Origin of the sequence: Paenibacillus allorhizosphaerae, from assembly GCF_042659105.1 — a bacterium.
GTDB classification, from domain to species: domain Bacteria; phylum Bacillota; class Bacilli; order Paenibacillales; family NBRC-103111; genus Paenibacillus_G; species Paenibacillus_G allorhizosphaerae.
On the sequence record NZ_JBHSRV010000003.1, the window covers coordinates 288,357 to 403,699 of the forward strand.

Genomic DNA, 115,343 nt, shown 5'->3' on the forward strand with positions numbered 1-115,343 from the left:
CGCGCAACGACGACGGAAGCGGCGACGGCCAAAGCCAATGCTCCGGCAGCCCACAGCATCATGCCGGAGTTGTCGGTTGCTTCTGCGCCGCCCATTCCCGTCTTCGGCATCGCTTGCGGGACCGTACCTTTGGCGGTTGATGACGCCGCTGCCGGAGCCGTAGCCGGGGCTGCAGCGCCCGCAGTCGCAATTTGTCCGGAACGCAGCTTGCCGAGCGCAATCTCTTGCTTGGTACCCAAGAGCTTCGTCGAACCGTCGGCGTTATAGCCGTAGACGAAGCTTTTATTCACTTCCACCGACACTTCCTTATCGTTGTAAGGGGCGCGGCTCACTTCTTTTTTGTCCGGCGTCGCGACGAACAGCACGCGGCGGGAGCCGTTAGCCATACCATCGGATTTAACGGACACGACTTGATCTTCTTTTATTTTCCAATATTTAGCGAAATCGGCTAACGAAACGCCGTTTTTTTCCTGTTTAACCCATACATACAAAAAGCCGCCTGCTGGAATCGTTTTATCCCCGAGGGACCAAATCTGGTTTTTGGCGTCGCTGATGTCATCGTTGTAAGCGTAAATGATGTGGTAGCCTTTCGTCTTGAATTCCTTACCGCTGGCGTTGTACATTTCGACAAGCTCATAACCGTCTCCTGCCGTTCCTCCCAAATCTACGTTGTCCGTATCCGGTACGATTTGGGTGATGACCAGTGGCGGCACTCCGGCGGCAAACGCCGAAGAAAAAGCAAAGGCAAAGCTCAGCACCACAATTGTTAGCGCTTTCAAATACACGTTTTTGTTACGAAGCATGCTTGACATGGAAACAACTCCTCCTCAACACAATGGATTCCAACTCATGAACTGCGACTTATGTACTGTGTATAAGGTCACGGCCCCCCTCTCAACCGCTCGTTAAGCGCTTTCCCTTACGCAAGTCATTCTTCGTACCATATCGTTATTCCGGAAATATGCTCCTCAGGAAAAACATACGAACGGCACCAGCGTACAAACACTGGAAAGCGCTTACTGCAGTCCTAGTCTTAATTAACTACGTACCTATTATAAAGCGTTTTCATTAAATTTGTAATATTTTCTTGATTATTTTCTAATATTTTTCATTTTATGAAAACGTATAAAGAGACGCCCTTTCCCACACGGTGGTCTTGGAAACGTCTCTTCCTTCTCGGTTACCTTCCGGGCAACGATGCAATCCGGAAATTTACGCTATTTTTTGGCCGCTTCGATCGCCTTGACCAGTTCTTCGTCGGCTTGCCGGAGCAATGTGTTCGCATCCGTCTTTTCATTAATGTAGTCCTTGATGATTTTCGTTACGGCGGTCAACCCTTCACGGTCGTAAGGTCCGAGCGGCGTAGCCGCGGGCTGGATGTTGAAAATATTTTTCAGATTTTTCCCTTTGGCCGCCGGGTTATTCTCGAATGCGTGCTTGCGGATTTCCATATCGTTCACTGCGGTAATCCGGCCGTTCTTCGTAGCGTCGAGCTGCACCTCCGGATTGGTCGACAAGTAGCTGATGATTTGGAACGCCAGATCCGGGTGCTTTGAAGTTTTCGTTATGAAAAATCCGTCCGCACTGACGCCGGTGCCGATATTCGGTTTATCCTTGAATGTCGGGTAGGTGACGACGTCCCAGTTCAAACCGTTCTTCTCTGCAGTTACCATATCGTAGTTCTGCAGCATCAGGAGATCCGGCCAAATGGCAAGCGTTTTGTTTTTGGCAAAATCGTCCCAGCCCTTGGCAAAATCGGTGAACTTGGGCTGACCGGGGACGTTATGCGCCGATTTCCACGATTCCAGCATCTTCTTCCAGCGCTCATCGCTGGTGAAAGTCGGTTTGCCAGCAGAATCCAGGTATTGCACCCCCATCTGCAGTTGAGTCCGGTTCGCTTCCCGCTGCTGAATGCCTCTGTACTGAATACCGCCGTCGTTTCGCGTAATTTTGCGGCCGATGTCGATCATTTCTTCCCACGTCATGTTATCCTTCAAATAGGGAATACCTAGCTTATCGAATATATCTTTGTTGTACTGCGTGGCGAATACGAATGAATTATACGGCATGAAGAACATTTCGCCTTTGGCGGACAACGATTTGATCATAACCGTCATAGTCGGATCGTATTTATTGAAGTCGAACTGATGCTTTTTGGCGAGCGGCGCCAAATCGAGCGGAAGATCCAATTTCGTAGCGGTGGTGGTCAAATACCATAAGCCCTCCCACACGATATCGGGTACTTGCCCTGCTGCGATCAGATCGGACAACTCCTGGCCTTTGCCTCGCTTCACGATCTTCAGCGTTACGTTCGGGAACTTCTTCTGAACATGCTGAACAATGTATTTGTCTACATCGTCAATCGTCGTTTGCAAATAAAACGTCAGCTCCACCGGTCCTTGAGTAGCAGTATTGACCGGCTCGCCTGGCTTGCCTTCCTTCACAACGCCGCCCGCTTCATTTCCGCCAGCACCGCATCCGGTCAAAGCTGCCGCAATCAACGCCCCGGAGATGGCAATCGCAATGTTCCTTACCATGACATCACCCCATTGTATATTTGTAAAATAAAGCTTCGTGGATCCTAATCGCTACGAATACAAAAAAGTAAACGGTTTCAAATTGGAATCGACGACACCGGTTATATAAACAAATCCCGGTGAATTTTCACGACAAGCTTGACAACCCGGCGCTCGCCATCCTCGCTGCAGTTCGGACGATGGACTTCTCCCGGCCAATAGATGGTGAACGAGCCCGGCTTGAGCCGTATGAATTGTTCATCCTCCACTTGCGCGAACAATGCATAATCTTTTAGTTCCAGCTGATCCTGTTCCGGCACGCTGCCGCCGGAAGAAGGAGCGCAGCCTTGCAGCTCCTCCCCTTCCACGACAAGGTGAATATCCGCATATTGCAAATGCACTTCGGCAAGCCGTTCCGATGGTTTGACCGTATTCACGGTTTGCTTCATCACATACATCCGCTTGCCGTCGATTTCCACGGTATCCGGCATCTGCTCCACATTAAGTGAAGATATAAACTGTAGTGCGCTTTGCACGGCATGTCCGTACTGGCTCTTGTTACGATTTAGACTGCTGACGGTGTCGAAAATCATGATGGGTTTGCCTCCTGTCGGGTCCTTTTCTGTGGTTGAACATGAGCTTTCGACCATAATGCGCCATCCGCCTCTATAGCTGTCTGCTGACGGTTCAGAATGCCGAACGCAGCGAAGAAGCCGACAAGCGATGCCATGGAAAATACGGCGGCGATCCGATAGACGGCATGCGGTCCGAAATGGTCGAATGCATACCCGCCGATCAAGCCCGCGGCAATGCCGGCGAATCCGGCCCAGACGATGGAAAATAGCGCCTGGCCGGTAGACCGGAGCTCATCCGGAACGATGAGCTTCATGTAAGATACTGCGGCGTAGATGAAAATGCCGAACGAGAGGCTGTGCAGCGCCTGCAGCGCGATGACGGCCGCCGGCTCCTTTACAAATCCGAGCGCGGCAAAGCGTATCGTGTAAACCGCCGAGGCGAATGTCAGCAGCGCCGTTTGCCGGAACCGGTGGCCGTACCGGGCCAAAAGGAAAAAGACCGGAATTTCGAAGCCCGATGCGACCAGCATCGTCACCCCGACGAGCTGCTGGCCGCCTCCGGCCGATTGAATGAACAGCGATAGGAAGGCATCGTTCATACGATGGGCCACGGACATCAGCAGCACCATCGTCATGAACAGCAGGAAAGGTGCGGATACAAGCGAGCCGCTGGATTGCCCGAACCGGAGTCCGGCCGCCGAGCGCCGTCTCTCCTGCAGCAGCGATACGCAAACGAGCGAGATGCCTATGGTTGCTATGCCGAGCCATGGGACGATAGGCAAGCCGTACTTTTCAATCAGCATCCCGAACACCAGTACGCCGGATGCGAACCCGATGGAGGCCCACACCCGATAGCTGGCGTAATTGCCCCCCCGCTCCTTCAGATGGTGGAGGAGCATACTGTCGTTGAGCGGTATGATCGGGCTTTGGCAAAAATAAAACGCCAGCATGACCGTCACAAGCACGGAAAACGAATCGATTCGGTTCAGCGCCAGCAGACACAACAGCTGCCCGAGCAAAATCACGACAATCATTTTTTTGATCAGCTGAAGCCGATAGCTCAGTATTCCCATAAGCAGCGTCGCCGCAATCCCCATCAAAGGTCCGGTGCTATACAGCAATCCAAGCTGCAGGCTCGAGTACCCTTTCGATTGGAAATAGAGCGGAAAGTAGGGCCCGATCACGGCCATCGTGGTGTAAAACGAGAACGTGCCGGCCTTTAACCGTTGTTCCATATAAAGTCGTCTTCCCGCATGCTGTATCCGCGAATTTGCGCGTTTGGCGCATCGTCGACAATATAGTTAACGACATAAATTTCACCATCAGCGAATTGCACCCAACCGGAATAGCCCAAATCCGAAACGGGGCTGCGGTCGAAATCGATCGGCATGATGCGTGTCGATTGTTCCTTCCGCTCGGTGGCAAGCGCCGAGCCTACATCCGTGAGCGCACCGAAAAAGTTCTGCGTCCAGGCGCCGAGCCAGCCTTTACCGCCCTGATGAAACCGGTACGTGATCAGAATGCGGCCGCTTTGCAGTAGGCCCGACACCGGTCTGTGGCAGCCCGGAATCGGCATCCGGTAAGGACCTTCCCAGCTCTCGCCGCGGTCATATGAGATCGATTTGTAACAGTCCCACCCTTGGCCCGAATTTTCCCGCATAAAGGCCACGAGCGCACCGTTCGGCAGCGGCAGGATACTTACTTCGCATAAATTCAGTTCAGCCTTGCTCGCCACCGTCACCGGCCCGTTCCAGCTTTCGCCCCGGTTGTCGGAATACCACAACAGCTGCTCCAGCTTGCCGTGTTCGGGACTTTTCTGGTGTGCGGAAAGCAGCCAGCGGCCGTCTTGCAGCTCGCACAATTTGTCAGGGACGATGCCGTAGGCAGGCGTCTCGATCGGCCCTTCCCAGCGGGTGCCTTCCGCATCTCCGATCCACATGTAGTTGATCGAATTCGATTCGCGGTCGCCGGATATTTTGTCGGCTACAATGACGAGCCGGTTGTCGGACAGGCGGGAAATTCTCGCGCAGTTCCAGTAAGGCCGTCCGTTCGTTCCTTCCGTCAGGGCGATTTTCTCCCCCCAGGTGCGGCCGCGGTCGGCGCTTTCCTTGTATACAATCCGCGTGTACGAACGGTCTTTATGATGCGTGCATTCCGAAAATACGCAAATCAGCTTGCCCTGTTCGGTCAGCACGACATCGGGCCATGCTTCGTAGATGGAATCGTCTCGGCTTACGGTAAACTTTTGAATAGGCATCGTTCTCACTCCTGTCTCATCTTACTTGTCACTTTTTTCATCTTTCGTATGTTTAACCCTTGACGTTTACCGGCCTTGTGTCTTCGCTGCCTGCGCGTTTGCGTCATACCGGTGACGACGCAACGTTTCGCTATCCTGATAGAACGCTTCGATCTGCTTCCGCTCCTCGGCCGTGAACTGCTTGAGCGGCTGGCGAACCGCAGGCGTTTCGAAGACGCCCTGCAAATGCAATATATACTTCTCGTAAGGAATGACGTCGTACCCGATCATATGGGCGATCACGTCGTTGGCATCCGCCTGCGGAAGCTGCACGGTCGACCAGTTTCCTGCGGTCAGCCGGCCGAACATTTCCACGAACAGTCCCGGCATCATGTTGAACGTGCTGCCGATCGCGCCGTCCGCTCCCATGAGCGCGCCGCCGGCGTATACTTCGTCATGGCCGTTGAAGATGAGGAAGTCCGGGCCGCACTTGGCGCGAATTTGCTGCATCTCGAACAGGTTGAGCGAGGTGAACTTGACGCCGATGCACTGCGGATGGCGGGACATCTCCTCGTAGAAATCCATCGTCAAGCTGATGCCGGTCGCTCCCGGAAAATGATAGATGATCATCGGCAGCGGGACGGCGTCCATGATGGCCGCGTAATGCTCGCGAATTTCTTTCATCGACACTTTATAATAGAAAGGAACGACCGCGGAAATCGCGTCCACTCCTTGCGATTCGGCATGGCGCGCAAGCCCGATGGACTCCATGGTGCTGATGCATCCGACATGAGCGATGATCGTCACCCGGCCTTTGGCGGCACGAACGACGTTTTCCAGCACCTGCATCCGTTCCTGCGCTGTCAGAATAAAGCCTTCCCCCGTACTGCCGCCGACATAAAAGCCTTTGATGCCCTGCCCGATCTGGTGCTCAACCAGTCGAGAGAGAGAGTCGAAGTCAATCGACTTGTCCTCGTACATGGGGGTCAATAGCGCTGTAAAAATGCCTTTGAACTTCTCCTGCTTGTTCGCCTGTGTCATCATTCGCCTTTTCCTTTCGTATTGTCGTATAGTTGTTTGATCTCGACATCGCTTAATGCATAATTGTACAACCGCACTTCGTCGATAGCCCCGACCCAGGAACGGGTGTCCCCGGTCTTCGGCTTCCCGATCCGAAGCGAATTCGCTTTTCCGTTAACGTCGAAATTCAACGTCGTTACCTTTGTCTGCAACTCCTGCCCGTCGATAAATAGCTTCATCACGTTGCCTTTTTTCTCGGCGACGATGTGCGTCCATTTCCCTGGAGAAAATACGGCTTTGCTTGTTCCCATCAACGTTTCGCCGGTGCCGCCGCCGGTGCGGAAAAACAGTTTGTCATGCTCCTGCGTACGAACATACCAGCCGCTCGCGGTTGCACCGACGTCCCCGTACCAGAGCAGGGTCATGAATTCATCCAGCCGGTCCGGCTTGGCCCACAGCGTGGCGGTAAAGTCGCCGGTACCGAACGCGAATCCTTTCCCGTCCGCGATGTCCACATAACCGCCGCCGAATTGAAGCGCATTGCCCGCTTTGCCCAGTGTCGATACGACCCCTTTCGCCAAGCCGTCATTGTGCATTTCGCCCTGATCGGACACTTTGCCGCCTTCGCCCACTTGATCGAAATTCCAATAGCCGACCATCGTGCCTCTCGGCAAGCTTTTGCGAACGGTTACGTTATACTCGGAAAGCACTTCGCCTTTGGTCGATTCCAACGTCATCCGAAGCTTGGTTTCCGCCCCGGATTGCAGCGTAACTTTGTGTTGGGGGCCGGCCGACAGCGCTTGGCCGTTTATTTTCACCACGGCATCGGAATGCGCAGGCAGCTTCGGGCTTACACTAACCGTCGTCAGCTCTTCCCTCACGTCGAGCGTAAATTCATGAACCCCGCTGCGGAACGCCGGACTTAGTTCCCCTGTGTCGAAAGTGAGGTTATCCAGCGCTTCGCCGCTCATAAGCCATGCAGCATTCAGCCGGACTGCTTTAATGCCGATCCCCTGCTCGTAAAGCAGATGGATCGTCTTGTCAGGCGCGACGTTGACATCGGAGTAAGCGCCTTGTCCCGGTTGAATGACCCGGCTGTATTTCCATGTCTTCCCGTCGTCTTCGCTCATGCGCAGCGTAATGTTTCGGCGATGGGCCGAATCGTTCGCATTCGTAAACAAAATCCGGTTATGCCCGCTGCCGGCTTGAAAAGAATATCTCGCGATCCCGGCAAAATTGCTCGGATCGACCAACGCCTCATCCGGCTTCATCGGGGTCCAGCGGCTAATGCCGTCCGGACTAACGGAGACCGAGCGCATCTTCAAGCCGCTGCGGATATTCATCATGACCGAGCCGTCCTCCAGCTCTACCGCCGTCGGTTCTCCCGGGCTTTTCACCTGGGCGGAGTCATACAAAATTTCTCCAGTCTTCCACGTAACGCCCTTGTCGTCGCTGTAAATCGTCGTTACGACAGATGGACCGTGATTCCGGTCGGTCGGACCGTTGGCGAGCCATACCGGCGCCAAGAGCCTGCCGTTTCGAAGCTCGATGCCGTGTCCCGGGCCGGTGGCTACGACCTTCCACTGATATGGCCTCGGCTGCTGGCCTTCGGCGCGGAACTTGGCGATCGTCGAATCGGTAAGGTTGACAGGGTCCGACCAGTCATTCCCGCCGTTCTCGCTTTTCATGTAAAACACTTCATGATAGTTTTTGCAGTACAAAAAATGAACGACGTTGCGGCTTTTCTCCGCAATCATATAAGGGTTGTTGTAGGTCGTGCTTTCAGACGGCGTGTTGCGGACTAGCACCTGCAGCGGTCTCCATGTCTTTCCCCCGTCCGTGCTTCTCTTCATGACCAGGTCCATCTTCGACCAGTCATTGGTCGTACTGCGTGCTTCCGCATAGGCAACCAGCGTGCTATTGCTTGAAGCGACGATGCCCGGAATGCGAAAGACGGGATATCCGCCTTCGCCGGGTTCAAATAATTGGCGCTCCTCGAATAGCGGCTTTTCGTTCATCTGATCGGCTCCCTTGCCCCAGTCCAAAGTCGTAAACATCACAATCAATAATAATACAAGCACCGCTGCGGCGATCACGCCCCATGTTGCTCTAGCCCGATAACGGGACAACAGCATACGGTTCCTCCTTTCCAGTATTGCAAGCAACGCCGGCAGCATGCAGGTTTCAACGTGGAATCCGTGCTGCGCGTATACGGCTGGTAATGATGCTACTTCGCCTTCATCTGGTCGATGGCTTTATTGAGCGTTTCTTCGGCGTCGCGAAGCGCCGTGTTGATATCTTTCTCGCCCTTGACCACCGGCCCGATGGCCGGACCGCCCATTACCTTTTGCGCTTCCTCCCCGTATTTCGTTACGGGACTCGGTTTGGCCGGCTGGGACAGAAAGGCTGCCTTCAAGTTTTTACCTTGCAAGTAAGCAACCTCTTTCCCGAACTGCTCCTCGACCGTCTTGCCGGTAAGTACCGGGAAGCGGGCGTTGCGTGCCATATCGAGCTGCACCTCTTCGGACACCACTGTGGCGATGACCTGGAACGCCTGATCCTTATATTTGCTTTGCTTGGTCACGTGGAGGATCCACTCGTCCACGCCCATCGACGTATTCGGCGCTTCCTTGAACTGAGGATACTGCACCATATCCCAGTTGAGCCCCTCCGCGTCTTTGAACAACGGCAGCCGGTTCAGCCCGGGCAGCATGGCCAAATTGCGCTGTTTGAAAAATTGCGTTTCCGCCGCAGCACCCAGCTTGTATTCTCCGTTGCCGGGAATGGCGTAAATCGTCTTCAGCAGCTCGAACACTTTTTTCCAGCCGTCGTTATTGATCGTCGCGCGTTCCAATCTGGGATCGACCATACCGAGCCCGAGCTCCGACGCTACCCGGAACGAATAATCCGGTTCCAGCCCGCGGTATTTCACGCCGCCGTCTTCACGCGTCAGTTTCCTTGCCAGCGCCACCGCATCGTCCCACATCATCCCATCCTTCGGATAGGCAACGCCGAACCGGTCAAATAGGTCTTTGTTAAAGTATAACGCATCAAAATGCATCGTCCACGGAATGCCGATCAAGTAATCGAGGCCGCTTGCGATTTTGACCGAGTCGACGGCGACCTTATTGAGCTTGGAAAGATCAAAGCCCTGTTTTTTGATGAGCGGCTCCATATTGTCGTGAAAGTCGACGGTCGTGATCCGGTGAATGAGCGGATTGGCCGTCATGACCAGATCCGGCGTTTGCCCTGCAATCGCCAATTTCTCGAGCGTCGTCTCCTTCGCTCCGGTGTCGATAATCTCAAGCGTGATATGCGGATATTTCTTTTTCACCGGATCGATGATATATTTCTCCAGCTCGCCCTTGCCAAGCCAGCCTTTGCTGATGGCGAATTTAAGCGTGACCGGTGCCGTGTTTTGCTGCGACGCCGATTTTGCCGGATCATCGGCCGTGATGCCGGCCGGCTTCCCTTGTCCTCCCGCACACCCGGATAACGAAGCTGCCGCGAGCGAAAGAGCGCCGAGCAAGCATATTTTGCCGGAAGCATTCATCCTGATTCCTTTCAAAGCGTTTGACCCCCCGTCTTGTTTCCGAAATTCACATGAATCCGCTGCTTACGCTTTCATAATCTCCGGCATCAACTCGTAAGCGATCGGACGCAGCCGATCCGCTTCGGACGCCGGAATGCTGCGATACGGCCAGCGCATGCGGCAGCCGACATCCGCGGCGCCGCCGATCACGGACATCAGCTTGTCGCAGGTGGCATTGCAATAACCGTGCCGGGTAATGAACGGCGCAATATAATCTGCCATAAACCGCTGAATTCTCGTTTCAAGTTCAAGCGCTTTCGGCAAATCCGTTAGCATAAGATCGTACCATTGCTGCGCACCGAGCGGATTCAGACAAGCGACATTCGAGTAAGCGCCATGTGCGCCACGGGCGTACCCCGAAGCGAGGTGATGGCCCGGAACGAACACCGAGATCCCTTGCGCATGCTCCTTCATCGCTTCATACCATGCAGCGTCTCCCCCGGCGCATTTGATCCCGACGAGACCGGGCACTTCCTTCTTCAGCCTGCCGTATGCTTCAGGAGTTAACACGCGTTTCGCATGCGGCGGATTGTACAGCACAAGCCCAATGCCGTCCGCCGCTTCGGCCATTCGTTTCAAGCAATCTATGGCTTCGCTGTCCTGCAGCGGAAACCAGTCCGAGAGGATCACCTGAATCGCGCTCGGCCGATACGATGCCGCCCGCTTGATTCGTTCCAGCGATAACTGGGGGCTCATGTGGCTCGCCCCGATTTGAAACGCAACGCCGTGACGATGGCAGCGGTCGGCCGTCAATTCGCTGACGCGAATAAATTCTTCCTCGCTCTGCGTATAAAATTCGCCCGCCGTGCCGTTCGTATAAATCCCGTTCAAACCGAGCGCCGCCATCCGGTCGACGATCTTCTCCAGCCGAACGAAATCGATCGAATCATCCTCCCGGATCGGAAGCATCACCGTTCCCCAATTCCCGGCAATCTCGTGCGCTGCCATCGGTTTCAAAAGCATTTCACCTCCCCACGCCTTACGGCTGTTATTACGACTGATCGTGCTTTCCTTTGCCTGCAAACCGATTGTATCCCCTTTCAGCTTCATCTATATTTCATTTTTTAACGCAAATATTTCAAAATTTACTTATTTCCATTCCCATTTCAATGTATAATTTGATCATATACAGAGTAAAGGGGAGATTGGCGATGTATCCGCAATATCTTTTTGAATATCCGAATATGGATACCGATTTTCCTTTCTATATGAAGCAAAAGCGTTACACTTCCGTGCCGCCGCATCGCCACGATTTTATCGAACTGTCGTTTGTGCTGGAGGGAAAAGGAAGCGAATTCATTAACGGCGCCGAGCATGTGATGCTGCCGGGGACACTCGTACTCTTGCTTCCGTATCAAATCCATCAATTCCGCGCCCAAACGGACGACTCGCTGCTGATGTACATTTGCAATTTCAATATGGAGCTGCTTACCGAAGGCGCCGAATCAGGATGGGGGTTGCGTGATCTCATCCTTGGACGCGACAATCAACAAGCGGCCTACGTACAGCTCGAAGACGACGATTACGCAGAAGGAAAGCGAATATGGGATAATTTGTACAAGGAGTACGGGGGCTCTTTGCCGTGGAAACCGATACTGTTGAAAGCGCTCCTTTTGGAAGCGCTAACGTTGTTTGCGCGCGCCAGCGGGATTGCCTCCAAACAAGGCCGCTCGCAAGGCGACAAGTCCCCGAAAAAAACGAAAAGCTTATGGCCTCTCGTTCAATATGTGCACAATCATTATCTGGAGCCTTTGACGCTGACGATGCTGTCCGAACAGTTCCAAATTCATCCGGCTCATCTGAGCAAGCTGTTCGGAGATCAATACGGCATTCATTTCGTCGACTTTCTGCATGAACTGCGGATTCGCCACGCGTGCAGCCTTCTGATTACTTCGGATATGCCGATTACGCAGGTCGCTTTCGAGTCGGGCTTTTCCTCCTACCCAACGTTTTCCCGCGTGTTTCTGCGTATTAAAGGCATCACGCCTCGCGAATACAGGGATAAACGCAAATGATTCGATCGTTGAAATAAAGACAAAAGCAGCCCGACTCCTTATCAGGCTGCCTTCGTATGTTGTACCGCTGCGCGCCTTTATTTTTTGTCCTGCTGCGCAACGTACTGGCTGATTTTTTCCTCCGCGGTTCGAAGCGCCGTATTGACGTCGTTTTTGCCGGCCAAAAAGTTTTTATATTCCGCGTCGACCAGCTTCCGGGCTTCCAAGTAATGTTTGGAATACGTCGTTCCTTTGGCGCTGCTGCTTTTGAAGATGCTCTGGATATGTTTCCCTTTCAACAACGGCATATCCGCTCCGTAAGCTTCTTTAAACTTCGGATCCTTGAGCGGAGACAATCGGCCGGTCGAACGGACGGAAGCGGTCTGCACTTCATCCGACAGGAGCACCTCCATCACTTTGAGCGCCGCATCCTTATACTTGCTCGTTTTGCTGATTCCGATGAGATGCAGATCGTACATGCCGTATTTGTTCGGCAAGTCGCTGTAGCTCGGATATTGGGCGACATCCCAGTTCAAACCCTCCGCTTTAATAAAATCCGGCGTGGAAAAAATATTGTACATCGCCAGCATCGCCGTCGTGCGGTTTTTGAAGAAGCCTTCCCATACGGAGCCTTTCTGCTGATTGCCGGGGATGTCGTTGATCGTTTTGCCGAGCTCGAATACTCTTTTGTAAGGCTCGCTGTTGACATGGATTTTGTTTGAACCCGGTTCGAGTATGTTTAGCGACAGCGGAAACGACAGCCTCGTGTAGCCTTCCGGGTCCAAGCCCCGGTATTGCGTGCCGTTGTCCAGGCGGGTCACCTTCTTGGCCAGCTCGATCGTCTCTTCCCACGTCATGCCGTCCTTCGGATAGGCTACGCCGAATTTATCGAATATATCTTTGTTGTAAAACAGTGCATTGAACTGCACATTGTACGGAAGACCGAATAGCCCGCCGGCCGATACCGCCTTCACCGCTTGAAGCGAGTCCTGATCGAAACGGTTCAAATCGAACTTGTTTTTGGTAAATAGCGGCGTCATATCTTCGAAAAATGCAAGCTGCTCCTGAGAAGGAATCTCCCCCTGCCAGATCGTAAACAGGTCGAACTGTTGATTCGTCGCAATGACGTTGTTCAATGTATTCCCTTTGGACTTGTCGATTTTTTCAACGGTTATATAGGGATACTTTTTCTTAAGCGGTTCGCTGATCAACTTGGCAAAGTCGGCTTCGTTGAATTGCTGCGTGTCGTACAGCTTGAGCGTAACCGGTTCGGGCGGTTTTTCTTGCCCCTGTCCTTGACCGCTGGTGCTAGTCGCATTGTCCGCATTTTTCGGCATGCAGCCGGAAAGCATCATCAAGAGGCAAGCCGCACTTGCCGTAACTAACCTTTTATTCATCGGAATCATCCTCTTCTTTCTTGTTCGTATTCGGTACAGGGTAACCGGTTTTTCAGGGCTTCCGCTTTCGTAAATTGGGTGTTGAAGCACGCGTGTTGGACAAACCGCTGAGGATGGACGAGAAGACCGGACTGCTCCTTGTGATCTGCAGGTCATAATCTCGCTGCTCTCCCTCACTTGAAAAGACTTGAATGCGAATGTCGTTGCGTCCCGCTTGCAGCGTAATCGGAATGAAATCGGCTCCGGCTTCGATGCGCGTGCCGTTCAGGATGAGTTCGGCTTTGGCCGACGCGCCGGTTACCGGTTTAATAAAAACCGTCTTCAATTCAGGAGGGACGACGGCGGTATAGTCTCTTTGGTCCGGGGAAAACTTCGGCGTCAGGTCAATGGATTTGGCCCCTCCGGCCTCCAGATAGCCTCTGTCGAACGTCACCGATTTGACGCTGACAAGCTGGTTCGTCCAATTGTATTGGTTCGTATGGTAGTAGGAGACGATAATACGGTCCTTCATAAATAGCAGCTGCGGATAGCCGTAGTTCCCTTCTTTCTCCTCCAGATTCGTAACCGTCTTCCATGTCTTGGCACTGTCCGCACTCACAGCCATACTTAAAGGCCATCGTGGAAGGACGCGACTCGCGCCGGAAGGCGGGCTGTTGTCCCAAACCATGTACACGTTGTTCGTGTACGGGTCGCGCTTTACGCTGAAGGGGGCCAAAGGCGATTGGAACGCCGTCGGTTTCAGATCATGCCAAGTTCGTCCTTCATCGTCGGAAGTGACTTCGTATATATATCCGGCTGACGTACGCGCGTAAATTTTCACTTGGCCGTCTGCCAGCTGCACCGCTTGCGGTTCCTGCAAATTGTTTCGGACCGCTGCTTCGGCTGCGTCCGTACCGGTAATCCATTCCGTCCGGTTCCAAGTGCGGCCCTCATCGTCGCTGTAGTATACGCCGATCCACGATTTATCCTCTAGCCCTTCTTCGTAAAATTGTTCGTCCAAATAACCGACCGGCAGCAGTAATCGTCCGTTCGACAACTGGATGAGCCGATCGTTCATCACAAACGAACTACCCTCCGCCATGACGCTGTTCGGCTGCGACCACGTAGCTCCGTAGTCCGCCGATGCGATGACGCTGTACGTTGAGCCGCCGAACTTGCCCCTCGGTTCATTCCTCAGAAGCGCCAGAAGGTTCCCCGATGCCAGCTGAAGCACGCTCGATACGGTCCACTCGTGAAACAGCTGCGGCTGCGTAAACGTCTCGCCCTGATCGAACGACTTGGCAAAATATGTAGCAATGCCTTTGCCTGTGTTAACCCAGGTCATGAGCAAGCTGCCGTCGTTCAATTGCAGCAGATTGGATTGCATATTGCCCGGCCCTGTAACAAAACGCTCGGACACGGCCTGAATTTGCAAATCGCGCAATCGGTTGGACGATCCGCTGCCCGCTAGGGTACCCTGCGACAGGCGAATATAGTCCAGGTAGCTTTCCGCCGGGACGTCGCTTTGTCCTTTCACCCAAAGCACGAGACGACCTTCCGTATCGCTTGTCTCCATCTCAAAATCGGCTTGGAATATTCCGTCCATAAAAATACCGGCCTTGCCGTTGTCGACGGAAATTTGCCAATCATGCCACTCCGTGTCAATTGAATCGATCACTTTGGCAAACACTTTGCTCGCGCCCGTCTGCGTATTCGCGTAAAGCTTGCCGTCCCGGTAGCTCAAAAACAGCCGGAATCGCCCGTCCGTCACCTGAATTCCGAGCGTGTCGAATCCGTAAGGAGAAAAACGGCCGATGCGCGCCCTATACTCCAGCGTGTACGTCCCGGGTACCGTGATCTGCTTCTTCGTCAGCGATGTGGATGAATTGTCCCGATCATACAGCCTCAGCCATCCTTCGGCCGTTGTTTCTATCGTCGCCTTGCCGCTGCTTTTGCTCCATCCGTCCATACGATCCCACGCTTCGTATAACAAATCGTTTGTCGTCTCGACCCCCTCCTTTTGTACCGCTGCCGCCGGCATCACCGAACCAATGATAAACGTCAACACCGATAAGATGATTACGCATGATAGCGTCCGACCCTTCATACTTTCACCCCCCTGTTGCTAGGAAAAGTAATCGATTCTCCCCTCCAGCAAACGCTTTCATTTTGTTTCGAATTGATTGTATCCGCTGCAACAAAGGCGTTTATTTCATTTTTTAATCAAATCATTTCATATTTTTTATAATTGATCCAATAAAAAATCCCCCTGCGTAAGCAGGAGGAAAACTTGTTTGGAGCAGCCGCCCCAGAAATGCGTTTTCGCGCGGTCATTTCTTTTTCTCGGTTTCGACATACTGCGTAATTTTCTCGTCCAACGACCGCAGTGCCGTATTTACATCCATTTTGTCATTGACATAGTCGATGAATACGTCGCGAGCCATATCCATTGATTTCGAGTAATAAGGCGAAAATGCCGGACTTGCAGGAGATTTGCTCTTAAATATGCTCTGGATGCGCTTGCCTTGCAAATAAGGAATATCCTGTCCGAACACTTTGCGGTATTCCGGATCCTGCAGCATGGACAACCGGGCTGTTTTCTTGCTCATCTCCAGCTGCACTTCACGGGAGAACAAAACCTCAAGCACACGCATCGCATCATCCTTGTGCTGACTCGACTTCGATATCATGATCGTGTGCAAATCGTACATACCGAACGTGTTCGGCTTATCCTTGTAGCTTGGAAACTGGGCGACATCCCAATTCAATTCGGGATATTGTTTCAGGTTGTTGAAAATGTTGATCGATGCCAGCATTCCGACATTTTTTTCCTTCATGAATGCGGTGATGGCGCTTTGCTTCAAGTTGGCCGGTTTATTGCCCGGTATCGAATAAATCGCTTTGCCGTTCTCGAAGCCTTTCCGGTAATCGTCGCCTGTAACCAGCGAGCGGCTTGTTTTGAGGTCTACAAGATTCAGCCCGAGCGGAAATAATATGCGAGTGAGGTGATCGGGGTCCAAACCGCGATACTGCACCCCATTATCCAAACGGGTCACTTTCTTGCCGAGCTCAATCGCATCGTCCCATGTCATGCCGTCCTGCGGGTACGGTACCCCGAACTTCTCGAACACGTCTTTATTATAGTAGAGCGCATTGAATTGCTGCGCGAACGGCACACCGTACAATTCGCCTTGATCGGAAATGGATCTCATCGTGTCGAGCGACAACTGGTCAAAACGTTTCAGGTCGAATTGCCGCTTGACCGCCAGCGGAGTCATATCTTCGTACAGCCCAAGATCTTTAAAGGAAGGGATATTCCCGTTCCACATGGCGATGAGATCGATTTGCTGGCCGGCTGCTACCACTTTCTCGATGTTCGTTTCTTTCCCTAAAGTAATGGTGATGTGCGGATATTTTTTCTTCAGCGGTTCAACGAACAAGAGTTCAAAATCCTCTTGGGTAAAAAATATTTGATGCTGGAATAAATTGAGCGTTACCGGCGTCAGTGTCTCCGCCTTCACCTCCTGCTCCTTCTTGCCCGGCGTTTGTGCTTCCCCTGCTCCCCCGGCGCATCCGCTGAGTACACCCGCTATCATAATTCCCGCCATACTAGCCTTCCATTTCTTGTTCATCTATAATCCCCCATTTGCATACAGCTATTCAGCCGCATGAATTCCAGAATAAAATCGGCACGATTGAAAGTGCTTACATTCATGTGCAAGTTGATTGTATCTCTTTTTACGCTGTCGATTATTTCATTTTTTAACCGGAATATTTCATTTTTTATGCGTAACGATACATGGCGTCATATCCTCATATAAGCCGAAATGCTGAAACGTATGAGGGTATTTTTTGTTCACGGGTTCGGCGATCAGGAGATCGTTCGACTCCCTTTTCAGAGCACCCGCCGATGAGCTCTGCCAATAAAAGAACCGCCAATCGTACCGAGCGCTTTTTGTCCATTGAATGTCCCCTCTCCGCTTCACACAGCTTGACATCCGCATGAATATCACTATATAAATTTTGAATAATTCCCACTTATTATGATAAAGTATATAAATAACGTGTTCAATTCAATCATTTTCGCAATAATATCAATATTTTCGCATTCGATGTCATCAACCGCAGTTTGGAGGAAGTCGCCATGATCCGCAACGGAAACGTACATCTGACCATTAATGGAAACGTTTACTTAACGATTACCGAGCTCGAACGCAGACTGCCAATCTATTTGACCTGCGTAGGCAAATGGAAAAATCAATATCCGATCACTCGCCAAAATGACTATCCCGATTATCAGTGGATTCAGTGCACAAGCGGACAAGGCGTACTAAAGTCCGCCGGCATGCAATATTCGATCAAGGCAGGTCAAGGCATGCTGCTGTACCCTTACGAAGCACACGAGTATTACGCAACCGAGGAGCCGTGGGGCGTATGGTGGCTCTCGTTCAACGGGACGCAGGCGCCGAGCATGCTGCGAACGCTGCAGTTCGAAGGGACGCAGGTGATGCATGTTACGCATCCCGAGCCGCTGATCGACAAGTTCGCATTGCTGCAGAGCAGAGCTGCCCTGAGCGAGCAAATCAACAGTGTCGAGTGCTCGGGCATTGTATATAACATGATCCTCGATTTGTACCGATACGGCGCGCTCACCGACATTCAATCCAGACAGCGCTATTATACGCAGCTGACGCCCGCCCTCAAACTGATTGAGGAAAAGCATCATCTGCCGCTGACGCTCGGCGACATCGCTTCTTCTTTAGGCGTATCCGAGCAGCATACGTGCCTTCTGTTCCAAAAGACGTTCGGCATGCGGCCGTTTGCTTATGTCACGCAAGTGCGTCTGCGCAAAGCGAAGGAGCTGCTGCTGCGCGCGCCCGAGCTTCCCGTATCGGAAGTGGCGCGAAGCGTCGGCTACGAACATACCAGCTACTTTATTCATTTATTCAAGCAGAAGGAAAATCGAACGCCGCAGCAATTTCGAAACTATTCCTGAATGGAGTGCGTCCGCCGCGAACTACAAACGCAAACGGGCACTCCCTTCCGTCGAGCCTGCTCGAGGATGAAATGCCCGTCGCGTATGTTGCCGGCTGGCGGCTATATGCCGTTACAGCAGCTTTTTCACTTCGGTAATGGCGGACGGGTTGTCCGCTTGTTCGTTGTCCTCCACGATGCCGCGGGTGGAATTGCGAAACTCTCGAAGCGTATCCCCGAACGCGCGACCGAGCTGTGGCAGCTTGGACGGTCCGAAGACGATCAATGCGATCGCTAGAATCAAGAGTAAACCGGAAACGCCGATATTGTTGAACATTGTGAAATCCTCCTCTTTCTCTTCATTGCAAGTCAGCCGTTCGACATGCTCTCCTGCATGGACCGCCATTGTTTGCCCGATACGGCGACGCTGATTTCAAACAGCAAAATGAGCGGAATCGTGACCGACAGGTGGGAAACCATGTCCGGCGGTGAAATGCAGGAGCCCGTAATCGCCAAGCCGACGTAAGCATATTTTCGCGTCTTTCGGATAAGTTCCGGCGTAAGCAGACCGATTCTCGTCAAAAACAGCATCACCACCGGAAGCTCGAAGGCAATCGCCATCGGAAAGACGATATCGAACAGAAACGAAAAGTAGCGGTCGATGCCGTACGTCTCGACAGCGCCGATGGATTGATTCATTTTCTTCATGAACCGCAGCATCATGGGAAACACGACCAAGTAGCTGAACGCCACGCCGGACAGGAAGAGCGCGAAGGCGGCAGGAATATACGGCAGCGTGCCTTTTGCTTCCGTCTCGGTCAAACCCGGCTTCACGAACGCCCACAGCTGATACAGCAGCACCGGCAAAGTGAACAAAACCGCGAACAGCAGCGCGCATTTCATATAGATCATAAGCCCGTCCGTAAACGAAAAGACGTTCCATTCAATATCCGCCGCCATCGGCTGCGTTTTGATGTAGCGCAAGACGCTCGGTGAAAAATACAATCCGGCGCACAGCGTCGCTACAAACCATCCGGCCGCCACCGCCAGCCTCTTGCGGACTTCCGTCAAATGAAAAATCCAGTCTTCCTGCTCCATTCAGCCCTCCCTGCTCGCTTTGCGGCAGCGCCGTTATACGACCATTCCGCTTCCCTGCTTTATATATTTGGCAATACCTTCCGCAGCCCGGTAAGAAAGCGCACCGACGACAGCCGTAGGGTTGTAGCCGCTGTTATGCGGAAACGCCGACGCACCGACGACGAATACGTTTTCCGCATCCCACATTTGCAGGTACGAATTGACCGCCGAAGTGGAAGGATCCGCCCCCATAATGACCCCGCCGGTATTGTGCGTCGATTGATAAGGCACAATATTGTACGGTCCCAACTGATCGTTTGACCCCATCGTGGTCGGTTTCATTTCTTTCATAATCTCCGCCGACTTTGCCGATACGAATTTGATCATTTCCCGGTCCTGATCTTCGAAATCGAACGTAATCCGGATCAGCGGCAAGCCGTACGCGTCTTTATAGGTCGGGTCCAGATCGAGATAATGATGTCTCCACGGCATGCTGCTGCCCTGCGGAGATACCGACAGAACGCTGTAGGCGTATTTCAGCGAGTTTTTCTTGAACTCCTTGCCCCACGACGGTGTCCCTGCCGGCACCGAGTTCGTGGCAATCGGCCGCTGGCCTGTTTGCGAAATCCGGATGCCCGCACCGTGAATGAAATTGAGGTTCGAATGGTCGAAATTGTCACCGTTGAAATCTGGGATTTCCATCCCGAGCGAACCGGCGCCGGCGTACAGATTGAACTGCTTGTCGTCAAAAAAGCCGGTAGCCGCACCGCCGTTCGTCTGATATGCATAATTTTTGCCGATGACGCCTGTGCCGGCAGCGGGATCATAAGGCTTCCCCAGCTTGGACGTCAGCAGCAGCCTGACGTTGTTGAACACGTAGCTGGCCATAATGACAACGTCGGCCGGCTGCTCGAACTCTTCGCCGGTCACCGTATTCACATACACGACGCCGGAAGCTTTTTTCCCGTCGTGGATGATTCTCGTCACGTTGGAATAAGAACGCAGCTCCAGATTGCCCGACTTCTCCGCTATCGGCAGCACCGTCACGACCGGGTCGGCTTTCGCGCCGTATTCGCAGCCGAACCGCTCGCAATAGCCGCAATACTGACAGGCGGCGCGGGTAATGCCGTCCGGGTTCGTATACTGCTCCGACAGGTTGGCCGACGGCATCATGTAAGGATGGTACCCAAGCTTCTTGGACGCATCTTCGAACAGCTTGAGCGCCGGCGTTTTCACCATAGGCTTCGTCGGGAAAGGGGCGGAACGCTTCCCTACCAGCGGGTTTTGCTCCTGGTCGCCGGAAATGCCGGCCATCTTTTCGAACTTGTCGAAGTAAGGCTCGATCTGATCGTATGTAATGCCCCAATCTTGAATCAGCATCCCGTCCGGTATTTTCTTTTTCCCGTACCGTTCGACGGTTTTGCTGTAGATTTCAAAGTCGTATGGCAAAAACCGAAGCGTTTGGCCGTTCCAGTGAATACCGGCGCCGCCGAGGCCTTCGCCGAGCAAAAAGGACCCGTACTGCCGCATCGGAACGGCGGTTAACTTTTCCGTGTTGCGGAACGTGATCGTTTCCTTCGAAAGGTCCTGCATCAAATCGTACCGCTGGGCATAGCGCAGCTCGTCATGCACCATGTAGTAGTCCTTCGTGCCCCGCGGTTTTCCTCGTTCCAATCCGAGAACCTTGATTCCTTGCTTCGTCAGTTCAGCGGCAATAATGCCCCCGATCCATCCCATGCCAACGATGACAACGGGAACTTTCGGCATTTTCGTAGCCATGCGCATTTCCCTTCTTTATCTATGGTTTTTCGTATCAAGCAAAGCGATCAATGCGTAGCAAAATGGTCATGCAAGCTTCGCGGTTCCATCGCTACAAACTTGTCTTCCGCCATAATGTTCGTGAAGCTCATCTGGTTGCCCGGATATTTGCGCATTTTCCAGCCTTCCATATTTTTGTTGCCACCGTACACCGGGTCGGAGTACACGCCTTCTATAGTCATCACGCGAAGCAGATTGAAAAAGGTTTTGCCCGTAATCCCGTTCACGACCATAATCTCGCCCTTTTCCATGGAACCGAGAATGGCGTCTTTCTCTTCGTCGGACAAATCGACGAACGACTTCGAATATTTTTTATTGCTTGCGTCATCAAGCGCTTGCAGCCCCATCGTAAACACTTCATGGCGCAGGATACTTTGATAGTCGCCCTGCGTTGCTTCCCCCCGGACGAAAGGCCCCATCCGATACTCGCGCGCGTTCACGCCGTAAGGACTGGCCATTTGATGATCGATGTAAAATGCGACGCCAAGATCCGTTGCGCCCGGACCGTTCTCGTCTTTCGGAAATATGCGTTCTGCAGCGGCTTCCGTAATTTGCAGCTGCGTTTGGGTAAAAAACATCGGCGCCTTGTTGAAATCCGCCACAGGCTTTGCTGGTTCGGGAGCCGCAGGAGCTGCCGGTTTTTTACCGAACCCTCCCGTGAAGGCGCCTACGATGCCTCCGCCAACCACCGCTCCGCCGATTGCCGCTCCGGAATATTTCAGAAACCGGCGTCTCGATCGGTCCGGCGGTTGATCTGTGTTTCGTTCTGCCATTTCCTCTTTCCTCCTTCGTCGCTAAAAGAATAAATCCCGACACTACCGGGTACATGTATTTTGTTACTGTATGAGATTTCCTATGCATGAAAATTCATGTGCAGGGACAGTATAATTTTCAAAGGCGTTCTATGGAGGAGACCACATGATGAAAAAATCAATTGTATATGCTGTTTTGCTGCTATCCATCAGCCTTTCCGTATCTGCCTGCGGAAACAAAGGCGCTGCACCGCCTCCTGCGAATCAAGGCGGAGGCACGACGACCGGCGGTGGGGCGACGACAGGTGGCGGGGCGGCAACGGCGGATGCCCAAGCGATCTTCAAACAAAACTGCGTCAGCTGCCACGGCAACAATCTGGAAGGCGGCGTAGGTCCAAACTTGCAAAAGGCCGGATCCAAATATTCGAAAGATCAGATCGCTACACTGGTCAACAACGGCAAAGGCGCGATGCCCAGCTTCAAAGGAAAGCTTTCCGACACGGAGATCGGCGCAATCGCCGACTGGCTTGCCGCGAAAAAATAAGCCGAACATTGGATTTATGAAACAAAACAAGCAGCGCTCCTCTCGAGACATCCTCTCGGAAGAGCGCTGCTTGTTTTCTTGGGTTGGAGCACATTGCGTTGCATTCGTTTATTTGGCGTCATGAAAGATGACGCCAAGGCTGTACCGGGTGCCCGACGTGACCGTGCTCACACCATGTCGAAGCGTAGTTTGATAGTATCCGCGAGTCCCTTCGACAGGGCGCCGCTGCGTAGGAAAGATGAGCGCTCCTCCCTGCTCAATCGTAACGGCATGTCCTCTGGATTGCGCCCTCGGCCTTTGCTCTACGAGCAAAAATTCGCCTCCGGTATAATCTGTCTCTCGCCGATTCAATGCGATGACGACTTGAAACGGGAAATGGATGTCGCCGTACAAATCCTGATGCAGGCAATTGTATCCGCCCGCTTCATATTTCAACAGGAGCGGCGTCGGGCGCGTTTGCTCCTGCCGATGACATTGATCGAGAAAGGGCTGCAGGTCGGCCGGATACATCGCCTCCTGCCCCAAGCACTGCAGCCATCGATTGGCCGCGACGGCAAGCTCCGGGTACAACGCAGCGCGCAGCGTCTGAACAAGCGGCGGCAGAGGCGCTTGAAAATATTTGTACTCTCCGCTCCCGAACCGGTATCTGGCCATATCGATCCGCGTGCGGAAATGGGACTCTTCCTCGTACATCGCCCTTAGCTCCCCGCACTCCTCTTCCCGCAGCAAGGCCGGAATCGCAGCATAGCCCTGTTCGTCCAGCGCCTGATGGAGCAAAACCCAATCCAGCGATGCGACCCGCTGTTCGATTCGGTTAGTCATAAGCAATGCTGAATTGCGATAAAGAGCAATCTTTCTCCAGTTGAAGCAGCCCGGCCTTCATCTCCAGTCCTCCCCGGTATCCCGTCAGTTTGCCGTTTTTGCCGATGACCCGGTGGCAAGGAACGACGATCAACACCGGATTCGCCCCGATCGCGGCGCCGACGGCGCGAACCGACTCCGGCTTGCGAATGCGCTGCGCTATATCCGTGTAAGTGTACGTGCGCCCGTAACCGATGTCGTAGACCGCATTCCAGACCGAGCGGTGAAACGGCGTGCCGACCAGGTCGAGAGGCAGCGTAAAATCAGTCCGCCTCCCCTCAAAATATTCCGCAAACTGTGCCGCATACGTTTGCATCTTCTCGTCGTCTTGAACTAAACGGTAACCGGGGAGCCGGTTGTTAGCCCATTTTTCCAACTCTTCAAACGGCTGATTGGCCGAACCTACGAAGCAAAGTCCGTTTGTCGTCGCAGCCATAAACATTTGCCATGGTTCATGAACAAAGGAAGTCCAATACATGATCGGATCGCTAGTTTGCTCCACGTTCCATCCCTCCATTAGGTTTCTGGTTCATTGCGCTTGCGGCTTCCCGGTATTGCGTAGGCGTAAGCCCCGTCTTCTTCTGAAAAACGGTGGCAAAATGCGCCGCATTCGGGATGCCGACCGCAACGGCAATATCCATGACCGAGCGGTTTGTAGCCGTCAGCTCCATCATGGCTCTGGCGATTCTCGTCTGCTGAATGTGCTCGGCAAGCGTAATTCCCTTGATTCGCTTGAATGTACGGTGCAGATGATACGGGCTGCCGTGGAACAGATCGGCAACCTTGCCGAGCGTTAACGTTTCGCTATAGTGCTCCTCAACCCACTGCTCGATCTGCATTACCCATTCTTCATCCGGCAGCCGCAGCCCATCGGGTCTGCAACGTTTGCACGGGCGGAATTGCGCTTCGAGCGCCTGCAGGGCATATTGGAATACACGCACATTGGCTTTATTGGGGACTCTCGATTTGCAGGACGGGCGGCAAAAGATCCCGGTTGTCTTGACAGCGTAATAAAAAATTCCGTCGAACGACGCATCGTTTCCGACAATCGCCCGCCATGCTTCATCGGTCATGCCGTCGGTTTCCGCGAACACGGCATCTTGCTTCACCGGTTCATCCGACTTCCCAGCTTCTCCTTGCCCGCTCTTACTCGTCATGATGAGATCACCTCTAGTCAAAGTATAACCCGGATTATCGCAGGACGTAAGCCGCCGCGAATACAAGAGCAAGATTACGAAAGCGCATGGACGCATTGTGTGATACAACGGAGATAGATTATGATGAATCTGCTTAGGAAAGGAAGATGACTAATGAAACATCAAACCGAGCTGAAGCTCACCCTACCGCAACGGTTTAGTTTCAACGAAAACTTGCGCTATTTGTCCCGCTCGACCAACGAATGTATGTTCCATATCGAAACCGGCAGCATTTATAAACGGATACCGGCTCAACCGTTCAGCCCTCTTGTCGAAATTAGCGGCGAACAAGAAGGCGCGATCGTCATTCGATATTTGGATAAAATACTCCCGCAGCCTGAAGAGATAAACGACGCAGTAACCCGGTATGTGCGGGATTGGTTCGATCTGGACACCGATTTGGAACCATTTTATGAATTGGCCGGCAGCGATCCTCTGCTTCAAAAAGTGGTGAACGAATTTTACGGACTACGGATCATGGGCATTCCGGATTTATTCGAGGCGCTATGCTGGGGAATTATCGGACAGCAAATCAACCTTGCTTTTGCCTACACGTTAAAGCGGCGTTTCGTCGAAGCGTTCGGAGAACAGACGGAGTACAACGGGATGAAGTATTGGATATTCCCTGAACCGCACCGCATCGCAGAGCGATCGGTGGAAGACTTGACTAGCCTGCAGATGACGACCAAAAAATCCGAGTACATCATCGGCGTAGCCCAGTTAATGGCCGAAGGCCTCTTGTCCAAGGAAGGTTTGCTTCAAGCAGGCGGCCTTGCAGCTGTGGAGAAACAGTTGGTGAAGATTCGGGGGATTGGACCGTGGACGGCCAATTATGTGATCATGCGCTGCCTAAGAATGCCTGCCGCCTTTCCTATTGACGATGTCGGACTGCATAATGCGATCAAGCACCTTCTCGGACTGGATCAAAAACCGTCGATCGCGCATATTCGACAGCTATCGTCATCTTGGGGAGACTGGAAAGCATACGCGACCTTTTATTTATGGAGATGTCTGTACTAGAACGAACAAGAGAGCTCCCTCATCAAGAGGGGCTCTCCGTTTTCAGCTCCAGGACCGTGATCCGGCGCTTGCCAAGCTTCCAATGACCAGCTCGATTGTAGCCGTCATGTGCAATTTTTTGCTCCTTGCTCGATACGATTGCAACAAGCGAAACGGGGGCGAGCATCGGGACCGCATGATCCAGCAGTTCTTTTACCGGATCTCCCGCTGCCGTATTCCAGTCGACGATGTTTCCGTACGGCACGTCGGTAATGATCATATCCAGCTTACCCTTGCCGTTGCGGTGATCCAAAGGCTTGGTTGCATCCGCCTCAAAGCAGTCGATGATCGGGGTACGATGCAGCGAATCGACGATAGCCGCGAGCCGCACTGCGCTTTCGAGCGCGTCTTTGTGCGATGGTTTGCCGAATTGCTCATACAGATCCCGGATTTGTCCGATCCGCTGTTCCATCCCTTGCTGCGTCAACAGCGACAAATTTCTTTCGGCTAATTCCACGGCGGCGGGGTTCACGTCGGAGGCGGTGATTGCATGAAGATCATCGCCGTGCAAAAAACCGAGCGAAGTCAGCAAGTATCCGCCGCCGCAGCATGGATCGTAAAGATGATACGGCCCCGCGTTCCCCCTCCGGGTTAATTCCTGCTTTATCCATTGAAATATTTCGCTGGCCAAGCGTACAGGAAAGGCCGTCGCACCGTGTTGATTGTACAAGACGCGTCCGCTGGCCAAATCTTCTTGGTTATTGCGCTCTAACGAGAATCGGTAACTCACTTGTTTACGGTCACTCCAATATGAATCGTTATGATGGCGTCAATCGTATTTGTCTTCCTCGTCTCGGACTACATGTTCAAGGATCAATTCCGCCTCGGTCTCAAAGTTCAAAACCAGCGGTGCCGGAAGACGGTCAACGATCTCCGCCACCTCCGGCAAAGCAAGCAGCTGCTCCAACGTTTGGGGGCGCGGCTTCAACCGGTCAACCCACTCGCGGACAGCGTCGATGAAAGCGTAAAAAGATGCTTCGAAGCCATCGGCTGCCGCTTCGGCCTCTTCATGCGACGACTTCGCCATCGCCGCCCAGTTCGCTAACGCCGTGTCCAACGCTTTTTCCACCTTTGCGTCCATCTTCTCACCTCGCGCTCACCTGACGGTATTTGATAAAGCTTCCTATGCGCCAGACGCTAATATACAAGTAAGCCATCACCATCGTCAGCACGGTGAATTCCGTATATTCCAGCCCCTTCAAGTACTGCGACAATGCGATCCGAATCACAACGACCGCAATGATCACATACTTGAAATTTTTATTTCGCTTGGAATAGACCAGCCCATCATCCCGCTTCTCATAACCGGTATGGTACAGCATGATGCTGCCAAGCCCGATCCCGAGCAAGCCCGCGCACAGCAGCTCCCAGAGCGCCGGCAGGTGAAACGGATGATCCGGCAAACGGGTTAACGATTGTATCGTGAAGCCGAAAACGAAGAGAAGCAGGACGACAGGCGCGAGCATGCCGAATCCTTTATTGCGGATCGGCCGTTCTTTCCCCCGGGTTCTAAGCCAAATGACTAGAACGATAACGACGGCGGCGATGCCGTACCCAACGAGCGTTTCCGTATTCATGCGCTCCCACGTCCTTTCCCTATTTTTTGAGGTACTGCGACGGTTGAAATGTTTAGTACTCAACTATCTATTATATACGAATTGCTTCGGAAACAAAATGGATGAAGCGAACTGGAACAAACTGTACGACCGGGATGGATGAATGTATAATAAGATTATCAATACTATCATAAATTAAGGAGATTACATAGAATGACAACCCTCGTCACGGTAATCGGCACGATTTTTGTCGATTGCAAAGGATTCGCCCATCAAAGCTACAACCCGCTCGGCCGCAATCTGGGCAGCATTCAGTTCGTTCACGGCGGCGTAGGCCGCAACGTCGTTGAAAATTTGGCTAATCTGAGCATCCCTTCCGCTTTCGTATCTACGCTGGACGAATCCGCGCTCGGCGAAGAAATCAAGAAGCGGCTGGAGGATGCTAACGTCTCCATAGACCATGTGCTGCACACCCCAAGCGAAGGCATGGGCATGTGGCTCGCCGTACTTAACGAAAACGGAGATCTCGTCGGCTCCATCTCACAAATGCCGAACCTGCTGACATTGCAAGACCATGTGCTGAAGCGCGGCGAAGAAATCGTCAAAAAGTCTTCCCACCTTGCGCTCGAACTGGACTTGACGGAGCCGATCTCCCGTCACTTCCTTGAGCTCGCGAAACAATGGAACAAACCTGTCTACGGCATACCCGGTAATCTCGACATCATTCTGAAGCACAGCGATCTGCTCGACATGCTGGACTGCTTCATCTGTAATAACATTGAAGCCGAAAAGCTCGTCGGCGACAACTTCAACACCTTGGACATCCAAGGTAAAATCGCTGCGTTAACCGGCTATGTCGATTCGATCGGGCTCAAATCGATGGTCGTCACACTCGGTGAAGAAGGTTCGATTTATTACGACAGCAAGACGAAACAATCCGGCTATCAACCTGCGTTTCCCGTTCAGCTCGTCGACACGAGCGGTGCCGGCGATGCGTTCTTCTCCGGTACGGTGACGGGTCTGGTGCGCGGGCTGCCGCTCGGCGAAGCTGTCGTATGCGGCACGAAAGTAGCCGCCTGGACGATTGAGTCCAAGGAGAACAACTGCCGCGAACTCGGTGAAAAGACGCGGAGCGACGAAGTATTTCAAACGTTGCTCGTGAAATAAAACGAGAAGGGCTCCCGCCCTTCTCGTTTTTTTGTTCTATTTGCATGCTTGCCGCTAGATTACACCGTGCGCGATCATGGCGTCCGCCACTTTCTTAAAGCCTGCGATGTTGGCGCCGACGACAAGGTTGCCCGGATGTCCATACTCCGCTGCCGCTTGAACGGCTTCTCTGTAAATATTTTTCATAATCTGGTGGAGCTTGTCGTCCACCTCGTGGAAGTTCCAGGAATATCTCATGCTGTTTTGTGACATTTCCAGCGCAGACACCGCAACGCCGCCGGCATTGGCCGCCTTGGCCGGTCCGAACAGCACGTTCGCCTTCAGGAATACGTCGATCGCCTCCAGCGTAGAAGGCATATTCGCGCCTTCGCCTACCGCTTGAACCCCGCCCGCAACAAGCTTTTTGGCCGATTCTTGGTCAATCTCGTTTTGCGTTGCGCAAGGCAGCGCGATATCGCACGGGATCGACCAAATGTTATGGCAGCCTTCGGTGTAAACGGCGTCCGGATGCTCCTTCACATACTCGCTAATCCGCTTTCTCTCTACTTCTTTCAGACGTTGCACCGTATCGAGGCGAATCCCGTCCGGGTCGTAAATGTAACCGTTCGAGTCGCTGCAAGCTACGACTTTGGCGCCCAGCTGGTTCGCTTTTTGAATGGCGTAAATCGCCACGTTCCCGGAGCCGGATACGACCACGGTGCTTCCGTCGAAGCTGAGGCCTCTGGAGTTCAGCATTTCATTGACGAAATAGACGCAGCCGTAACCGGTCGCTTCCGTACGGCCCAAACTGCCGCCGTAGCCAATGCCTTTTCCCGTCAATACGCCGGCTTCATAACCGCCGCGGATTCGTTTGTATTGCCCGAACATAAATCCGATTTCTCTGGCTCCGACGCCGATATCCCCTGCCGGAACGTCCGTATCGGGTCCGATATATTTGTATAATTCGGTCATGAAGCTTTGTGTGAAGCGCATCGTTTCTCCATCGGATTTGCCTTTCGGGTCAAAGTCGGAGCCGCCTTTCCCCCCGCCGATCGCTTGACCGGTCAGTGAGTTTTTGAACGTTTGCTCAAAGCCGAGAAACTTGATAATGCTCGCATTCACGGAAGGATGGAATCGAAGTCCCCCTTTGTACGGACCGATCGAGCTGTTGTACTGTACGCGAAAACCGCGGTTCACGCGGACGATACCTTGATCGTCCACCCATGGCACCCGAAACGTAATCAACCGCTCCGGTTCGACGAGACGCTCCAAAATGCCCAGCTCTCTGTATTTCGGATGTCTTGCAACGACAGGCACCAACGAATCCAAAATTTCTTTTACAGCCTGGTGAAACTCGGTTTCGTTCGGATTGCGTTTGACGACCGTATCGTAAACTTCCTGAACATACTCTCTTGCTGTCGCTTCTTCCTGATTCAACGTTTGAAGATTGCTCATTGTTAGCTTCCAACCACCTTCGTAATATAATTCTTAGCCCTACAGTATGAAGTAAAAAATAAAACCAATCGACTTGTTTTATTTTTACACAATACGCGAAAAGCTTCAAGAATTATTTACAATACGTGTAAGATTCATAGTTTCGAATGCGCGATCTTCCTGCATTTGAACACCCAAGCCGGCGGAATATTTAGCGGCGTATAGCCCGTATCAACAAACGAAAAAAGGTTTGAAACTTCTTTTTTCGCAGCAGCGAGTATTGAAACGCAACAAACGTGCCGTGGTGGTGCTCTGAACTGTATTGGGATTGAAACGGCAAGAAGTAACAGTCATGGAATAACGGATCCAAAAACTGGTGAAGATTGTTGTATCGCGAATATTGCGGAGGGTCTAAGGCGATTGTTGTTTTCTGGAGCTTATCCATTCTGCTCATCGTTGCTTTCAGTTTTACAAGAAGAAGGCTTCATTTATTCGAAGGAATTGTGCAATGGTGCTTCTTATTATGCTTGCAAAACAACTTTATTTGGCTTATGTGCTTGAATCTAAAGCTAGTCGAACTCTCGCAAAACCTTTTGAATTATTGGGCTTTTGACAGCATTCGGTCCGTCATTGCTCCCCTGGCCATGATATACTTTCTCGAACTGAACGATGGTTTGAATTCGGTGTGGACAAAAGCGATCTGTTGGGCCGGTATGCTCGCCGCCATGATCATGTTCATCGCCGTCAAATACCGGACGAATACGAATGCAAATACGACGCAGAGCATGGCGGCAAGAAAATAACATACAGCCTTGCTGCACTTTCCTTGTGCGCGCCGTTCTCCCGGCGCGCGTTTTTGTGCTGCCACGACCGGATCACCGTTTCAGGCCCCAGCTAGGGTACAACGGCGTTAATCCACCGTCAACACGACCTTGCCGCGGACATGGCCGGTTTCCACTTCGCGATGGGCTGCGGCCGCCTGCTCGAGCGGAAACGATTTCCAGATGCAGACGCGAAGCTTGCCCTGCACGTACAGATCCAACAGCGCGTTCAGCCGCTGGACCGACCGCCGGCTGCGGATGGCGCGCACGCCAAGCTGCTCCGCGCCGGCGAAGTCGACGATCGTGCCGATGCGCGATTTGTCCGCGACGAGCTCGGTCGATACGCGCAGCGCCTCGCCGCCGACGGCGTCGAACGCCGCGTCCACACCTCCGGGCGCGAGGGCTCGCACCCGATCTGCAAGCCCAGCGCCATAGGCGACCGGGATCGCCCCGAGCGACCGCAAATAGTCGTGATTGCGCTCGCTCGCGGTTCCGATGACGGTCGCTCCCGCAGCAAGGGCCAACTGCACCGCCATCGTACCCACACCGCCCGCGGCGGCATGCACCAGCACCGTATCCCCGGCGCTTACGCCAAGGTCCTCCAGCGCCGTATGCGCCGTTTGCCCGGACGCGCTCAAGGCACCCGCCTCCTCCCATGGCATGGATTGCGGCTTCAAAGCAATCTGATCGCTGCCGACCGCCACATATTCGGCGTAGCAAGCGAGCACCGACCAGCCAAGAACATCGCTGCCGACGGCGAACCCTTCCACGCCCTCCCCTGCTTGGTCGACGATGCCCGCGAACTCGTTGCCGACGATTTGCGGGAAGCGGACCGGAAAGCCGTTGCCGCTCCACCCGCCGCGCACGGCCGTATCGACCGGCTGGACGCCTGCTGCTTTGACGCGGACCCGGACTTGGCCGGGTCCAGGGTGAGGGTCGTTAAATGGCATTACTTGCAAAACGTCGGCGGAACCATACGAAGAAAAGGCTACAGCTCTCATCTAAACCACGCTCCCGTTAATGTATTGATTGTGGATTTGCTTGCAAAAAATAGTTTACAATGAATCATTAATAATTAAAAATAGATGTTATGATATATAATACATAGCTTTAAGTATATGAATGAAAGGATGAGGACGATGGAATTGCTGCAGCTTCAATATTTCCGCACCGTAGCGAGGCTTGAACATCTGACGAAAGCGGCGCACGAGCTTCGTATCGCCCAGCCTGCGCTCAGTAAAACCATTTCCCGTCTGGAGGAAGATTTGGGCGTGCAATTATTTGACCGGCGAGCCCGTCAAATCAGACTCAATGCGTTCGGAAAAGCGTTTCTCAAGAAGACGGAAGCGGCGCTGGCGCTGCTCGAAGAAGGCCGCAAAGAAGTCGCCGAGCTGGCGGGAATGGAACAGGGCAGTATTGTGCTCGCTACGACGACGCTGGATCGCTTTTCCGCGCCGCTGGGGGAATTTGTTTCGATGCATCCCGAAATTCATTTTCGCATTACGCAGGCTTCTTTGGATGAGATGGGGGCTTTGCTCGATAACGGAGACATCGATTTCATGATTTCCGCCATGCCTCCGCAGCGGCCGGGCATCCGCATGGTTCCTCTGCTGAGCGAAGAAGTGTTCCTTGCCGTCCCCCCTCGCCACCGGTTCGCGCAGCGGGACAGCATTTCCTTAAAGGAAGCAGCGGACGACCCGTTCATAGACTATAAGGAAGGGCATCCGTTCCGGCAAATGAACGACCGGTTCCGGCGCGATGCGGGAATGACGCCGAGAATCGTCTGCGAAGTCGACGAACCGGCAGCGATCGGCAGTCTTGTGCGTGCGGGGCTCGGCGTCGCATTCGTCGGGGCGTGCAAATCCGATCAGGCGACGCCGCTTATCAAGCTGCCGATCGAGGACCCCGGCTACCGGCGCACGTTCCAGCTCGCGTGGGACGAAGGCCGCTATATGTCCAAAGCGGCGCACAAGTTCCGCGAGTTTCTCATGAACTATTTTGCCGGACTGCACAGTTCCCGTTGATCCGGGCCGCACGGCTTTAGACGTTTTTGTGTTCGTACAAACGGACGGCGACAAACCACGAAGCGATCAGCATAACACAACCGCCGCCTGCCATCCACGACGTCAAAGCCGCGGTGTCCGCCTCCATCAGGATACGAACAAGGCTATTTACCTTTACATGCGTAAGCTCCAATACACGGAGCAGGATGAGACCGGCGACGCCGATTGCAAAAATCACAATCAAGTCCAGGATTTGAGCCATTCGCGAGCCGAGAGCGAAAAACATCGGAAAATAAACGGAATAAAACACCAGCATGACCGTTATGGTGATCCACAGCGACCGAGAATCAAACTGCGGCAATGGTTCGGCAGGCAGTAGAACAGCTGCCAAGATACGCCACAGGGATGTCAGCATGAAGGCAAGCAGCATAAACATGATAATGCTCACGTATTTAGATGTGACGATATCCCTTCTGCGCACCGGGAACGATGCAAGCAGCTTTCCGTTGTTGATTTTTTTCATCTATCTTGCTGGCCGCCACAAAAAGAAAGTGGCTGAATATTGCGGCGGGCACGGAGAGCGGCATACCTTCCAACGCGCCGAGCGCGAAAAACAATAATCCGATGAACACGATTCCAAAGATGATACACGGCTTCTGGATCCGCACATCCTTTATTAGCAGCTGCCCCATGCTAGTGTTCCTCCTGCGTATATACCAAAATATCATCGAGGGTCGGATGGTCCACGATAACCCCCTTGTTTTTTTCCGAGACAAACGTTCCCTTACTGGCTACCGATGCAATAAGCCCCTATTGCTCCAACTCGTCATAAGCTCTTTTGGTTTTAATGACGCCGATCTTTAACGTTTGCGCCAGATTGCGTATTAGCCATCGATCATACGACCGACAACTACCCGCGTTCTTAAATATATTCGATGTACTGTCAAACTTCGTCCATTATGATTGTACCGGGTCGAGCGAACCCGCTGCCAGCTTCTCGTCCTTAGGCAGCAAAGCGGCGAGCAGCCCGATCAATGGCAAATAAGCGCAAAGACGAATGACAAAAGAAATGCTCGTCACGTCCGCCAGCGTACCCAACACGACCGAGCCGATGCCGCCGAGACCGAACGCAAGACCGAAGAACAGTCCCGACACCGTTCCAATTTTTCCTGGCAGCAGCTCTTGCGCATAGACGACGATGACCGAGAAGCCCGAGAGCAGAATAAACCCGATAAAGACACACAATACGACAGCCCAGAATACGCTCACGTATGGAAGAAGCAGCGAAAACGGCGCCGTTCCCAAAATCGAAAACCAAATCATGTTGCGTCTACCGAAACGGTCGGCCAGCGGGCCTCCGAAGAACGTGCCCACCGCCCCGGCAACCAGCAGCGCAAACAAGATCCACTGCGCCTGCTCGACCGTAATCCGGTAATGATCGATCAAATAGAAGGCGTAAAAGCCCGTCATGCTGGCCACATACACAAATTTGGAAAACAGGAGCATGATCAGAATGAACAAGGAGTAAGCGATCGTTTTCCCCGGCAGCTCATGTCCCGCTTTCGCCGTCTTCTTCCGTGCAGGCCTGCTCGCAAGATCTCTCAGGTACCATTTGGCGACAAACCATTGCACCACGATGGCCGCCGCAGCCGCCAATGTGAACCAAATGATACCGAACTGGCCGAGCGGCACAAAAATCAAAGCGGTAAATATCGGAGCCAACGCCTGCCCTACATTCCCGCCGGTTTGAAAAATCGACTGCGCCAGCCCTCTTCGCGGCCCGGCCGCCAAATACGCGACGCGCGACGATTCCGGATGGAATACGGACGATGAGATTCCGATCAGAATGACAGACAGGATGACTTGCATGAACGAGTCGGCAAACGCCAAAACGACCATCCCGATCAAAGAAAACCCTACGCCGACCGGGAGCAGGTACGGCTTGGGACGCGTATCCGTATAATAACCGATCAGCGGCTGCAGCAGCGACGCCGTGACGTTCAAGGTGAAAGCAATCCAGCCGATTTGTGCAAAAGTCAAACTCAGCGATTCGCGAAGAATCGGAAAAATCGCGGGCACGACGGATTGGATCGAGTCGTTCAGCAAATGTACAAGGCTGATGGAAAAAATGATGGAGTACGCCGTCATTTGCGGCGATACGCTTGGCCCTTCGTTAAGCGCTGCATCGAACGTTCGGCTCGTCGATGGGCTCGATGCTTCGCTTGCCGCTTTGCTTGCGGGACTCGTCGCTTGACTTAACGTATCCTGTGAAGCGGAAGGGACGGTTGATTTACTCAAAATAGGTCACCTCTTCTTGTTTCATCTTATCATCTGACGTTTGAAATCATACTGCAATTAATCGGGCTCTGCCGATTGTTTAAGCAGCGCTACGGTACCGTCCAAATTTTGCAGCGTCCAATGGACGGCGGCGGCGGCATCCTGCGCCTTAATGGCTTGGTATAAATGTTCATGGTACGCGTTATGCGGGTCATGCGCCTCTCGATCCATAACCAGTTTATTCAGCGCCTCCAGCAGCTCGGACGAGAAGGTGCGGTACAAGTCGACCACGACCCCGTTTTTGCTTGCCATGGCAACCGACAGATGGAACGCGATATCGGCTTTCAAATAGCCGCTCATGTCGTCCCTCTCCAACGCTTGAAGCCGCGTATCGAGGTGCTCGCGCATCGTCCGCAGATCTTCGTCGTCGCGACGCTCCGCGGCCAGCTTGGCAATTTCCAGCTCCAGCATTCTTCTGACCTCGTAGACCTCCAATATTTCCGCTCGGCGCAGCCTGTGCGACAGCGGCTCCTGAATAATCGGATTGGAGATAAGGTATGTACCGAAGCCTTGCCTTTTCTCCAGTAACCCGGCATGGACCAGCACTCTTACAGCCTCACGAATGGTCGAGCGTCCTACACCGAATTGCTCCATTAATTCCGGCTCGGTCGGAATTTTCTCGCCATATTGAATATCACCGCTCGATATTTTCTTTTGCAGCTGAATGACGACATCGTCGACCAGCTTGTGGCGGTTCAAAGCTTGAAACGTCACTTTTGATTTCATCTGATCATCTCCTGTCAGCACATCATATCACAGCAAGCTTCGATACATCAATCATCGCTTATTAAAACAGCGAATGAACCGAACCCCGCATGCGGGGTTCGACCGACCGCTTCGCAGCAGCAAAACGGTCGCTCGGGATCATTAGCGCGCGTTGGAAAAGCGTCAACGGCGGAGTCCTATAACCTGAAAGCTAGACGCGAATTTCCACCGCTTTCACGTGGGAAGGCAGCTGTTCGTAGGAGCCCATTTGTCGAATGACCGGAAGCAATTCCTTTAAGGCGTTTTGGTCGATTTTCCCGATGGTCGAATATTTCACCATATCCTTTGAAGTAACGCCGGAGAACGCTTTGGCGAACCCGTTTGTCGGCAGCACGGCCGTAATGCCGATCGCGTAATTGGCCGCCGAGAACGGCGTATATTCGCCCAAAAGAATTTCCCCGGCGTGCCTGAGACGTTCCCGCACGACAGCCTCTCGTTCGCTGTTGCAAACAACCATTACATGCTCCGGCGCGAAGTCGTTGACAAACTCGCAGGCCGACTCGATATCCGTCGCGACGACAATCGTTCCTCTCCCGTCGTCTCCGAACACTTGCCGCAAGTTCCGCCTCCGCTTGTCATCTTCCACCTCCTCGATATATTGCCGCAGCAGCCTCTCCACCTCTACCGCCAAAGCGCGGTCCGTAGTGACGAGAAGCGATACGGAGTCCGGTCCGTGCTCCGCTTCGTTTATGAGATCGTAAGCGGTTCGTGAAGCATCGGCTGACGCGTCGGCGATGATCGCCGATTCGGTCGGCCCGAGGCCGACGACCGTCTTCTTCCCGTATGCAACAGCCGCGCTCATTGCAGCCGCGATACCTCCCGGCCCGGGGCCGAACACGCCGTCCACTTCCGGGATCGACGCCGTTCCTTGACAAAATGCGGCGATGACGGCGACGCCGTTGCCTACGACAAATTCGTCCGCTCCGGCCAGCTTCGCCGCAGCTACCGTGCCCGGATCGCCCAATCCGTCCCGCATCGGAGGCATCCCGACCACGATGCGCGGCACTCCCGCCGCTTTGGCCGCCGCAACCAGCATGATCGAGGTGGAGAGCAGCGGCCCTTTTCTCGCCGGAATCCATATGCCGACCGAGTCTAGCGGGCTCACGGATTCGCCGATGAGTGTTCCTGGTCGGATCTCGAGCTCCCACGATGTGGGCAGCAGCGCCAAGTTCACCTGCATTACATTGCGGATCGTCTGATCGATCGCTTCCCTTAGCGGTGCAGCCAGCGATGCAATACATTGTGCAGCGTAGTCGCCGGGCAGGACGATGTCGTCCAATGCGACGTCGTCGAAACGGCGCGTCGCCTCCTTTACCCCGGCATCGCCTTTTTCGGCAATGTCTTCGAAAATGGCGTAAATGCCGGTCATCATGCTTCGGTCAAACAGCTTCTTGTGCGCCGCAAATCGCTCTTTCAGCTTGGCGCGGTCTTTCGGATAGTCGCAAATCATCGTTTTCATGGCAGTTCCCTCCGTTAATGTTTTTTCAAAATAAAAAAGAGCCGTGCAGGATAAAAAAATACCTACATGACTCTTATGTCCGTAGGTACAACGCAAAATGGCGTTTGCACCTACGGAAAATTTTTTTCCGTGTACAAACGCTCAGCTATGATGATGTAATTGGATTGCCGTATACTCGCCAAGCTTGAAAATCATTTTGAAAACCCCTTTACGGATGTTGAGAATTATTATAATCAGATCCGTTTCGATTGTAAAGGTTTGCCATATATTTTTTTCCACACTGCCGAAGCGAGAACGGAATCGAACCGGCCCTCATCTAATGAACTTTCAACATCTGGTCGCTCGTAAACCACAGCTTGTAGCTGATCAATCCGAGCACCATCGCGGTCAATGCGGCCGAAGCCGCCAATATGAACATGATCAATATTTGGTAGCGCACCGCTTCGATCGGGTCCGCTCCGGCGACGATCATGCCCGTCATCATGCCGGGCAGCTGCACAAGCCCTACCGTCTTCATCCCGTCGACCGTCGGGATCATGCTGGCGCGAACCGATCGTTTCAGTGAGCTCTGAATCGCTTGCCGCACGGTCGCGCCGAGCGCCAGCAGCGTCTCGATTTCACCGCGCGACGTTTCCATCTCGCGGTTCATCTGATTCAGGAACAGCCCGGCGACGATCATGGCGCTGCCGATCGTGATGCCGCTGATCGGGATGATGAATTGGGCCGTCGGTTCAATGATGCGCAAGCCAAGCAGTATCGCTAGCGTTACCGCTTCCGTTGAGCCGATCGCCGCTGCGATGCGCAGCCGAATCCCCTTCAACCCGCGCGCCCGGCTTCCGGCATTCCAGGAAGCGACACCGATCATCATGACGATGATCGCCGCAATCAGCCATAACTGCTCCGCATGAAATATGTAGTGCAGCACATATCCGATCAGGAGCAGCTGCACGGCCGAACGCAGCGTGCCGACGGCGATTTCTTTTTCGAGGCCGAGCTTTTGGCGGATAGACAGGAACATCGTTACAGCCACGAACACCAATGTGCAGGCTAAGGCCAGGTTAGACATTCGGCACCTCTTCCTTCCCATTCTCTGGACTTTCGGTCTCCTGCCAGGCAATAAACCGCCGGGCTTCGTCGGTTCGCGGACAAGCGAAGAACGCTTGCGTGTCTTCCTGCTCCAGCAGCCGGCCCTCGGCCATAAACCAGACCCGGTCGCTCGCTTGTTTCACTTGCTCCAAGTCGTGTGTAATCCACAGATTGGCCGTCCCTTCGCGCTGCGACCAATCGTTCAGCAGCTGCTCCACCGCTTTTTTGCTTCCCGGATCGAGCGACGCGGTCACCTCGTCCAGCAGCAGTACCGCCGGACGCAGCAGCAGCGACCGGACAAGCGCGACGCGCTGCTTCTCGCCGCCGGACAGCTCGGAAGCTGGCTTCGCCCAATAAGTCGAAGCCAGCCCGAGCGCCTCCATGCAGCGTCCGGCCAGTTCCCGGTCGAACGGCGTGCCGTTCAAACGGCTGACCGTTTGCAGATTGTCTTCGACGCTGCCCGGAAGCATAACCGGCTGCTGCGCGACGTAGCACACCTGCTTGCGCCAATCATTTGGCTTCCAGCGGCTAAAGGACGTACCGCGGTAGAGAATGTCGCCCCCGTCCGCTGTGTCCAGACGCGCCATTATGCGCAGCAGCGTGCTTTTGCCTTGTCCGGAAATCCCGATGAGCGCCGTTCGTTGGCCTTGCGCGAGGTCGGCGCTCACTCCCTGGAATAAATACCGGTCAGGAGCGTCATACCGGCGTTTGGACAATTCGTGTAAGGTCAACAACGCGGTCAAGCTGACAACCTCCTCCTCTTCAACGAGTTGACCATGCGATTGGTTAAGGGCATAAAATTCATTATAGCGGCCTTTGCCTCATCGGCTTGCGTGCATCGGTTCATACCCCTGATTCCTTGCTTAATAGCATGTCTGCAATGACCGGGCGGTGATCGGAGCCGAGCGTTTGCAGCACTTGCGAAGAAACGGTACGCAGGTGAGAACTTCTTAAGATGTAGTCGATTTTCCGATCCGGGCTATCCGCGGGAAAGGTGAGGCCGTCATCGGACTGGTGAACATCCGTCCAGCTGTCGTTCATCGCCTGAAATAACGGAACGAATTCCGCCGCATTCGGACGCGCATTAAAATCGCCCAGCAGCAGACGCGGTGCTTCGTTGTGCGCCAACATATTCAGCATTTCGCGAATTTGCACAATTCGTACAGCCGGATCCGGGCGAAAATCGAGGTGCACAACGTATACGGTAAGCCCGGTGCCGTCCACGTCCAGAACCGCTTCCGCAAACCCGGGCATAGGTGCGGGGCCTCTGTCCCGGTCTTGAGCCAGCGTCGACAACCGGGTCATTGCATGGTTGCGAGCGCGTACGATTGGATACCGGCTCAGGACGGCAACGCCAAACTTCCGTTCCGGCTGACCCTCGCTGAGCGGTGGAAGCTCGTAGATCGGAGCAAAAAAAGCGTGCATATCGAGCTGCTCGGCGAGTAAGGCGATGCCGTCTTCAAACCGACTCCTTTTACCCCAATGCACGTCCGCTTCCTGCAGACCGACGATATGTGCGCCTGATTCACGGATTTCCCCGGCGATCCGGTTCAAATCGTATTCGTTGTCCATCCCGATCCCGCTATGGATGTTGTAGCTCATAACCCGTAGTTTCGTTTCCCGCTCACGTTCAAGCTTCCTGTCTTCCTTCATCGCGCTCCCTCGCTTCGTATGGTTTATGTTATAAACTTGACCCTGCTATGTATCCATTATATAACAATTGGAACGGTGCACCCGCTCTTTCTTCACCTTAATGAATGGCGGATCTTCTGAACTTGCTGCCTGGCCTCGCGCAAAAACCGGCCCCGTTCGAGGCCGGCTGTGATTTGGCTGTATCGATAGTAGCGGACTGCGTCCGCGAATACCGTCTACAAAGAGAATGACCACGGATCCGATGCGTCGATCCGCTCTGCTTCCACCGTTATCCGGAACGCCAATGAGGACATCCACATCACAGCGGAGAGCTTGCATGCTTTGGGAATCTTGTAGTGCGGTTATGCAGTCCATTATGCCGTCCATGCGTCCGCCTCCGCTTTCGCCAATTCCAACGTGTGGCGAAAGCATACTGCGACGGAAACGGCACATGCGAGTAGAGGTTGTCTCGTTACAGAATGTTACAGAGCTATTGCCCGCTCTTCTTTTTCGGGATCGAAGTCATAACGTATCGCTCGTCCAGGCACAGCTTTCCAATGTAAAACATTTGCCCCATATGCTCCGAAAAATGCGTTGCGCATTGAATCAACACTTCCAGATTCGTTCTCTCCTGATTTCGCACCGTTTGCGTCTGTTCCAGCACATCGTTCCCGATGGTCTGCAGCGTTTCAATGACCTCGCCGAACGAATGACGCACGATTCGCTTCAGTTCCCCTGTCGTTACATGCACCGGTTCAAACTCTTGATCCCGGTCCCTCGTATTGGCAGCTTTGTGGATGCCGCTCGTTATTCGCTCGTGAATGTTCCCGCGAATATGAACGATCAGATTGGCAATGCTGTTGCTAGATTCGTTCGGACGCCAATTCACCTGCTCGTCATCCAATTGATCAAGAACGAGCTGAATTCGTTTCTCAATCTCTTCAAATTTTTTGATCAAAATCCGTTTCACAGCTTCCAACTTCTTCATCTCCCTCAACTCTCATGAACTGCCGATAATGCGCTAACATTTGCAACGTTTTGGCATCCCACTTGTCCTGCTCCGTGTCCGCAACCCATCCGATATCGAGCAATCCGTCCTCCAATTTCATGTCGCCCGATACGATTCCCACCAAAAACAAATGCTTCTTGTTTACGAGTCCGATCGATTGGATTACGGCCACGCGCAAACCGATTTCTTCGAGGAACTCCCGGATGCAAGCTTGCTCCGGAGTCTCACCCACTTCGACGTGCCCGCCGGGAAAATTCCAAAAGATTTTGCCGTGTTTGTTTTGCTTGACCATCAAAAACTTGCCGTTTCGTACGACGATCCCTTGCGCGATCACGGCTTCACCCGAATCCTTCCGGACGATTGCTCATCCTATTTTTTTCACGTAGCAAAGACTTGCCTCGCAGTCGACAAGACGACTTCCTATATTTTTGGATCCGTAAAATCGAGTCCGAATACCGTTTCCTCTGGGTACCTTTCCAGCAGCTCGCGGTCGAGTTCAGCGATTAAAATACTGTAAATGTTCATTCTCAGGTTTAACCACTTGAATTTCAATGCTCTCCATTTGTACACGCTCCAATATCGTCCGTCTATTCACACCTGCTGCGCTTGAGATCGCAGAGCGCCTGGTTAACGATACGATCATCCCAAATTTGAGCTTCGATGTATCGTTCCGGCCCCTTCCTTCCATCCGGGTTCCACTGCTGAGGCCAGCCGTATTGTTCGACCATTTTCAAAATTTCATCTCTCACATACACTTGCTGCCGGTACGGCTTGCCGTCCCTAAATCTCATCGTAGGGAATAAATCACCGTAGGTGAAGCTGATCGATTGCGGATCAAATTCATCCAGCCGAATTTTGATTTGTTTTCCATCCATGTACCACTGCCTGATCCAATCGCATGGGCCCAATGTCATATAATGCGGAAACGGCTTCGCCGGCCGGCCGCCTTTACGAATAAACAGCTCCCGAGCCCTCTGCTCGAGCTGTCTGCGGATGTCCATGTAATCGTCAGACCGCCGGCTTGCAAAGACAGTGCCTTCCAGCTTCAATTCATGCATCACGCGAGCAGCTTCTTCCTCCGATAGTCCGGACAAGCTTTTAAACGGGCCGCGCTCCGCTTCGTAATAATGGTACAAACATAGATCGTTCATCATCTTAATTCCCTTTGCATCGAGTTTCCCAAGCTGCCGGACCGTTGCCGCAAGCCGTCTTAAAATCCATTTTATTATATCAAAAACAGCAATATATGGAAGTGAAATAAGAACCCGCGAGCCTGTTCTCAGTCCGCTGTGCACAACAAAACAAAAACGCCCCGGACTTGATGTCCAAGGACGTTTCTATATGGTTGCGGAACTGTTTTATTGAATGTAAATCGTCGATACCGTTTGACCGGTTCCTTGCAGCACGACTTGCTGATTTTGAATGAGCTTGGAAGAATCGCCATAGATCGTTACAGGCGAGGAAACGCTGTATGTGATCGTTTGGGTCGTTCCGTTCGTATACGTCTGGTTAATCGAAATGGTGGAAATTTGCCCTTGACTGTTCAACGTCTTGCTGTAAAACGTGCCTACGGCCGTAAAGCTTTGATTGGAATTGTTGCCGTTCTGCGTCACTTCAACGAAAATGACCGCGTTATTGTAAGAACGGATGTTGAGATTGTCCCCCGTCTGTAAGTCGGAAGCATTGACCTTCACGCCGTTCCGCATAATAAATGCGTTCGAGTTCAGCGTAAGGGACGACGCTTGCCCGCCGTTAAGGACGGTCAGCGTATTGTTATTAACGGTAGACAACAAGGTTCCCGTCGTTTGGGTGACAACCGGCTGCGTCGTAGAGCCTCCGGCCATTTGGGTCACTTCGGCGTAAACGACATTGTTGTTGTAGTAGCGAATGGTAATGGCATCTCCCGCCTGCAGCGCACCCGGACCGCTTTGACCGCCTCCCCGGAAAATGAACGAGTTGCTTGCCTCCAGGTTCAACGTAATATTTTGGCTGCCGCTTGTAACGACAAGCACATTGCCGTAAACCGGCACCGCAACGGTACCCGTCAGCGTGCCGCTCGTCGTGCTTGGCTGCACGACCGTCTGCGTCACTTCCGCGATGGCTACCGTGCTATTGTAGGCATACACGCTTACAACGTCCCCAACTTGCAGCGAAGTGATGCTTACTTTGGATCCGCTGCGGTACAGGAAGGCGTTATTGTTCAGCGACAAGCTCTCCACTTGCCCGCCGTTCACCAGCGTCAGCACATTGCTGCCTGTGGATACGACCGTACCGGAAAGTTGCCTGCTGTATGTCGGCTGCGAGCCGGTGCTGCCGGCAGGCTGCGTCACTTCAACATACACGATGGCATTATTATAAGAGCGTGTGCTTACGATATCTCCGATTTGCAGTGCCGATGCGTTCACTTGTGCCCCGTTGCGGAAGAAGAGCGCATCGGAGTTGAGCGGCAAGCTTACAGTTTGGCTCCCGTTGGTCAAAGTCAGCAAGTTGTTATTGACGACGGAAGTGAGTGTGCCTGTATTGGTAGCGGACGGCTGAGTCGGTTGCGTCGGCTGCGTCGGCCATGTGCCTACATTGCTCGATACTTCAACAAAAATAACGACATTGTTGTAAGAGCGTGTTCTCACAACGTCACCGACCTGCAGCGCCGATGCGCTCACTTTCGCGCCTCCGCGGTAGATGAAAGCGTCGGGATCAAGCGTTAAGGTTACCGTTTGGCCGTTTCTGTTCAACGTCAGCACGTTGCCCACGACCGGCGTCGTAACCGTACCTGTCACGAGTCCGACGCCGCTGTCAGGCAGCTGGTCTCCCGCCCGGTCGAGCAATGCCGCGATTTCCGCGCGCGTAACCGGCTGCGTCGGACGGAACGTGTTGTCCTCGAAGCCGTTCACTAGCCCACGTTCGACGGCTACGGCAACATAGCCTACCGAGCCGGCCGGAATTTTGTTCGCATCGGAGAACGACAGCTTCACGTTCATTTTCGTCTTGGCTTCGCTTTCCAGCTTCAACGCCTTGACGAGCAGCGTCGTTGCCCACAGACGGTCTGCCGGTTGATTCGGCTGCACCATCGTATCCGATTCGGAGAAAAGGTCGTTTTTCAAGGCGACCGACACGTAGCCAACAGCCCATGCAGGCACTTGGTTCGCATCTTTGAAATTCAGCTTCGTCGACATTTCCGTAGCCGATTCCGCCTGGTCGCGCAGCCCCATCAACCGGACGGCGGCCGTAATCGCTTCGATGCGGCTTACCTTTTCGTTAGGGCGGAACGTCCCGTCCGAGTATCCGTCAAATATATTTCTTGAAGCAAGGCTTGCAATGTAGCGCAAAGCCCATTCCATATCTTTACCTTGAACGTCTTTGAAGTCCAGCTTGCCCTTCTGCCCATTCCAGCCTCTGTTGTCATTTTTATTATTGCTTTGCTTTGAATCTTTCCAGTTGTCCCAATCTTTCCAGTCTTTCGAATCTTTGGCGAAAGCGCTTGTGCCGGCGCCGAGCACCATCGCTGCGGTCAGGCTGGTCACAACAAGCTTTTTCATGGGCAAGTGCTTCATTCCGAAATCTCCCCTTTGATAAGATAAGAGCAATATTAAGTATTACTTCGTGCGATACTACAATCATTCGAGCACTAACCAATAATTGGGGGGTACCCGTGAAATCTTTTTTATCGAAAAGAAAAAAGCGTCTCCCGCCCGCGAAAATGCAGGGAGAGACGCTCTGCTGCTGCTCAATCATATGCGACACACGTTAGCGGGAACGGTACACTTCTCCGTTCTCCAGCACGATCCACGGCTTGCTGCCGCCGTCCGTTAACGACATGTCGACGATACGTTGCGAAAAACGAATGGCAGACTGAACGGCCCCTTGGTCGCCGAGCGTATACAACAGGCCGTTATCCGCAGCTGCGAGATAACGGGTCTGATCGCCGAGATTCCATCCGTCCACCTGAAGTACGCGATCATTCAGCGTCGTGCGGAAACGGACCGTACCGTCGGGAGCCAGCGCATAAAACTGGAATCCGTCCGTTCCGGCTAAAATCTCCACTTCACCGTCACCGTTGAAATCTCCTGCGCGAACATCGTTCACTTCGCCGCCGACATTGCGCACCCATCGTTCCTGCAGCTTGCCTTTGTACTGAATGAGCCGGACTTCATTCTGTTTTGTGCCGAAAGCGACAGCCGGCGGTTCGTCCCCGTTCCACGATTTCAGCGCTTCGACCACTTTCCAGCCCGGCCCTCCGGTGGCGCTGCTGCGCGTGATCGCCTTTTCATTCCAATAGGCATAGTATGCATATTCCAATCCGAACATGCCTTCTTCTTTGCCGTCGCCGTCAAAATCGGCAAATTCCATATCTTCGATCCCGTAATAATAGAGCAGATCCTCGTATTTCAGGTTGCCGCTCGGATCAAGTCCGTATATATACCGGAACTGCGTGCCCACCATAACCCATGGTTCCTGATCGGCTCCGTTCACATAAGCAACCCGAACGTTTGTTATGCCGACGAGATTTCCTTTTTGCTCCCGGTGCGCCGTGTCGCTCGGGAATTTGTATTTCCATTTCTCGTTCCCCTGCGCATCAAGCGCATGCACATACCAATTTTCCGTCGCGACAAATACCGTCGTCTGGCCGGCAAGCTGCTGCACCGTCACTTCGTTAACCCTTCCCTGTGCTGTAAATGACCACAACGCCGCGCCATCTTGCGTGACGGCTGTCACCGTGCCGTTGCTGCCTGCCAATACAAGTTCTTCCTTGCCGTCGCCGTTCAAATCGCCTTTCGCCGAATCGGTAACAGTGCCCTGGAATTCGAACACTTTCTGCCAATCTGTGTCCGGGTCCGATTGATCCGGATGCGGCTTTTTCCATTGCGTCGGGTTTTCCCTGTCGAACACCGCATGTTCCAGACGCTGCTGCATCTGCTTGCTCCAAGTCACCGTACCGGAGTCGAGCGCCGCATCCCGGACCGGCTGTCCTTGCGCATCATAGTGCACTTTATCTTTGCGCAAGCCGTAGGCCGCCCATTTCCCTGTTGCCGTATCAAGCTTGAACATGACAGGCTGCGCGAAATGCAGCGCCGTGCTGCCGATTCGCACGTCCGTCGCTTCGGCCGCCAGCAGCTGCCCTTCCCCAATCAGATGGAACGCGCCGTTAGAGCTGAAATGGTCCGTGTTCAGCGCAGATTGGACGGCCAGCCATTTCGCCGACTTATCCTTAATCTCCAGCGTCGTCTCGTTCAATCTTCTCGTTATCACCGCCGATTCGTCCGACTTGCGACTGGACAGCACGTTAATAAACTGCTGCCGCTCGCCAGCTCCATACTGCTTCTCTTCGACTACTTCAGAGAGCACCGTTTCTTTATTGGCATACGGATATGGATAGACCGTTTTCCAATACTTGACGAAATGCCCGTATCGGTCCTGCAGCCTAAGATCGGACGCATCCAGACTTTTCAAGTCCATCGTTACGCCCTGCTGTTCCACTTCGAAGCCGTCGTTGGCGATGCTCGCTTCTCCCATCGACTGCCACAAGTTTTTCAGCAAATACCGGCCGCCCTCGCGGAATGAAATATCGTCGTAGATTACGTAAAAGTTGCCGTTCGGACTTACAATCGAGCGCTGCCAATCGGTTCCGTTATAATTCGGTACCGTGCTGCGGCTCAAGCCGGTCCCTTCGATATCCGCCGCCCACTCCAGCTTCGCGAGAGGCGGTTTCTTCTTCTGCTCGCCGTCCTTGACCACAACTAACCCGCTATGATGCTCCGACGTGTTCTCAATGTAGTCCCGGTCCGTCAAGAACAGCCGACCGTTCGCGCTGTAGTTGAGAATCGCGTTGCCGTCCTGATGCCCATGTTTGCCTGCGGAGAAGCCGTCCAAGATCAAATAACTGTCATCCTGGCCGTAGCCTTCGCGGAACGTCATTTTGTGGAATGCATCTTCCACATCGACTTCAAGCGGCGTTTGCTCCGTGTCCCGCACATCGTCGTACACGCCCTGCTCCACAGGGTATGCCTGCAGCTTGGCGTAGTTCCCCGGAGGCAGCTCTCCTACCGCGCTGTCCCCTACGGCCGTGTAGCGATGGATCGGAAAATCGAGGTCGCTCATCCGCTGGCCGGGGAACGGCCCCGTTTTCGCCCGTTCAAGCAAATATAAATACAGCGGATCACCGTAAAACCAAGAAGCTGCATTCATCACCTGGGCGTGGCCCCATGAATACGCGGAGCTGGCTCCAAACGGATACGTATCGCCGCCGCCCGACATCGTGCCCAAATTATCGATCATCATCGAATGCAGGTCGGCGCTAGGTCTGAGACTGCGCGCGATGAAGTCGAGATTGCCGACAGCCATCGCGTAGTCGATATTCGTCATCGGCACGTGCATCAAGTAGTCGGACCCTTCGTCCAGGCTGATGTAGGACGTATTGCCCGTAAATATCCGGTCCCCAAGCTGTTTCCACGGAACCGTTTCAGGCAAGTGATAGTATTTTCCAAAGAAATCGCTCCCTGCAATAAGAGACAACGCCGGGAAAATCTCATGGTTCCATCGCGGAGCCGACGGCTTCGCTACCGCCAAATATCGGTCTTTCGCGTTCGCCTCGTACGTCAAATACAGTGCGGATGTGATCTGCTTCCGGTCGAGCGCTGTAAAAATCGGCGACGCCTCCATCACCGCCCAGTTCTGAATCAGCGTATCGCCGTCCGTCCACATGTTGCCCGGCTCGTTCAACTGCCACATCGCTTGCACCGGATAACGGTTAGCAAAGTCGGAATACCCTTTAAGCAGCTTCCGGTATATTTCACCAAAGGCGGGATGGCCGGTGAGCTGGTAGTTTTCGCCGAAAATTTTGATGCGTGAAAACAAATATTGCAGCGCTGTCGCGTCCGTCTCATTATTCGTTGTCGGTTTCAATGCTGCAATCCACTTATCGGCATTCGCAAGAGCCGTTCGAAGCTGAGCCTCCGTCGGATGGCCGTCATACTGCATGTACGTCTCGGTCTGCGGAGCCAGTTTCACTTCGGCAACCCACGGGAGCTCCACTGCCGTCTGCTGATCGATGAGCTGCAGCAGCCGGTTCGTTCCTTCGTTCGCTCCGGTCAAATCGCTGGCCCCGAGAACGATCGTATTGCCGCCGAGCCCGAATGGGTCAATGGCGGTCTGCAACTGGTAGCCGCCTTGTCCCGGATAAACCGCATCCGCATACGACATACGCAGCCCATACAAGCGGGCCATTTGCCGGTTGTTGCCGAGGTTGCCGAGAATGAGCGTGTTTCCGCTCCAGCCTTCGCTGAACTTGCCGGCATCCGGGGCGACGACTTGAGCCTCGATGTTCCACTTTTGCCGCAGCTTGGTCGCAATAGACTGTCCCAATGCGCTCCATCCGTTTTCAGTAGGCGCGACAATGCGCACATCGTTCATGCTTGTCGTCTTTTGCAGCGTTCGGGGGTGAAGGTTTTTGTAGGGCGGCACTTCGTTCGCCCCGAATACATTAACTTCCAAAGAGGCTTGCATTGCGCCGTACGTTGCGTTTACGACGGTCGTTCCGGAAGCCAGCCCCGTCACGATTCCTTTGACGACGGAAGCGACAGACGGATCTTGGGCGACGTAGGCCGCCTGTTCTTCCAACAGCCGAATATCGCCGTCCGCATAGCTGCCAAGCAGATGCACCTGCCCTGTCTTGCCTTCCTGCACATTGATGGAATCCGGTACCATTTGCAAACTTTGCAGCGGACTCGTCGGCAGACCAAGACCGCTGCGAATACGCACATTGTCCATATAAAACGTCCCGGTACTCGTACTGATTGTCGCTATGCGGAACAGATTCACGTTCGTTGCGGTCTCATCACGGAACGCGGTATCTTTTTTCCACAGGAGCAGATTGCTTCCGTCAAATACATAAATCGTTTTTTTGTGTGTGGCGGCATTGAAATCGACGCGAAAACGATACCATTTCCCGGTTTCGTACGTTTCGCTGGAAATAAGCCGCGTCGCACCGTCATAATATTCGAACGTGCCGTTCGCGAGGAGACCAATCCATTCCACCGGCTTCGTTCCGGCTGTCCCCGTACTTTCCAGCAGCATGACGAACCTGTCGGCTGTGTCAGCCTTCGCCCACCATTCGACGCTGCCGGTTTCCATGGGTTGAAACGGCAGCCGTGCGCCCATCGCCTTCGTCTTGTCATTGTCTACCACTTTGACGGCTTTGCTTCCGCTCACCGCATACACTTGATCCGTCACGGTAACTTCCGGGCTCGCATTCGTCCATCCGAACTGTCCGTTTAACGGACCGAGGGCGAACGATTCGAAATCGAAAAACAAATCGCCCGGAGCCGCTTCGGCACGTTGGATAGAAGGCGTAATGACCGTCGATAACGCAACCATTAACGCAATCAGGAGATGGACCATCGATACGGATAAGGAGCTTTTTCTATTCCTTTGGGTTGACCGGCTCACAAACATTCCCTCTCTCTTGGTTTTTATTATGCAAGCAGCGCATGCCCGGCAGCTTGATCTGCTTCCCTCACCTCCGTTTATCATGTGCGACGATTAGCGCATCATAGGATAAATTGTCGAAATAGTCAGACATCTATGAGCGTGCCGAACCCTCCCGTACTTCAATTCGAAATACAGGATCGCAACATGTCTCCAGTTGTTGGATGTATAACCCAATTCTAGAAAAGAGGTTGACGGGTTGTCAATCGGTGCGCCACTTCCCGTCAATTAATAGACACGCACCCAGCCGGGAATTGTGAAAAAAAAATAAAGTCCGCTTGCGCTACTTGCGCAATGCGGACTTTATTCCCTTTGTTTCATTCCTGAAGCGTATGCGTCGCTTATAGCTCGAAGACAGCTTCGTTTCCGGCACACACTGAGCGCCATGTCAGTCGCACAGTTTACAATATCACCTTACCGATTGCCCGGCTGCGCTGCATTTCCAGCTTAGCCCGCTTTTCCGCCCGCTGCGAAAGGAGGATCGGTCAATGCCCGATTAACCGCCTCCGCAACGCCTTCACCAAATCGTCCGTTTGCGATGTAACCGCCGATGGCTTGAACCGCCGCTTTCACCTCTGACTCGGCATTGCCCGGCACGGCTGCGGCAAAGCCCAAGCGTCCGTCGAGCATCGACAAGTCGTTGCAGCTGTCCCCGATGGCCAGCAGCTCGGGCGGAGCGATGCCGAGCTTTCGGCACACTTCCAGCAGCACCGGGCCTTTGCCGGCGGAAGCGTGGCGGATCGCAATGCCGGCCACGTTGCGCACCGCCGTATACGGCAGTTTATGGCTGCGAAGCCATGCCGACAGCACCGCTTCACTGCTCCTTGCCGCATCGGCGCTGCCGAAACGGATTTCCACGAAGCCTCTGCGCTGCTCTACTTCACCCATAACCCGGGACGCACTCGGATCGATTGCAGCCAATTCGCCGGCAAGCAGCTCGTTCACTCCTTGAAGGATAGCGTCAAAGCGCGAGCGCTCAGCCTGGAGTATCTTATCGTTCCACTCTGCATCCGGCACATAAACCATGCCATCGTTCAAATAATGAATGCAGCGCTCCTCGGAGACGATGACTTGAGGCCAGCTCTCCACCACAGGGTTAACCTTTTCGCGTTCAAGCAGCTCCAGGATGAACGGCAAATCCCGCCCCGTAGCAATGGCAACGATCGCTTGTTGACGGGCAGCGAGGCGCAGCGCCTCTACGCCGGCCGGCAAAAAGCCGTACCTCCCCGAGGTGCCTCCAAGCAGCGTGCCGTCCAGATCGACGGCAACCAAGCTGAGCTTCACGTTTGCTCCCCTCCTTGACCGCTGGCGAGATAGTTCCCGAGCTCCGCCGCATAGCGCAGTCCCGCGTCGCGCAGCCCGTCGGGCAGCACCCGTATCGAGCTGTGCGCTTCATACGTGAAATCGCCCGCATATCGTATGTCTCTCAGCGCTTCCGTCACTGCAGCCCAATCGATGGTGCCGCTAAACGGGAGCAAGTGCTGATCCCTGATGCCGTCGTTATCGTTAATGTGGGTGGCCTTTAGCCGGCTGCCCAGCTCCCGGATTCGCGCCTGACTGAGGCTCTGTTCATGAGCGTGACCGGTATCCCAACACGCGCCTACCAGCGGGTGATTCAGCGTATCGATCAGCTCGATCAGTTCATCCGGCATCGCGCAATAAGCGCGCCTGCGCGCGAGAGGCTGGGCCTGCGTCCGGTCGTACATGTTTTCCAGGGCGATGCCGACGCCGGTGCGTTCCGCCGCAGGAAGAAGACGCTCATAAAAGCGGACGTTGTACTCCAGCAGCTCCTTGTACGGCTCCCCGTTCCCGGTTATCGAGCTCGGGTGAAACACAACCCACGGGATGCTCAGGATCGCCGCCGTTTGCAGCGACCTTTCCGCCATCGACAGGAACGATTCTACATTTAAATGAAGCACCATGTCGGAGAAGCTGCGTCCGTGAACCGGACCGTGCATTTGCGTAAACTGCAAGCCGAGTGCATCGGCCAATGAGCGGATGCGCTGCGCCCAAGCCTCTTCTTCTTCCCACGTCAAGCCGTGCACGTACTTCTGGTAATCCCAATAGTTGAAATCAAGCGTTGTAAAGCCCGCATCCCGGCACCGCTGCATCGCCCGGTCGATCGGATAGTCCGGCAAAAACACATTCAACGAAGTCGAAACTTTCATGATCATCATCCCTTCTATGGCTACTTTTTGGCTTGTGAGCTTATATATTTGTTGATCTCTTCTTCGGAGCTTCTCAGCGCCGTGTTGACATCCATTTTATCGGCGACATAATCCGTGAACATTTTTTTCAGAACTTCATTGCCCTTCGAATGATAGATCGAGAACGGAGGCGCATAAGCCGGCGTACTCTTGAACAAGCTCGCGACGTTTTTCCCCTTCAAAATATCCATTTTCGTTCCAAAGGCTTTGTTAACCGCCGGATTGGTTAGTGCCGAGATGCGTCCCGTCGCGCTTGTGCTAAGCGTCTGAATCTCGTCCGAGAAAAACACCTCCATTACTTTCATCGCTTCTTCTTTATGCTTGCTCGTTTTGCTCACCATGAGCAGATGCAGGTCGTACATGCCGTACGTATTCGGCGTTTCCTTATAACTAGGATATTGAGCCATATCCCAGTTTAGTTCTTTCGCCTGATTGAGCTGGTCCAAAATATTGACGGTGGCGATCATCGCCAGCGTCTTGTCTTTCTTAAACCGGCTGATGCTTAATTTCATTGGATTGTTCGGAATGGAATACAGCTGCTTGCCCAGTTCGAAAGCTTGTTTATACTTGGCGTTATCGACCGTTGCTTTGTTCGTTTTCGCGTCGACCGGAATCAATGAAAGCGGATACGTTAATCTCGACAACGTATCGATGTCCAGTCCGCTGTATTCCACCCCGTTCTCCAATCGGGATAACCGGCGCGTAAGCTCCACCGTATCGTCCCAGGTCATGCCGTCTTTCGGATAAGGCACTCCGAATCGCTCGAAAATGTCCTTGTTGTAGTAGAGTGCGGAAAACTGGATATTATACGGCAGTCCGAATATTTCGCCTTTGTCGGACAGTTCTTTTATCGTATTCATCGTCTTCATGTCAAAACGGCCCAGATCAAGGGGGTATTGCTTGGCTAGCGCAGCGACATCCTCGAAGATATTCAAATCTTTATACCCGCCGACGTTGCCGTTCCACATAAGTATGAAATCGAGTTCTTGGCCGGACGCTACGAGGTTCTCGAAGGTGATGGAGCTCTTGTCCATCATTTGCACCGTGATATGTGGGTATTTCTTTTTCACCGGTTCCGCGATCAACAAATTGAAATCGGCCTCGGACATCGGATTGTTCGGATACAGCTTCAGCGTCACGGGATTCGCCTGTTTGTCCGTCGTCTTTCCGTCTCTCCCCGATTTTTCCATATTTGACGTACAGCCCGTCAAGGATGCAGCCGACAAAGCGAGCATACCGAGAACCGCGAAGCGAAGCAGCCTTTTGCCCATGGAATAACCTCCCTTTATGTTGTCATTTCTACTCCATTATTGATGGTTAAACCGGGAATAGGAATAACAATAGGTAGTTCATTTTTATCCATTTGTAGGGCGAACGGTGATCCATACTCGGATCGATGGAAGATGATGTATAATAAGCGTACTATCGAGCACGGACAAACCAGCCTTACAGCTCCCTGGGAAAGAGGTCGAATCTAGATGCAGGAATTCCATCACGAATACGCCGAAAGATGGGTGCATGCGCCGGATGCTTTCGATCAAAAAGGCGGTCTGTTCGTCATCCATCTCGGGCATAACATCGCAAAATCGAACTACTGTTCGGGCCCGAGACAAACGGGACATTATACGTTTCATTTCGTCCGGGAGGGCCAGGTGGAATTTTTCTACGGCGAGCACCGGGTCGTCTTGTCCAAAGGCGATATGTTCTGTAAATTTCCGCATGTGTCGTACACATACAAGCTATACCCAAGTGCCGATCCGCTCAAAATGGTATGGCTTGCCTTTAACGGCAGTCAAGCCGCGGAGTTGATGGCGATGGCCGGTTTTTCGCATGATCGAATGTATCGGAACCACGTACTGGATCAGGACATGGAGCTGCTGCTGCGGCAAATCGTGCAGACGCCGAAGCAGATGAGCAAGAAGCATCTCGCTCACCTGAACGGATTGCTGTACCGGATTTACGGACTGCTTATCCCGGAAAATCATGACGGCACGAACGCGCAAGCGAAAGACTACTGGGTGCAAAAAAGCCTTGATTTTATTCATTCGTTCTACGCGGAAAAAATTAACGTCAACGATATCGCCACGTATGTCGGTATTCACCGCACCCATTTTTCCAAAACGTTCACGGAAGAAGTCGGGCTTCCCCCAGCCGCTTATTTGCAAAACGTGCGCATGGAAAAAGCCGGACGGCTGCTCCGGCAGACGAAGCTGTCTGTGACGGAGATTGCGTTGTCTGTCGGGTTCATGGATTTGTATCCGTTTACAAGGGCGTTTACGCGGCAGTTCGGCTGTTCTCCGAGCCGGTTCCGTCAAGCGGCGGCGGCGCAGCAATAAAAAAGGACGAGAATCGCATTCACCCTTAAGGTGAATACGATTCTCGTCCTTTGAAGCTGGATGAAGTACTAAAGCCAGGCGTGAAGCCCTTCATGACGCACCGTCCATGAGCCGTCGCTCGGAAAGCCGGGTGCGTGACTGCCGGGGCCGTTCTGCCAGCCCGCGGCCATCATCGCCACCGCGATCAGCAGCCCGCCGTTGCCCGGCAAGTATGCGCTCAGACGTTGATTCAAATAATTGTGCCCGTTCGGCAAATACGTATTTTTTTGCGTCTCGTAGAGGAGCAGATCAATTGCCAGAGCGCCGTCCCCGAGTCTGGCCGCCGTCATGGCCGCCATCGGAAAATCCCAACCCCATGTCGTATCCCATCTCCAGCTCTCCAGCACTTTTTGCAGCGTATTTCTCATCACTTCCGGGTCGACCATGACTCCGGGAAGCATACCGAACGCCCCCAGCATGGACGGATGGTCGTGATTTTTGTCCGTATACGTATCCGGCGCGTTCTCGTGAGCGAGGTAGACTCCATCCTGCTGCGGAAGCGCAGACAAATGGTCGATCACTTCCCGCCACTTCGGATTGGCGGGCTGCCCCTGCCTTTGCGCCCACAGACAGGCCAATTCGAGGGCATGACGCCAATATTCGAGCTCGTAGGTAGGGTTCCAGGTCGTCGCGGCTCTATGATTTTCTTGCGCCGGTATGACGGGGGGGCCAAGTACATATCTTTGCCGCTCCCCGTCCCACTGCGCGAACGAAGCCATGAAATCCGCCGACTCCCTCACGACGTCGCCGTATAGCTCCAGCGTCTCCTGCGTCGGCTCGGACAAGTACAGCAGCTCCGCCATCGCAATCGGATGCGGCTGCTGCCAAACGAGCAGCGTCGCGACCGTAGACGGACTTTGCTTTCCTTCCGGCCCGACCATTTTCGGCCATCGCGCGCCAACGTAGCCTTGAAAGCGCGCCAGCTCTCTGGCTATCGGCAATATTTCGCGATACCAGCCCATGCTTCGCTTCAGCAAAGGGGCGCGCCCCCACAGCGGAAAATGAACCGCATGCCACCAGTGCATCTCCAGATGCGGCTTGCCGAACCAGCTGTTATACAGCAGGCCGGTTTCCTGAGGCGGAATCGAGCCTGCGCTGTGGATAGCAAGTACAAATTGAGAGAGCACGATGCGCCGCTCCAGTTCTAGCGCCCGCGGATCCCGGCTGTCTGCCAGTTCAATGACGCCGCCGTTCATCCAGAACCGCTCCCAATAGTTCCGGCTCGCTTGAAGCGTGTCTTGAACTGACACGATGGACGGCGAATGTCCTGCCGGGACAAAATGAGCGACGAATGACAGCGTTGCAGCCTCCCCAAGACATTCGAGCTGCAGCGAATGCGGTCCGGTTTGTCTGAGAATCCCTTGGCTCCACTGCAGCGCAACCCGGTAACCGTCCTCGTCCATCGACCGGTCGATAACAGCGTCGCGATCCCTGTTTTGCTTGAGCACGGTGGCGTGCGTATCGGACTCTCCCCAATTCAAGCCGATGGACTTATCCCAGGAACGGTCGGTCATGCCGGGAGCCGGGAAACGGATGGAAATGTCCATTCGCCCTTCCGCAAGCAGCTGACTCTCTACCTGAACCGCAAGCTGGTCCGTATCCGGGTGAATGGCCGTGCGCACGGTCACTTCGCGTCCCATCACGTTGTAGCGGCTGTGGAGTATGCCGCTCCACAGATCGAGCGTCTGCTCGGCATCCGCAATGCTTTCGGACGAAATGGCCGCGCCAGATTCATCCTTGAAGACGAATCCGATTTGCCCAAGCTGCAGCCGGTGCGGATTTTGCCTGAGCCAATGGTATGGTTCCTCCCTGTCTTCGGCGTGAACCGGATAGCCGCCATTGCCCGTTAGCGCATCGGCGTACTGCATGCGCACGTCGTTCAAACTCCAGACGTTCCGCCCGCCGCTGCTGTGCCAGCCCCATTGGGACTGTGTCCCAAGTGGAACTTCATACGCTTCCGGGAACGTTTGCAGCCCGGTCATGTCGGCGGTAAATGCGAACTCTCCGTTGCCTACGGCCAGCGGCGACAAGGGCAGAACGCCCCTCGCCACCGGATTATGTCTGGAAACAAGCGCCTTGCGATCGATTGCCACGGTCGTACCTCCTGTCAGCGATTCCTCGTTATTTTTTCGCATCTGCCAGCTTCTTGGCCGTATCCTCCTCCGTGCTGCGGAACGTGGTGTTGTAGTCCCCGTTCAAAATTACCGGCGGCACGGCTTTAGCGTACGGCGTAAGCAGTAGATTATCGTACTGCGATTTGTAAGGAATCGGCGCGAATTTGTTGTAAAAGGCGCTTTTCAAATTTTTATCCTTGAAGGCGCTTTCTTGTCCGTACACTTTTTTGATCGCGTCGCTATTCGATACCGGCATGACGCCTTTTTTGCTGAGCTTCTCCTGCATTTCGTCGGAAATCAAGTACTGGATCACCTTCATTGCCTGATCCCGCTGCTTGGACATCGAAGTGACCGAGAAATAAGTCGGGTACGCTTGCGAGCCTACGCCCGGAAGACTGTCGAAGGTGGGCAGCGAGACGACGTCCCAGTTCATCGCCGAGAAATCTTCCGGGAACACGAAGATAATGGATGAAAGCCATGCGAACATCGCAAGATCTTTGTCTTTCAGGAACTCGTTCCGGTAAGGAATGGCGTCCTTATGCGCTTTCATGTACTCTTTATAGCCCGGAGCCTTCGCCGGACCGACGAATACGGTATTAAAGTAATCTCTCCACTTTTCGTTGCTGAATATGTTTGGCGTGCCTTTCGCCTGATCGATGAACGGAATCGACAACTGATTCATCAGCAGCATGTGCGTCTGTGAAGACGACAGGCCGACGTACTGCTTGCCGTCGGAACGGGTCAGCTTCTCACCCAATTGAATCGCTTCGTTCCAGGTCATGCCGTCTTTCGGATAAGGAACGCCGAATTTATCGAACAGATCTTTATTGTAATACAGCACCATGTTGTTGTTAAACACCGGGATGCCGTATATTTTGTCCGGGCTGATTTGCTTGACGGAATCGGCTACGGTCTTTTCCATCCGGGAAAAATCGACGTTGTACTTCTTCATCAGCTCCGTCATGTCGAATTCCAAGCCGTTATCCAGTACGGCCGAAGCGAAACCGCCGATAGAGTCCCAGTAAATATCGATCGTTTCCCCGGACGTGAGCAGTTCCTTAATACCGAGATTAGATTGCTTTTGAATGTATTTGATGTTGTACTGGGGGAATTTCTCCTTGAGCGGATTACCGAAACGTTCATTCCAGCTTTCGGGCGAATCGCCGCTGCCCGAATAAACAACGAGATTGGCAGGTTCCAAATCTTTGCCTCCGTCAGCAGCGTTTGTGCCGCCTTTCGCCGCAGGCGCCGTGGTCGAACAAGCGGCAGATAATACCGCTAAGCTTAAAATGATGCCCAAAGATGGAATACGTCCGTTAATGCGCATTGAAATTCCCCCTTATTTTTTATTCGCGATTGGAATTGATAATAACGTGAACCGGCCCGACGAGACCGGATGGCAAGCTATTACCGTCGAAACGGCAGGCCAAACTGTTGGTTACGTGTACCGTTATATTATTTTGTCCGTTATTCACATAGGGTGTAATGTTCATGGTGTAAGGATGCCACATGCATACGCCGGCGTTATGCCCGTTGACCCATACTTCGGCGACTTCATGGACTTCGCCGAGATCAAACTTCACCTCGGCGCCACTGGCCAGGCCATTCAACTGGAATGAGGATCGGTACGCCGCCGTTCCCGATACATGCGCGAGCTGCGGATCGTCCGTCCAAGAGCCGATTCCCTTCGGCAAGACCGGGAAATCGGAGGCGTCTACTTGCCAATCTCCCAGCGGAATCGTCGCTGTGCGTGAAACTCGTACGCGCGATTCCGTCAGTCGGGCCGGCTCTGCCGCAGGATCGATACGGAATACGACGCTTTGCCTTCGCTCCAGTTGACCGGGGATACGCAGCTTCCCGTCCTGCAGCTCCGTTCTTACCGGTTCCGCTTCTCCCGTCCAAGCGTCCCACCGCTCCGTATGCCCCGTTACCGCAACGGTAAACGTCCCTTCATAACGGGCTTCGCCTTCGTTCACGGCTACATAGAAATGTTCGCCGCCCTTTACCACATGGCTTACCCGAATGTCCGCGCACGGCGGCTCCAGCACGATGTCCCGCGGGACAGCACGGTCCAGAGCGGCCGGCAGCGCTTCATAATCCGGTAATACGGCTGTCACGTAATTCTCCTCCGTCAAGCTGAGAATCGTACCGCCGTTCTCCCGAAACCGCAGCAGGGCAAGTTTGGTTTCTGCGTCCACTTCGTCCGTATTTTCCACTAGCAGCACCGTATAGCTTTGCATGGCAATCCGTATTTGGCCGTCATCCAGGGTGCAAGAATTTACGAGCAAGCTTTCCTCCAAATAATTGAACTCGATCTGATGCTCGTACAGCGGCACGGCGATCCGCCATGGAAGCCGGTCATCCTTACACAGCACGGCAATCCGCGTCACGTTGCGGCTGTCCGTCATGAGCCAGCTCATTCGCTTCATATACCGGGCAAACAGGCCGTAATGCGGCCACCAAATATTGTTCGGCCCGACATCCGGCGGCCGTTCCCCCCAACGGCGAGGCCCGTCGATCGAGTAATAAAACGCGTGCGGGCACAGCATATTGACACCACGCACAAGCAGCCAGTCGGTGTACCACTTCATGTCGCCCGCCGTAAGCGCCCATCCTCCGCCTTTGCCGCATACGCCGAGAAACTCATTGATGTTCCGCCTTCTTCCCCGGTGCCTGGCCGCATCGGCCGAACATTTACCCGCCGTGCTGTGATGCCCTTCCAGACCTTTGCGGTCTTCCGGCGCGACCCACCGCCACACGACGTCCTGACCCGGGATGTGAAACAAGTCGAGCAGGCCGATGTCGTCGCTGGCCGCGGGGTGTCCCGTCAAAGCGATGCCGTGTGCCGCACACCAATCGCTCAGCGGTTTGTAGTACGATTCCGTCAGCTGCCGCTGTACCGTTTTGCGGTACGCGCGGCGAACGGCTTCCGATGAATCCGCTTCCAACCACAATAGCGGCAAATCTTGCTCACGGTTTCCCTCCCGGACAAAACGCTCCAGAAATCCGGATGTCCACGGCCGCAATCCTTTGCGGTGCCTCCGCCCCAGCATATCCGGCTCGTCGGTGAAAAACGCAATGATCGTACTGCCGAAGTATCGCGCGAGACGCTCGTAATACCGCTCGTGCGTCAACCGAATAAATTTGCGGGTCGCCTCGATATGGAGCAAGTCGGCGGACGCCGGCGCATTCGGTTCTCCGTCGTCTTCGCCGAAATGAATGCCCCGTATCGTGCCTTTGGAATACGTCTCGATAAACAACAAGATCGACCACGTATCGGCGGAATCGGGCTGATGCAGCGATACGATCCCATCCGTTGCCTTCAATGCAACCGTAGCTGCCGGGTCCGTTAATTGGTTCCCTTCTTTCTTGACGGCCAGCGCGCTGACAAGCGCTTCTCCCGGTTCGAGCACATCGGTCAGCCGGACCGGCACCGCACCGGCGAATTCCGCCATTCTCAGGCCGCGGCTGGCAAACTCGGGGTTGCCCTGAACGACGAAACCTTTGGCCGCCCCCGACGGATACATCGCTTCATCGTACAAAATGACCGTCATTCCGCGCCTTGCGGCTTCCTCGACTGCCGCTTCGACCAAATCCATGTACGTATCCGATAAGTAAGGAATCGATTCGGGAATCCCGATCCGCGGATGGATAACAAACCCCATTACGCCTTTTTCGGCAAAACCGCCGATCTGCCGCACGATTTCTTCCTTCGTCAGCGCATCGTTCCAGAACCAGAACGGGATCGGGGTAAACTCGTCGGACGGATTCAAAAATTGCTGCTTCAACGCAGATTCGCTCATGTATGTCACGCTCCTACTATTTGCAACCGTTTGCATGGAATGCCGCTGCCGGCGATGCAGCGGCATGATGTGAATTTTATCCCCGTCCGGAGACGGGGATCGATCGTCTGTTACTTATGTTAGATCGACGTGCCGATCAACGCCTCGCTGCGGATGTGCAGCGTTCCGCCCGGCTTCAGCCGAACCGCATAGCCATTGTGCCCGGTCTGCGCCTTGCTCCACTCCGCGTCGCTTCCCGATAATTGATAGCGTTCCAGCCATTCCGGCAGCCGAACGACGATATCCGTCTCTCGCTCCGCTTGAATAACCGCTTCAAACATCCCCGTTTCGCTGTCCCATGACAGAGACAACCGCCCGTTCGTATAGCGAAGTCCTTCCGCCTTGCCGCGCTTCCATTTGGCCGGAACGGCCGGGAGCAGCTTCACGATACGGGGGGAAACGAACAGCAGCATCTCCTGCACGGCGTTGATGACGCCCATGCTCGCGTCGAGCTGGATCGGCGCATCTTTCCGGTTCATGCATATCCCCATATTGCGCCAGTCATTATGCAGCGTGAACAAATTGTTCAGCAAACACGAGCGCGCAAGGATATCCAGGCAATCGAGCGCCGATCCCCCGTCGCCGAGCCGCGAATAAATGGCCGACATATGGGCCAGCGACCAGCCGCTTTGCGCCCCGATCAGCCTTTTGCGAACGGCGGTGTCGAACGCCTGGAACAGCCCCGGCTTCTCTTCCCTCGTCACTTCCTGTCCGGGGAAGATCGGGTATATATGCGACAGATGGCGGTGATCGTAACGATCGTCGAAATCCGGGTGCATCCATTCCCTAACCGCACCGTCCTCATTGATCTGATACGGCGGAATACGGCGCAGCATGCGTTCCCATTTCTCCACATCGCCGGATTCGTCTCCGGCAATGAGAGTGCCTTCGATCAAGTGCGTGAGCAGCTCTTTCAAAATCGCAATGTCCATCGTCGCATTGATCGTCGTAGGCATCGGATGCGCGAGCGGTTCGCCGCTCGGCGGCATAAAATTGACCGGTGTGTTTTCCGGCGAAACGGAAGGATAATATTTGTAAAAACCGTCTTCCCCGAGCTCAAGGAAATCCTCGTAGAACAGCGCCACCTCGCGCATGAACGGCAGCACCTTCAAGATCAGAAACTCGCGATCCCCGGTGAACAAATAATATTCATAATAATGCCGGGCGAGCCAGCCGGCAGCTCCGGTCCAGTTCATGATAACCGGGACGATCTGATTCGGTACGCCGATGCCCGGCGTGGAGCCGGCCGGTATATATATTCCCCTGCATCCGTAAAGCTTGCGGGCGCACTCCCGGAAGTCGTCCATCATGCTGTCGTAGTATCGGACAAGCGCGGGCATCAGCTCGGCCAGCCCTCCGACCGGCGCATGCCAGTACATCATTTGCACGTTCTCGTTGGCCATGTTATGGCACCAGACGAGCCGGTAATCGCCGGCCCACAAGCCGTACATGCCGAACGGATTGCTCTTGGGCGCCGTGCCGGAAATGAATAAATACCGGCCGAAAGACCACAGCTTCTCGATGAGCGCGGTCGGCGCTTCGCCGTCGTATGCATCCAGCAGCAGCTCTTCGTTCGAACGCTCGCGGTCGCAGTTGTCGGCTCCAAGTTCGAGCGATGCGGAATGAAACAACCGTCCGTGCAGACGGACGTGCGCTTCCAGCAGCTGCTCGTACGGTTGATCGATGGCGGCAAGCTCGTTGCGCAGGCGGTTCCAATCGCGCTCCCGCTCGCCTTTCACGAACACTTTCACCAGCGCCGTCACCTTGCTGCTACCGGAGAATTGCAACCCTCCGTCCAGCGGGCGGATGGCCCCCCCAAGAGGACGAAGCCTCAACACGGCGCCATAATCGGTGCCGTCGTCGTTCCTGGCAGCGAAGAACAAGTACTGATCCTCCGCCACGCTGCTTGCCGTGTCCTCCAGCTCCTTGCACTTGACTGCCATGTTCGGATTTTCGCTCTTGCGAAACCCGAGTCGGAGCAGCCCTTCTACGGAATCCCCGCTGCCGTGGATTTCATATACGATACAATCGTTCGTCCGGGAGACGAACAAGTTTCTTTCATAGACGGTCCCGTCGTCGTTCCATGTTACGCTTACTTCCCCCGTCTCCATGTTGAGCGACCGTTTGTACTGCTTAAAGGCGCTGCCGCACGGCATGTTCAGCATCAGCTCGGCTAGCGGCAGCCTGGAAGCCAATCGCGTATTGTAGCCTTTATCCTTAAGTGCATTGGTCAGGTGCCAGCTGGCCTCCGCATATTTCCGTTCGTTCATCAGCTTTCTCGTTTCTTGAAGCGAGTCGCTTACGTCGGGCAGACTGTCCTTTTGTCCCCCATGCCATAAATCCGCATGATTGATGATGACGGATTCATCCTTGACCGCTCCGAAGACGGAAGCGCCGACAGTCCCGTTGCCGGAAGGCAGCGCCTCCCGCCACATATTTCCCCACCACGATGCGGGGTATTTCAAATAGAGCCTATTTTTGCCGGATGCCATGCCATGCTGTCCTCCTCGACTGAACTGCTTGCACCCTCTATTTTAGCCCCCGCTGCACATATTGTCTTTGCAGAAAGTTCGATGCATTTGTCTTTTTGTCCAATCCGCTGCTCACTTCACATAGCGCGAAATCGGCAGGTTCAATTCGCGGATGCCTTGGCTTACGAGGTTTGCGATGCACTTGGCGCCTTCTTCCGTAATGTGGGTGCAATCGGTTCCATTGGAAGAAATCATAAACAGTCTGGTTGCTCTCTCGTATCCGAGCTGCGTATATTGCTCCAGACTTCTCGCCATCAGATCGACGATCGGTACTTCCAGTTCCCCGGCTACCTGTTTCATCGCATGGCAATAGTCCGGGAAATCGTTGATGAATGCACCATCCTCATAATGCAGTCTTCCTACCGGGGTGAACAGGATCGGGTTCGATTTTCTTAGACGCGCCCCTTCGATGTACATCTTCAAGTACTGCTTGTACGCCCCATACGGCTCGGTATACCGTTCCGGTTTGCTGACCGTCGAGTCGTTATGCCCCATCTGTACGAGCAAATAATCGTTTTCTTTGATTTCGTTCAAAATCGCCTCGAGGCGTCCTTCCTCGATGAACGTCCTTGAACTTCTCCCCCCGATCGCACGGTTTACAAATCGCAGGTCATCCGTGAAATATTCCGCGATGAACTGCCCCCACCCCGCTTGCGGCGCCCGGTCGGCGCCATATGTTTGGACCGTGGAATCGCCGGCGATATATAAGGTCGTAGGGTTACGATCCGCCATAGTCTCAGTGCCCCCTCTGTCCCCGGATTTTATATCCGAACCCGTTACGTGCCCGGAGAAATGATCCGATTGGTGCTTTTTGCACCGGCTAATTTCTTTTATGTTCCCCTTTAACAGTAAGCTTTTGCGACATACCTGATCAATCGTAACATTTTGAACGCATATTAATATTTGAAACTAAATAAGACGACCGCCGCCCGGATACGAACCGGAAAGAATATCCTGATGGTACTTTCTCGGAAGAAACATATCCGCGTCCGGTGCTGAGCCGTACCGTCCCTCCGCAGATACGTTTCTCAAGGGCGCTAAATTGACGGAAGCATGCCACATTCTGCAGGATACGCTCCGGCTACCATTTGATGCAGATCATCGGGAAAGAACACTGCGAACAAGCCAGCTTTCAAAATCAGCTCGTTCTCGCCTTATAGTTGATCGTACAAAGCATAATCCTCGTCATCCAGACGATTTACCACGGTGATATTATCTACGGACTGCCTGGCCACCATAATTAAATCGTGTCGTCGACCCATATGAAAATCGCATCCATCGTTTGATTCTCGTTTCGGTTGTACGGTTAACTTATTAGTTATATACTTATATTAAACCGCAATTGGAGGGTACAATGAATATTGAAGTTTCCAGCAAAAACATTCGATTTTTCGAGGCGTTATCTTCGGAGACTCGTATTAAAATGATCGAGCTGTTGAATGAACAGCCGATGAACATCAAAGAGCTTGCCGAGAAGCTGGGCATTTCTTCGGCGATCGTCACCAAGCACGCTCAGTTGCTGGAACAGGCTGGAATCATTTCCAGCAAGAGCCTGAACGCCAGAAGAGGCACGCAAAAAGTGTGCTCCTTATTGCTGGATCAAGTGCATCTGCATTTCAGAGACAAGGGTCGGGGTCCCAACGAAATCGCTGCGTCGATCCCAGTCGGTCAGTATATATCTTATGAGGTGAAACCGACTTGCGGGTTAGCCTCTAGTACGAAACAGATCGGGAATGTCAACGATCCGCGTTATTTTGCCGATCCTGAGCATGTTCACGCTAGCATCATCTGGTTCGGTTCCGGCTACGTCACATACCGCATACCTAATTTTCTGCAAAATGATCAAACGCTGAGCAGTTTGGAAGTTTCTCTGGAAATATGTTCCGAGGCCCATCGTCATAACGAACAATGGCCGTCCGACATTACCTTCTATATTAACGATATTTGTCTCGGCACATGGACATGCCCGGGAGATTTCGGAGGTCCCCCGGGCATATATAATCCGCCGTGGTGGACTTACTACAACACCCAGCACGGCCAATTGAAGACGATCACTGTCAATAAGCAGATGACGGTAATCGACGGCGACGTCATGTCGCAAGTAACAGTTAACGATTTGAATGTCGCTCCCGGCAAGGAATTGTTTTTAAAAATCGCCGTGCATGAGGACGCGGTTAACTGTGGAGGGATCAACATTTTTGGCAAAGATTTTGGAAACTACAACCAGGACATCCGTGTGACGATGACCTATGCCTAGTATGTTAGGCGTTTTCTCTGCGCTGAAGTTGGCGGGTCGATTTTTATTTCCGAATAATAAACGGCCTTCCTTGTTGCCAACCAATTTCTACTTTTGATATATACCATGTTTTTCCATTATCGTTATTTCCTTGATAAAATAAGTAAGTTCGGTCATCTTCGTCTTTGAAGAGAAACGGATGGCCGGATTCGCTGGAATTCCAATCCCCAGGCTCACCATTCGTTAAAAAAGGAAAATCGCTAATCCTTCGAAAATGGATACCGTCCCTACTAACCGCACAACCGATCTGCTGCGGCATGTTATTGTAATTGCCTGCATAGAACATGAAGACCTTCTGATCCTTTACACAGACGGCTGCCGCTTCTATGCACTTTCCTTCCCACGGGAGTTCCGGTCTTAATATGGGTTCGGAACACGCCTGCACCCAGCTGTCCCTGCCAAAATCCGAGTCTGCTTCCGTAAAGGCAGCGCCCAGCATTTGAATTTCCCCTTTCGGATCCCGTGTTGCAAAGTATAGATAATATTTATCATGATATCGGATCACATCGGCATCGATCGCTCTTCCGTTATTCCATTCCCCGGTTGGGGAAAAGATCGGGTTCGAAGCGTTTCTGCAAAAATGCAGCCCATCTTCTGAAACCGCGTGGCATATCGCATCTTTAGCGCCGTTGCCATAGGTTTGATAAAAGAGATGAATTTGCCCGTCTTTGACGATCGCGCCGGGTGCGCAGAAGCCGTTGGCTTCGTATTCGAGTTCCCGGTATATTTCCCCGGCTACCCTCCAGTGGGTCAAGTCATCGCTTATGGCGATGCCGATCCCCCAAATGCCGCCGGCTTTCCCTTCTTTCGGCGAATTTATGGAATAGTACATGTAATAAGAACCTTTAAACTTGACGACAGCCGGATCTTTTGAAAAAGGCCGTCCCTTGGTCGTATCAGCAAAATACATCATCATCGTTTCTCTCCAACTTCCCTTCTATTTTTTGGATTTTATGGCAGTCTCAATGTCAGCGTTGGCTTGTTCAACTGCAGTTCTTAATGCGGTATTCACATCTTTCTCCCCTTTAGCGACTGCGTCGTGAGCGCTGATCAGCCTTTTCTCGACAAGACCGTTATACTCTGTCCATGTGGAAGGCGCATACTTTTGGGGGAATAGCGCCGAGACGTTTTTATTTTTATAATGCGCCAGGTCTTGCCCGTACATTTTGCGAATGTCGGGGTTCTTCAATACCGTTTCGAACCCTTTCTTCGATAGGTGCGACTGAATCTCGTCTGAAGTCAAAAAAGCAATCACCTCAAAGGAATCCTGTTTGTGCTCGTTCACTTTTGTTATATAGAAATAGTTCGGGTAGCTTTGCGGCCCCGTGTCTTTAGCGTCGCTGAAATAAGGGAACGACACAATGTCCCAGTTCAAATCCGTAGGTAAGAGCAAACCATGCCCTGTCAGCATCGCATACATCGCCAAGGTCCGGTCGCTTCGGAACAAATTCGTTGCGTTGCCGCTCGAGTCATTGCCCGGTATGCTGTAATTGCGGGAAAGCGTCGTGATCATCGACTTGAACTTATCGCCGTCAAACAACGGTTTCATCGTTTTCGGATCTATGTAAGGTTGACCATACGGATTTAGCCGGGCTAAATGGCCAAAAGAGTACATCAACCCTTTATATTTGACACCGCCTTCCGTCCGGGTCAGCTTTTTGGCTACCTCGTATATTTCATCCCAAGACATGCCGTCTTTCAAATAGCCGATACCAAATCTGTCGAAAATATCTTTATTGTAATATAGCGTAAGCGACTGATTCACGACCGGCAATCCGTAGAGTTGACCATTGCCGATTTGCTTTAAAATGTCGATGGTCGAAGGCTCGATCCGGCTCAAGTCGAAGTTATTTTGTTTGATCAATGGGGTTATATCGTACTGATACTGGTTGTCAATCAGGCTGGAATACGTTGCGCCAATGGAGGTATAAATGATATCGATCCTTTGTCCCGACGCAATCAGATTGGGCAGCTCTGTTCCTTTATCTTTGGTGAGCATGAGAAATTTGGGCGTAATGTGGGGAAATCTCGCCTTGATTTTATTACCGTAAATCTCCATCAGCTGTTCTTCCGTAAAGTCGCTGTTTGTTTGATAAATGACGAGCTCGATCGGTTTTTTAGCCGTCGGTTGCGCCGTGCTTCCTTTGTCGGTCCCTGACTCCGTCCGGGAGCAAGAACTGAGCAGCAAACCCAATGCTACGGTTATCGCGAGAATCGAAATGCCAGGTTTGAGCCGGAGCTTGCCATACACTCCAACCGCCACGGAATTATTGGCTGTGTATCCGTCCATGCGCTGTTTCATCACGGTTCCATCTCCTCTCGTTTGCGAACAAGATCGTCATATTTATGGGCTTTATGAGGTGTTTTTGCCGTGCTTTTGAATATGCCTTGCACATTTTTCGTTTTCAATACCGGGTATTCTTCTCCAAAGCGCTCGAGGACTTTATGCGGAATGTCCGTGGCCCACATGCATTATTTCTCCCAATGCTTTAAATGCTTTCCGGAACGGTATCATTTCCATGAAATGGCAACTGATACCATCCTTGTCGATTACTCAGACAAAGTCCATTGATCTAACGGAGTCACTATTGGCTCGTTTGGATCCGCGTTCTCGTCTAAGAGCGGTACGAACCGAACGGACAGAACTGCCGTTTCAACTCCGCTCAAATGAATGGTTAACTTCTTATAGCGGTTATTCACGCCTTGTTTCGGTCCCGGCGATGTAGGAAGCGGCTCTGCATTCATGACAGAAAACGATGCACCGGTCTCCCCCAAAAGTTGAACCATTACCCGTTTGCCCGCCTGGCTGAGAATCGCACTTTTGCCGTCTGGAAGAACATCGATTTGAGCCTGCGTATGCATAAACCACCAAACCTCCGACGGCTTCCTTAAACGGAGCTCGTCTTGAATCAGCAGTTGCCGCCGGGAATCAAACATCATCATTCCGCGTTTGGCGGATATGGCATCTTGTTTATAAGCTGACGTCAAATCTCCGATGGCCATTGCCCCATAGGCGTTCGAATCGAACTTGACGATCGCAGCCTTCGCCTCCAGGCTCTGATCGGCCTCCTTACCGGGATTGATAACAAGGGTGTTGTGCCCCTCTGCGCGGGTGCGGTAGTACTGCCACCGATTCTTTTGAAAATAATCGGGCAGATTGTAATTGTCGGCTCCGAGATCATGCGCCCACCTGATCCCCAGCACATCATAAACGAACGTACCGATGTCGAGATGGCCATGGTTTATGCTGTTATCTCCCGCCTTGAACGCTGCAAAAGCGGCATCGTCCTGATTCCAGGCGCTGCGCATGACTACATTCTCGACGTGACGGAAATAAGCGTCCCTGGATGGTACGTCGCCGTCGGCTGAACTGGCATACGCATCCGGACGGTACCAGAGCAAGTCGAACAATCCGCCCCGGTCAGCGTTATACAAATTTTGATGGTACCAGATCGCATCCTGTTGGCCGAATCGGAGTGCGAACCAAAGCGCTAGCGGAGAATTGATTTTGCCCGCTCCTCCGTCTGCAAAATTGAAGGTTCCTTTAGGACCGTTTATATGAATTAAGAAACGAAACGCATTGGGGAAACCCTTCATATCGGTAATACCGTAATCCATTCCCAACGTCTTGTGCAGCGATTCCAGAAAATAAACGGCGTATTGGGTTCCGTATTCCCAGTATCCCGGTCCTTCGCCCCAAGCGCCGTCCGGAGCGTATTCGGCTATCATCGTCGGCAGCAACTTTATTGCACCTTCGAGAATTTCACCGGCAAGCGCTTCTAACTCCGGATTCTCATCAGCGATGGCAAGTGCTCCGATCCCGATGCCTCCGTTGCATACCGAGTTCCAGTTATGGTTCGCCTTTGACCAGTCGGACTGCTTGCGGTATTCACCCAGAGCCTGCTTCAAGCCTTTTTCCACAATCGCCGTGCGGAGTACCTCTTTCCGCTCCGGAGTCCAATAGTGATACAGCCAGTCATAGCCGATCGCAAAGGCATGGGTCATTTCCGCCGTGTCAAGAAAGTGACTTGGATTCCAATCCTTGAAACCCGCTGCAGCATCCAATTCCATCCAAGCCCGTTCTGCGTACTTTTCATCCCCACTGATTTGGTATGTCATCGCGAGCGTCCGCACGCGCGATAATACCCGACGGGAGGTATCGAGCAGGCGGCGTCCGTCCGGAAGCTCATATTTGGACACCGGTTGCGGCAGGATAGCATCTGCTTCGACAATTAGGTTATTGTACCATTTCTTCATATTCGCATCGGTTTCAACCCCTTCTCTTATTCGGGAGAAATCGTCCGCTGTGGCCATGAGTCGCGGATGCTGTTGCCCGGCAGAATTCTTTTTCAGCTTCACAATAACGTCTGTGCGTGGCGGTGTAACAAGCAGGCTGACCTCCGTCTCTGTATTTCCCCCATTGCCATCTTGTACAGAGAGTGTAAACATATCCGCCCCGAGATAATCGGTTGCCGGAACGTATGTCCAGTCATCATTCGCACCCAATGTGACGGTGCCATGAGAGGGCGGCAGCGCAACGGAATAAGTCAACGAGTCCCCGTCAACGTCGTAACCTGATATTTTCGCTTTCAATGATGTGTTCTTTAGCGTCTGCTTCTGCTCATTTTCCGCCTTCGGAGGATCGTTTTCCGGAATGATATTGATCGTCACCTCCGAGGATGCAATGCCCCCTTTCCCGTTCGTGACGACTGCGATAAACTTGTCGGTTCCGGCAAAATCTGCATTCGGAGTATAAGACCAAGTGCCGGTGAGATCGAGCCGAATGGCTCCATTCCGGGGAAAATCAAGCATGGCATAAGAAAGTGAGTTCCCCTCTGCGTCCTTGACCGCCATCGCTCCGTTGACCTGCTGGTCTTCTTTCACCCTGTGCGAATAGTTGTCGTCTTTCAAAGATCCACCGTCGGCACTTACTTCGACAGCTATCTCGGTTTTGACACCGCTATCGACGGATTGAGTCGTTATGCGCGCCGATCCTGAGCCTATGCCGATCACAATCCCGTCCTGGACTTGCGCAACGTCGGGATTCGATGAGATCCAAGTCAGCCTCTTATTGCCGGCCTGCTCCGGAAGGACTGTCGCGCCTATCGCCAGTTTCTCCCCAATCCGCAAAGCTGCGGTTCTACGGTCCAGTACAATATCCGCAACCGGAGTAACCTCCCGAAGAGCCACTTCGTCGAACCAGGCTGTGCCCGTACTGTTCCAGATGAAAATTTCGAGGAGCATCTTGGTTGCACCGGCCGGCGCCTGGAACCTGTGGGTCACGAGCATCCAATCTTCCGTCCCTTTCACGGATCCGAATGTAATATGCTTATTCATGTTGGCGTTTGCCGTGTTATAAAACTGCAATCTGAATGTGGCTCCGGCGTCATTCGAAACAAGCTGATCCGTCTTGACCCAGGCCGATGCTTCGTAATATTGATTCTCGTGAACGCTTACATTTTGAGATACGGCGGACCGTGTCGGTTTCGAGTCCCCTTGCAGTTGCAATGCCGCCGTCCCATCATGTTTCGCGTCAAGGTCCACCGTCGCTTTTGCGGCACCGGTCAAGTTCACGATTTTCCAGCCGTCCGGCCGCCGTTCTGTCCAGCCGTCCGACGACGAGGACTTATAGGATTCGAATCCGCCGTTTACTACAATGTTGGGAATGATGGGCTCCGCATTTGACTCCTTCACAATGGAAATCATTCCGAAGCCGCCTGCTCCTAAGACGAATAGGATTGAAATGCACAGCAAAAAGAAAGACTTGTTTAACATTGGATACCTCCTTTTCCTTGAATCGGTAAAAGTCTAAAATAACATGGCGACCTCCTTTCAATTAATTAAATGGTTAATGAAATAACTAAATAGTAAATATAACTCTCCATAATTATTGCTTTAAAACCCTCAATATGTCAATTCAATTTTTCCAATTTGCACACCAATTCGAAGTAAATATTTATAAATTTTTTTTAATGCATACACGGCATTCGGTGCTCTTCATTCAACACTGGTTTATATCGGTTGAAAAAAACTTGATGCCTTAAACAAATAAAACAAGCTAACGCCGATCGAGTACCGACGCTAGCTTGCTGCCTAAATTTATACGCTTGGGTACGCCTGCAATAAAGGAGCCGCTGCCTATCGTTGTACTGTCTTTTTCGCTCCCTCGCCAAGATGTACTCTACTCCGTTAATCGGATCGTGAGCCATGTATCCTGATCGGTAAGTGAAGCACCCGTAAAGGTGTCTGCCGTTTTCTTCGCGTTGGCGTCCTTGTTATACAAAATCGCATTGAATCGTAAGTGCTTCGCTTCGCTGCCGATCCGCGATAACGGTACAGCTGCTTCGACCAAATACCCTGTGTTATCATCGCCCTCTTGGCCAACGCTTCCGTTTACCGCTGCAAACGACTTCACTTCACTGATCGGAAGCGTTTGGTAGGCGCCGTTGATATATTGCGAGAACTGTGTCACGCCGCCCGAATTCAGATCAAATTTGTAAAATGATTTTTTGTCGTCCCCGCTGCCGATAAAGAGTGCTGCCGTATCTTCGTTCGTGAGATACCGGTCGAGACGCTCAACCAGCAAAACTAAATGTTTGCCGTCGTGTGCCGACCGGATCGTCGCCTGTGCCTGGCTGTCGCTTCCAAGGAAGAGCGCTTCCGTATGATGGTTCCATTCATCCATCCGCCCGTCCATCTTCAAGGATCCTTTCTTCGCATCGATGCGGTGATTCAAGTATAGTCTTCCGATCATAATGGAGTTCCGGTAATCCGAATTGCCGACAGAAACGACCTTTGGCATCGTAGCGATCAGAGCATGCGATCCAATCCTCTCCGTGGCACCCCAATAGCCTTTTCCGGAAAAAGGAATATACTCGCTTCCAAAGTCTCGCGCGCTTGTGTCTCCGATACGCAATCTGTAGTTCGATCCCTCGTTGTATGCTAATACCGTCTCGCCTGACGGAAACTGCGCCAAATACGGTGCTGCTCCCGGATAAATATTGTTTCTGCGGTCCGCCGGGCCGGGTTCGTCCGTCTCGAGCCCTTTTGCCCAGTTGTCGGAGGAGTAGGCAAGCGTAATCGAATATTTGTCATTGGCTAAATGCGATTCCATCGCGAGGGCGATCCCTTTTCCGCGATTAAGCCATATGGCGCTTGGCATTTGATCGGTAAACGACTTTACCCCTTGCTCCGTCGTCTTGACATACTGCTGCGCGATCCGATGTGCCGCATACGGGGATTCGGTTACATTCGGCGTCCATGTTGCCCCATTGTCATAGGAACGGATGATCGCGGTTCCGCTGGAGTGCAGCGTGTTCTCCACTGCCATCTTCGGAGCGATATGCGTAAAATACACTTGAATCTCGCCAGACGGAAGCTGCAGCATGGACGGCTCCCAGTTAGGCCCGACATAGATGATCTTCTCGTCCCCCCAGGTTGCGCCCCCGTCGCTGCTCCGCCTCATCATCAGACCGTTGTGCTCCGGCAATGTCGTATATCCTTTGTTTGCGCGGTACGAGCTGATCGCGAGCAGATCTCCATTTTGCAGAACAACCGCGTCGACTGTCGAGAAGCACCGGAAATCGGTTCCATTCAATATTTTATAGGACGTAAAGAGCGGTCTCGGCTTTGTCCATTCGACCAGATCTTTACTTTTGACATAATAAATGTTCCAGCCGATCTTTCCGTCCTGATAGAACAAAATATAGCTGCCGTCCGCAAGCTTTTTGAGACGCGGATACATGGCTTTATTCGTGCCGAGCTGAGCGGGATTCAGCTCCAAATATTGACGGTAGTTCAATTCGAGCCTACTGTCTTCTGTCTCGCCTTCATGAGAATTCAATTCCACGGCGCCGGTGTTTAAATGTTCAATCATGCTAATTTTGAACGTTCTATCTTTTGGGTTAGCCGTCTGCTTCATTTCGCTCACGATGTGATCCCCTTTATCCTTCTGCTCTGTTCCCGACTGTCGAGCCGCTTCGCAGGAGACAAGCATACTGCCAGCCAGCATGAACGCAAGAAATGTAGGAAAATGCTTTATGGTAAACACGCGAACACATTCCCCGCCTTTCCAAAATAGAGGAGCATATCAGATGGCAACAACCCCGCTGCTCTATCCAAAGCTTCTCGGCGAACATTTACCTGCAATGATCTCCTTCATTTGCTTGATTGGTACCTTCGGCTCCCGGTCGTATGTGAGCAAGCCGTTAATTTCCTGTTCCACGTCCGTTAATTGCGTATAGCAAAAGCCCTGGATGACCGGCGAGGAGAGCATCGGCTCGATTACGGCCTTCAGCTTCAGGATGAAATCCTCATCGCTGTCCGCGTCGGAGTACCCCCAGCCTTCCCAATCGCTCTTCTTGAAGGAGATGCCTCCAAACTCGCTGACCAGAATCGGTTGGCCCTCATATTGCATTCCGCCGACAAATGTCGGCTTGCTGTGCGACCGCAGCCCATTCACCGACGACTCTGCGGAGCGGTAACGCTCCTCAAGCACGCTTCGGGATGCCTCATAATCGTGGATCGTGCACAAATCCGTCTTCATATGCTCCCATCCGTCGTTCGATACGACAAGCCGCGTCCGATCGAGCGATCGGGTCAAGTGATACATCGCGAGCGCATGCTGCTGCTGAAATGCATCATCCTTTATGTTAACGACGCCCCAGCTTTCGTTCAAAGGCACCCACGCCACGATACAAGGATGGTTGTAATCCCTCTCGATGACTTCCTGCCATTCCTTAGTAAACCGGTTCACATATTCCGCGGAATATTGATAGGCATTGGCAGCTTCCCCCCAAACGAGCAAGCCAAGCCGATCGCACCAATAATGGTAGCGCGGGTCCTCCATCTTCTGGTGCTTACGCGCCCCGTTAAATCCCATTTCCTTCGTCAGCTCGACATCTCGGCGAATCGCTTCGTCCGAAGGCGGCGTCAGATTACCGTCCGGATAATAACCTTGATCGAGCACAAGCCTCATATAGTAAAAGCGATTGTTCAGCATGAGCTTACCGTCTTCCACCGAAATCTTCCGCATGCCGAAGTAGCTTGTCACTTCGTCAACCGGCTGTCCGTTCTTCAGCAGCGTAAACTTGATATCGTACAGGTTCGGTTGTTCCGGAGTCCACAGGTGGCACCGGCGAAAGCCTTGATAATGCGACAGCACGACCGTCCGCGATTCCCCGGATTCCCTGACCGAGTAAACATCTTCCGTGACCGAGTTTCCTTTAAAGCTTACTTCCACTTTAAGCTTAAGGTCATCCTGGGGGCTGTACCCGGTAACGCTCGACTGAATTTCTATCGAACCGTTATCGATGTCCGGCGTCATGCGCACCTTTTCCAAATGGACGGCGTGTACCGTTTCCATCCAAACCGTCTGCCAAATGCCTGTCGTCCGCGTATAAAAGATGCCCTTGGACTTCGGCTGCCAGTACTGCTTGCCGCGCGGCAGCGACAAATCGAGGCTGTAATCCTCCGCCAGCACGACAACCACATTCGTGCCCCCGGGAAGGAGCGCTTCTGTAATATCCGCGAAAAACGGCGTATGTCCGCCTTCATGGGAAACGACATGATCGCCGTTGACCCATACATTCGCTTTGTAATCGACAGCGCCGAAATGCAGGATCACTCTTCGGTCCGCCCATCCTTCCGGAACCGCAAAGCTGCGACGGTACCATACCGTATCGTGAAAATCCGGTTCGCCGATGCCGCTCAGCTTGCTTTCGAAGGAAAACGGCACCTGAATCGTTCTGGAGAATGTCTTCTCGCCCTTATGCCATTTCTGTTGGCGACCGATCCGATCGTCGTCATATTCGAATTCCCATGCGCCGTTTAAATGGGCCCAGTCGCTCCGAGCAAACTGCGGCCTTGGATATTCGGTTCTCATCGGTTGCATCATAGGTTCATCATTCCTCCAAAACAAGTCTTAGTTCAGTGTAGGCTAGTTTGTTCTACGGCTACATGGAAAATAACATGCTATTTTTGTAAAATCATATGGCTTGCTTATTCCGTTTTGACAAAACGGCGGGATAATATTATTTGGCCTTTTCCTCGGCGATCATTTTGCTCGTTTCCTCATCAATTTGCCTGAAAGCGGTGTTCATATCGATTTTATCACTGCCGAGATCTACAGTAGGCTTGGCGAAAATGGTGCGCGCTTTCGTTTCATATTTCGTTTTGGGTGCAATCGGGGAAAACTTCCATTTAAGAATGGCCTGATAGTTTTTATTCGGGTATTTGGCCTTCGTACCGAACGCTTTAAGCACCTTTTCGTTTTGCAGTACGGGAATGATCGCTCTTTCGGACAAGCTGAGCTGCGCTTCCTCGGACAGCATAAACTTCAGCACTTCCATCGCCTCGTCCTTATGCTTGCTGACCGACGTAATGCCGAAGAGGGTAGGAAGCGTCTGCGGTCCTTTGCCCGGCAGCTCTTTAAATGTCGGGTAAGCGACCAGGTCCCAATTCATCATGCTCATATCTTTATTCAGAAACGTATTGGCCAAATAATCGAGCATCGCCACGTTTTTATCTTTCACAAAGTTATCTTCGACCAAACTTTTGTTATCCGAGGTTTTTCTCAAGGCGGTTAATTGAGTGTAGATCGTCTTCCATCGTTCATCGGTCAAGATGGTCGGCTTCTCTGTTTTCGGATCAATGAAAGGAATGGAAAACGCGCTCATATTCAGCTGAGGCTGACTACCTGTTGCAATGCCGTAGTACTCCTGGCCGCCATCCGTTCTCCGTAATTTTCTGGCCAGATCACTCACCTGATCCCACGTCATGCCATCCTGCGGATAAGCGATACCGAATCGGTCGAAAATATCTTTGTTGTAATACAATGCCGCCGTATTAATAACAATTGGAAGCGCATACATTTTGCCTTCGGACATTTGTTTGATTATATCGATGGTCGAAGGTTCTAACGTTTTCAAGTCAAGCCCATGCTTCTTGATCAGATCAGTCATATCGAACTGCAGCCCATACTCAATCAGCTGAGGAATCGTGGAGTTCACATCCTGCCAGACGATGTCGATCTGGGTTCCCGAGCTGATGATCTCCGGAAGCGTAGTTCCTTTGCCGATTGCGATATATTCGATATTATAATTCGGGAACTTCTTTCTCATCGCATCGCCGAACCGTTCGTAAAACGCTTCCTGGCTCCAGGTTGAAGTGGAATAAAACGTCAGGCTTACCGGATCTTTGCTTTTCTCCGCCGTACCGCTCTGAATGTCATTTGCTTCGCTGCCGTTGCTGCTGCAAGCGGCCAGCGGCACGACCAGCGTACCGATCGACATCCATTGCAACCATTTTTTTGCCGTGTTCGGCTTCTTTTCACCGTGATTTTGACCCATAGTTCCGCCCCTTTATGATATCCCCCAATTTATTGCTTCCCTTAGTCAACCCTTCCTTGCGGGATGCAATTATCGCTTTGCGATGATACATTTGACTTTGCAGCCCAGCAGAAAGCCGGCTGCATGCAGCCGGCTTCGATTACGGGGCCGGTTCCCAGCTACATATGCACGATTACGTGACCCTCTTCAACGGATACGTCGAATTTTTCTACCGTTACCTCGTACGATTTCGTTCGCATCGCCGGATCGACGATCATGCAGCCGGTCTTGATATCGAATTCCCACTGATGCCACGGGCAGCGTACGATTTCGCCTTCCCGCTCGTACTCGAAGCTTCCCGGGCTATGCGAGACGACGAGCGGCTTTACCAGCCCCTTGCACAGCTCCGCTCCCTGGTGCGGACAGACGTTGCGCAGCGCATGAAATTGTCCGTTGATGTTATACACTCCAATGCTGCGTCCGCCGGCTTCCACGATCTTCTTGGCTCCGGGCGGAATTTCTGATACGGTGGCTACGATATGCCGCTGCAGTGGAGCTGTGGATTTGGATGATGTCAATCCTTGTGACGGCGACGGCTTGCTCATGCCTGTTCCTCCTCTCGCACCGAATCGATCGAGGGAAGACCGTACAGTTCAGCCGCATTTTGATAAAAGACGCGGTCCGCCAACTCATGTTCCATCCTCGGCAGCGCATGCTGAGGGGAATCGAAGTCCCAGTGCGGATAGTCGCTGCAGAACATCATCGTCTCTTTCGCATAAATGGCTTCCATCATTTGATCGAACATTTCTCGGTTCGGTGTCGTTTCGATCGGCTGCGTCGTCACGCGTACGCGATCGCGGAAATATTCGCTCGGCTTTTTGCGGACCCACGGCGTTTGTACCCGCAGCGCCTTCCAATCCTGGTCAAGCCGCCATAGGTACGGCACGATCCAGAACACACCCGCCTCCTGCAGCACGACCTTCAGTGTCGGGAACCGTTCGAACACGCCCTCAAAGATGAAGCTAGCCAGGTGCGCCATCATCACCTGCGGACGGGCCGCACGCGATTCGATGTAGTGGGTGACGTGACCGGCGCCGGTCGCCGGAACGTTCATGCCGGCTCCTTCTCCGCTGACGTGGATCGTAAGCGGCAAATTATGCCGAACGCACGCTTCGTATATCGGATAATAATATCGGTTACCGTATGGAAATATCGCTCCGTTCTGGACAAGAACCTGAACGATTTCGGGACGCGATCCGATGCGGTCAATTTCTTTGGCAGCCGCTGCAGGATCCTGCTTCGGGATCAGGATGGAGCCTCTAAGCCGCTTATCGCCTGCAAGCCAATGCTCCAGCGTATAATCGTTCACTGCGCTGCAGTAAGCAGCCGCATAATCAAAATTGATGGTAGACTGTACGCCCAAGCTTTCGCCGGTCAGAATGCCGTACTTAATGTTGTACGGATCGAGCAGATGCTTCTGCATATACTCCAGACTGCTGCCGGCCGGACCGCCTTCCGGAGGAAACGAATCGACCATTCTTCCGCCGACTCCGCCGTTAAAGTGCATCGAGCCCGGCATCGCCGAACCATACGTTTCGACAAGCTCCCGATATTCCCGCGGCAAGTACGGTTTGATCACGTTCAGCCCCGTAAATTGGTGAATATCGCAATCGATAATCGGACGCTTCACCTTCATGCGTTGAACCGTCGCCTGCTTCGTACTGTCCTCTGTCGTTTGCATTTCTTTCCCCTCCAACATATGTCGCTTATATGATGTTTACAAGCTTATTGTAGCTCGGCGGGGATCAAATGAATCGCTGATAATTGACGGATTTATACTTGATTATTGACCATTTTGCGGTTCAAATATTTTCTGGCGGTAAGCGGACGGCGTTTCTCCGGTCAATGTCTTGAAATGCTTGCTAAGATGGGAAGAGGAAGGAAACCCGATCATGTAAGCGATATCGGTAATGGACACATCCGGAGCTTCGCGCAGCAGCCGTTTGCCTTCCGCTACGCGCTGCAAAAGTACATATTGATAGAAGCTGATGCCCATCTCCTTGGTAAAGCTTCGCGTCAAGTATTCTTCGCTGACAGCGAATCGTTTGGAAACCGCCTTGAGCGATAAATCCTCTCCAAGACCTTGGCACACATAATCCGAGCATATCTGCACAAGATCGGTTACTTTGCCATTCGATTGCGGGGATAACGTAGCCGTCTGGGTTTCACCCAAACTTCTTTCCAGGAAAACGGTGATCTCCAGCGTATGAGACAATGCCATGCGTTCCCAGCCGACTTCCCGAACCGTGAGCTCGTGCCGCAGCATCCTGCACATTTCCTCAAGCTGTTGAAACTGTTTCGGGGTGAGCGAGAAATTCAGGCACGAGTCTTCCGGAATCCATCCAAAATCGATTAGACGATGCAAGCTCGGAAGCGTATGGCTATCGTCTCCGCCGAAATTGACACTGATGACAGTCCGCTTATAGGACGATTTGGAAATCATCTGATGCGGTACCATGCCTCGAAAAACGAGTACAGAACGAGGATTCTGCAGCAATATTTGTTTTCCGACAACCATTGTGCCGGCTCCATCGTGCGTGATGTGAATTTCCAATCCGGGATGATAGTGAAAGTCGGTCCCCTTGATCCACTGGTTACTGTGCATGACTATCGGAAAGCGATTCAACTTTTTCTCCATATCCGTGTTCCATTGAAGCTTCTCATTGATGATTGAATCTTTCATATCCATAGCCCGTGTCTCCTATTCAAAGATACGTATATATTCTTGGTCACAAATGTCATAGGCGGTCGCTTCATCCAACGATGCCGCTACGTATCAATCATCTTCTGACGGTAGACGGACGGCGTTTCCTCGGTCAACAGCTTGAAGTGGCGGCTAAAGTGGGAGGATGACGGGAACCCGATCATGTATGCAATATCGGAGATGGACACATCGGGTACCTCCCGAAGCAAGCGTTTACCCTCGGCCACCCGCTGCAGCAGCACATATTGGTAAAAGCTGATGCCCATCTCCTTGGTGAAGCTGCGCGTCAAATATGCTTCGCTGACGGCGAATCGACGTGCGACCGTTTTTAACGACAAGTCTTCCCCCAAATTTCCGCACACAAAGTCCGAGCACTGCTGCACAAGATCCGATTTTCTGCCTGACGGTTGAGAAGACAATGCCGTTACCTGCTCCGGCTCGACCAGCATCCTTTGCAGAAAGACGGACATTTGCAGCACTTGAGCTAGTACAACCTGCTCCCAGCCGGTACCTCGGGCCATCAGCTCGTGCCTCAACTCCTTGACCATCTCTTCCATCCTTAGAAACTGCTTCGGGGTAAGCGAGAAATTCAGGCACGAGTCGTTTGGAATCCAAGCAAATTCGATCAATTGGTGCAGGCTCGGCAGCATGCCGGTATCTTCATCGCCGAAATTAATACTGACGACGGAACGTTTATAGGAAGAACGGGAAATCATCTGGTGTGGGACCATGCCACGAAAAACAAGCACAGAACGAGGTGATTGCAGAACGATTTGCTTGCCGACAACCATCGTTCCTGTACCCTCGTGCGTCATGTGGAATTCCAGGCCGGGGTGGTAATGGAGACCAGTTCCTTTCTTCCACTGGTTGCTGTGCAATACGATTGGGAAGTGCTTCAACTTTTTAACCATATCCTTATTCCAATCAATATTGTTGTTTTTAATCATGTCCTTCATGTCCATAGCCCGTGTCCCCCATCTGAAGATACGCATAGTTATACTGTTAACTATGTCACAGACAACCGCTTCATTCAACGTAAAAAATCCTCCTCGCAACATGCGAAGGAGGATTTCAAGCCGATGCTGGATGCTGATTCAAGCGTTACCATTTTTTGTACTTCCGATGCTTCAAGTAAATGAAGCCCATGATCATAGAAGCGCCGGCAAGTATGCTGAGCAGCACTGTCGGATATGCAGTACGTTCATCGTTCTGCTCGGATTCACCTGCTGCCGATACGTTTTCCTTTGTTAGTTTTGTTACATTATTATTTGCTTTATGCATGCTGAACGCCGCGATGACTTTTTTTGCTTCCGGATTCGTCATATTTTTAACGTTGCCGTTTCTTGTTACATAATCTTCAATGCCCGATGGTCTTTGATTTGTGTTCGCTACTTGTATCGGCTTCGGATTGCCGAAGCCTTTGGTCAAGTCGGTGAAGGTCGTGTAGTACATGCCGCCGTCGGTTATCAGATTCGCTGAATTATACACATAGTTATCCGTATACAAGTAAAAGGTATCGCCAATCTGCACCGGATAATTGCCTTCAAATAGCCTTTTAAATTTGCGGCTTCCTGCATCTATAAACTCATTAGGAGCTTCTGTCCCCGTGCCCGAATAGACAAGGGCAGTTAAAATTCGTTTCCATGGTATTTCCATCATGAGATCATCCGCTCCCCAGACCTCAATCTCGCCCCACGGATCTACTTTGGTAAACAGAATATACGAATAACCGTATTTTTGCTTATTGTCCTTATGTATAAAGACATAGGAACCGATCCTGCTGATTTGTTCTTTTTCGCCCTTATAGAGCTTATAAGACAATCCTTCTCCTTCTCCCCAATTGACCTTTCTCGGTTTCCCGAAGGCGATGTTTTTGCGGTTCAGGTCTTCTTTGCTTTGATCGTCTGTCCCCCAGCTTTCGACCGGAATGATATAGGTGTCCATAATGGGGTATGATGGAAAGGGCAGCAATCCATGGGTAATTCGCGGTTGCGAGCTTTCAAAGCTGACAATAACATAGGTCTTATCGCCGTCCTCGACCCATTTCGGCCCCCAGTTATACACTTTTCCCGGCCGCTTTCCCTCTATATTCGTTATTTCGTATCTGGCGTTATTGAGATTCGTCCAATTCATCAAATCACTGCTCTTTTGAATATGAACCGCAAACAGTTCCTTCTCCGAAGCCGTCGATAACATGTAGAAAGTTCCGTCTTTATACATGAGACTTGAATCTCTTCCGGACAGGCCGGATTCTCCCAAATATGTAAAGTCCGTTCCGTTATTGGAGGCATACAATCCTATTCTTCGATCAATCGGACGCTTTGGCTCTTTTTCGGACATCGCCTTCGTACTGGCCGTGAAGAATGTACCGATGATCAAGTCTCCGTTTTCAAAATCTACGCGGTGATTCATAACCTTCCCATTCCTATCGGAACCGCTCGCGGCATACGAATTTTGAGCGGCAGAGGGGATGCTGCTGATCAACACAAACAAGAAAACAAGAACATAGCTTACGATTTTTCTTTTCATAAGTCAGTCCTTTCTTTTTAGATCGGACAAACGGTTGCTCATCTTCCCCCGCACAATCGATACAACATCAGACACGCGTTCCCCTGAGTTATGGCTTCTTCGGGTTCCGTTTCCAAAGGCCACCGCAGCCCCTCTATACCGTGCTTGCTTAGTTCATATTTTACGATTTGGAAAAACTCGTTCCCGCTCACAGGCTCCGGCTCCGCCGCCCGCCGGGACCGCTCCTTTGCCATCTTATCTGCCGTCTCGAGAGGGCTCAAGTCTCCTGCTGCCAAATGTCCCAATGCTTTCGCCCATATGCGGGCGGTATACCAGTCAAGCAGCGCTTCCGGCTTGGCCTCGTAGGCATCGAAGAAGCCTTTGGTCCCGAAATACTGTACGGCTGGCTCCCATCCCTGTCCGGCCGATAGATCGAAATCTTGAAACAAGCTGACCATCACCCGGTTGTCAGCCAGCTTACGAACGAGCCGGTTCGCGTCCAGTTTTCCCGGCGTCGTCCCCAGCTCCGCAGCAAGTGAAACGGCAAATGCAGCCGATTCCCCCAATTGGATAAATACAGGCTCCAGCCGGAGCGTACCCCACCCCATATGCGAGCAGGACAGGCATACAGTCACCAGCAGATTATCCGTATCTTTCGGCAGCAAAACACGGTAAGGAATCTGCGAAGCCCGCGTTATATCGGTCAAATTCAGTACGCCGTCGTTCAGGCTGCCGGATCGCCGGTCCGCTGTACAATCGTGAGAGCTGACCGGCCAATCGGCAATGCCGACCGAGTCGGCATGGATGAGGGCCCGCTGTATGCCGGGCGCCTGTAAGGCGTCATGCTCCGTGAATACGTAACGCCCAACCAGACGCCTGCCCTCTCGGACCAATATTTCATAAGGGAAGTGACCATTATCGGCAAACTCGTCCTTGGGCAGCCCCCAACGCAGCGCTTCCAGCCGGACCTCCGGACGAACCGCCACGTCATGCTGAAGGAAATACAGCATGCCTAGCGCAAAATCTTTATGCTTGCGAACGATTTCCTCCCGGCGGGCCCAATTCGCCGTCGGATATTCCAAATTTGCGCCCAGCAGCAGCGGGTCGTTCCATGTCAATTTCTCGTTAGGCAGATGGCTCCTGAGCGACCAACTGCCGTCGCTTAGCAGGAGATGGCTCCGCAGTGGGAACGTTGAGTCATCGTGTTCCTCCGGCTTCTTCACAATGCCCAAGTACAGATTTCTATCATAAGTTTCCGGCCTATCCGGGTATACCCGGTTGTCCGGGTTGCAGGTCAAGATGACCCGGAAATTATAAGCTTGGAACGCATCGTCGCCTTCACCGGAAGGGTCGGCAAAAATCCGCTGTCCGGAGTCCGAAATCGTACGCAAGTCGAGCAATCCGTCCACGGCATCCGGTGAAATCGGCCCGCCGCCCGGAAAGACGAACAATTTTCCCGCATGCGGTTCGCCATACGCGTTGCGCCCTTCACGGCCGGTTCGCATTTCCGCCCCCGACTCGGCAGCAAGATCTCCTTCGTAGCTTGCATCGACGAACGCATCCGCTTCGAGCCGGATCAAAGAACCGTCATCAAAGCTTTGCAGCGTTACGGCCGACAACCTTCGACCCGACCTCTCCACGGATACCGGATAATACCGGTACAAGGTTGAAATCCGGGGCTCCGCATGGACCAGGTCCGTGAACACCCGCTCGGCAACATGCGGCTCGACGTGCAGCTTTCCTTTGGCGTAGCACGCCTGATATTGTTTGGATTCCTCGCCGTATACCGATCTGTAATACTCCCGCACATGGCGAACGAACGCTTCATAGATTGGAGCGCGAAACCCGGCATACACGTTATCCGTCACACCGAGCCCGGAGCTCATGATGCCACCCAGCCTGCTCGTAAAACTGACTAACACGACATGCAGGCCTTCTCTGGAGCACCGTACGGCACAAGCGACTCCGCTTGGCGTTCCTCCGACAACAACGACGTCCGCTTTGCGATTCATGAGCTGCCTCCTTTTGTTTGCTCCCTCACAAGCCTTTCGTTTTGGCAAATCCTAACTTACGGATGCCATCGCGCTTTACCACCCATCCGGAATCACGTCGGATACGGCCGAATACGGCATCATCGAGCTGAAGTCCAAATCCCGGTGAATCCGGAATGGCTACAAAGCCGTCTTCTATACGGTAGGATGAGCCGTCAAGCCCATTTACTTCGGCATGATCCCATTCTACAAACTCAAATCCTTTAATGGCTGCGGCCAAATGACCGTTCACATAGTTGCCAATGATGTTGCCGTAACTATGCGGCGCGGAGCCTGCTCCCCAGGCATCAAGTTTTGAGCCAAGCAGAAGCCATTCGGAAAATCCCGGGTTAATGATGTCATATTGAACGATGTCTATGACTTTATCTCTAGCCCATTCCATCAGACGGGGATCCGCTTGGCCTTCGCCGTCCGCAATTTTCACTGTAATCTGATACTTCGTCATCCATTCTCTTAAATCTTCATACAGTACCCGGTCTTCATGAAACGCTTCCTCGATCCAATATAAAGCGCAATCCTTCGTTTCCATCAGTACTTCTTTCGTCATATTCGAGGTGTAGCCGTTATTGGCATCGATCATAATCTTCCCTTCCGGACCGGCGACCTCTCTTATCGCCCGAATGATATCGATGTCCCGTTGCAGCCCTTTCCGCGTTTCCATCCAGCGGGCTCCCCGGCCTACTTTAATTTTGAAATTCCGGTGACCGCGATCTCTGCCATCTTGCGCCTCACGACTCATCCATTCGATGGCCGCTACGTTATCCGTCAAATGCAATTCGTCAAAATATAATGTCGTATCGTAGCACGGCACTTTGATGCTGCTTTTTACGGAAGAAGGACCGCCGTGTTGATTGAACATATCGTACACAGACCGGTCGGCAAGCTTGCCCAGCCAATCCAATAGCGGAAAATCGAGCGCTCGGAAGGCTTCCTTGACGGCACCGTTTTCATAAAACATGTCCTTTACAGGGGTGCCTACAAGCCTCTGAGCTTGTTCCTTGCTTATTCTCGAGATGCCGAAGCCTGTTAAATCCCCGATCCTGATTTTGGCAATGCGGGCGACGGGGCTTTTGCCGTGTGCAGCAAGTCTCGCGTTGCAGCCCGCTTCTCTTGGCCGTTCCCCTGGAAGCATCGCCCATTCGATTTCATCCAGCCGATAGGACTCTCGCAAACATGTCAAATCCATAGTGTGACCTCCATCATTCCAATGTTTTTTCAACCCGCCGAATATAAGTAATAATCGCACAATGTTGATTTTAACCTGAAATAGAAACAAAAGATTTACAATGATTGACGTATTTATAATCAATTATTGACCTGTTTGTACCAGGTTTTCTGTACACATTCCATATTTCCCTCGCTTCAGATCAAGGGTTACTACCCATTGTAGGATACTGCGTCCCTTGGAAGTATCGATAATATTACGCATTTTTTGTAAAATAATCCGATTCGGACGGGGCAACAAATTCCATCAACCGCTTAGAAAAAGGACGCCGCGTAAAATAGTTAACGCGACGCCCGTTTATGTATAATTCCTCTTCACTGCTCCTTCTTCACTTCCACAGCGATTTTCTTGTTCGCTTCTTCCTCCGCATCGCGCAGTGCCGTATTCACATCTTTTTCCTTCAGCGCTACGGAACCCGAGGCTTTGCTGAGCTCTGAGCTGATAATGGAATAGTACTTATGCGTAACCGCGGGAGACGGCGTCATCTTGAAAATGGCGGCTGTATTTTTCCCTTGCAGCACCGGAATCTCCTTGCCGTAGTCGCGCTTCACCTCATCCGTTTTGGGCAGCACCGTCAACACGCCTTGCCGATTCATCATACCCTGCACCTCGCCCTCCATGAGTAGCTTGATGACCTCAAACGCCTCTTCCTTGTATTTGCTCTTGTTGCTGATATAAAACGCATGCGCAGCCGCATCCCTGCCCTGGCCAAGGTTCTCTTTAAAATTCGGATGCGTGACCATATCCCAATTAAATAGATCGCCTTGCTTGTGCATATCGCTCATTCTGCCCAGTACATCGTTTTCCCAACTCGCGTACATCGCCAAATTTTTGTCCTTCAGAAACGAGTTCACGCCGTAGGTGTATTTTTTTCCCTGAACAAAGCCGGGGACCTCGTACGCCTGATTCAGCATTGAAAACACTTTTTTCCAATTGTCGTTGTTCACCTGCGCGGTGTCGCCCTTCCCGACCGGACCGCCTATCGCAACGTTAACTGCTGCCGGCGATGAAGGATCCATACCGATGTAGGCGATGCCGTTATCCGTTTTGGTCACTTTTCTGGCTAAGGCGATCGCGTCATCCCATGTCATGCCGTCTTTCGGATAAGGGACTGCAAATTTATCAAAAATGTCCTTATTATAGAACAACGCGCCGTAATGCGTTTCATAGGGCAGCCCGTAAAGCTCGCCCTTGCCCGCAAAGCTTTTGATCGTACTCATCGCTGTCGGCTCGAACCGGGATATATCGACTTTATGCTTGGCCACGAACGGATTTAAGTCCTCGGAGATCCCCAGCTTGACAAATAATTCCGTTTCCTTATACGGCGCTCCCCAAATATCCGGAATCTGATCGGCTACAATCGAGTTTTCCCATGTAACGCCGCTGCCGAACTTGATGACATTGATCGTTATGTGCGGAAACTTCTTCTTTACGGGCTCTTTAATGAACGTCTCCACCTGAGCGTCAGTCATCGAGTACGAAGGCTTAAAGTTTAATGTAATCGGTTCCGCTGTCTTTTTGACGTCCGGTCCTTTACCGCTCCCGTTCCCCGCATTCGAGCAACCGGTTGCAAGTGCTATGACGACTGACAGCCCTACAAATGACCCCCAAATAAATTTGTCCATGTTTTGTTTGTCCCCCGACATTAAATTCAATATGGTTCCCCTGTGTTTTCTCTCTATTTTCTTTATAGCAAAATATAAATGAGCTGTTGGTCGGCTTCAACCAGACCGGGTTCCAGATTTTCATTTTTCGGACTGCCCACCTCCAGCATGCCTTTTCTCAGTTTCGTGTCCGGATCGACCAAATGCTCGCCGGTCAGCAGATCAAACTCCCATCCATGCCACGGACACCGGAGTATTTCGTTTTCGCGCCCATATTTATATTCGTATACTAGAGACGGAAGCCTTGTTCCGCATACCTTTCCGAGACAAACCTGCGCCCCTGCATGCGGACAAACGTTCCGCCATGCATAATATTTACCGTCGATGCGGTAAATTCCATATTGGATGCCCTTTACTTCCACAATCTTGTGTCCGCCGTCGGACAGCTCATCGGCTTGCATCACCGGATATCGTTCCATTAGCGGTTCACCTCCGCTTTGCCGGTCTTCTTCAGCGTCAAACCATACAGCTCGGCTGCAGTCCCCGCCAAGATCCTTGCCTTCAGCTCGCGCGGCATGGGAGGAAGCACCACTTTCGGATTGTCAAAATCCCAGTGGGGGTAATCGGAGGAATACATGACCGTCTTCTCCGCGTCGATCATCTGTAAAATTTGCAGAAACTCTCCGGGTCTTTCCGGTTCTTCGATCGGTTGTGTCGTCAAACGGATATGTTCTTTGATGTACTCGGACGGCAGCCTTTTCAGCCATGGAGTTTGCGAACGCAGCGCCTTATAGTTCTTATCCATCCGCCACATCAGATGCGGCAGCCAGGCTATGCCTCCTTCGATGCCGACAAACTTAAGGCCCGGGAACTTCTCGAACACACCCTCGCATACCAGGCTATTCACGTGAGCCATAAAGGTCAGCGGAATCATATTATGCCATTCCATGTAACGCGTCGGATAGCCTACGGGTGTGGGCGGATACATTTTACCCTCCGTTCCGGGGTGAAAGGCGATCGGCAGACCGTAACGTTCCGCCGCCTCATAGATCGGATGGTAGAACCGTTGACCATACGGCGCACGTACACCGCTGCAGACAATGATCTGAACCATGTCGGGATGATCGCCCAACCGTTCGATTTCCTTCACAGCCTCTTCAGGATCGGATACATTGACAGCGATCGAACCCTTGAATCGGGGATCTACCGTGAGCCAATTCTCAACCGTATGGTCGTTGTAGGCACGAATGACAGCGCTCGCATAATCCAGATCGGGGTGCAAGGCGAAAGAAGCCTCCGAACCTCCTGTGAGAATGGCGTAATCTATGCCGTAATGCTCCACATGATGCTTTAGCATGAAGTGCGGATCCGAGCCCGCCGGTCCGCCTCCATCAGGCGTGGCGTCTTTGCGTGAAACGCCGATCGGCGTCGGGAATAAGTTGGCCACTCCGCTCCCATAGGTTACATATTGCTCATGCCAAACCTTCGGCAAATACGGAAGCAAATCCTGTTTGCGTTTTGGCGACTGGTGCACGTCCGTATCGATAATCCCCAACGGTTCGCGATTTACTGCTTCATTCACTTCTGATGCTTGATTCATCTTCCCCACTCCATTTCAGACCGATGATTAACCTGTCCATGCATGATACTGGTTATCGCTTTTTAGTTTGAATGCTCGAGCTCTTACCTTCATCTTACACACACAAAGTTTCAATATAAACACACTCAATTTATATAATTTTGTCACTTTATTTGGTAAATCCTATTTTTCTTGGTGGCTGTTTGTGGTACGTTTATTTGGAAGCGTTTATGTGAGGTGATTGTTTGTACCAGCATCCTTACAGATTAGACATGTGTGCGTACTTTGGACCGAGGCCGGATTTTTTTAAATCTGCAGAAGTCCATCATAATTATGTCATTATTGGAATGGAGTCCGGCGCATTCGAATATGTGGTCGGCAAGCAAAGCGGACGGGCTTCCTTCGGAGATCTTGTGTTCATACCGCCGGGGACGATGTTCAAGCGTAAATCGCTTGAAGACATTACATTTCACATGCTCTGCTTTATCCCGCTGTTTGAGCCGGATCCCGTCTTCGACTCACTGCCTGTCGGCAAAGTGACCATCTCTAATGTGAACCGTCTTTCCTCGACGTACTCCTTCTTGCGCCAATCTTGGCGTGAATACGGAAGCAAATCGAAAGATACGAGCCTTGCGATGCACATGATGATGGATTTGCTGCATTTAAGCCAACTAGAGAGAAAACATGTTCATAAGCCTAAAAATAGGACAGATCATCGGATGCGTCAGGCCGCCGGATTCATTCACCGGCAGCTTTTTGACGAATTGAGCATGAAAGCCATTGCGGACGAACTCGGCATCAAGCCATCCGAATTGACCCGGCGTTTCCGTTTGGAATATGGCGTCACGCCGATCGAATATGCAACGCGCTTGCGGCTCGAGAAAGTCAAGAAGCTGCTTTTGGAAACAGACCACACCTTGGAAGCTATTGCCTCTCAATGCGGTTACGAGAACGGCTCATATCTCGGCCGTGTGTTCCGTTCCAAGGTTGGGATGAATGCATCCGATTTCAGAAGAAACAACCAGATATGATATCCGCTGCGATATCCTATCTGTGATAAGCCTCAGCCAATCAACTGCCATAAGAAATCATGCAGTCGTTCAGCGAGTTGATCGTGCTCAAGCACTTGAATGGCACGGCAAAAGGCTTAGCCCTTTACTTCCGAAGAAATAAAGGGCTAAGCTCCCTACTTACTATTAATTGAAAGCATGCAGGTTAATTAACGTCCAGCTACATATGCACGATGACGTGTCCTTCCTCAACGGAGACACCGAATGTTACGACGGTTACTTCATACGATTTGGTTCCCATGACTGGATCGACCTATGCTGCGTCCTCCCACTTCTACCAGCTTTACGATGCCGGGCGGAATTTCCGACACTTGTGCTACAATGTGCTGCTGTGTCATGCTTGCTACTCCTTCCTCTCCGCCTTACGCTGCGGCAGGTTGTAAATTTCCGCCGCATTCTGATAATAGATGCGATCCCACAGTTCGTCCTCCAGCCGTGGCAGAGCCTTAAGAGGAGAATCGAAATCCCAGTGAGGATAGTCGCTGCAGAACATCAAAGTCTCTTTCGCCCACATATTTTCCAGCATCTGATCGAACGATTCGCGGTTCGGCGTCTCTTCAATCGGCTGGGTCGTTACGCGAATGTGGTCACGGAAATATTCGCTCGGTTTCTTCTTCACCCACGGCGTTTGCACGCGTAGTGCCTTCCAGTCTTGATCAAGCCTCCACAAAAACGGCACGACCCAGAAGACGCCCGCCTCCTGCAGCACCACTTTCAGCGTTGGGAACCGCTCGAACACGCCCTCGAAGATAAAGCTTGCAAGGTGTGCCATCATCACTTGCGGACGGGCCGCCCGCGACTCGATATAATAGGAGCCGTATCCGGCTCCGGTTGGCGGCCCGTTAACGCCTGCGCCTTCATTTCCAACATGAATCGTAAAAGGCAAGTTATGACGCACACATGCTCCGTAGATAGGATAATAGTGGCGGTTTCCGTACGGCAATGTCGCTCCATTTGAGACAATCACCTGAACCATATCGGAACGTCCGCCGACACGGTCGATTTCCTTCACCGATAAGGTCGGATCCTGCTTCATTATAAATACCGAGCCTTTCAACCGGCTGTCCTGCGTTAGCCAATGATCGATGGTGTAATCATTGACTGCACTGCAGATCGCCGCTGCATAATCATAACCGCCCGAGCTTTGCATCCCGAAGCCTTCTCCTGTCAAAATACCGTATTCCACGTTGTACGGATCCAAATAATGCTCCTGCATATAAGCAAGGTCGCTTCCAGCCGGGCCGCCTCCCGGAGGAAAGGAATCGACCATTCTTCCGCCGAGTCCCCCGTTAAACCCGCCGCCGACCGGTGCCCTGTTCGGCCTCACTGATCCGACGATCGTCTCCATAAGCTCCAAGTATTCACGCGGCATATAAGGTTTCAGCACGTTCATGCCCGTATAGTGATGGATGTCGCAGTCAATGATCGAGCGTTTCAGTTTGGGGCGATGGACCGCCGCCTGATTGGCTTTTTCTTCTGATAATTTCAAATTCAATTTCTTTCCCCTCCCAGCGGAAATATAAGTTTGAATCAGGTTGCGAGTTCAGTGTAACGCAGAGGAAGCGAAAAAGATTTCCGATGTTTGTCAGCTTTATCCTTAAAACTTGACCTGTTTATGGTGGCCGCCTTCACCTTTCTCATTCATCTGTCTTATTTCGCCTTGTCCGCGGTAATCATTTTATTTACATCATCGTCCATTTGCCTGAAAGCGGTATTCATATCGACGGTTCCCTTCGCTAGCTCCAATACGGACTTGGCGTATATATCGCGCACCTTCGCTTCATATTTCGTTTTCATCGCGATCGGAGTAAATTTCCGTTTCAGGATCGCCTGAAAATTTACGTTCGCATACTTGCTCTTTGTGCCAAACGCCTTCAACACTTTTTCGTTTTGCAGCACGGGAATGATCGCTCTTTCGGACAGGCTCAGCTGCTGCTCTTCGGACAGCATATATTTCAGCACCTCCATCGCCGCCTCCTTTTGCTTGCTGACGGACGTAATGCCAAAGAGGGTGGGAAGCGGCTGCGGCCCCTTGTTCGGTGCTTCCTTAAAGGTGGGATATGCGACCAAGTCCCAATTGTAGCCCGTCATGTCATTATTCAGGAAGATGTTGGCCAGTTCTTCCGCCATGGCTACATTTCGGTCTCTTACGAAACTGACCGTTTTGTTGTCCAATGATCTTTTGGCGGTAATCAGATGATCGAACAATATTTTCCATCGCTCATCGGTCATAATCGTCGGCTTCTCCGTTTTCGGATCGAGAAGAGGAACAGAGAGCGGGCTTAAATTCGCATGAGGCTGAAAATTGCTCACAAGTCCGTAATATTCCTGACCGTTATCCGTTCTTCGCATCTTTTTCGTCAGGTCCATCACTTCGTCCCATGTGATCCCGTCTTTAGGGTAAGGTATGCCAAACTTGTCGAACAAATCTTTGTTGTAATAAAGCGCCGAAGTATTGTTCACAAGTGGAAGCGCATACATTTTTCCGCCGGACATTTCCTTGATAATGTTAATCGATGCAGGATCGAGCGTGTTCAGGTCAATCCCGTGCTTCTTGATGAGATCCGTCATATCGTATTGCAGATCATATTCCATCATTTGAGGGATCGTACTGTTCACGTCCTGCCAATAAATATCGATCACCGTTCCGGCGGTAAGAAGCTCCTGGAATGTAGTTCCTTTTCCGTTTGCGATAAATTCGATGGAGTAGTCGGGAAATCTCTTTCGCATGGCATCACCGAAACGTTCGTTGAACGCTTCTTGTGTCCATGCCGCTGTGGAATAAAACACCAGATGAACCGGCTCCTTGCTTTTGTTAGCTTCGATGCTTGCCGCGTCGCTGCCGCTTTTTCCTGTGCCGCTTCCATTACTGCAGGCCACAATCGGCAGTAACAGCATGCCCATCGAAAGTCGACGAAGCCAACTTTTGACATGGACCATTTTTATTTTATTATGTTTCTTCATACGATCGCTCCCCCCAGGTAAACTGATCATTCCTACTTCACCAGCCCCTTTATTGTAGCTTGAAAAAGGAACAGCAGAGTAGCCTATAATTGACGGATATGTACACAATTGTTGACCAGTTTGGCGATGAGCTGCAGCTGCAGCATAATCCGTCCAGAAAAAAAATAAAAAAAATCTTCCTCACGTCATATCGAGGAAGATTTGCTCATTGGAAATGCAGCCGGTCGAGGCTGTCCTATGTAAAATTGAAGATGTATCCCTTTTACAGACATGCTCAACTGTCCTTCAAAAAGTCCGAGGGGTTGTATCCCGTCGTCTTTTTGAACAGCTTGCTGAAATAATAAATGTCGTTGAACCCCACATGCAACGCCGCTTCGGTGACATTGCAGCTTCGATATTGAAGCAAATCGCGTGCCTTGTTGATTTTGATTTCGTTTTGGCACTGGATGGCGGTTTTACCGGTAACTTTCTTAAACACAAACTGAAAGTGCGAGGGACTGTACCCGACCAAATGGCAAAGCTGATCTATCGTATAATTTTCCTTATAATTTTCGGCCATAAAATTCAAAACACTGTCAATGGCTTCGGAATGTCGGGAATTTCTTTCGGGGAAATCCATATTGCGAAGCAGCAAGCAAAAAATCTCCATAATTCTGCATCGGCATCTTAGAAGATAGCCTGTCTTTTTTGCGATCCATTCATGATAAATATCTTGAAACAGGGGAAGCAATTCAGAAAAATTTGTTTTTGGGATAACATAGTCCAGGCTGTGGATTAGCCGCTCGCTGTAATCATCGGTAAATGAAGTATCAAATAGAATAACGTAAAACGACCAAGGATCGGTAGGATGACTTACGCCCGCGTGAAGCTTTCCTTTCGGAAAAAACAGCACATCGCCTTTTTTTACCGAATATTGCTTACTATCTATCATATATTGAGCTTGGCCGCCCGTGCAAAAAGCCATGATATGGTAGTTCCGGTTGCTGAGATTTACCTTCCAGTTCGGATCCGGCCGGGTATAGCCTACAGAGGGAATGCTCGTCACAATAAGATTAAAATCGTTTGCAGTATCTGACATACGCACCTCCATCAATGTTGCCAGGGGGCCGGAGCTTGAGAGCGTCGGAGCCGGATCCCCGCAATCGGATATGCAGGGATCGTTCCCGCCCACTCATTATAACAAAATATATATGAAATTTTGATCGGCTTCGAGCAAGCCCGGCTCCAGATTTTCTTGCTTTTGGCTTCCCAGCTCCAGCTTGCCGCGCCTCAGCTTCGTTTCCGGATCGACCAAATGCTCACCGGTCAGGAGGTCAAACTCCCAGCCGTGCCAAGGACAGCGCAATATTTCATTCTCGCGGCCATACTTGTATTCGTAGACCAAGGACGGAAGTCTCGTTGCGCACACCTTGCCCCGGCATACCGGCGCCCCTGCATGCGGGCAAACGTTCCTCCACGCGTAATATTCGCCCTTGATCCGGTAAATCCCGAATTGAATGCCTTTCACTTCCACGATCTTATGCCCGCCGTCGGACAGCTCGTCGGCTCGTATAACCGGATAACGCTCCATTAGCGGCTCACCTCCGCTTGGCTCGGCTTCTTCAGCTTCGAACCGTAAAGCTCGTAAGCCGTCCCCGACAAAATTCTTGCCTTCATCTCCCGGGGCATCGGGGGAAGGATCACCTTCGGGTTATCGAAGTCCCAGTGGGGATAATCCGAGGAAAACATGAGCGTTTTCTCCGCATTGACCATGTGGAAAATTTGCAGCAGTTCTCCCGGTCGTCCAGGTTCCTCGATCGGCTGAGTCGTCAAGCGGATATGGTCCATGATGTATTCGGAGGGAAGCTTTTTCAGCCAAGGGGTTTGCGCGCGCAGCGCCTTGTAGTTTTTGTCCATCCGCCACATCAGATGCGGCAGCCAGGCGATGCCCCCTTCGATGGCGACAACCATCAGCCCGGGGAACTTTTCGAATACACCTTCGCACACCATACTATTGATGTGTGCCATAAACGTGAGCGGCAGTATATTATGCCATTCCATGTATCGTGTTGGATAGCCTACCGGCGTGGGTGGATACGCCATGCCTTTCCCCTCCGAACCGGGATGCAAGGCAACAGGCAGACCATGACGTTCCGCAGCCTCATAGATCGGATGATAGAACCTGTGTCCGTACGGAGTGCGCGCTCCGCTGCATAAGATAACCTGCACCATATCGGGATGATCGGCCAGTCGATCGATTTCTTTCGCGGCCTCGGCCGGATCGGCGGCGTTCACAAGAATCGAACCTTTAAATCTCGGATCTGCTTTAAGCCACTTCTCCATGTAATGATCGTTATAAGCACGAATGATGGCATTGCCATAATCCAGGTCAGGTATCAGCGCTACGCCTGTCTCTCCCCCGCCCGTAAGAATGGCATATTCGATTCCGTAAGCTTCCACATGATGCTTCAGCATAAATTGCGGATCCGAGCCGGCCGGGCCGCCTCCCTCCGGTACGGCATCCTTGCGGTTCACGCCGATCGGCGTAGGAAATGGATTGGACAATCCGATGCCATGCGTCATATATTGCTCATGCCAAACCTTCGGCAAAAACGCTAGAATATCCTCCTTGTTTCTTAACGTCTGATGCACATCGGTATCAATAATTCCCGGCATTTCTCGACCCCCTGTTTCAACTGCGCTGGACGCATTCCCCATAGAGCACACCTCATTCTCATGTTTTAAACAAAAATCCGGCAATCTCCTTGCTCCGGAACAAGAATTACTACAAATTGTAAGATATGATGCCTCCCGGCAACATTGAGAATAATGCGTTATTTTTGTAAAATAATCTGATCCTGATCCGTATCAAATCTTCCATAACCGGTAATTCATCCAGAGATGCTGCTCCCGAATTACGGCATACATTGTTCTTTATTTTCCGGGATGTAAAATGAGCTTGGACCAGTCAGAACGAAAGTTTAGCGTAACATAAGACTTTTGTACAAAAAGAACGTATTATTCTCGATGTAACCGCGAAGCCATCTATTTTACAATTTTGTTGTAATCGCTTACTTTGACGAGAGCATTTTTAATAAAATGGGGGGATTAGAGATGAAAAGAAAAAAGAGAGGCGTCTTGCCGATAGCGGTCCTTACAGCCCTATCCTTATTGACGGCTTGCGGCAATCCGGCCGCTGTCAAGGATACTAAAGAAAGCAATAAAGCACAGAGCAGCTTTGACCGTAATGAAGCGTTCAAACTCGTTTTCTTTAATGCAACTGGAAGCAACGAGACGTATTTCCGCCAGAACACAGAACCTTTTATGAAGAAAGCATTTCCCAATGTTACGATCGACTACATTCAATCCGGTAAAGGGCAAACGATCAATGATCTCGTGCTGGCGGGAACGATCCCGGACATTATGTTGATCAACAGCACGCAGGTGATCCCATATAATAAGATGGACTTGCTGGCTGACCTGACACCACTGGCAAAAGAAAACAAAGTGGATCTTTCCCGTTTTGACGATAATATGATCGCGACGATTAAAAAATATTCCCCGGGCGGCGAACTCTACGCTCTTCCCTGGAGCCATCTCCCGATGTCTTTATACTACAACAAAAATATTTTCGATAAATTCGGCGTTGCGTATCCGAAAAATGGCATGACCTGGGACGATGTGGCTGACCTAACCCGTAAGCTAAGCAGAGAGGATGGCGGGGTGAAATATCGGGGCTTAGATATGATCCGTACGTTATTGAGATTAAATCAGCTATCTCTGACGTATATCGACCCGAAATCAGAGAAAGCCGTTGTCAATACAGATCCATGGAAGGATATGCTGAATACATTGACGGGCTTTTACCGGATACCCGGAAATGAGCTTCCCGGTAATGTTCCCGCTGCCGAGAACGCTTTTTTTAAAGATCAAAATCTTGCCATGCTCGTTACGTTCGGCAACTTTCCAAGTCCGGAAAACACCGAACTGGTTCAAAAATGGGAGAGTATAGACCTTGTGACCCTTCCGACGTTTAAAGAAGCTCCAGGGATTGGAAACCAGTATTCGGGCGCGTCGCTCGCCATTTCCAGAACGAGTAAATGGAAAAATCAAGCTATTCATTTGCTGGCTGCCGCTACCTCGGTCGAAGCTGAAAAACATGGTGCGGCCATCGTGCGATATCCGACGATCAAGAGCAAGGATGTCTTGAATTCGTTCGGGCAAGGCACACCGCTGCTCACCTCTAAAAACGTGAAATCGCTGCAGCTATTGAGGGTAGCTTCGACTGCCAGTGCCACACAGTACGATGACGTAGCGCATCCGATCATGTCGAAAGCATTCGACGATATCGCTTCGGGCAAAGCGAATGTCGTTACCGCGTTACGGGAAGCGGAAGAAAAGATGAACCAAAAAATAAGCGAGGAAAAAACGAAAGTGAAATAGCACACCGCATAAACACCGGTTGTAAAAGCGGCTCTTCCAATCGAAGATGAGCCGCTTTCTGCTGATTTAATCGTGGTCATTTATACTAACGATGCCCGAATAAGTCTTTTACACGCTGTACGTTTCCCGAAATCGCTTCGGGCTCATGCCGAATTGGCTCTTGAACATCTTGCAAAACTGCGGGCTGTTGGAGAACCCGCATTCAATCGAGATCGCCGTGATCGGCTCTTTGCCGGCCGTCAACATTTGCTTGGCGCGTTCCAGACGCTGCTGTACGGCGTATTGCATCGGCGAGTAGCCCGTGTAATCCTTGAACAAATGGCGGAAGTAGTCGTAACTGTAGCCTAGCGTTTTGGCAAGTCCTTGCAGGTCCATTTTCTCGCCGTGATACTGCTCGATGTAGTTTTTGGCATAGATCAAATTGTTGTCCGCTTCCTCGGTCGACTCGAGATTGGTAACCCGCCCGATTTCCACAATGACTTCCACTAGTAAGCAGCGAAGCAAAATATCGTAATATTTCGTCTTGGACGACAGTTCTGCGGCCATCCGGTGCAGCAGCCTGCCGATCGTTCCGTCAGGATCGCCGTATAAGCCGTTTTGAAGCGGAATCGCCGAGTTTGTGCAGGAAAATACGAGATAGATGACATCTGTGGATGTTCGACGATATTCATCGTGCTTGACGCCCGGTTCGCTGATCGCGAAGCAGCCTGCATTGTACTCGAATTTCTCTTTGTCGATTTGCGTGTTGCCGTTTCCGCTGAAGTAATACACGATTTCGTAACCGTTATGGGCATGAAAGTGAATATAGCTGTCGGCGGTGCGGGTTACCGAATGAAACAAATGGAGTGAAACGTTCATGCATACTCCCCCGGGTTTATTTGCTTAGCAGCATTTCCGCTTCTTTCTTAAACGCATGTAGCGCAGGTTCGATCTCTTTATCATTATACATGATCGCTCGGATGGTCGCGTTCAATTCTTTTAAAACGGCTGGCCATGCAACGTGTTTATTCGTATCGCTCGCGTATTTCAGTTGGTCGTAAGCCGTTTTGAGGTTCGGATTTTTGGCCCATATCTCCTTGATTTGCCCGGATTCCGCCATCTTCGGAGTAAATGGAAGATAGCCGGTGTCCAGAATAAACTGCAACCCGCCTTTCGGATCGGTTGCGGCCCAGCGGATGAACTCCCAGGCTGCTTCTTTATGCTTCGATCCGGCCATGATCGCGATATTCGCGCCGCCGGTCGGCGCTGTATACGTTTGATCCATCGGCAAAAACGCGGTCGCATATTCGAATTTGACGCTGGACGTGAAACCGCTAACCGACGCACTGGACTGAAACAGCATGCCGGCTTTGCCGCTTGTGAACAGCTGATTCGCAACTGTGCCCGAATCTTTCTCGGGCGGGTAATACAAGGCGCCGGTACGCTGCAGCTCCTTCAGAAAACCGAACGTTTTTACCCCTTCGCCGTCAAAACCGAGCGCGGTGCCTTGATCGTTGAAAAATTTGCCTCTGGCCTGACCCATCATGGCGAGCGGATACCAGGAGTCGAACGGCATCGTCAACCCGTAGCGGTTATATTCGCCGTTTTCATTTATGACGAGCGCATTTGCAGTTTGTTTGAGTTCGTCCCAAGTTTTCGGAACGGCAAGCCCCTTCTCATTCAGCATCGTTTTATTGATATGAAGAATGGGAGTGGAACGGTTGAAAGGTAAAGAAACCAGTTTGTTATTGAATGTGGAGTGCCCCATAAGTCCGGGCGTGAAATCGCCGATGGTCATGTTCGATTTTTGCATATACGGGGTCAAATCTTCAAGCGTGCTCCACTCCTCGAACATTTGGATATTGGAGCGCTCCAGCATGATGATATCCGGCAGTTGCCCGGTGGCGATGCTTTGCTGCAGTTTGGAGGCCGTCTCGCCGTAACTGCCTTGGTACGTACCGGCAACCTCGATGTTATTGTGCGATTCGTTAAACCGTTTGATCATGTGGTTCAAGTATTCGCCGGTTTTTCCGCCCAAAGAATGCCAGAACTGTACGGTGACCTTCGCGCTGCCTTCCTCCGCAAGCTGCCCGCTCACGGCTGGGGATTGCAGATTGTCGACGCTCGGCTTGGATGCACCACCGGAGCAAGCGACGAGCATTCCCGATAACACCGTCATGGATATTAAGGTTCGTATCGCCTTCCTATGCATGGATAACCCCCGTATAAAATAGATTTGTCAAACATTCGCATTTTAATGAACGGCAACCGGCGTGGAACAATGCCAAAGATTACAAAAGACGGCTCCGAGCTGGTCAGAAACCGCCTTTTCGTCTTTACTTGATGTCATCGGTACCGCTGTCGCAAGCATATGTATCCTATTTATTATCCGCGTCGATGAGCTTATTGATTTCCTCATCCGCTCTCAATAGTGCCGTGTTCATATCGGTTTTACCATCAAGAAATTCATGCATATATTTCGTAACGATGCTTAAAGCGGATGCATCGTACTTCGTTCTGTGAACCGGCTTCGGTTCTTTCGTGTTGTAAATGGCCGTCAAGACGTCTTTCGGAATTTGGTTCACGACCGGGTTGCCCTCATAAATATGGGTGCGGAGTTCCGGCTTCGTTACGCTCGGCGTCATGCCGTTCTTCGCAAGGTCGATCTGTCCTTCATCCGACATTAAAGTCATCATAACCTGGAAGGCGAAATCCGGATATTTATTTGTTTTGCTGATCATGAATCCTCCGGAGAAACTTCCAAAGCCGATCCCGGGAGATTCTTTCAGCGCGGGCCAAGTCGTTACGCCCCAATTGAAGCCGCCGCCGGCGACTGCGTCCTGGAACGCCTTCTCCTGTAATAAAAACAGATAAAACGGATACATCGCCAATCTTTTATCTTTTAGGAAATAATTCGTTCCGGTTGTAAACCTTGTGCCGGCCGGGTAGTTACCCGGAATGCTGTAGATCTCTTTCCATTTCTCAAACATTTTTTTCCAACCGTCATTGGAAACTAGCCCGGCTCTGCCGTTTTTGGGATCGATATAAGACAACGACATCTGCTTTACCATATAGTTGGCATTGTTGCTCGTGGATAACCCCATATAGTTCACGCCGCCATCGGAACGGGACAGCTTCTTTGTCGTTTCCATCAAATCGTCCCATGTATTCCCGACTTTCGGATACGGCACGCCATACCGATCGAATAAATCTTTGTTGTAAAAAAGCGCCATCGGCGGGGTCAGGTTGGTCGGTATCATCATTTGCTTCCCGTTATATGCCCGAATGTCTTTGAGCGCTTCCTGATCAATGTGACTGAGGTTGACATTATACTTTTTAATAATCGGTTCGAGGTCCATCGGGAAGTCATAATCGAGAATGATCGGGATATGGGTCGTAGCCACGTCGAATATATCCGGCACATCTCCCGAAGCGATCATGTCTCTGAGCGTCTTATCTTCAAGCTTGTAGTTGGTCATGAATTCCAATGTAACATTCGGATACTTCGCGCGGATGGACCTCGTCACTTCCTCGAAGCTGTCTTTCGTTCTGCTCGAAGCGACTTTGAAGGTCACCGGCCCTTGCGGCACTTCCATCTTCGGCTGCTGCGAAGCTTCCGGTTTCTTCTCTTCTTTCTCAGGTGTGCATCCGGCTAACAATGAAACGATGCTTGCTGCAGTTACGGTTAACGCTATGCTTTTCGTGAACATCCCCTGTTTCCTCCCATTACTTGTAAAATCCGTTCGACCCCATTCCAAACCCGATCGATGCATCCTATCCTGCAATTAAAGCGTTTTCACACATGTGCGCTTCTACTAGGCTGAGGAAAACCGTGTTGGTTTTCGGCGGTAAAATGGTCGGCCGCCTTCACCCTCCTTCATTTTGACTCATGCGTTCAAGCGGAGTTTGAATATCATTTCTTACGAATCATGACAAATTATAGCCGTGATTTCGGACAAATAATATAATGAATCGGACATATCATTTATACTTTTCGGCTTTTTTACCCAACCGATAGAGCAGATGGATATACCGCCTTGGATGATCATTTCGTGGGAACCCTGTCTTTTTCCGTAATAACATGCAGCTGTTTGCCGTCCGAAACGATCAAAATATTGCCGTTCAGCGCAGTCGAATACACGTCTCCCTGCTTTTCATAGCGCTTCAATATATCCAGGCTGCTGAAAATATTGTTGCTCAGCACGGTTACTTTCGGCGATACCGTATTGACGAACGGAGGCGAGGAAGACGTCGTGTGTCCATGGTGCGGCGCATGTACAAAATCCGCTTTCAGCTGATCCCCGTATAATTCGATAAGTTCCGCTTCCCTGTCCTTGTAAATGTTCCCCCGGGAACAGAAACGAAGTATCCTTGTACGTCATTTTGACGACGAGAGAATAAAAGTTGATGGTCGCGTCATCATTCGTTTTGATCACGTCGTTCAATGCCTCTTTCTTCGGGCTAAGCACCTCGAACTTTACATCGCCGCCAAGCTCGAACTTATCTCCCGCCGCCAATACTTTCTGCGGAATGTTCTTCCTCTCGATCTGTTCGATCGTATTGCGGTATTGAGCGGACGCATTATTATCAAAGCTTTGGCGGTAATAAGCTTTAGCCTCCTTCGTTTTCAGTACTTCGGCAAAGCCGCCCAGATGGTCGGGGTGAGGATGCGTATTGTATAAGATGTCAAGGTCCTTAATGCCGAGTTTGTCCAAGTATCGGACCACTTGATTCCCTACATTGGCGAAACCGCCATCCATCAGCATCGCCTTTCCGTCCGGCGTTATAATCAGATAGCTGTCGCCCGCCGATACCTTCGGATCTTTCAGATGAAAATACCGGAGCTGCAGCTTCCCTTTATATTTCTCCTTGTCGAACACTTCATTTGTCCGAAGCGTCGGCAATTCGTCTTTACTCTGCTCGTGCTGCAGCGGCGCTGCCACCCGCTTCGGCTCCGGATTGACATGCGAGCAAGCGGCCGCAAACAGTAGAGCGCTTACCGTTCCAATGCCTATCATGTTCAGTCCGTGCTTTCTAATCTGTCCCTTCACGCGTTCATCCTCCTGTATAATTCCATAATTTCACAGGTATACGTAGATCTGACTGAATTAGGACACATTATAGCGATGTTCCCGAACAAATCATATAATTTTTCGGTTATTGCGTTATATTTTTCGGCTATTTCCGTAAAACATTTTGAATTAGTTGGCAGTGACAAGTATAACCCACCGTATTCTTCTTTCCCCTGCATTCGCATAAAGCCGAAATATATAACAGTTCCTCCGAATAAATATATAACTTACATGTAGCCTTCGTTATAATTCAACATGAAATCTCCAAAATATATAGATGAATCCCTCATCTGAGAAAAGAAAGGTGAATCTCCCATGCCGATTTCATTTCCAAAAATTAGCGAAGAACAGCGCATTCGGCGCTTGCTGCCACCGTCAGGCAAAGTAAATATGGTACTGGATACGGATACGTTTAACGAAATCGACGACCAATTTGCGATCGTTTACACGCTGCTGTCCAAAGACAAGATCGATCTGCAAGCGATTTATGCTGCTCCGTTCTTCAATCACTTGTCCAAAAGTGCCAAGGACGGGATGGACAAAAGTTATGATGAAATGATACGTATATTGCACAAAATGAACGTGCCAGACGAGGGCTTCGCCTTTCGCGGGTCCGAAAGCTTCCTGCCATCGGCCGACCGGCCGGTAGACAGTCCGGCGGTTCGCGATTTGATCACGCGCGCCATGGCGGCTCCTGACGACGAACCTTTATATGTCGTTGCGATCGGGGCAATTACGAACGTCGCTTCGGCCATCCTGCTCGAACCCCGAATTATTGAAAAAATCGTCGTCGTCTGGCTGGGGGGACATCGTCTGGACTGGCGGCATACAAAAGAATTCAACCTGAAGCAAGATGTTCTCGCCGCTCAAATCTTGTTCGATTGCGGCGTGCCGCTCGTACTTGTCCCTTGTACAGGCGTCGCGTCCCACCTGCTCACGACGCTTCCCGAAGTGGAACGATATGTAAAAGGCAAAGGGGCGATCGGGGATTTTCTGGCGGAGCGTTACGAAGCTTGCAGCAGTGACCATTTTGGATATTCCCGCGTCATCTGGGATATCTCCGTCATTGCATGGCTGGTCAATCCGGCCAGCGTACCGACCGCGCTTGTCCATAGTCCGATCCTGACGGATCAGGTCACCTGGAGTCACGACACATCGAGGCATCTGATTCGCTGCGCCGATTACGTGCATCGGGACGCGATTTTCAAAGATTTCTTCCGCAAGCTTGAACAATATGCGATCACCGCTTCGCAGGCGGCCCAATAAGAGGGCCGCGCATCGTTGTCGTCGGCAGCTTAAATATGGACCTCGTCCTCTCGATGCAAGCGATGCCGAAAACCTTTTGCGATCCAAGCCTCCCGCACATTGCAAGCCTAAAAAGACGGTTCCTGATTGCATCAGGTGCCGTCTCTCTTCTTTTTATTGATTCTCCTGAATCCATTTGTTAGCCCTCTCTACTATCGACAAGATTTATTAATCCGTTAATGACGAAGTATCAACGCGGAGCGCAATTTGAAAAAGTTGAATGATTTTAGCATGTTTTCTTGGATATTTAAATGATTTATGGAAAATAATAACTTCATCGAAAATATGCACAAGGCAGGGACTCCCTTGAATAATCAACAAGGCACCATCGGCTTCATTCCTTTATATTCCACCATGATCCTTGCGATCGGATTAATGAACCACGTAATGGTCATCCCTCCGTTGATCGCAGAAGCCCAGAGAGACGCTTGGATCAGCGTACTGGTGATGATCGTTCCGTTCTTGCTGTGGACCTTCATCCTCTACTGCATCATGAAGCAAACGAGCCAGCAGCCCATCATTCCATGGTTTCAGCAGCGATTCGGAACGATCGTAGGCGTGGCGATTCGACTCTTTTTTCTCGTTTATCTTTTTTTCATCAGTGTGCTGACGTTAAAAGATACCGTGTTGTGGACGCATGTCTCTTACTTGCCCCGCACTCCACAGCTCGTGCTATCCATTTCAATGTTGCTGTTATGCTTTTATGGCGCACGCTACGGCTTGCAGGCGATTGCCATCACATCAGGGTTTCTTTTGCCCTTTGTCATCATCTTTGGAGATTTCGTAATGAGCTCCAACCTTCCGGTCAAAGATTATTCCTTGCTCACGCCGATCTTTGAACAAGGGATGACGCCCGCATTGCGAGGAAGCCTGTACGTAGGCGGCGGACTCGCCGAGCTGATCTTGCTGCTGCTGTTTCAGCAACATTTGAAATGTAAAGTGCGGCTTTGGTCGCTTTGGGTAATGTTACTATTTCTCATGGTGTTGGTATTGGGACCGGCGACAGGAGCCATCGCGGAATTCGGTCCTTATGAAGCGGCGGCACTTCGATACCCTGCTTTCGAAGAATGGCGTCTCGTCAAGGTAGGAAAATACATACAGCATGTCGATTTTTTATCCATTTATCAATGGCTATCGGGGGCTTTTGTCCGCATCTCCATCGCGTTGTATCTCATGCTCGAATTGCTAAGTACCGGAACGAACAAGAAAAGCAAATTGTACATTTTAGTTTCTCTGTCAGCCATCAACGTTGTGGTCGTGGCGCTGCCGATAAGCGATATGCAGTATTTGATCTTTCTGAAACAGATTTACTTGCCGGGCTCGTTGTGGGCCGTCACGGCCATGCTCCTCATTATGTTTACGATGGTTCTCTTTTCAAAAAAAGTCCAAAGGTGAGAGGCATGAAATTTAATCGGCTTTTGCAATGGTTCTTTAGTCAGGAGAAAGACATCGTCCGCCCGGCTGCTCCCCCTTCTTTGCCTGAAAACCATATTTGGACAGCCGAAGGCATTCGAAATTTATTCCGCGCATCGGCAGACTTCAAAATGGATAAATACGAATTGGGCAATGCGGAGCACCTGGAACCCGTATATATGTTATATTGCGAGGGAATGGCAGAAACCAAACAAATCAATCAATTCGTGCTTCCGCTGCTGGAACATATCATCGACGAGGAGAAGCTCAGCTTTGCCCTGCAGCATAAGCTGGACGTGGATCCTATCCATAAACCGATGGACATCGTACAAGCCGTATTCTCAGGTCAGCTTGTTCTTTACTTTGAAACGATGAATGAAGTGTATTCCCTTGATCTGGCCGATCCTCCCAACCGAAAGCCGGAAGAATCGAACACCGAGCTTTCGATCAAAGGGCCGCGAGACGGTTTTGTGGAAGATTTGCTATCCAATGTTGCGCTGGTACGCAAACGGCTGCGCAGCTCTTCTCTTTGCTATGAACAGTTTATTATCGGAAAACGAAGCAATAGTAAAGTAGCTCTGCTATATATGGAAGATATTACGCAGCCGCGTTTCGTGAACGAAGCAAGAAAAAGATTGCAGCATATCGATATTGACATTTTGTACAGCAGCAGTCAGCTGGAAGAAATACTATCGGATTACTCCCTGTCCATGTTCCCTTTGCTCGACTATACGACACGCCCCGATTACGTTGTCGATTCCCTGGTTCGGGGCAGATTCGCCGTTATCGTCGACGGGGCTCCGATCGCTATCATCGGCCCGGCCAATTTAACGCTGTTGTTGAGATCTCCGGAGGATGCTTACTTACCTTTTTATATCAGCACCTTTGGGCTGTTGTTCCGGTTTGCCGGTCTCTTTACATCACTGCTGCTCCCGGGCTTTTGGGCCGCGCTGGCCTCCTACAACGTGGAACAACTCCCTTACCCGCTGCTCGCCACAATTGCGGTATCCAGAATTGGTCTTCCTTTGCCTTCGCCTCTGGAAGCTTTTCTCATGTTGGGCATGTTTGAGTTATTCCGCGAGGCCGGCGAGAGACTGCCCAAGGCGGTGGGGACGACGGTGGCGGTGGTTGGGGGCATAATCGTCGGCGATGCCGCCATTCGGGCGGGACTCGCTTCAACGACGTTTCTCGTCATTGCAGCCGTCACGGCCGTTGCCAGCTTTACGCTGGTCAATCAATCGCTGGTCGGGACCGTCAGCATCATCCGGTTATTTATTCTTCTCTGTGCTTCCGTGCTTGGCATGTTCGGCTTTATGCTATCGAGCATAGGCGTCGTTCTTTATTTATCCAAGCTTCAGTCATTCGGGGTACCCTATCTGTCACCGATATCGCCGATCAATTGGCATGACTTTTTCTCCGCGATTATCCGAAAGCCTTGGTATTTGAAAAAAAGGCGGGCAGATATATTGCAAGCGATCGATTCTACCAGGAAAGAAGATGGCAGCTAATGTTCCGGCTTTGGAAATCCGCCGTCGCCTTGTTGTTGGTACCATTGCTAATGACGGGATGCTGGGATATCAAACACGTTCAGGATATCAACTACGTGGCAGCGATTGGAATTGATTACGCCGATGGGAAGTATCACGTTTATGTACAGATGCTGGACTTTTCTTCCGTAGCCAAGATGGAGACGGGCAAACCGACCGCGCCGGTCCCGGTATGGATAGGGAAAGGGTCGGGCGATAACCCGCTCCATGCGCTCGACGATTTATACCAGACCTCTCAACTTCGCATTTTTTACGGTCAGGTCAATGCGGTGGTAGTGAGCGAAAGTTTAATTAAAAAAGGAATCGACGACTTCGAAGAAATGCTTCGCCGTCATTTTGAGCTGCGGTATACACCATGGGTTTTCGGCTCTTCCATGCCCATCGATCAATTGTTTGCCGTAACCGCTTTTTTTAATCTTTCGCCTCTGATTACGCTGCTGCATCAGCCGCGGGAAAGCTACAAACAAAATTCGGTTATCGCTCCGATCAGCATGCGGGAGTTTTATGCCAGCTACAGAGAACCGGGCAAAACAACGCAGCTCCCTTCTCTCACCATAACCGATCAATATTGGAAACGCGATAAGAAAGCACAAGATGTACTACAAATAAGCGGCATCTATGTGTTACAAAATAAAAAATTTAAAGGATGGATCGAAAAAAATCGGATTCCCGGGCTTCGCTGGGTCGATCCCCGCACAAGGCGGGCCCCGCTGATCATTCAAGCGGAAGGAAAGGCCCAAGTGGGCATCGCATTGGAATCTCCTAAAGTAGAAATCACATTTCATACAACCAATGATCTCGTCACCTACGGGATCGAGGTTATGTTTGAAGGTCAAATCCTGTATAACACCAAATCGTATCCAGAAGCCATGATTGAACAAGAAGCAGCGGAACGGGTGCGCATGGAGATTGTACAGACTTACCAGGAAGGATTGAAAGACAAAGCAGACTTGCTTCAATTGGAACATGCGCTATACCGCAAAAAAAACCGCGAATGGAAAAAGCTCCATGAGCGGAATGGTATCACGCTAAAGCCGGATTCACTTAAAGACGTCCGCGTGACCGTGAAATTAAACAACTCGGGTAAAATAAAAAATTAACCTTTCCACAAGACGGCGAAAAAACACGTCCAATGGAAAGGTTATTCATCGTACAAGGTATCGCGTTACTTTTTACTATCGGTAGCGATCATTTGCGTGATCTTCTCGTCGGCCTCGCGAAGCGCGGTATTAATATCTTTTTTCCCGTCAACGACTTCGGCGAAGCTGTTGCGAAGATGCGCAACGCCTTTCGTGTAGTGAACCGAGAACGGCGGGCTTTGAGCCGGCTTGCTCTTGAATATGCTGGGCAATTGTTTCCCGCTCAGGTGCGGCATGGCGGAGCCGAACGCCTGATTGAATTTGGGATCTTTCAGAGCGGAGACGCGGCCGGTTTCTTTCGTGCTGATCAGTTGGACATCATCGGAGAAAAGCACTTCAAGCACCCGCATCGCGTCATCCTTGTTCTTGCTCGTCTTCGTAATGAGAATCGTATGCATATCGAACATGCCGTACACGTTCGGACGTTCCGAGTAACTCGGATACTGCGCTACGTCCCATTTGAATCCGGGATCGTTCCGCAGCTTGTCGAACATATTAACCGTAGTGATCATCGCGACGTTTTTCTCTTTAATAAAAATGTCGGAAGCGTTTTGCGAAAGCGTTTTCGGCTTATTATTCGGAATCGCATAGATCCGGTTAGTCACATCGAACACCCGCTTGTACGGATCAGTGTTCACATTCGATTTTTGCGTTTTCGCATCGACCACGTTCAGCGACATCGGGAACAGCATCCGCGTGACCGATTCCGGATCCAATCCCCGGTACGTTACGCCGCCGTCTTCCCGGGACAGCTGTCTGCCCAGCTCGATCGCGTTGTCCCATGTCATGCCGTCTTTCGGATAGGGGACGCCGAATTTGTCAAAGATGTCCTTATTGTAGTACAGCGCGTTGAACTGGACGTTGTACGGCAGCGCGATCAGTTCTTTTTTGTCCGAAGTTTCGCGAATCGTATCCAGCGCGCCCTGATCGAAGCGCCCCAGATCGAAGTTATGTTTTTTGGCCAGAGGCGTTATGTCCTCGTACAGGTTGAGATCGGCATAGCTCGGGAGCGTGCCGTTCCAGATCGTGACCAGGTCCATGACTTCCCCGGAAGCAACATAGTCCGGCAGCCATTTCGCGGAATCTTTCTTGATCATTTCCACCGTAATATGCGGATATTTTTTCTTGACCGGCTCGACGATCAGCTTGTTGAAATCTTCGTCCGTCACTAGCTGATTCGGAAACAATCGGATTGTAACCGGTTTCAGGTCTTCCGCCTTCGGAGGCTTGCTGTCCGCAGCGTTATTCGGCATTTTCCCTCCGGCGCCGCCGCATGCGGCGAGCATCGAGCTGATCAACGTCATGGCAATCGTTACTTTTAGTTTTGTATTCATTTTGTATGACCTCCTCTTTTTGATCCAATCATCTCTTTGTATCCGCTTGCGCGGCCGCGTCTTGAACGGCGTGCCGAATCGTCTCGAGTGCGAGCCGGACATCCGCAGCAAGGGCTGCTTCATCCGGCCGAAAACGCGACACGTCGTACGGGTTGGAAGCCGTCGGCATAAACTCCATCGTAACCGGGCCCTGGTAGCCGAGCGCTTGCAGCGTCCGCATCACCGATGCCCAATCGGTTTGCCCTCTCCCTGCCGCCTCCCGCGTATTGTCGGCGATGTGCACGTGAATCAGATGTTCGGCCGAATCCTTCAAGCTCTGACAGATGTTCCTTTCCTCGATATTCATATGGAACAAATCCGCCATCAGCTTGACGTGGGGGCTGCCGACCTCCTTCACGAGCCGCGTCGCTTCATCAAGCTTGTTGATGAGATGCGTCTCATAGCGGTTCAACGCTTCGACGGCGATGCGGACTCCGCGCTGCGAAGCGTACGCTCCAGCCTCCCGCAAACTGGCTGCGGCGTAACCCCACTCCGCTTCCCGGGTCGATTCCGGCGCCAGCTTGCCGACTGGCGACGGAACGACGATGACGTGAGACGCCCCCACATCGGACGCAAGATCGATGCAAGCCCTCACATAGGCTATGCCTTGCTCCCGCTTCCGCGATTCGGAGCTGCTCAAATCCCGCTCCGATGTATAGATGCCGCAGATGGATGTGCAGCCCAATCCGTACACGCCGAGTAAACGCTTTAACTCCGGGACATGAAGCCGGTCCGGCTCGCCGGTCAGCTCAATGCCTTCATATCCCGCGTCCCTCAATCTTGCAAGCGTACGCTCCAAAGGCTCGTCGCCGAATATCCATTGGGTCGCGCTGTAAGTGAACATGAAGAGCTCCTCCTCTTTAACCGACCGGCTGATCCGGGTCAAGCAGCTCCCAGTTGTCCGGCGCGTCGCCGAAATCCGGAATATCCATCATGACGCCGTCGCGCAGCGCGGATTCGTGAGCAATTAAGCCTGGCGCGCAATATTTGGCGGCTTCCCACACGTGAACCGGCGGCAGCTTTCCGGTAAATACGGCTTTGATGAAATCGTCGACCAAAAATTGATGCGAGCCCAAATGACCGTTGCGCAGACCCGTAAATTCCTTTGGCAGCCGGTGAACCGGATGAATCGGCGAGAACAAGCTGTTGAAGTCTTTTTGCAGAACCTCATGGAGATGTTCGTCGCTTTTCGGAACATGGTTTCTCGCGCAGTGCAGCAGCTCCGACAAATCGACGATTTTATTGTGCGCAAGCTCCGTCCAATATTGCCCGCCGCTATTCTCCTCGAAGCTGCCTTCTGTACCGAAAATGCTGACCGGATTGCTGCTCGAACGCCCCCACCAGCCGACTCGGCGGAACTCGTTGATCCGGACCATGCCGCCGTCGGAAGAACGCATGAGCGCCGTTTGATTGCTGTACGGGTTATTCCACAGATTGCCGCCTTCGGTAAAAATGCCGTCCTCATGCCGGTCGCGGTATCCGAGACAGCTCACCTGTGACATGCGCGCTCCGGTGACGGAGATAATCATGCTGGTCGAGTGCGTGGGATAGAACATAGGCGGAAAGCCCGCCACCTTCTTCCAGTCCTTCCCGCCCGTATGCTGGAATGCCTGGTAAAAGCCGTGCGACATATCGTGCAAATAGGCGGCCTCGCCGTAGACGAAGTGTCCGAAGTCCCCCTTGCGGAAACGGTCGCGGCAATATATCGTGTGTGGGTAGTAATAGCATGTCTCTCCGTTCATATACACGAGTCGCGTGTCTTCCACGACTTTCACGACATCGGCGATTTCCTCGATCGTCGATGCGATCGGGACGGCGCAATACACGTGCTTTCCCGCTTTGAGCGCTTGAATCGAGAGCGGACCGTGCAGATGGCGCTGCGCAAAGATGGCTATCGCATCCACATCGCTTGCGCATAATTCATCGTGGGATTTGCACGTTCTTGCAATCCCGTATTTGGCGGCGACCTGTTCCAACCGGTCCGGCAGCAGGTCCGCAAGCACCACTTCGCTTACGAGCGGATGTGCCTTGAACAGCGGTATGAACGCCTCGGCAAACGATCCCGCGCCGCATATTCCAATTTTCATCATTTTCAGTTCCCCCTGTAGTTCCGTGTCTGTGTTCGACCATTCATTCAAGTAATGATCGTGTGCTGAGAGCTTATCCCCATTTTACCCGGCGGATAGGCATCGCTCCGGCAGCTCCACCGAGCGCTTTCATGATCCGAATCTGTCTTTATTCTAAAAAATGACCGAGCGGTTTTACATACCTTGAATTGATTAGAGCATATCCTCAGTTTCCATATTCGCTGCAAAATGGTAGTGGCAGAACGGACGGCGGATGATATAATGACGTTAATCAATCATACCACCCATGGAGGCAGACCGGTAATGGCGCAGCATTTGCTGTCGGACTATGTTCCAACCATCACGTATTACGATTATTGGGAACGAAAAGAAAAGTTTTTGCTGTACGAAGACGTGTATCAGGATTGGGCGCTGCTCGCCATCGAAGAAGGCATTATTTACTACGAAATTCAAGAACATAAGGGTACCGCGGCATATGGCGACTTGCTCATTTGTCCGCCGGGCGTGAAGCTATACCGGGTCGTGGTCGAACCGGTCAGCTTCCATTTCATCCGGCTCATTTGGAAGCATGAGAAAAACGATACCGCCGATCCGGCCAAACTGTTCCCCGCCGGAAAAATAACGCTGAAAAACACGGAGCGGCTTGCGGCTAATTACGCTTGCCTGCGAAGCATCCCATCCGTTTCGACATTGTCCCAGAGCAACCGCAAAAATCATTATGTCCGCGATCTATGGTACACGTTCTGTTCGGAGGAAGAGCCGGCCGAGACGGCGCCCGTCCTGTACCGGGGCCGCAAGCCGGACAGCCTGATGAAGCTTGCTGAAAAACGTATTCGGCACAACGCGTACGAATCCTTCGAGCTTCGCGTCATTGCCGAAGAATTGGAAGTAAGCCCCGCGCAGCTGACTAAACGGTTCAAGGCCTGCTTCGGTCTGACGCCGACGGAATATTTGACCCACCTGCGGCTCGAGAAAGCCCGTTCGCTGCTGCTCGGCTCGCTGCTGACGCTCGATCAGATTGCGCAGTGCGTCGGCTACGAGAACGGCTTTTATTTAAGCCGTATATTCACCAAGCATTTTCAAATGCCGCCGAACGAATACCGCAAGAAAAACCGCATGTAGCGAACAAGCTTGAACAGGACTCCCCGATGCCAAAGTTACTTCCCGCCTCGAATCGTGTAGTCTCGCCCGGGCTCCAGACGGAAACGGAAGGAGCCCGTTTTCTCTTGGTGGACGCAAGCCGCCGCCTGTCCCGATACATTGTCCTCTACGCGCAGCGTCTGCGGATTCCAGCCCTCCTGCTCGTGCCTGACCCGGGACACGGAGCTTCCGTCCGCATGTTGATGCGTGTAGCAATTGCCTCGTTCCGCAACCGGATACGCTTCGGCATAACAGGCGTCTTCCTCGCGATCATAGGATACGACAACCCCCTGACCGCCGATGAATACCGGAATTTTCGACGGAGGCATCGGATAGCCGTGCAGCGTAACCGGGCCTTGGAATCGTTCGCCCGTCTCGTAATCGATCCATATGCCTGCGGGTAAATAAATATCGCGTGACTGCGCCGTATCGAAATCGTTGCCGAAGAGCGGAGCGGCCAGCATGGAAGGCCCCAGCATCCATTCATACTGCCGGGTGTGCCGGTTGATCAAGTCATATGTCGCCGCATCGTCCGGATAAGCGATGTGAAGCGGCGTCATCGCAAGCGGATAACCGGTATGGTACGACTCCAGAACGGCGCTGTAAATGTAAGGCGCGTAACGGTTATGCCAGTCCGCCGCCTTTTTAACACATTGCTCGTAATGCGGGTGGTTCATCTCCCACGGCTTACGCCCTAGCGACATACCGGGCGTGACAGCATTGAACATGGCGTTGCGCACAAAGTAATTTTGGTAGCTCGGCAGCGACGGGTCCGTCTTCGGCGTCCCGCCGGTAATGTCCGGATACAAGTTGGACGCGCCGGAAGCGGCAATGTTGAGCAAATTGATCGGCACCCGGTCCTGGTCAAAATGATACCCTTCCCCGGTCCCGAAATACGTATCGTTAATCCTTAGCAAATCCCCGGGAACCCCGTACGCCGAGTTACGGACGATGACGCAGTAGTTCTCGTCCATCAGCGCCGCATTCAACTGGTTCCAGTTGCCGTCCGCGTAATGCTTCGTGTAGAGCATCGCATCCTCTTTAAAGCCCTGTGCTTCCCATAGCGCCGCCTTTGATACGAACCAGTCAAGCGCCTCCGGATTGCGGCTGTCCAGCACGTACACCGTTCCGGCCGGAAATTGGGCGTTCGTGATGCGCAATAGCGAACCGTCGGCATGCTTCAGAAGATAGCCTCTTTGTATTGCTTCTTCTGCGAACGGACCGTTATAGACCGGGTGGTTGAAGCCGCCGTCCGCTTCCGGCGCTTTCACATGATTGCGGAGACCGAGAATGAGCTTGATGCCCCGTTCGGCGAAAAACGATTTCAGGCGGTTCACGTCCGGGAACCTCGGGTTGGCCAAGCCGTCCGTACGCCCCTCCTCGAACGCGTCGTCCCAGATGCCGAAGCTCGTCGTCGTCCCTTCGTACGTCCCCTTCCGGTCTCCTTTCCAGAAGCCGGAGCCGATGACGCCCCAAGCCAGCTCGTAGCCGCGTTCCAAATATTGCCGCAGCGCCTCTTCCACTTCCGTCTGGTACGAATTCCAGCCGAGCGAGCCGTATGCTTCCCAGCCGACGCGGAACATCTCGTATTTCGGCTTCTTGTCGGGATAGCCTTCCGCTATGCGTACGTTTCGGTAATCGCTGTAAATCTCGCGCATCGTGCCGGTGAAATAGTACAAGCTGCCGATGCGTGCCACGTTGGATGCGCCGAGCTTATTTTCCTTTTCCGTGAAAGCGACCCGTTTGGCCCCCTCCTCGAACAAAACTTGCGCAAACCGGTGTGCCGGATAGACGGTAAAATTCGATAAAAACCGCATGTTCGTGCCTTGATTAACCATATCGCTGCGGTGATAGCCGAACAAGTTCGCCCGGTCGCGGGCTTGAACGTCCAGCTTGCCTCTGGCCGGAGGCTGTTCCGTAGGCACGGTATCGATCAAGGAGCCGTAATCCCCGAGGCCGTACACCGGTGACATCGGCGCTGTTCTTACATCGATCGTATAAGCTCCCGGCAGGCTGGGAGTAATATCGAAACGGACATACCTGCCGCCGAACGCAAGCCTTACGTCAGCTTCTTGTCCCTCCGTATTTTCAACGAGCAGATGAAGCGCCTCTTCGTTCCAGTCCATGACTTTCGTGTGTGTGGCGTCGTACAGCCGCTTGCCTTCCTTATCGGAAAAGCGGAGGCCCGACACCGCATGGGGTTCGACCTGATAGCCGCATGCCGGCTGACGAAATCCGAAGCGGAACCCCTTTTTGCAGATCGTCATCGTAAACGATTTTGTGGTAATGATGATTTGTTCGCCCCGCTCTTCAAACCGGTACAACGGCAGACGAACGGACGGATTATCGATTGCCATGGTTTCTCTACTCCTTTTGTACGGGCGGGCGTTTACGTGACCGCAACCACCTGATCGCCGATCCGCGCCGTCCTTTGTTCCCCGATAATCCGGTTGCCGGAGATGGATACATTCCGGCTGGCCGTCAGTTCAATCGCATGCACAGCGGCGCGATGCTTCGGATAGTGGTCCGTCGTTTCGATCACGTTATTCGTAAAGATAAGACCGTCGACCGAGTAGCCTTTGACCAAAGCTAGCTCATAGGTCCGGAACCGGTTGCCTTCGATGCGAATATTCCGGTGATAACATGCCGGCAGCGTCTCCGGCGCCTGAATGACCGGATCGATGTCTATGACCGCTTTGCCCCAATGCGGATAGCAGTAGTTGCAGTCCAGAAACGTATTGCTGCGGATCGTGACGTCCTGCACCGCTCCCGATTCGTACCACGAGTTCGCATCGCCGGATATTTTAATGCCTGCGCCGGGAGCGCTGATCGTGTTATGTTCGAGCAGCACCTTGCCGGGGCTCGTGATCAGGAAGCCCCGGGCGCGATTCGCGCGTACCGTGCAATGATGCACGATCAAATCCGGCGACCATGTGATGTTCTCCGCCAAATCCCGCACGGCAACACCCGGGGGGATTGGCTTATCGAACGTGACCAGCCAGTAATGCCGGTTGACGGGTTCGACCTGTTTCACCGTCGATTGCGCATAAGGAGCGAACGTCGCCGCGCTAACGAAACGGAGCGCATCGCCGGGCCCGATCACGCGGACGCCGGTCTGTTGAAAATGATTCAGCTTCAACAGCAGCGTATCGTCGGCAATTTGCTCTTCAATCGATAAATAAATGCCGTGAACGTTGCACGGATCGTCCATTTGATTTTCGAACAGACAGTTTTCGATCCGGATCGTGCCCCGGCAGTACACAAAGTGGGTCGCATCGGCTCGCGTCGTGAACAAACGCGTGCTTCCCGGCTTGCGCTTCACGCAGAACGCATCCAAATGAATATCGGTCGTACGCTGGGCGATCACCCCCATGCCGAAGGCGTGGTACATATCGACGGACTCCACCCGAACGTCCTCGCTATCCTTGATGAAGATGCCCGCCGCATTCCGTTTTCCGCATTGAAAAACGAGCTCGCTGCCAATCGCGGGCTTTCTTTTCATGGAACCGGAATGGCGCACGAGGCCCGGGGCAATTTCATCGACGGAAATGGGCGCGTAATGCCCGTAATTTAACCAGTCTCCGCTTTGATACGCGGGAGCGCACGTTTGCGGATCCATCTCGATGATGCCCTTGACCCGTTCCGTCCATCCTTCGCCGTGGAAATGCAGCTTCCGGTCGATAATTTCGTAGGTGTACTGCGGCGGAACCTGGACATCGAAGAAATCGTCGCCGACGCTCGTGACCGTACCTTGCGAGAGAAGCGGCCGCTCCCAGTCGACACTGAAGCGCATGAGCGTAACATGCTGCGATTCGTCGATCACGAATGGGGTTAGCACGCCATGGAAAATAAACTCCGAGCCTTGCCCGTCCACCGTCAAATGCTGAAAGCCGAGGAGCGGAAAGACGATATGCCGCGTCTGCTCCTGATCGTGATTCGAAATATAGTAGTGCCGTTCCACGGCACGTTCAGGCCAAAAGTGATAGCGGCCTTTCGGAAACACAAGCTTCGGCCGTTCGACCTCCCGACAATATTGCAATGCCCGATATACGGCTAGCGTGCAATCTTGATCGGAGCCGTCAAGGCCGCC

The 115,343-nt window shown here is 52.2% G+C and carries 93 protein-coding genes (2 of these 93 cut by a window edge); 15 read left to right on the forward strand and 78 right to left on the reverse strand.

From position 1 onward, the window contains the following. The 9 genes from ACFQI7_RS14590 to ACFQI7_RS14630 form a co-directional block, all read right to left on the reverse strand. A protein-coding gene (locus tag ACFQI7_RS14590; RefSeq protein ID WP_218097648.1) for a hypothetical protein crosses the window boundary here: on the reverse strand, positions 1 to 812 show its 5' portion. 22 nt of this gene lie to the left of the window's left edge; 812 of the gene's 834 nt are visible here — the first part of the coding sequence; it begins with the start codon at positions 810 to 812; the stop codon falls past the left edge of the window. A 405-nt stretch (positions 813 to 1,217) separates the two neighbouring features. Beyond that, the gene (locus tag ACFQI7_RS14595) at positions 1,218 to 2,537 is read right to left on the reverse strand and encodes an ABC transporter substrate-binding protein (protein WP_218097649.1); all 1,320 of its coding nucleotides are present in this window, start codon (positions 2,535 to 2,537) and stop codon (positions 1,218 to 1,220) included. Between the two features lie 101 nt (positions 2,538 to 2,638). Beyond that, entirely contained in the window at positions 2,639 to 3,109 is a 471-nt protein-coding gene (locus tag ACFQI7_RS14600; protein WP_218097650.1) for a YhcH/YjgK/YiaL family protein, read from the reverse strand. Then, on the reverse strand, positions 3,106 to 4,326 hold the full coding sequence (locus tag ACFQI7_RS14605) for an MFS transporter (RefSeq protein WP_218097651.1): 1,221 nt from the start codon (positions 4,324 to 4,326) through the stop codon (positions 3,106 to 3,108). Before ACFQI7_RS14605 ends, ACFQI7_RS14600 begins: the two co-directional genes overlap by 4 nt. After that, the gene (locus ACFQI7_RS14610) at positions 4,311 to 5,348 is read right to left on the reverse strand and encodes a sialidase family protein (RefSeq protein ID WP_218097652.1); all 1,038 of its coding nucleotides are present in this window, start codon (positions 5,346 to 5,348) and stop codon (positions 4,311 to 4,313) included. The genes ACFQI7_RS14605 and ACFQI7_RS14610 overlap by 16 nt, the downstream gene beginning before the upstream one ends. 66 nt (positions 5,349 to 5,414) lie before the next feature. Continuing rightward, the gene (locus ACFQI7_RS14615) at positions 5,415 to 6,371 is read right to left on the reverse strand and encodes an N-acetylneuraminate lyase (protein WP_218097653.1); all 957 of its coding nucleotides are present in this window, start codon (positions 6,369 to 6,371) and stop codon (positions 5,415 to 5,417) included. Further along, complete coding sequence (locus tag ACFQI7_RS14620; protein WP_218097654.1) at positions 6,368 to 8,482, reverse strand: sialidase family protein; 2,115 nt, start codon at positions 8,480 to 8,482, stop codon at positions 6,368 to 6,370. The genes ACFQI7_RS14615 and ACFQI7_RS14620 overlap by 4 nt, the downstream gene beginning before the upstream one ends. 92 nt (positions 8,483 to 8,574) lie before the next feature. Further along, complete coding sequence (locus tag ACFQI7_RS14625) at positions 8,575 to 9,915, reverse strand: ABC transporter substrate-binding protein (protein WP_218097655.1); 1,341 nt, start codon at positions 9,913 to 9,915, stop codon at positions 8,575 to 8,577. A gap of 48 nt (positions 9,916 to 9,963) precedes the next feature. Then, positions 9,964 to 10,887 (reverse strand): dihydrodipicolinate synthase family protein, encoded by a 924-nt coding sequence (locus ACFQI7_RS14630; RefSeq protein WP_230414719.1) that lies wholly within the window; start codon positions 10,885 to 10,887, stop codon positions 9,964 to 9,966. Between the two features lie 203 nt (positions 10,888 to 11,090). Between ACFQI7_RS14630 and ACFQI7_RS14635 the strand changes: the two genes are divergently transcribed. Beyond that, positions 11,091 to 11,954: an AraC family transcriptional regulator gene (locus ACFQI7_RS14635; RefSeq protein WP_218097657.1), complete on the forward strand. Its 864-nt coding sequence runs from the start codon at positions 11,091 to 11,093 to the stop codon at positions 11,952 to 11,954. Positions 11,955 to 12,031: 77 nt separating this feature from the next. Here the strand turns inward: ACFQI7_RS14635 and ACFQI7_RS14640 are convergent, their stop codons facing one another. The 3 genes from ACFQI7_RS14640 to ACFQI7_RS14650 all read right to left on the reverse strand — a co-directional run bounded on the left by ACFQI7_RS14640 (position 12,032) and on the right by ACFQI7_RS14650 (position 16,941). Continuing rightward, positions 12,032 to 13,330, reverse strand: a complete 1,299-nt coding sequence (locus ACFQI7_RS14640; protein ID WP_218097658.1) for an ABC transporter substrate-binding protein — start codon at positions 13,328 to 13,330, stop codon at positions 12,032 to 12,034. Between the two features lie 52 nt (positions 13,331 to 13,382). Further along, the gene (locus tag ACFQI7_RS14645) at positions 13,383 to 15,416 is read right to left on the reverse strand and encodes an exo-alpha-sialidase (protein WP_218097659.1); all 2,034 of its coding nucleotides are present in this window, start codon (positions 15,414 to 15,416) and stop codon (positions 13,383 to 13,385) included. A gap of 223 nt (positions 15,417 to 15,639) precedes the next feature. Continuing rightward, entirely contained in the window at positions 15,640 to 16,941 is a 1,302-nt protein-coding gene (locus ACFQI7_RS14650) for an ABC transporter substrate-binding protein (protein WP_218097660.1), read from the reverse strand. Positions 16,942 to 17,453: 512 nt separating this feature from the next. On the opposite strand from ACFQI7_RS14650, the gene ACFQI7_RS14655 reads away from it, so the two are divergent. Next, on the forward strand, positions 17,454 to 18,305 hold the full coding sequence (locus ACFQI7_RS14655) for an AraC family transcriptional regulator (protein WP_218097661.1): 852 nt from the start codon (positions 17,454 to 17,456) through the stop codon (positions 18,303 to 18,305). Positions 18,306 to 18,416: 111 nt separating this feature from the next. Here the strand turns inward: ACFQI7_RS14655 and ACFQI7_RS14660 are convergent, their stop codons facing one another. Genes ACFQI7_RS14660 through ACFQI7_RS14675 form a run of 4 tightly spaced genes read right to left on the reverse strand, consistent with a single transcriptional unit; the run spans position 18,417 to position 21,951 of the window. Beyond that, a complete protein-coding gene (locus ACFQI7_RS14660) occupies positions 18,417 to 18,620 on the reverse strand; it encodes a twin-arginine translocase TatA/TatE family subunit (RefSeq protein ID WP_218097662.1) in 204 nt (67 codons plus the stop codon). 32 nt (positions 18,621 to 18,652) lie between these two features. After that, on the reverse strand, positions 18,653 to 19,381 hold the full coding sequence (gene tatC, locus ACFQI7_RS14665; protein WP_218097663.1) for a twin-arginine translocase subunit TatC: 729 nt from the start codon (positions 19,379 to 19,381) through the stop codon (positions 18,653 to 18,655). A 33-nt stretch (positions 19,382 to 19,414) separates the two neighbouring features. Continuing rightward, entirely contained in the window at positions 19,415 to 21,139 is a 1,725-nt protein-coding gene (locus tag ACFQI7_RS14670; protein WP_218097664.1) for a GMC family oxidoreductase, read from the reverse strand. Positions 21,140 to 21,186: 47 nt separating this feature from the next. Continuing rightward, on the reverse strand, positions 21,187 to 21,951 hold the full coding sequence (locus ACFQI7_RS14675) for a gluconate 2-dehydrogenase subunit 3 family protein (protein WP_218097665.1): 765 nt from the start codon (positions 21,949 to 21,951) through the stop codon (positions 21,187 to 21,189). A 145-nt stretch (positions 21,952 to 22,096) separates the two neighbouring features. Between ACFQI7_RS14675 and ACFQI7_RS14680 the strand changes: the two genes are divergently transcribed. After that, positions 22,097 to 22,474 carry a c-type cytochrome gene (locus tag ACFQI7_RS14680; RefSeq protein WP_329958208.1) on the forward strand — a complete coding sequence of 126 codons (378 nt, stop codon included), beginning with the start codon at positions 22,097 to 22,099 and terminating at the stop codon, positions 22,472 to 22,474. A gap of 108 nt (positions 22,475 to 22,582) precedes the next feature. Here the strand turns inward: ACFQI7_RS14680 and ACFQI7_RS14685 are convergent, their stop codons facing one another. The 3 genes from ACFQI7_RS14685 to ACFQI7_RS14695 are packed head-to-tail and all read right to left on the reverse strand — an operon-like array spanning position 22,583 to position 24,408. Beyond that, positions 22,583 to 23,296 carry a 2OG-Fe(II) oxygenase gene (locus tag ACFQI7_RS14685; protein WP_218097666.1) on the reverse strand — a complete coding sequence of 238 codons (714 nt, stop codon included), beginning with the start codon at positions 23,294 to 23,296 and terminating at the stop codon, positions 22,583 to 22,585. Continuing rightward, positions 23,289 to 23,813, reverse strand: coding sequence for a methylated-DNA--[protein]-cysteine S-methyltransferase (locus ACFQI7_RS14690; RefSeq protein ID WP_230414720.1), 525 nt, complete (start codon positions 23,811 to 23,813; stop codon positions 23,289 to 23,291). Before ACFQI7_RS14690 ends, ACFQI7_RS14685 begins: the two co-directional genes overlap by 8 nt. A gap of 10 nt (positions 23,814 to 23,823) precedes the next feature. Further along, positions 23,824 to 24,408: a bifunctional transcriptional activator/DNA repair enzyme AdaA gene (locus tag ACFQI7_RS14695; RefSeq protein WP_218097953.1), complete on the reverse strand. Its 585-nt coding sequence runs from the start codon at positions 24,406 to 24,408 to the stop codon at positions 23,824 to 23,826. Between the two features lie 237 nt (positions 24,409 to 24,645). Here ACFQI7_RS14695 and ACFQI7_RS14700 point away from each other — a divergent pair, with 237 nt between their 5' ends. Next, the gene (locus tag ACFQI7_RS14700) at positions 24,646 to 25,551 is read left to right on the forward strand and encodes a DNA-3-methyladenine glycosylase 2 (RefSeq protein WP_218097668.1); all 906 of its coding nucleotides are present in this window, start codon (positions 24,646 to 24,648) and stop codon (positions 25,549 to 25,551) included. Between the two features lie 22 nt (positions 25,552 to 25,573). Here the strand turns inward: ACFQI7_RS14700 and ACFQI7_RS14705 are convergent, their stop codons facing one another. Genes ACFQI7_RS14705 through ACFQI7_RS14715 form a run of 3 tightly spaced genes read right to left on the reverse strand, consistent with a single transcriptional unit; the run spans position 25,574 to position 27,167 of the window. Beyond that, on the reverse strand, positions 25,574 to 26,320 hold the full coding sequence (locus ACFQI7_RS14705) for a hypothetical protein (protein ID WP_218097669.1): 747 nt from the start codon (positions 26,318 to 26,320) through the stop codon (positions 25,574 to 25,576). 39 nt (positions 26,321 to 26,359) lie between these two features. Further along, positions 26,360 to 26,671, reverse strand: coding sequence for a hypothetical protein (locus ACFQI7_RS14710; RefSeq protein WP_218097670.1), 312 nt, complete (start codon positions 26,669 to 26,671; stop codon positions 26,360 to 26,362). A gap of 4 nt (positions 26,672 to 26,675) precedes the next feature. Further along, entirely contained in the window at positions 26,676 to 27,167 is a 492-nt protein-coding gene (locus ACFQI7_RS14715) for a CcdC protein domain-containing protein (protein WP_218097671.1), read from the reverse strand. 192 nt (positions 27,168 to 27,359) lie between these two features. Between ACFQI7_RS14715 and ACFQI7_RS14720 the strand changes: the two genes are divergently transcribed. Beyond that, the gene (locus ACFQI7_RS14720; protein WP_218097672.1) at positions 27,360 to 28,313 is read left to right on the forward strand and encodes a carbohydrate kinase family protein; all 954 of its coding nucleotides are present in this window, start codon (positions 27,360 to 27,362) and stop codon (positions 28,311 to 28,313) included. A gap of 54 nt (positions 28,314 to 28,367) precedes the next feature. Here the strand turns inward: ACFQI7_RS14720 and gdhA are convergent, their stop codons facing one another. From gdhA to ACFQI7_RS14735, 3 genes are all read right to left on the reverse strand, one after another. Beyond that, on the reverse strand, positions 28,368 to 29,747 hold the full coding sequence (gdhA, locus tag ACFQI7_RS14725) for an NADP-specific glutamate dehydrogenase (protein ID WP_218097673.1): 1,380 nt from the start codon (positions 29,745 to 29,747) through the stop codon (positions 28,368 to 28,370). 577 nt (positions 29,748 to 30,324) lie between these two features. Continuing rightward, positions 30,325 to 30,594 (reverse strand): hypothetical protein, encoded by a 270-nt coding sequence (locus ACFQI7_RS14730; RefSeq protein WP_218097674.1) that lies wholly within the window; start codon positions 30,592 to 30,594, stop codon positions 30,325 to 30,327. 42 nt (positions 30,595 to 30,636) lie between these two features. Further along, complete coding sequence (locus ACFQI7_RS14735) at positions 30,637 to 31,548, reverse strand: NADP-dependent oxidoreductase (RefSeq protein WP_218097675.1); 912 nt, start codon at positions 31,546 to 31,548, stop codon at positions 30,637 to 30,639. A gap of 138 nt (positions 31,549 to 31,686) precedes the next feature. On the opposite strand from ACFQI7_RS14735, the gene ACFQI7_RS14740 reads away from it, so the two are divergent. After that, on the forward strand, positions 31,687 to 32,571 hold the full coding sequence (locus ACFQI7_RS14740) for a LysR family transcriptional regulator (RefSeq protein WP_218097676.1): 885 nt from the start codon (positions 31,687 to 31,689) through the stop codon (positions 32,569 to 32,571). Positions 32,572 to 32,587: 16 nt separating this feature from the next. Here ACFQI7_RS14740 and ACFQI7_RS14745 read toward each other — a convergent pair whose 3' ends face one another. The 16 genes from ACFQI7_RS14745 to ACFQI7_RS14820 all read right to left on the reverse strand — a co-directional run bounded on the left by ACFQI7_RS14745 (position 32,588) and on the right by ACFQI7_RS14820 (position 52,797). Beyond that, a complete protein-coding gene (locus ACFQI7_RS14745; RefSeq protein ID WP_218097677.1) occupies positions 32,588 to 33,073 on the reverse strand; it encodes an ABC-2 transporter permease in 486 nt (161 codons plus the stop codon). Beyond that, on the reverse strand, positions 33,003 to 33,242 hold the full coding sequence (locus tag ACFQI7_RS14750) for a hypothetical protein (RefSeq protein ID WP_218097678.1): 240 nt from the start codon (positions 33,240 to 33,242) through the stop codon (positions 33,003 to 33,005). Before ACFQI7_RS14750 ends, ACFQI7_RS14745 begins: the two co-directional genes overlap by 71 nt. Before the next feature lie 265 nt (positions 33,243 to 33,507). After that, on the reverse strand, positions 33,508 to 34,698 hold the full coding sequence (locus ACFQI7_RS14755; RefSeq protein ID WP_218097954.1) for an MFS transporter: 1,191 nt from the start codon (positions 34,696 to 34,698) through the stop codon (positions 33,508 to 33,510). Between the two features lie 207 nt (positions 34,699 to 34,905). Continuing rightward, complete coding sequence (locus ACFQI7_RS14760) at positions 34,906 to 35,613, reverse strand: FadR/GntR family transcriptional regulator (RefSeq protein WP_218097679.1); 708 nt, start codon at positions 35,611 to 35,613, stop codon at positions 34,906 to 34,908. 190 nt (positions 35,614 to 35,803) lie between these two features. Beyond that, complete coding sequence (gene hisD / locus ACFQI7_RS14765; protein WP_218097680.1) at positions 35,804 to 37,111, reverse strand: histidinol dehydrogenase; 1,308 nt, start codon at positions 37,109 to 37,111, stop codon at positions 35,804 to 35,806. A 316-nt stretch (positions 37,112 to 37,427) separates the two neighbouring features. Continuing rightward, the gene (locus ACFQI7_RS14770) at positions 37,428 to 38,177 is read right to left on the reverse strand and encodes an ABC transporter permease (protein ID WP_218097681.1); all 750 of its coding nucleotides are present in this window, start codon (positions 38,175 to 38,177) and stop codon (positions 37,428 to 37,430) included. After that, complete coding sequence (locus ACFQI7_RS14775; RefSeq protein ID WP_218097682.1) at positions 38,170 to 38,940, reverse strand: ABC transporter ATP-binding protein; 771 nt, start codon at positions 38,938 to 38,940, stop codon at positions 38,170 to 38,172. Before ACFQI7_RS14775 ends, ACFQI7_RS14770 begins: the two co-directional genes overlap by 8 nt. Before the next feature lie 100 nt (positions 38,941 to 39,040). Beyond that, a complete protein-coding gene (locus ACFQI7_RS14780; RefSeq protein ID WP_218097683.1) occupies positions 39,041 to 39,850 on the reverse strand; it encodes an endonuclease/exonuclease/phosphatase family protein in 810 nt (269 codons plus the stop codon). Between the two features lie 469 nt (positions 39,851 to 40,319). Then, entirely contained in the window at positions 40,320 to 40,799 is a 480-nt protein-coding gene (locus tag ACFQI7_RS14785; protein ID WP_230414722.1) for a DinB family protein, read from the reverse strand. Continuing rightward, the gene (locus ACFQI7_RS14790; protein ID WP_218097685.1) at positions 40,771 to 41,172 is read right to left on the reverse strand and encodes an NUDIX hydrolase; all 402 of its coding nucleotides are present in this window, start codon (positions 41,170 to 41,172) and stop codon (positions 40,771 to 40,773) included. Before ACFQI7_RS14790 ends, ACFQI7_RS14785 begins: the two co-directional genes overlap by 29 nt. Before the next feature lie 253 nt (positions 41,173 to 41,425). Continuing rightward, positions 41,426 to 41,992, reverse strand: coding sequence for a hypothetical protein (locus ACFQI7_RS14795; protein ID WP_329958210.1), 567 nt, complete (start codon positions 41,990 to 41,992; stop codon positions 41,426 to 41,428). Between the two features lie 204 nt (positions 41,993 to 42,196). After that, entirely contained in the window at positions 42,197 to 44,389 is a 2,193-nt protein-coding gene (locus ACFQI7_RS14800) for an S-layer homology domain-containing protein (RefSeq protein ID WP_218097686.1), read from the reverse strand. Between the two features lie 193 nt (positions 44,390 to 44,582). Then, a complete protein-coding gene (locus tag ACFQI7_RS14805) occupies positions 44,583 to 49,280 on the reverse strand; it encodes a PQQ-binding-like beta-propeller repeat protein (RefSeq protein WP_218097687.1) in 4,698 nt (1,565 codons plus the stop codon). A 486-nt stretch (positions 49,281 to 49,766) separates the two neighbouring features. After that, a complete protein-coding gene (locus ACFQI7_RS14810) occupies positions 49,767 to 50,603 on the reverse strand; it encodes an HAD family hydrolase (RefSeq protein WP_218097688.1) in 837 nt (278 codons plus the stop codon). Continuing rightward, a complete protein-coding gene (locus tag ACFQI7_RS14815; protein ID WP_218097689.1) occupies positions 50,600 to 51,487 on the reverse strand; it encodes a sugar phosphate isomerase/epimerase family protein in 888 nt (295 codons plus the stop codon). The genes ACFQI7_RS14810 and ACFQI7_RS14815 overlap by 4 nt, the downstream gene beginning before the upstream one ends. A 20-nt stretch (positions 51,488 to 51,507) precedes the next feature. Next, positions 51,508 to 52,797, reverse strand: coding sequence for an ABC transporter substrate-binding protein (locus tag ACFQI7_RS14820; RefSeq protein WP_218097690.1), 1,290 nt, complete (start codon positions 52,795 to 52,797; stop codon positions 51,508 to 51,510). Between the two features lie 207 nt (positions 52,798 to 53,004). Between ACFQI7_RS14820 and ACFQI7_RS14825 the strand changes: the two genes are divergently transcribed. Further along, positions 53,005 to 53,862 carry a helix-turn-helix transcriptional regulator gene (locus tag ACFQI7_RS14825; RefSeq protein WP_218097691.1) on the forward strand — a complete coding sequence of 286 codons (858 nt, stop codon included), beginning with the start codon at positions 53,005 to 53,007 and terminating at the stop codon, positions 53,860 to 53,862. Positions 53,863 to 53,930: 68 nt separating this feature from the next. Here the strand turns inward: ACFQI7_RS14825 and ACFQI7_RS14830 are convergent, their stop codons facing one another. From ACFQI7_RS14830 to ACFQI7_RS14850, 5 genes are all read right to left on the reverse strand, one after another. Beyond that, positions 53,931 to 55,994, reverse strand: coding sequence for a glycoside hydrolase family 65 (locus tag ACFQI7_RS14830; protein WP_230414672.1), 2,064 nt, complete (start codon positions 55,992 to 55,994; stop codon positions 53,931 to 53,933). A 28-nt stretch (positions 55,995 to 56,022) separates the two neighbouring features. After that, on the reverse strand, positions 56,023 to 57,342 hold the full coding sequence (locus ACFQI7_RS14835) for an ABC transporter substrate-binding protein (protein ID WP_218097693.1): 1,320 nt from the start codon (positions 57,340 to 57,342) through the stop codon (positions 56,023 to 56,025). Between the two features lie 19 nt (positions 57,343 to 57,361). Continuing rightward, positions 57,362 to 59,818, reverse strand: coding sequence for a glycosylhydrolase-like jelly roll fold domain-containing protein (locus tag ACFQI7_RS14840; protein ID WP_218097694.1), 2,457 nt, complete (start codon positions 59,816 to 59,818; stop codon positions 57,362 to 57,364). Between the two features lie 119 nt (positions 59,819 to 59,937). Next, positions 59,938 to 62,349: a glycosyl hydrolase family 95 catalytic domain-containing protein gene (locus tag ACFQI7_RS14845; protein WP_218097695.1), complete on the reverse strand. Its 2,412-nt coding sequence runs from the start codon at positions 62,347 to 62,349 to the stop codon at positions 59,938 to 59,940. A gap of 111 nt (positions 62,350 to 62,460) precedes the next feature. Continuing rightward, complete coding sequence (locus ACFQI7_RS14850; protein ID WP_218097696.1) at positions 62,461 to 63,120, reverse strand: rhamnogalacturonan acetylesterase; 660 nt, start codon at positions 63,118 to 63,120, stop codon at positions 62,461 to 62,463. A 622-nt stretch (positions 63,121 to 63,742) separates the two neighbouring features. Here ACFQI7_RS14850 and ACFQI7_RS14855 point away from each other — a divergent pair. Beyond that, positions 63,743 to 64,645, forward strand: a complete 903-nt coding sequence (locus ACFQI7_RS14855; protein WP_218097697.1) for an ArsR/SmtB family transcription factor — start codon at positions 63,743 to 63,745, stop codon at positions 64,643 to 64,645. A 43-nt stretch (positions 64,646 to 64,688) separates the two neighbouring features. On the opposite strand, the gene ACFQI7_RS14860 is transcribed toward ACFQI7_RS14855, so the two are convergent. From ACFQI7_RS14860 to ACFQI7_RS14940, 17 genes are all read right to left on the reverse strand, one after another. Next, on the reverse strand, positions 64,689 to 65,600 hold the full coding sequence (locus tag ACFQI7_RS14860; protein WP_218097698.1) for a family 43 glycosylhydrolase: 912 nt from the start codon (positions 65,598 to 65,600) through the stop codon (positions 64,689 to 64,691). Between the two features lie 21 nt (positions 65,601 to 65,621). Next, the gene (locus tag ACFQI7_RS14865) at positions 65,622 to 66,986 is read right to left on the reverse strand and encodes an ABC transporter substrate-binding protein (protein WP_230414724.1); all 1,365 of its coding nucleotides are present in this window, start codon (positions 66,984 to 66,986) and stop codon (positions 65,622 to 65,624) included. Then, a complete protein-coding gene (locus ACFQI7_RS14870; protein WP_218097700.1) occupies positions 66,986 to 67,153 on the reverse strand; it encodes a hypothetical protein in 168 nt (55 codons plus the stop codon). Before ACFQI7_RS14870 ends, ACFQI7_RS14865 begins: the two co-directional genes overlap by 1 nt. Positions 67,154 to 67,234: 81 nt before the next feature. Continuing rightward, on the reverse strand, positions 67,235 to 70,459 hold the full coding sequence (locus ACFQI7_RS14875) for an Ig-like domain-containing protein (protein WP_218097701.1): 3,225 nt from the start codon (positions 70,457 to 70,459) through the stop codon (positions 67,235 to 67,237). A 406-nt stretch (positions 70,460 to 70,865) separates the two neighbouring features. Further along, complete coding sequence (locus tag ACFQI7_RS14880) at positions 70,866 to 72,734, reverse strand: exo-alpha-sialidase (protein WP_218097702.1); 1,869 nt, start codon at positions 72,732 to 72,734, stop codon at positions 70,866 to 70,868. Positions 72,735 to 72,797: 63 nt separating this feature from the next. Continuing rightward, complete coding sequence (locus tag ACFQI7_RS14885) at positions 72,798 to 74,579, reverse strand: glycoside hydrolase family 2 protein (protein WP_377517021.1); 1,782 nt, start codon at positions 74,577 to 74,579, stop codon at positions 72,798 to 72,800. Between the two features lie 136 nt (positions 74,580 to 74,715). After that, positions 74,716 to 76,032 (reverse strand): ABC transporter substrate-binding protein, encoded by a 1,317-nt coding sequence (locus tag ACFQI7_RS14890; protein ID WP_218097703.1) that lies wholly within the window; start codon positions 76,030 to 76,032, stop codon positions 74,716 to 74,718. 158 nt (positions 76,033 to 76,190) lie between these two features. After that, on the reverse strand, positions 76,191 to 76,616 hold the full coding sequence (locus tag ACFQI7_RS14895; RefSeq protein ID WP_218097704.1) for a Rieske (2Fe-2S) protein: 426 nt from the start codon (positions 76,614 to 76,616) through the stop codon (positions 76,191 to 76,193). Further along, positions 76,613 to 77,752, reverse strand: a complete 1,140-nt coding sequence (locus tag ACFQI7_RS14900; RefSeq protein ID WP_218097705.1) for an amidohydrolase family protein — start codon at positions 77,750 to 77,752, stop codon at positions 76,613 to 76,615. The genes ACFQI7_RS14895 and ACFQI7_RS14900 overlap by 4 nt, the downstream gene beginning before the upstream one ends. A gap of 102 nt (positions 77,753 to 77,854) precedes the next feature. Beyond that, positions 77,855 to 78,760, reverse strand: coding sequence for an AraC family transcriptional regulator (locus ACFQI7_RS14905; RefSeq protein ID WP_218097706.1), 906 nt, complete (start codon positions 78,758 to 78,760; stop codon positions 77,855 to 77,857). An 80-nt stretch (positions 78,761 to 78,840) separates the two neighbouring features. Continuing rightward, the gene (locus ACFQI7_RS14910; protein ID WP_218097707.1) at positions 78,841 to 79,737 is read right to left on the reverse strand and encodes an AraC family transcriptional regulator; all 897 of its coding nucleotides are present in this window, start codon (positions 79,735 to 79,737) and stop codon (positions 78,841 to 78,843) included. A 139-nt stretch (positions 79,738 to 79,876) separates the two neighbouring features. Next, the gene (locus tag ACFQI7_RS14915; protein ID WP_377517024.1) at positions 79,877 to 81,304 is read right to left on the reverse strand and encodes a glycoside hydrolase family protein; all 1,428 of its coding nucleotides are present in this window, start codon (positions 81,302 to 81,304) and stop codon (positions 79,877 to 79,879) included. Positions 81,305 to 81,342: 38 nt separating this feature from the next. Further along, positions 81,343 to 83,295 carry an FAD-dependent oxidoreductase gene (locus ACFQI7_RS14920; protein ID WP_218097709.1) on the reverse strand — a complete coding sequence of 651 codons (1,953 nt, stop codon included), beginning with the start codon at positions 83,293 to 83,295 and terminating at the stop codon, positions 81,343 to 81,345. A 25-nt stretch (positions 83,296 to 83,320) separates the two neighbouring features. Next, entirely contained in the window at positions 83,321 to 84,520 is a 1,200-nt protein-coding gene (locus tag ACFQI7_RS14925) for an enolase C-terminal domain-like protein (protein ID WP_218097710.1), read from the reverse strand. 353 nt (positions 84,521 to 84,873) lie between these two features. Further along, on the reverse strand, positions 84,874 to 86,184 hold the full coding sequence (locus ACFQI7_RS14930; protein ID WP_218097711.1) for an ABC transporter substrate-binding protein: 1,311 nt from the start codon (positions 86,182 to 86,184) through the stop codon (positions 84,874 to 84,876). Positions 86,185 to 86,246: 62 nt separating this feature from the next. Continuing rightward, positions 86,247 to 86,642 (reverse strand): Rieske (2Fe-2S) protein, encoded by a 396-nt coding sequence (locus ACFQI7_RS14935; RefSeq protein ID WP_218097712.1) that lies wholly within the window; start codon positions 86,640 to 86,642, stop codon positions 86,247 to 86,249. Then, positions 86,642 to 87,763: an amidohydrolase family protein gene (locus tag ACFQI7_RS14940; RefSeq protein ID WP_218097713.1), complete on the reverse strand. Its 1,122-nt coding sequence runs from the start codon at positions 87,761 to 87,763 to the stop codon at positions 86,642 to 86,644. Before ACFQI7_RS14940 ends, ACFQI7_RS14935 begins: the two co-directional genes overlap by 1 nt. Before the next feature lie 224 nt (positions 87,764 to 87,987). Here ACFQI7_RS14940 and ACFQI7_RS14945 point away from each other — a divergent pair, with 224 nt between their 5' ends. Next, positions 87,988 to 88,773: a helix-turn-helix domain-containing protein gene (locus ACFQI7_RS14945; protein WP_218097714.1), complete on the forward strand. Its 786-nt coding sequence runs from the start codon at positions 87,988 to 87,990 to the stop codon at positions 88,771 to 88,773. Between the two features lie 382 nt (positions 88,774 to 89,155). Here ACFQI7_RS14945 and ACFQI7_RS14950 read toward each other — a convergent pair whose 3' ends face one another. The 5 genes from ACFQI7_RS14950 to ACFQI7_RS14970 form a co-directional block, all read right to left on the reverse strand. Next, entirely contained in the window at positions 89,156 to 90,307 is a 1,152-nt protein-coding gene (locus ACFQI7_RS14950; protein ID WP_218097715.1) for an amidohydrolase family protein, read from the reverse strand. 155 nt (positions 90,308 to 90,462) lie between these two features. Continuing rightward, a complete protein-coding gene (locus tag ACFQI7_RS14955; protein ID WP_218097716.1) occupies positions 90,463 to 91,776 on the reverse strand; it encodes an ABC transporter substrate-binding protein in 1,314 nt (437 codons plus the stop codon). Between the two features lie 274 nt (positions 91,777 to 92,050). Then, complete coding sequence (locus ACFQI7_RS14960) at positions 92,051 to 92,947, reverse strand: AraC family transcriptional regulator (protein ID WP_218097717.1); 897 nt, start codon at positions 92,945 to 92,947, stop codon at positions 92,051 to 92,053. Positions 92,948 to 92,950: 3 nt separating this feature from the next. Further along, positions 92,951 to 93,346: a Rieske (2Fe-2S) protein gene (locus ACFQI7_RS14965; protein ID WP_218097718.1), complete on the reverse strand. Its 396-nt coding sequence runs from the start codon at positions 93,344 to 93,346 to the stop codon at positions 92,951 to 92,953. Next, on the reverse strand, positions 93,346 to 94,431 hold the full coding sequence (locus tag ACFQI7_RS14970; protein WP_230414674.1) for an amidohydrolase family protein: 1,086 nt from the start codon (positions 94,429 to 94,431) through the stop codon (positions 93,346 to 93,348). Before ACFQI7_RS14970 ends, ACFQI7_RS14965 begins: the two co-directional genes overlap by 1 nt. A 438-nt stretch (positions 94,432 to 94,869) precedes the next feature. Here ACFQI7_RS14970 and ACFQI7_RS14975 point away from each other — a divergent pair, with 438 nt between their 5' ends. Continuing rightward, positions 94,870 to 96,198, forward strand: a complete 1,329-nt coding sequence (locus ACFQI7_RS14975; protein WP_218097720.1) for an ABC transporter substrate-binding protein — start codon at positions 94,870 to 94,872, stop codon at positions 96,196 to 96,198. A gap of 108 nt (positions 96,199 to 96,306) precedes the next feature. Here the strand turns inward: ACFQI7_RS14975 and ACFQI7_RS14980 are convergent, their stop codons facing one another. The 5 genes from ACFQI7_RS14980 to ACFQI7_RS15000 all read right to left on the reverse strand — a co-directional run bounded on the left by ACFQI7_RS14980 (position 96,307) and on the right by ACFQI7_RS15000 (position 101,228). Further along, positions 96,307 to 97,056: a helix-turn-helix domain-containing protein gene (locus tag ACFQI7_RS14980; protein ID WP_218097721.1), complete on the reverse strand. Its 750-nt coding sequence runs from the start codon at positions 97,054 to 97,056 to the stop codon at positions 96,307 to 96,309. 16 nt (positions 97,057 to 97,072) lie between these two features. Further along, positions 97,073 to 98,389 (reverse strand): ABC transporter substrate-binding protein, encoded by a 1,317-nt coding sequence (locus ACFQI7_RS14985; protein ID WP_218097722.1) that lies wholly within the window; start codon positions 98,387 to 98,389, stop codon positions 97,073 to 97,075. 166 nt (positions 98,390 to 98,555) lie between these two features. Beyond that, entirely contained in the window at positions 98,556 to 99,887 is a 1,332-nt protein-coding gene (locus tag ACFQI7_RS14990; RefSeq protein WP_218097723.1) for an ABC transporter substrate-binding protein, read from the reverse strand. 335 nt (positions 99,888 to 100,222) lie between these two features. Then, positions 100,223 to 100,345, reverse strand: coding sequence for a hypothetical protein (locus ACFQI7_RS14995; RefSeq protein WP_268966809.1), 123 nt, complete (start codon positions 100,343 to 100,345; stop codon positions 100,223 to 100,225). Continuing rightward, entirely contained in the window at positions 100,332 to 101,228 is an 897-nt protein-coding gene (locus ACFQI7_RS15000; RefSeq protein WP_218097724.1) for an MBL fold metallo-hydrolase, read from the reverse strand. Before ACFQI7_RS15000 ends, ACFQI7_RS14995 begins: the two co-directional genes overlap by 14 nt. A 336-nt stretch (positions 101,229 to 101,564) precedes the next feature. Between ACFQI7_RS15000 and ACFQI7_RS15005 the strand changes: the two genes are divergently transcribed. The 4 genes from ACFQI7_RS15005 (at position 101,565) to ACFQI7_RS15020 (ending at position 106,614) form a co-directional block, all read left to right on the forward strand. Then, entirely contained in the window at positions 101,565 to 102,515 is a 951-nt protein-coding gene (locus tag ACFQI7_RS15005; protein ID WP_218097725.1) for a nucleoside hydrolase, read from the forward strand. A 345-nt stretch (positions 102,516 to 102,860) separates the two neighbouring features. Beyond that, positions 102,861 to 103,949 (forward strand): GerAB/ArcD/ProY family transporter, encoded by a 1,089-nt coding sequence (locus tag ACFQI7_RS15010; protein WP_218097726.1) that lies wholly within the window; start codon positions 102,861 to 102,863, stop codon positions 103,947 to 103,949. A 5-nt stretch (positions 103,950 to 103,954) separates the two neighbouring features. Further along, on the forward strand, positions 103,955 to 105,475 hold the full coding sequence (locus ACFQI7_RS15015) for a spore germination protein (RefSeq protein ID WP_218097727.1): 1,521 nt from the start codon (positions 103,955 to 103,957) through the stop codon (positions 105,473 to 105,475). Beyond that, entirely contained in the window at positions 105,475 to 106,614 is a 1,140-nt protein-coding gene (locus tag ACFQI7_RS15020; protein WP_218097728.1) for a Ger(x)C family spore germination protein, read from the forward strand. The genes ACFQI7_RS15015 and ACFQI7_RS15020 overlap by 1 nt, the downstream gene beginning before the upstream one ends. A 65-nt stretch (positions 106,615 to 106,679) precedes the next feature. Here the strand turns inward: ACFQI7_RS15020 and ACFQI7_RS15025 are convergent, their stop codons facing one another. Genes ACFQI7_RS15025 through ACFQI7_RS15035 form a run of 3 tightly spaced genes read right to left on the reverse strand, consistent with a single transcriptional unit; the run spans position 106,680 to position 110,116 of the window. Beyond that, entirely contained in the window at positions 106,680 to 107,987 is a 1,308-nt protein-coding gene (locus ACFQI7_RS15025; RefSeq protein WP_218097729.1) for an ABC transporter substrate-binding protein, read from the reverse strand. Positions 107,988 to 108,015: 28 nt separating this feature from the next. Continuing rightward, positions 108,016 to 108,870 (reverse strand): sugar phosphate isomerase/epimerase family protein, encoded by an 855-nt coding sequence (locus ACFQI7_RS15030; RefSeq protein ID WP_218097730.1) that lies wholly within the window; start codon positions 108,868 to 108,870, stop codon positions 108,016 to 108,018. A gap of 16 nt (positions 108,871 to 108,886) precedes the next feature. After that, a complete protein-coding gene (locus ACFQI7_RS15035; RefSeq protein WP_218097731.1) occupies positions 108,887 to 110,116 on the reverse strand; it encodes a Gfo/Idh/MocA family protein in 1,230 nt (409 codons plus the stop codon). Between the two features lie 300 nt (positions 110,117 to 110,416). On the opposite strand from ACFQI7_RS15035, the gene ACFQI7_RS15040 reads away from it, so the two are divergent. Continuing rightward, entirely contained in the window at positions 110,417 to 111,235 is an 819-nt protein-coding gene (locus ACFQI7_RS15040; RefSeq protein ID WP_377517033.1) for a helix-turn-helix domain-containing protein, read from the forward strand. A gap of 35 nt (positions 111,236 to 111,270) precedes the next feature. On the opposite strand, the gene ACFQI7_RS15045 is transcribed toward ACFQI7_RS15040, so the two are convergent. Next, entirely contained in the window at positions 111,271 to 113,610 is a 2,340-nt protein-coding gene (locus ACFQI7_RS15045; protein WP_218097733.1) for a TIM-barrel domain-containing protein, read from the reverse strand. A 32-nt stretch (positions 113,611 to 113,642) separates the two neighbouring features. Beyond that, positions 113,643 to 115,343: the 3' portion of a right-handed parallel beta-helix repeat-containing protein gene (locus ACFQI7_RS15050; RefSeq protein ID WP_218097734.1), read on the reverse strand. The gene runs 45 nt beyond the window's last position; only the last 1,701 of its 1,746 coding nucleotides appear in the window; its start codon lies off the right edge, out of view; the stop codon is at positions 113,643 to 113,645.

Coding starts and splice junctions, on each gene's coding strand:
- ACFQI7_RS14595 (WP_218097649.1), bottom strand. CDS start 2,537: ATGGTAAGGAACATTGCGATTGCCATCTCCGGGGCGTTGATTGCGGCA.
- ACFQI7_RS14600 (WP_218097650.1), bottom strand. CDS start 3,109: ATGATTTTCGACACCGTCAGCAGTCTAAATCGTAACAAGAGCCAGTAC.
- ACFQI7_RS14605 (WP_218097651.1), bottom strand. CDS start 4,326: ATGGAACAACGGTTAAAGGCCGGCACGTTCTCGTTTTACACCACGATG.
- ACFQI7_RS14610 (WP_218097652.1), bottom strand. CDS start 5,348: ATGCCTATTCAAAAGTTTACCGTAAGCCGAGACGATTCCATCTACGAA.
- ACFQI7_RS14615 (WP_218097653.1), bottom strand. CDS start 6,371: ATGATGACACAGGCGAACAAGCAGGAGAAGTTCAAAGGCATTTTTACA.
- ACFQI7_RS14620 (WP_218097654.1), bottom strand. CDS start 8,482: ATGCTGTTGTCCCGTTATCGGGCTAGAGCAACATGGGGCGTGATCGCC.
- ACFQI7_RS14630 (WP_230414719.1), bottom strand. CDS start 10,887: ATGGCAGCGCACGAGATTGCCGGGAATTGGGGAACGGTGATGCTTCCG.
- ACFQI7_RS14635 (WP_218097657.1), top strand. CDS start 11,091: ATGTATCCGCAATATCTTTTTGAATATCCGAATATGGATACCGATTTT.
- ACFQI7_RS14640 (WP_218097658.1), bottom strand. CDS start 13,330: ATGAATAAAAGGTTAGTTACGGCAAGTGCGGCTTGCCTCTTGATGATG.
- ACFQI7_RS14645 (WP_218097659.1), bottom strand. CDS start 15,416: ATGAAGGGTCGGACGCTATCATGCGTAATCATCTTATCGGTGTTGACG.
- ACFQI7_RS14650 (WP_218097660.1), bottom strand. CDS start 16,941: ATGAACAAGAAATGGAAGGCTAGTATGGCGGGAATTATGATAGCGGGT.
- ACFQI7_RS14655 (WP_218097661.1), top strand. CDS start 17,454: ATGATCCGCAACGGAAACGTACATCTGACCATTAATGGAAACGTTTAC.
- ACFQI7_RS14660 (WP_218097662.1), bottom strand. CDS start 18,620: ATGTTCAACAATATCGGCGTTTCCGGTTTACTCTTGATTCTAGCGATC.
- tatC (WP_218097663.1), bottom strand. CDS start 19,381: ATGGAGCAGGAAGACTGGATTTTTCATTTGACGGAAGTCCGCAAGAGG.
- ACFQI7_RS14670 (WP_218097664.1), bottom strand. CDS start 21,139: ATGGCTACGAAAATGCCGAAAGTTCCCGTTGTCATCGTTGGCATGGGA.
- ACFQI7_RS14675 (WP_218097665.1), bottom strand. CDS start 21,951: ATGGCAGAACGAAACACAGATCAACCGCCGGACCGATCGAGACGCCGG.
- ACFQI7_RS14680 (WP_329958208.1), top strand. CDS start 22,097: ATGATGAAAAAATCAATTGTATATGCTGTTTTGCTGCTATCCATCAGC.
- ACFQI7_RS14685 (WP_218097666.1), bottom strand. CDS start 23,296: ATGACTAACCGAATCGAACAGCGGGTCGCATCGCTGGATTGGGTTTTG.
- ACFQI7_RS14690 (WP_230414720.1), bottom strand. CDS start 23,813: ATGTATTGGACTTCCTTTGTTCATGAACCATGGCAAATGTTTATGGCT.
- ACFQI7_RS14695 (WP_218097953.1), bottom strand. CDS start 24,408: ATGACCGATGAAGCATGGCGGGCGATTGTCGGAAACGATGCGTCGTTC.
- ACFQI7_RS14700 (WP_218097668.1), top strand. CDS start 24,646: ATGAAACATCAAACCGAGCTGAAGCTCACCCTACCGCAACGGTTTAGT.
- ACFQI7_RS14710 (WP_218097670.1), bottom strand. CDS start 26,671: ATGGACGCAAAGGTGGAAAAAGCGTTGGACACGGCGTTAGCGAACTGG.
- ACFQI7_RS14715 (WP_218097671.1), bottom strand. CDS start 27,167: ATGAATACGGAAACGCTCGTTGGGTACGGCATCGCCGCCGTCGTTATC.
- ACFQI7_RS14720 (WP_218097672.1), top strand. CDS start 27,360: ATGACAACCCTCGTCACGGTAATCGGCACGATTTTTGTCGATTGCAAA.
- gdhA (WP_218097673.1), bottom strand. CDS start 29,747: ATGAGCAATCTTCAAACGTTGAATCAGGAAGAAGCGACAGCAAGAGAG.
- ACFQI7_RS14735 (WP_218097675.1), bottom strand. CDS start 31,548: ATGAGAGCTGTAGCCTTTTCTTCGTATGGTTCCGCCGACGTTTTGCAA.
- ACFQI7_RS14740 (WP_218097676.1), top strand. CDS start 31,687: ATGGAATTGCTGCAGCTTCAATATTTCCGCACCGTAGCGAGGCTTGAA.
- ACFQI7_RS14745 (WP_218097677.1), bottom strand. CDS start 33,073: ATGAAAAAAATCAACAACGGAAAGCTGCTTGCATCGTTCCCGGTGCGC.
- ACFQI7_RS14750 (WP_218097678.1), bottom strand. CDS start 33,242: ATGGGGCAGCTGCTAATAAAGGATGTGCGGATCCAGAAGCCGTGTATC.
- ACFQI7_RS14755 (WP_218097954.1), bottom strand. CDS start 34,698: ATGACGGCGTACTCCATCATTTTTTCCATCAGCCTTGTACATTTGCTG.
- ACFQI7_RS14760 (WP_218097679.1), bottom strand. CDS start 35,613: ATGAAATCAAAAGTGACGTTTCAAGCTTTGAACCGCCACAAGCTGGTC.
- hisD (WP_218097680.1), bottom strand. CDS start 37,111: ATGAAAACGATGATTTGCGACTATCCGAAAGACCGCGCCAAGCTGAAA.
- ACFQI7_RS14770 (WP_218097681.1), bottom strand. CDS start 38,177: ATGTCTAACCTGGCCTTAGCCTGCACATTGGTGTTCGTGGCTGTAACG.
- ACFQI7_RS14780 (WP_218097683.1), bottom strand. CDS start 39,850: ATGAAGGAAGACAGGAAGCTTGAACGTGAGCGGGAAACGAAACTACGG.
- ACFQI7_RS14795 (WP_329958210.1), bottom strand. CDS start 41,992: ATGATGAACGATCTATGTTTGTACCATTATTACGAAGCGGAGCGCGGC.
- ACFQI7_RS14800 (WP_218097686.1), bottom strand. CDS start 44,389: ATGAAGCACTTGCCCATGAAAAAGCTTGTTGTGACCAGCCTGACCGCA.
- ACFQI7_RS14815 (WP_218097689.1), bottom strand. CDS start 51,487: ATGAAAGTTTCGACTTCGTTGAATGTGTTTTTGCCGGACTATCCGATC.
- ACFQI7_RS14820 (WP_218097690.1), bottom strand. CDS start 52,797: ATGGGCAAAAGGCTGCTTCGCTTCGCGGTTCTCGGTATGCTCGCTTTG.
- ACFQI7_RS14825 (WP_218097691.1), top strand. CDS start 53,005: ATGCAGGAATTCCATCACGAATACGCCGAAAGATGGGTGCATGCGCCG.
- ACFQI7_RS14835 (WP_218097693.1), bottom strand. CDS start 57,342: ATGCGCATTAACGGACGTATTCCATCTTTGGGCATCATTTTAAGCTTA.
- ACFQI7_RS14840 (WP_218097694.1), bottom strand. CDS start 59,818: ATGAGCGAATCTGCGTTGAAGCAGCAATTTTTGAATCCGTCCGACGAG.
- ACFQI7_RS14845 (WP_218097695.1), bottom strand. CDS start 62,349: ATGGCATCCGGCAAAAATAGGCTCTATTTGAAATACCCCGCATCGTGG.
- ACFQI7_RS14850 (WP_218097696.1), bottom strand. CDS start 63,120: ATGGCGGATCGTAACCCTACGACCTTATATATCGCCGGCGATTCCACG.
- ACFQI7_RS14855 (WP_218097697.1), top strand. CDS start 63,743: ATGAATATTGAAGTTTCCAGCAAAAACATTCGATTTTTCGAGGCGTTA.
- ACFQI7_RS14860 (WP_218097698.1), bottom strand. CDS start 65,600: ATGATGATGTATTTTGCTGATACGACCAAGGGACGGCCTTTTTCAAAA.
- ACFQI7_RS14865 (WP_230414724.1), bottom strand. CDS start 66,986: ATGAAACAGCGCATGGACGGATACACAGCCAATAATTCCGTGGCGGTT.
- ACFQI7_RS14870 (WP_218097700.1), bottom strand. CDS start 67,153: ATGTGGGCCACGGACATTCCGCATAAAGTCCTCGAGCGCTTTGGAGAA.
- ACFQI7_RS14875 (WP_218097701.1), bottom strand. CDS start 70,459: ATGTTAAACAAGTCTTTCTTTTTGCTGTGCATTTCAATCCTATTCGTC.
- ACFQI7_RS14885 (WP_377517021.1), bottom strand. CDS start 74,579: ATGATGCAACCGATGAGAACCGAATATCCAAGGCCGCAGTTTGCTCGG.
- ACFQI7_RS14890 (WP_218097703.1), bottom strand. CDS start 76,032: ATGGGTCAAAATCACGGTGAAAAGAAGCCGAACACGGCAAAAAAATGG.
- ACFQI7_RS14895 (WP_218097704.1), bottom strand. CDS start 76,616: ATGAGCAAGCCGTCGCCGTCACAAGGATTGACATCATCCAAATCCACA.
- ACFQI7_RS14900 (WP_218097705.1), bottom strand. CDS start 77,752: ATGCAAACGACAGAGGACAGTACGAAGCAGGCGACGGTTCAACGCATG.
- ACFQI7_RS14905 (WP_218097706.1), bottom strand. CDS start 78,760: ATGGATATGAAAGATTCAATCATCAATGAGAAGCTTCAATGGAACACG.
- ACFQI7_RS14910 (WP_218097707.1), bottom strand. CDS start 79,737: ATGGACATGAAGGACATGATTAAAAACAACAATATTGATTGGAATAAG.
- ACFQI7_RS14915 (WP_377517024.1), bottom strand. CDS start 81,304: ATGAAAAGAAAAATCGTAAGCTATGTTCTTGTTTTCTTGTTTGTGTTG.
- ACFQI7_RS14920 (WP_218097709.1), bottom strand. CDS start 83,295: ATGAATCGCAAAGCGGACGTCGTTGTTGTCGGAGGAACGCCAAGCGGA.
- ACFQI7_RS14925 (WP_218097710.1), bottom strand. CDS start 84,520: ATGGATTTGACATGTTTGCGAGAGTCCTATCGGCTGGATGAAATCGAA.
- ACFQI7_RS14930 (WP_218097711.1), bottom strand. CDS start 86,184: ATGGACAAATTTATTTGGGGGTCATTTGTAGGGCTGTCAGTCGTCATA.
- ACFQI7_RS14935 (WP_218097712.1), bottom strand. CDS start 86,642: ATGGAACGATATCCGGTGATGCAAGCCGATGAGCTGTCCGACGGCGGA.
- ACFQI7_RS14940 (WP_218097713.1), bottom strand. CDS start 87,763: ATGAATCAAGCATCAGAAGTGAATGAAGCAGTAAATCGCGAACCGTTG.
- ACFQI7_RS14955 (WP_218097716.1), bottom strand. CDS start 91,776: ATGAAGAAACATAATAAAATAAAAATGGTCCATGTCAAAAGTTGGCTT.
- ACFQI7_RS14965 (WP_218097718.1), bottom strand. CDS start 93,346: ATGGAGCGTTATCCGGTTATACGAGCCGACGAGCTGTCCGACGGCGGG.
- ACFQI7_RS14970 (WP_230414674.1), bottom strand. CDS start 94,431: ATGCCGGGAATTATTGATACCGATGTGCATCAGACGTTAAGAAACAAG.
- ACFQI7_RS14975 (WP_218097720.1), top strand. CDS start 94,870: ATGAAAAGAAAAAAGAGAGGCGTCTTGCCGATAGCGGTCCTTACAGCC.
- ACFQI7_RS14980 (WP_218097721.1), bottom strand. CDS start 97,056: ATGAACGTTTCACTCCATTTGTTTCATTCGGTAACCCGCACCGCCGAC.
- ACFQI7_RS14985 (WP_218097722.1), bottom strand. CDS start 98,389: ATGCATAGGAAGGCGATACGAACCTTAATATCCATGACGGTGTTATCG.
- ACFQI7_RS14990 (WP_218097723.1), bottom strand. CDS start 99,887: ATGTTCACGAAAAGCATAGCGTTAACCGTAACTGCAGCAAGCATCGTT.
- ACFQI7_RS15005 (WP_218097725.1), top strand. CDS start 101,565: ATGCCGATTTCATTTCCAAAAATTAGCGAAGAACAGCGCATTCGGCGC.
- ACFQI7_RS15015 (WP_218097727.1), top strand. CDS start 103,955: ATGAAATTTAATCGGCTTTTGCAATGGTTCTTTAGTCAGGAGAAAGAC.
- ACFQI7_RS15020 (WP_218097728.1), top strand. CDS start 105,475: ATGTTCCGGCTTTGGAAATCCGCCGTCGCCTTGTTGTTGGTACCATTG.
- ACFQI7_RS15025 (WP_218097729.1), bottom strand. CDS start 107,987: ATGAATACAAAACTAAAAGTAACGATTGCCATGACGTTGATCAGCTCG.
- ACFQI7_RS15030 (WP_218097730.1), bottom strand. CDS start 108,870: ATGTTCACTTACAGCGCGACCCAATGGATATTCGGCGACGAGCCTTTG.
- ACFQI7_RS15035 (WP_218097731.1), bottom strand. CDS start 110,116: ATGATGAAAATTGGAATATGCGGCGCGGGATCGTTTGCCGAGGCGTTC.
- ACFQI7_RS15040 (WP_377517033.1), top strand. CDS start 110,417: ATGGCGCAGCATTTGCTGTCGGACTATGTTCCAACCATCACGTATTAC.
- ACFQI7_RS15045 (WP_218097733.1), bottom strand. CDS start 113,610: ATGGCAATCGATAATCCGTCCGTTCGTCTGCCGTTGTACCGGTTTGAA.